The following is a 115,343-nucleotide window of genomic DNA, read 5'->3' as shown; positions in this document are numbered from 1 at the left end:
TTACCTAAAACAGCTGCAAAACCCGTTAAAAAGCCAAAAAGTTACACTTAATTATTCCTTATAATAACATGAACATACATATTAATTGCCAACTAAAAAGTGATTTATATTGACCATTGTTTAACTTTCTAATAACTTATTGTAAGCGGTTACATTTATAAAAATCGGGTTCGGCGATTTTTTTTGCAATAGAATGTAAGCGCTTACATTTAGACAACAAACACGAAAAATAAAACCAAATCTGGAGATTTGCATGAACCACACACTATTCAAGAAAAAGCAGCTTGCCATTAGCCTTTCCATGGCAATGGGATTAAGCGCGCTAGTTCCTCACTCAGCTGCTGCCGAAGAACAATCCGAGAAAGCGAGTGATATTGAAGTAATACAAGTATCGGGGATCCGCGGTAGCCTTGTAAAATCAATGGATATCAAACGTCAATCTGCAGGTGTTGTTGATGCAATCACGTCAGAAGATATCGGTAAGTTTCCAGACACAAACTTAGCAGAATCTCTGCAACGTATTACAGGTGTGTCTATAGACCGCAGTAACGGTGAAGGCAGTAAAATCACTGTACGTGGCTTTGGCCCTGAGTTTAACTTAGTTACGTTAAACAACCGCCAAATGCCAACAACGGGCGGCCGCTCATTTGATTTTGGTGATATCGCGACTGAAAGCGTCAGCGGTGTTGAAGTCTACAAAACAGCTCGTTCAGACATACCTAGTGGTGGTATCGGTGCAACCGTTAATATCACTACAGCAAAACCATTATCGAACCCTGGCCTTAAGGCATCAATTGGTGCAAAAGCGGTTCATGATACATCAAACGAAACTGGCGATAATATTACACCTGAAGTTTCTGGCATTTACAGCAACACTTTCAATGATGACCGTTTTGGTGTTTTAATTTCAGGTTCAGTGCAAGAGCGTAACAACCGCGAGCAAGCAATGGCGGTTGATAACTGGATCCCGAATGTTGATATTTCGTCATCTCCAGATTTAGCATTAACAGACAACAATCAACGTGCCGATGGGGCAACATGGTATCCACAAAATGCCGGTTATGCCTTCTCGGACAACACACGTAAACGTACTAACGGTCAACTTGTATTGCAATACGCGCCAACAGACCGTATTACAGCAACTCTCGATTACACCTACTCAAAACTTGAATTTGAAAAAGACGGTCGTAGTTTCGGTGTGTGGTTCAATAATGGTGGTAACGTAAGTTCAGCGAACATCAACGAAAATGGCACTTACACAAAAGTTACTGAAATTGGTGGTGATTATTCGACAAACCTTAACCGTGGTGCCACAGAAAACGAAAACAAATCACTGGGTTTAAACATTGATTGGCAAGTAACTGATAACTTAAACATCGAGTTTGATGCTCACAACTCATCAGCAGAAAGTGCTGGGGTTGGTCTTGGCCATGATGCATTTATGATCATTGGTAATACATCGTGTTCATGGTGTGAAAACCCAACAGTGAATATTGATGAGAAAATGGCTGACTTCAGCCAAGGCGAAATCCCACTGATCGATATGACATTGACCAACGGTCAAGCAGAGCTATTACCAAGCGATATGGGAACCCTATTCGCTGGTGTTAATAAAGACACGAACACTAACGATCTAGACCAGTACCAGTTAAAAGGTACTTGGTACAATGAAAACACAGGCGCGCTTTCAAGCATTAACTTTGGTGTATCACATACAAAAGTTGATTTCCGTACTACCACGGCTTATTCAGGTCAGTTAGCGGCTGGTTGGTGGCTAAATTCTGCTGATTGGTATGATGACAGCATGTTTACGCGCGTTGACAGCTCTGGTTTACTTGATGGCTTCTCTGGTGGCGGTAGCGACAAGCTATTAAACTACTACTACGATGCTGACTTTGATGAAATCGTTGCAATCGCCGAAAGCATTGACTGTGACCACCCAGATGGCGGCATTGGTGCATGTAGTTGGCCAGCGGATGTAAATGGCAAGGTGCAAGCGGGTCCAATTGATGATGACCACCGTGTTAGCGAAGAAACGACGGCATTTTATGCACAAGCTAACTTCGAAACAGAATTCAACGGCATGCCAATTAACATTACCGCAGGCTTACGCTACGAATCGACAGATGTTACAGCAAACAGCCTAGAGCGCCCTGCTGTTGCAATGGAATGGGTAAACGGCAACGAATGGTCATACATTTATGCTGATGAGCGTACCTTCTCAAACGGTGAAGGCAGCACGAAAGAATTTTTACCAAATATCGATATGAACATCGAAGTGGTTGAAGATGTGATTGCTCGTTTCTCATATAGTCGTACCCTAGCTCGCCCACCTGTTGGCGCACTGCGTTCAACAACGTCTTTCTTGGGTAACCCCAAAGTGGGTCAACGTAAAGTTGCGGTAGGTAACCCGAACTTAAAACCTTATACAGCCGATAACATCGACTTATCACTTGAATACTACTACGGTGAAGGCAGCTATGTTTCTGCTGGTTACTACCGTAAGCAAGTTGATAACTTCTTGGTGAACATCACCACAGAAGAAACAATTGACGGCATCACAGACCCATTCATTGGTGACCGTGCTGAGCAAGCGCGTGAAGACCTAGCTGCGGCAGGTGAGCAACCGTCTGACCAAGCAATTCACGATAAAATCAACGAAAACCAAGGCACTGAAGAAGGCACACCGATTGTGGGCAATAGCACTGACCCACTGGCAAACTTCTTTGTATCTCGCGATAACAACGTTGAGACCGCTAACCTTTGGGGTTGGGAGCTTGCTGCACAGCACATGTTTGGTGAAACTGGATTTGGTATCGCAGCCAACGCAACGTTTGTATTTGGTGATGTTGAAGCAGACAGAGATGCTATCGGTTATCAATTTGCCTTACCAGGCTTAAGTGATTCAGCAAACTTCTCTGCTATTTATGATTTAAACGGCTTATCGGCGCGTATTTCATATAACTGGCGCGATGAATTCTTAACAGGCTTTGATCAACACTCATCACCTGTTTTTACTGAGTCTTATGGCCAGTGGGATATCAACGTGAACTACGCCGTGAACGAAAAGCTAACGGTGTTTGTTGAAGGTCTAAACCTGACAGATGAAACGCAACGTACCTACGTTCGTTACTCTGAGCAGCTGTTACGTGCAAACCAGTACGGTGCGCGCTACAACATCGGCTTCCGCTACTCGTTCTAGCATTTTGTTGTCAAAAAAGCCGCTCAACAGCGGCTTTTTTTTTCACAAATATGCTAGTTTGTCTTTATAGCGTTTAAGGTAGCTTTGAACATGCAACAGAATAATGTAAAAAAAGTGGTCATTTTAGGAGGGGGGAACTGCCGGTTGGTTAACCGCGGGTTTAATTGCCGCACAGCCACATTTAACCCATAACGCACAGATCACCCTCATTGAATCCCCTGATATTGCCACCATTGGTGTTGGTGAAGGTACCTGGCCGACAATGCGCCAAACACTGAAAACCATCGGCATTAGTGAAAGTGACTTTATTCAAACCTGCGATGCTTCATTTAAACAAGGTTCACGCTTTGATGGCTGGTGCGAAGATGATGGCAGCACCCATTATTACCACCCGTTTAGTTTGCCTGTTGCCTATCAGCAGCTAAACATTGCTCCCTATTGGTTCGCCAATAAAGAGGCCGTAAGTTTTAGCCATGCCGTCGCAAGTCAAACCTACTTATGCGATCACCACAAAGCCCCAAAAAACCACCTACACAGCGCCTACCAAGGCGAAGCAAACTATGGTTATCATTTAGATGCTGGAAAGTTTGCGATGTTATTGCAAACTCACTGCACCACTCAACTTAATGTCGAGCATATTGTAAGCCATGTTGAAAGCATTAATAACGATGATGAAGGCTACATCAGCTCATTAGAAACACGCGATCATGGAATAATTACCGGCGACTTGTTTATTGACTGCTCGGGGACACACGCAAAGCTCTTACATCAACATTACGGCGTTGAATTAATCGAGCAACAAGATGTGCTATTTAACGACCGCGCAGTGGCAGTGCAAGTACCTTATGCAAGCCCACAACAAGACATTTTGTCTTATACCAAGGCCACCGCTCAAGATGCGGGCTGGATTTGGGATATTGGCCTACAAAGTCGTCGTGGGCTTGGTATGGTTTACTCAAGTCGTTTTGCCAACAGTGATGATGCCAAACAAGCGCTTGGCCGCTACATTGAAAGCACCCAGCCAGGCACAGACCAAAGCCAATTAACATTTCGCGAGATTCGTTTTACACCCGGCTACAGGCGCACTTTTTGGCATAAAAACTGTTTAGCAATCGGAATGTCAGCAGGCTTTATTGAACCGCTAGAAGCCTCTGCACTCGTGATGGTGGAGCTTGGTCTTAATAATTTACTGGCTAATTTCCCCACACACCGTGCAGCGATGCCTACGCTTGCCAAACGCTTTGATGACCAATGCCATTATCGCTGGCAGCGCATAATCGAATTTTTAAAACTGCATTACGTGTTATCAAAACGGACCAGTCCATACTGGCAAGCACATAAAGAAGCCGCAAGTGTACCGGCGCAACTGCAAGAGAATTTAGCGCTGTGGCAGTATCAAAGTCCATGGCTCAACGATTTTGATCGTGCCCAAGAGGTATTCTCTGCGGCCAGTTATCAGTATGTGCTCTATGGCATGAAACAGCTGCCTAAATTTCCAAGCATGGCAATGCCTGCTGCAATTGTTGAGCACTTTACTGCTAATCAACAACATGCCAAACATGCTTTACAGCAGCTACCAACAAATCGTGAGCTGCTAAACCATATTCAGCAATTTGGTATTCAACCTATTTAATATCAGCATTAGGAGGCCCAATGGCCAATCACGTTTTACTTGATAATATTAGCCATAAAGACCTGAAAGTGATCACCGCACGCGGTGCCGACTGGGGCGATAAAATTAGCTGCGCCACTATTTTCCCAAGCGAGTTTGCAAAAGTACAAGCAAACCAACCTATCGTATTTCGTAAGCAACCACAAACAGGCCAGTTTGAAGCATTGGCATTATTTGGTTTTGAAAATGGTGAAAACCTACTGCTTGATGAAAAAGGCGAATTAAAACTAACTTACTTACCGCTTAGCATGCAGCGCCAACCGTTTTTAATAGGCCAACAGACGCAATATAACAATGGAATTCCTGAGCAATCATTAGTGGTGCATATTGATTTAGACAGCCCCCGTGTTAGTACAAGTCAGGGGGAAGCCATTTTCCTTGAGCATGGCGGTAACAGTGATTACTTAAATCACATTGCTCAAGTACTGAATACCCTGCATCAAGAGCATCAAACAATTAATGGTTTTTTTGAGCGCCTACTTGCCGCCAACCTGCTGGAAGCATTCAGTATCGAATATGCCCAAAAGAATGGCGAAAAAGTCACAGTGACAGGTTTTTATACCATTAATCAACACGCACTAAATGATTTAACACCGCAACAGTTAAAACAGTTGCAACAGCAAGGCGACTTAGAAGCCATTTATATGGTACTTGCATCAATGGAACAGATCCCACACTTACTGAATAAGAAGTGGGCGCAGCAGTAATGTTTAGCGCAGCGCCAATTAATGAGTGCAATGCCTCAGAGATTACCAACCTCAAAGCGTTTTTAGCCGACTTAACTGAGCCTTTGGTGATAAGAGAGCTGTGTGCTCACTGGCCTCAGGTTGCAGCAGCCAAAAAAGGCGAAAAACAGGCATTAAGCTACCTTTTAGAGCTGGCCAATAATGCGCCTGTTCGCAGTTTTAGTGCCGATGCTATGCATCAAGGCCGCTATTTTTATAATGCTGATTTATCGGGACTTAATTTTTCACAACACGCCGACTCACTTAAAAGCGTGCTAGACAAGTTAGTCGATAAATTAGCGCACACACAGGCTGACTCGTTGTATATGGGGTCAACCGCTGTGGAATACTGCGCGCCGGGCTTTAGCCTCGACAACCCATTAGAGGTGACCGATTATAACTGCCTAACAAGTCTCTGGGTGGGAAATCACAGTCATATTGCGGCTCATTACGACAATGCCGATAACTTGGCGTGTGTTGCTGCGGGTAAGCGCACCTTTACCCTACTGCCCACTGAGCAGGTAAATAATTTATATGTTGGGCCTCTTGAGTTTACACCCGCGGGTCAGGCTATTAGCTTAGTCGATTTTAATAACCCTGATTTCACGCGTTTTCCACGTTTCAAAGAGGCAGCAAAAAAGGCGCAAACAGCGACATTAACACCTGGGGATGCTATTTATATTCCTGCACTTTGGTGGCACCAAGTCAGTGCAACACAGCCATTTAATGTGTTAGTTAATTATTGGTGGCGACAAGCTCCGGAGTATTTGGCCAACCCCTTTGATGCTATGTTGCATAGCATGTTGGCGATAAAGGACTTACCAAAAGAGCATAAACAAAAATGGCAGCAATTGTTTAATCACTATGTATTTGCTGATGAGCTCGATTTAACCAGCCATATTGCACAGCCTGCACACGGTATTTTGGCTGATATTGATGAATTAACCGCAAGAAAAATAAGACAATTATTACTGCAAAAACTCAACCGATAGAATGAGCCAAAAGCCAGCAGATGCAACGAGTTCGGCGAAACACCTGCAGGCTCTTGGCTCATAATTCACTGACGTTTGCCTTTTATGTGCACTGCTGATGGCTGCACAGAAGCGCACCCCTTGCCCGTTTCACTGTTTTGACTACACTGAAAAACACGCACATAATCCACTAGCATTTGCTTTGGATAACCACTCATATCAACCCCTTTATCATTCACATTGGCGGGCCAATTACCCCCAACTGCAAAGTTGAGTAATAAATGAAAACGCTGATCAAAAGGGGCAAAACCGCTATTTTCTACAAATGAGCCATCGGCTTGCTGTGATGTTGAATACCACTGGTCGTGGCGAAACGTTGCATAGTGCACATTATCAACATACCAACGAATTTCATCTTGCTGCCATTCAAGCGCATAAACATGAAAATTATCAGCGGGGTTATCTGCATCACTAAAACGATAAGGCGTGCCACTGTAAACATTTTCAGGAGCAGGTCCACCGTAATGCAAGGTGCCATGCACGCGTGTTTCTAAGCTACCAGCTGGGGCTGTTTTATCATCAGTTTGAGTGTTTAAATTAACCGCTTCCATAATGTCAATTTCGCCTGATGACGCCCAGCGACCATAGTGCCAATCCGTAGGCAGCATCCAAATAGCAGGCCACGCCCCTTGTCCTGCTGGCAATTTAGCGCGAACTTCAAAGCGTCCATAACGCCAATCACCTAAGTGCTTAGTACGAAGCCGTGCCGATGTAAATGGCTGAGTAGCCACCAACGCTCTTTCAGCATCGCGAGTAACTTCATCTGCGTTATGTAAAGGCCCAGTGTATTGCTCTTTACGCGCAACAATATGCAACAAGCCAGATTCAACAAAGCTGTTTTCGCTTCGGGCGGTATAGCATTGCTGCTCATCATTACCACCACCACGGCAATTAACTTCGTGCTGCCACTTAGTTGGGTCAATGGTGTTTTGTTCAAACTCATCGTGCCAAACAAGCTGCCAGCCTTCACCTAGGCTGGCTTTAATGGGTTCTGCTGTTTGCTGACAGGCACTCAATGCGCCTGTTAGCAAAATAACAGCATAGGTTTTTACTGACATGAAATTGTTGAGTCCTGTGCGTGTGAACTGCTCACACTAAGTTTAGCAACAGATACATGCCACGCACCGTCAGTTGCAAGCTGCCATGGTGAGAATATTTGTCCAAGGTTAACGCCTTGCTCAACAAAACAGTTCAAATCAACCGTGAGTGTTTGCCACTCAGTCGTGCGTGTTAGCTGTTTGCTAATATCAAATTGACCGTCACAATTTTCACCACACTGCATCCCTAACATCAATGGTGCATCTGCTGCTTGGTCTATCTTAATTTGCATTTCAAGCTGACCCGCTTTTTCAACATATGAACGCAAATCTGACGGGAACGCAGCCATTAAACGTACCGCAGCAGGCTCTTTACCATTAAAGGTAATCGCACGCGCGTCTTCTTGTACGTCTTTATCAAAGGTTTTTACGCTTACCGCATTGAGTGATGCACGGCTACTTGTCATTGTTTGTTGCTCATTACCACTTTGCAGTTGCAATGACCAAGGGGCTTTTACTGCGCGTTCAAATAACACTAAATCTTCTAATTTAGTGGCCACGTCAGATACCTCGTTTAGTTCATCAGTTAAGGTATTGGCATCTTGGTAGGTTAAGCCAAAGCCATACGGCAGCAGAGGTGCGTAGTTTTTATCGCCACGATTATAATTTTCTACCGGATTATTTGGCCAAGAGAACGATAATTTCCCTTTAAAATCATGATTAATTGAACCGTCAGCCTGTTTAAAGATGACATCGCTAATGGCATCACCTTCACTGCCTACAAGCCAAGTTGCTACAAACGCATCACTGGCATTAAGCTCAGCATTCACCCACATTGGGCGACCACTAATAAACAGAGATACCACTGGAATTCCGGCTTGTTTCAGCTTTTTAAGTAAGGCTAAATCTGATTTATTACCACGCTGATATTCAAGGTTATCTAGGTCACCATTGCCTTCTGCATATGGTTGTTCACCAAACACTACAATGGCCACATCAGGTTTTGTTGTATATTCACCGTTTAAATCGTATTGAACCTGTCCACCGGCTTGCTCAACCGTGTGTTTAATACCATCGTAAATTGATGATCCACCCGGAAAATCACTGTTTTCATTACCAGTGCCTTGCCACGTAATTGTCCAGCCACCCGACTGCATACCAATGTTGTCAGCACCCAGACCCGCGACAAGTACATTTGCTTTAGGCGATAATGGCAACAGCTGTTGCTTATTCTTTAATAACACTAACGATTCACGCACCGCTTGCTTGGCAATTGCACGATGCTCTGCACTGCCAATGATGTCTGTTTTGCCTGAAAGCGGACGGTTTGCCGGGCTTGGTTTATCGAATAAACCGGCACGCATTTTAACGCGCAGAATACGCGTTACTGCATCATCAATTCGGCTTTGGGCAATGTCGCCACTGTTAACTTGTTTGATTAAATTTTCATACAATGGCTTCCACGCATCTGTTGGTACCATGTAAACATCAAGACCCGCATTCGCAGCTTGCGCACAATTACCATTTGTACAACCCGGGATTTGACCGTGACCATTCCAGTCTCCAACAACAAAGCCATCAAAGCCCATTTTACCTTTTAACACATCGGTAAGTAGGTACTTACTGCCGTGAATTTTCTCTCCATGCCAGCTATTAAACGACGCCATCACCGTTTGTGCGCCGGCACCTAGCCCACCAACGTAGCCTTGGGCATGAATATCAAATAACTCTTGCTCAGATGCCGTGTTATTACCTTGATCGTCACCCCCTTCAGTCCCTCCATCACCTAAAAAGTGCTTAACGGTACTGATCACGCGCTTATCCGATAAAAAGTCTTCATCAACTGCGCCTTGTAACCCTTTTACAATTGCTGCTGAGTAAGCTTTAACGATTTCAGGGTCTTCAGAATAGCCTTCATATGTACGTCCCCAGCGATCATCACGAACCACGGCAACGGTCGGTGCAAACACCCAGTCGATACCCGTTACCATCACTTCTTGTGCGGTTGCCGCTGCAATTTTCTCAATTAAGGCGGGGTTGTTTGTCGCCCCTAAGCCAATGTTGTGTGGGAATAAGGTCGCCCCAATTACGTTATTGTGACCATGCACAGCATCGGTGCCCCACATAGTAGGGATTTTGCTGCCATCAAGTGAATCGTCAATTGATGCTTGATACATTTTTTCAGCCAAGTCTATCCAATCAGCGGCGCTGGCATGTTTATCATTATTAGGGAATGCGCCTCCACCATTTAGGTAAGAACCAAACCCGTATTTACGCATATCTTCAACCGTGATATCTCGAATTTCAGGTTGAATCATCTGCGCCACTTTTTGCTCAAGCGTCATGTCTGCCAAAAGAGCTGCTATTTGCGCTTCCATTTCTGGGTCTGCGTTAATGCCCGTTTCGATACGAGGCCAGATTTCATTCTCAGCGTTCATTTTTGCCACCTTATCTTGCCCTGTACAGCCAAGAATGCTGATGCTGGCAATCATTATCGAACACAGCGTTAATGGTTTTTTTATTGTCATAGTCTGCACCTTTAAGAATGACGGTTCTGAGACACTACTTTTGAGCCAGAAAGCGCAAAGTAAGTAATATATAAATAACAAGCGATTGGCAGTAGTAACGCGAGCTGTACACCGATTGAATCAGCCAGCATACCTTGCATAAGCGGTATAATGGCGCCGCCAACAATCGCTAAACATAAAATACCTGACCCCTTTGAGGTGTATTTACCCAGACCATGCAGTGCCAAGCTAAAAATGGTTGGGAACATAATTGAATTACATAACCCAACCAGTAAAATCGCCCACATTGCAAGGCTGCCCTCGCCGGTCATTGCAACAATAATCAATACAACAGCCAGTAATCCATGACACGCAAGCACTTTACCTGCATTGAACTTTTGCATTACCAGCGCGCCGATAAAGCGGCCGATCATGGCGCCAGCAAAATAGTAGCTAATGTAATGAGCGGCTTCTTTATCAGTTAAGCCTGCAATGTTATCAAGGGTTAAAAAGCCGACTAAAAAGCTGCCAATGGCGACTTCAGCACCGACATAAACAAAAATACCCACAGCACCAAGAATCAAATGGCGATACTGCCAAACGCTGCCTAAATCAACAAAGTCTTCAAGGTCTTGATGCTCCGCTTCGTTATCAGCTTCTCTGCCTAACTTAGGTAATTTTAAGAATGCAAAAATGAGGGCAAGAACCAGCAAACTGGCAGACAACATTAAATAAGGAAACTTCACTTGTTCCGCAGTCGCATGACTCACTTCCGTTAAAATTAACCACCCACCGAAAATAGGTGCAACCGTGGTGCCTAGCGAGTTGAATGCCTGGGTCATTGTTAAACGTGAAGACGCGGTTTTTTGTGGTCCAAGTACACTGACATACGGATTAGCAGAGACTTGTAAAATAGTGATGCCTGATGCAAGCACAAACAAGGCAAGTAAAAACAACTCATACACATGTGCGACAGCCGCAGGGTAAAACAGTGCGCATCCAATTGCTGCTACAACCAGCCCTACAACAATACCAAACTGATAACCAATACGACTTACAAGCTTACCGGCGGGAATAGACATCACAAAGTACGCGCCAAAAAAGCAAAACTGAATCAGCATCGCTTGCGTGTAGTTAAGTGAAAACATGCCTTTTAGATACGGGATCAGAATGTCGTTTAAACACGTGATGAATCCCCACATAAAAAACAAAGTGGTTAATGATGCCAGTGCAAAAGTTTGCTTGGGCATCGCCACTTGACTTGATGTTGCCGCAACAGGCGTTGAAACATGAGCCATAATTTTATTCTCTAGTTATTTATATTTATCAGTTTGTTACAGCAAATATAGTGCTTTTTCATGGTTAAAGAAAAAACAAAAAAGTGTTGCAACATAAAATGTAAGCGCTTACATTTATAACATATAAATCATATTAAGCAATTTATTTGCAGAAAAACTGTAAGCGCTTACAACTGACTACTATGCTGTATGCCAGCCGCCTTACACAATCAATGCGAAGGAAGACTATCCACTGTGTTTAAAACTATTTCTCTTTTGCCCGACTCGTATTTACTCAAGCCCGAGTTTACCTTTGGTGTTGCTACTGCCTCATTTCAAATTGAAGGCGCACGGGATACACGCTTAGCCTGTATTTGGGACACTTTTTGCGAAAAACCTTCCGCCATTGCCGATAACAGTAACGGTGATATAGCGTGCGATCATGTTACACATTGGCGACACGATATTGAGATGATTGCTGATTTAGCCGTTGATGCCTATCGTTTATCTATTTCATGGCCTCGGGTAATCAACGAGGATGGCTCTGTAAACTCACAAGGCATGGCATTTTATACTGAGTTACTCAGCGCACTTAAAGCACGCAATATCAAAACATATGTCACCTTATACCACTGGGATTTACCCCAGCACCTTGAAGACAAAGGGGGCTGGCTGAATCGCGAAACAGCCTACAAGTTCCAAGACTATGCCGACAAAGTCAGTCGTCACTTAGGTGACTTGGTTGACTCTTTTGCCACGTTGAACGAACCGTTTTGTAGTGCGTATTTAGGCTACGAAATTGGTGTTCATGCTCCGGGCATAAAAAGCCAGCAAGCAGGTCGTCAAGCGGCTCATCATCTATTACTGGCTCATGGTTTGGCTATGCAAGTATTACGCAAAAACTGCCCTAATACCGAGGCAGGTATCGTATTAAACTTCAGTCCAACCTACCCACTGACAAAGAATGATTGCAACGCAGCAAAGCTTGCTGACCAATACCATAATCAGTGGTACATTAAAGCGGTTTTAGAGGGATGCTATCCCCCGCTTTTTGATGACTTAGCGGCGGATGTGAAACCCATTATCGAAGCCGATGATATGGCAATTATTAGTCAATCTGTCGACTTTATTGGCGTTAATTACTATACCCGCATACACTACAAAAACACGCCTGATGGCTGGTTTGAAGAAGCCCCGCTGACCGATGTGCGTGTCACCGATATGGGCTGGGAAGTTTACCCAGAAGGCCTGACTGAGCTGCTTGTTTCATTACATCAGCACTATAATTTACCCAAAATGTATATCACCGAAAATGGTGCAGCTATGGCTGATAGTTTAGTAGATGGTGAAGTATACGATATTGAACGCGTTGATTATTATCACACTCATTTAAATGCTGTGTGTAATGCAATTCGCCAAGGCGTTAATATTCAAGGCTATTTTGCATGGAGCTTAATGGATAACTTTGAATGGGCGTATGGTTATGAAAAACGTTTTGGGTTAGTTTATATCGACTATCAAAGCCAACAACGCATTTTAAAAGAAAGTGCAAAGCAGTATCGCGCACTGTTAAAGCAGCGAAAAAAATAATAACAAACGAGAACACACATGCTGACAACAAAAGAAAAGATAGCTTATGGCTTAGGAGATACAGCGAGTAACATTATCTTTCAAACGGTAATGTTATTTTTAACTTTTTTCTATACCGATATTTTTGGTATCTCGCCAGCAGTTGTCGGCACCCTGTTCTTAGTGGTAAGAGTCGTTGATGCGATTACCGATCCACTTATGGGCGCATTAACCGACTCGACACGCACTAAATATGGCAGTTACCGGCCTTATTTGCTGTGGCTGGCTGTGCCATTTGGGGTGATTAGTATGATCACCTTCACAACCCCCGATTTACCCGAGTCGGGCAAGGTCATTTATGCCTTTATCACCTACACACTCCTTATGCTTGTGTATACCGCTATCAATATCCCTTACTCTGCTTTAGGGGGCGTATTAAGCCCAGACCCTAAGCAACGCGTATCTATACAGTCTTATCGCTTTGTATTCGGTATGTTAGGAGGATTGATTGTCAGTGCCTGTACTTTACCGCTGGTAAATTGGTTAGGTAAAGGTGATAACGCCCTAGGTTATCAGCTTACTATGGCACTGATGAGTGGCTTGGGTGTGGTGTTATTTTTAATCTGTTTTCGCTTTACCAAAGAGCGTGTTATAGCCGAGCATAACAGCTCTCTGAGCTGGAAAAGCCGCATGAGCACCTTATTGCAAAACGGCCCGTTTAAGGTACTTTGTTTTGCCGCCGTTATGCTTTTAACCAGTATGGTACTTCGTACCACCTTGGCAATTTATTACGTCAAGTATGTTCTTGGCGAAGCTGAACTGGTCACTTACTTTATTACAATAGGCATGATAGGTAATATTTTAGGCTGTGCTTGTGCGCAACCACTCAGTAAACGTGTCGATAAAAAAACGGCCTATATTCGCTTACAATACATCTCGGCCATCATTAGTTGCGTGGCATTTTGGTTACCGAGCGAACAGTTAGCACTTGCCTTTATTATTTACTTTTTATGGTGCTTTTTCACCCAAATGGCCACCCCGTTACTGTGGGCCAAAATGGCCGACACGATTGACTATGGGCAATGGAAAACCGGTGAGCGATTAACCGGCCTAGTGTATGCCAGTGTGGTGTTTTTCATTAAGCTTGGCCTTGCTTTGGGTGGGGCTATTGCTGGCTGGTTACTCGCATTTTACGGTTACGAAGCAAACACAACGCTGAGTAATCAAACACTGTCGGGAATTTTGATTTCATTTACGCTATACCCTGCAATAGGCAGCGTGCTTGTCGCCTTAATCATGAAAAGGTATATTCTCGATAATAAAACAGTTGAGCAGATCAGTGCTGACTTGTCACTGAAAAATCATCCATAATTTGGGTTTTAAAAAGGAATAACATGGCCACCATTTACGAGGTGTCGAAACTAGCGGGTGTATCACTTGCGACTGTTTCAAGAGTAATGAATAACAACGCTAATGTTAGTGATGCCACTCGCAAAAAAGTCACCGCAGCGATGGATGAACTTGGTTATAGACCTAACTCAATCGCTCAATCATTAGCGTCGAATTGCTCAAACAGTGTTGGCCTTTTGGTATCTGAATTACATGGTCCCTTTTATGGACCGATGATGAGCGGTATAGAAAATACATTTCGCAATCAAAAAAAGCACTTAATTATCGCCGCAGGCCACAGTAATGAAGAGCGTGAAAAACAAGGCATTGAATTCCTTATTAGCCGTAATTGTGACGGGCTTATTTTACATGTTGAAGCCGTAAGTGATGACTACCTTATAAAACTCAGTAAAAGCCAAGTACCCTTTGTGCTAATCAATCGCTTTATTAGTGAATTAAGCGATCGGTGCATTATTTTAAACAACATTAAAGGTGGCTACCTTGCAACGAAACATGTGCTTGAACAAGGCCATAAACAGATTGCATATATTAGTGGTCCACTTTGGAAAAAAGACGCGCAAGACCGTCTTGAAGGCCATAAAAAAGCACTCGCAGAGTATGGGTTACCCTTTGATGAACAATTACTTTATCAAGGTGACTTTATGGAAGCCAGCGGGTTTACAGGCCTAAAAACGCTTTATCAACACGCTAAGCCGTTTAGTGCGGTTATTTGTGCCAACGACGAGATGGCAACCGGTGCTATGGCGAGCGCCAGAGAGCTCGGTCTCACACTCCCTGATCAACTTTCTATAATGGGTTACGATAATGTGTTTTTTACACGCCATGTTTACCCCCCTCTCAGTACCATAAACTACCCTATTAACGAAATGGGCAAAATGGCGGCAGATTGGGTGTTGAGCCACGTTTATCAAAAGCAAACGGCTCCTTTGCAAACTGTATTTGAACCTGAGCTGGTTGTAAGGCAGTCGATAACCACTAACCCTCAATAAGCTGGGTTAACAAGCCTAAGTTAATCGGCTTTAACAGCACTTGATCAATATCTAACTGTTCAATTTTTTCTGGTTCTGGCTCAGCCCCACTGACAATAACTAACGTTAAGCTGGGGTAAAGCTGTTTAACTTCGCGTGCTAAATCAAGTCCTTCACCATCAGGTAGGTGCATATCAAGTAACACTTTATCGAAGTGTTGGTCCGTGTGTAAGGTTTGTAGGCACGCCTTATAACTGGCTGCAATCACCGTTTCGACACCCAAGCTTTCTAACAATAGCTGCGTAATTTGCGCGGCATCACTATCATCTTCCACCAGCAAGTAGCGTGTACTTTGTTGTGTTATGGCGGGGCAATCATCACGTGCCACGACGGGGTCGGTTTTTCCTTGGCAAATATAATGGTTAAGCACATGGTAAAGTAGACCTGAATCAAGGGGTTTCGCTATCATGTCATTAAAGCCAAGCGCGGTAAGTTCGCTTTTAACGCCTTTCATTGTGGCGGCCGTTAACGCAATAATAGGACCTTGGTAACCCATTTTTCTGAGCTCTATGGTTGCTTCTTTGCCGCCCATAACAGGCATGTGCAAATCGATAAAAACAATATCAAACGTCTTACCATTTTTTTCAGCAGCGGCCACTTTTTCAATCGCTTGTTTGCCGTTTTCAGCGTATTCAACATCAGCCCCGGTGCTGGCGATCATATGGCCCACTAAAATACGCAAATCTTTTAAATCATCTACAACTAACACACGGCCATGGGTGGTCAAGGTCGTTAACTTTTGTTGGTAATCTGGATTCGAATCAAAGCGAAGTCGTTGGCGTTCAACATCGCGAATATTGCCAGGGTAAATCGACAAGGTGAATTCAGACCCGACTCCCTGAGTTGACTCCAAACTGATTGACCCCTGCATACGCGTTAACAGCTCAGAACAAATAGCAAGGCCAAGGCCTGCTCCGCCCACATCGCGTGATTCAACATCGGCAATTTGTTCAAACGGTTTAAAGATAATAGCTTGCTTTTCTGGTGCAATACCCAGCCCTGTATCTTTAATACTAAAAAACAGCATTTCGCGCTCATTAACCCACGCAGTCCATGCGCGCACGACAATTTCACCGTGGTTCGTAAACTTAATCGCGTTATTAATAATATTAATTAAAATCTGTCGTAAGCGCGTGGCGTCTGAATTAATGATTAAAGGCAGGGCTTGCTGCGACTCAAATCGCAATGATAACCCCTTATCAATCGCAGATACCCGCATCAGCGTGTACACATCAGCCATCAAGCTATCTAGGTTTACATCACTGCAGTTCAACTCAAGTTTATCTGCAGCAATTTTAGACAAATCAAGTACATCGTTTAACAAACTCAAAAGGTGTTTACCGTTTCTGTAAATTACCCCGAGCTCATTCTGCGCATGCTGGTTTTTTTCACTTTGCATTAATAGCTCAGTGTAGCCAAGAATTGACGACAAAGGGGTGCGTAACTCATGACTTAAGTGCGCTAAAAAACGGTCTTTCGAGCGGTTTTCAGCTTCGGCTTTTAAACGCTCAACACGTTCATCTTCGACTTCTCGTCGCGCTAGTGCGTAACGTATCGCGCGCGCAAAACGCCCTGAGCTCATTTCGCTTTTAACTAAGTAGTCAACAGCTCCCGCATCGAGCGCTGCGGAATCAAGCATTTCGTCAGACTGCCCCGTAAGCATGATTATCGGGCCGCGAAAACCATTCGCAACAGCCCGTTTTAGCACTTCTAATCCGTCCGATGCCCCTAAGCGATAATCTAACAAACAAATATCATGTTTGTTCTCACTCAGTACACCAATCGCCTGCTCAGGGCAGCTTAACCATTCAACATCAAATGTATGGGAACCCAGTTGCTCTAAGTAATCACAGGTCAGAATATAATCATCTTCATCGTCTTCTACTAACAGTAATCGGGTTACCTTATCTAACATTGCTTATCCTTTAATCATTATTTGATGGCGGTAGTTCAACAAACTCGACCCAGTATTTTCCTAAGGTTTTCATGAGCTCGACTAATCCATCAAAAGTAACCGGTTTGGTGATATAAGAGGCTGCACCTAAGTCGTAGCCTTTGATCATATCTTCCTCTTGCTTTGATGTAGTAAGAATAACAACCGGAATCCCTTTTAAATTAGGGTTAGACTTAATCGCTTGTAACGCTTCACGTCCATCCATGCGAGGCATATTTAAATCAAGCAATATGAGCCCTGGACGCGGCGAGTTTTCTTTCTCACTGAACTTGCCTTTTCGTTCAAGGTATTCAAGTAGCTCAACACCATCTTCAACAAAAAACAGCTCATTAAGTACGCGACTTTCAGCTAAAGCGTCTTGGGTTAATAAACGATCGTCTTCATCGTCATCTGCCATTAAAATGGTTATGGGTTTTACTTTATTAAGTGGCATCTAAGCCTCTCCTTGCAATGTGAAAAGTGATGTTTCCACAGGTAGTTTAATAGTGAAGCTTGCACCCTCACCCACTTGACTGGTTGCTGTAATTTCACCACCGTGGCGTTCTACGATTCGTCGGCATACAGACAAGCCAATTCCAGTGCCTTTGTATTGCGAACGACCATGAAGGCGCTGAAATGGAACAAATATTTTTTCTAGGTACTCTTCAGAGAAGCCAATACCGTTATCTGAAATAGTAATAATTTCCCACGCAACATCGCTGTTGTGTGCAGGGCTAAACTCTTCAGTCCGTTGATAGGAAATGGTAATGATAGGTGGCACATTTTCACGTCTAAATTTAACGGCATTAGAAAGAATATTTAAAAACAGTTGCAGCATCTGACTCGGATCAGCTTGAATATGCGGTAACGTATCTAAGTTTACCGTTGCCTCTGATTCTTTAATGGCAATCTCAAGGTCATCTAACACTTCATGAACGACCTCGTTAAGGTCTGTATCAATAAAGTCTTTGCCACGAGTTGTAACTCGCGAAAACTCTAATAAGTCATTAATCAAATTAGACATGCGCTGCGCCGCATTTTTCATACGATTAATATAATCGAGGCCTTTTTCACCCAAATCGTCTTTGAACATACTTTCGAGCCGATCACTAAACGCCTGAATTTTCCTCAGAGGCTCTTGTAAATCATGGCTGGCGACAAACGCAAACTCTTCTAGCTCTCGGTTAGAGCGACTTAATTCGTCTGAATAAATGGTTAACTCTTGGGTACGCTCTGATACTTTAGCAGCCAATGTTTCATTTTGCATTTCTAAATCTGCACGGTATTTTGCTGCATTAAGTGAGTTGATCCGCGTCAAAATAAACATGCCAATGATCAATAGCGTACTGGTCACCGCTGTGATCGCAAAAGTCAGTTTCGCGTCGTTTTTGATTTGCGATAATTTAGCAAACTGTTCGACTTTAAAATTAAGTTCGCGCATATGAATTTCATCAACAGCAGCGCGAATGTCTTTGTAAAGTTCGCGCCCTTTATCTGTTAAAAGCAAACGCCGAGCTTTCACATTTTTATCGGCCAAAGCAAGATCCGTAATTTGGCTCATTATTGCGATTTTGTCATTCACTAAAAAAATAAACCGCGCAATACGCTCAGCCTGACCGGGTATCTCAGAATGTAAACTTTTAACCAGCATAATTTGCGCTTGCATAGACGCAATCGCATCATTGTATGGCAGCAAATAATCTTCACGGTCTGTCAGTAAGTAACCTCGTTGACCCGACTCAGCTTGCACCACCGATAAATGTAATCGTTCAATGGCAGTATTTAGCGAATTGGTGTTATCAAGACTATTTTGTGTCTCTGTCAGTGAGCGAATCGTGTTTACTGCCAAAATGGCATTGGCTATCACAATACACAGAACAATCGCTATAAAGCCTGCCCAATTTAATGTGATTTTTCCCTTTTGTTTATGCATTTTCTTCCCAATGGCTTATTCGTTAATCGCTGGTATGCGTATCACTAATTTGCTGAAGTTGCTCACTACATTGCTGGCAATTGGCGATAATCTTATCAAGCGCGGCCAATGCTTTTTCTTTAGGCATATCGTTTTCTAATACGAGCTTAACTAACTCTGCATTCATTGAAATACGGTTAAGTGGTGCGCGAGCATCGTGTACCAACTGACGTAAAGACTCGTGATTATTCATTTTTTATCCTTTTTTTATTTGTATTCTCCGATGCCGCCATAAGCATTTAAACGGTTATAGAGTGTTTTAGTACTGATCCCCAGCATTTGTGCTGCGATGGTTTTATTACCTTGTACTTTATCCAAGGTTGCGTGGATCAGCTCTTTTTCGACTTCTTCTATGGTTTGTCCAGCCATAACCTGGCTGGTCTGTGTTTCTTTATTGACGCGAGAAAATGGTGATTCGAGCGATTCAGGTAAAGTAATAGCACTGCCTTTAGGGTCGCTCATTATAAAAGCACGGTGAATAGCATGGCGAAGCTCTCGCACATTACCGGGCCAATCATGACTTTCAAGTTCTTTTAGCTGACTTGCTTGCCATTTAAAGTCTGTGCCATTTTCTTCGTTTAGTTGCTCTAAAAATGCGTTCGCAAGTAGCGGGATATCTTCTTTACGCTCACGTAGCGCAGGAATATCAATCGGAAAAACAGCTAAGCGAAAATAGATATCTTCACGGATCACGTTGTTCTGCGCAAGGTCATCCAAGGTCCTGTTGGTTGCTGAAATAACACGGCAGTTCACCGCTTGCTCTTTTGTCCCCCCGACACGGGTCACTCGTTTATTTTCGAGGACACGCAATAAATTTGGTTGCATATCAATGGGCATTTCGGTGACTTCGTCTAAAAATAACGTACCACCAGCAGCTTGCTCAAACACCCCTTCTTTGCGCGCAACAGCCCCTGTGAAAGCGCCTTTTTCGTGGCCAAATAATTCGCTGCCAATCAACTCTTTAGAAAATGCACCGCAGTTTGTGGCAACAAGTGGGCCATCGCAGGCTGTCGCATTGTGAATCGCTTGTGCGACGACTTCTTTACCGGCACCACTTTCCCCCATGAGCATGACATTGGCAGAGGTTGCTGCGACACGTTCAATCATGGTGTAAAGCTTATGCATAACATCAGATTCACCAATGAGCGTGCCAAAATGACGTTTAATACTCGGTGCTGACTTTTTCTTTGTATTTGCTTTTTTAGGGTTGAGAACCCTTTCGATGTCTTCGCGCTGAAGGGGTTTAACTAAGTGCCCTACATTCGCCTCACACATTTCTGCTAATTTCCCCTTCACCGAAGGGTGGCCAGAAATGAGAGTCACTCGCGGGGATTGACCAATTTTTTTAAGGTGTTCAAGTAGGTGCAGACCACTGCCATCTGGTAACATAAAATCTAAAAAGACGTGGTCGAATGTATTGTTTTCGAACCATTGCTCTGCTTCTGCAAGGTTTGCAGCTGTATTTATATTATGCCCGAGGAATTCTACAATGTGACACACGACATCACTAAACTCACTGTCATCATCAACTAAAAGCACATTTAACATATTCTTTCCCTAAGCCTTTTTTTACCATTCTACGCACAGTTTTTCCGAAAATAAAACAACGAGCGTTAGGTAGCTAAGTTGTTATTAATTACAACTATATTATCGCATTAAGTTTCAATTTGGGGTAATTATAATGAATTAAATATTCATAACACGTTATCATAACTCACCAAATATTAAGCTAAGCTGTACTTTAGCGAAGTTGCTACGTTGTAATTACATGAAATTATTAAGAAAAGTTATTCATCCAAGCCTCAGTAATGATTATGGTTCGGTATTTATTCGCAACACCGCGCGTGCAATCGTGCTAAAAGGTGAACACATACTGCTTTTATACACCGCACGCTATGATGACTATAGTCTACCGGGTGGTGGAGTCGATAACGGTGAAAGTATTGAACAAGGCCTGTACAGAGAGCTTTCAGAAGAAACCGGTGCACAACAGGTAAACATAACGCACCCACTAGGCTTATACGAAGAAATTAGGCCGTGGTATAAAGATGATTTTGATTGTGTGCATATTAAATCTTACTGCTACTTTTGCGAAATCAACGGTGAGCTAGCCGCGCCCAAAATGGAGCACTACGAAGTACAAAATGGCATGCAACCAAAGTGGATTAATATTTATGACGCCATCGCTCATAACGAGACCACCTTGGCTATGAGCGAAAAACAAGGTTTATCTATTCAACGGGAAACCTACTTACTCAAGCTGATTGCTAACACGCTTTGAGGGTTTTTCGATGGAAAGCACGGTATGCTTATAATGCCGTGCTAATACCTTACTGAAACTCATACAGCTTTAGGCGGCGCATAATAGCGCCATATTCCGACTAAATTACTCAATAAAAATACCGTTTCCATCACCACTGCGACTGGCGAAAACAAGAGCGCGTTATGTGTTATCCAACATAGCGTACCTACCACCATCATCAGCCGTAATGATAAGTCTTTACTTTGGAACGAAGCATAAGTCTGAATTAAGGTTGCGGCGAGGGCTATAACACTCACCCAGTTATACCAAGTCAGGCTTACAGCAGCCATACTCAGCAACATGAAAATAACCATCATCCTGGTTTTACGGGCAAAAATACAATATACGTAGCGCACTGCGGCTATGAGCATTAAGCTTGCGGCACTTAAGTTATCAAGTAGCAAAAAGTGCACAGAAGTGAGCAACACAGAACTAAACAAACAGGCTAAAATAAACTGCCTTTGCTTAAATTGAAATGACGCTAAATCGAGTAATGTGGCAATAGCGACCAAGCATTGCGATAAAATAAACATACCAACTCCTGAAAAATCAGCAGTGTAATGTTCCTTAAAATCGCGCACATTAACTTAAGTTAAGACGCCCTCTAATTCGCGATAATGAAATAGCTGAAATACCTAAATACATTGCGACCTCATTTAAACTCAATTGTGCGAGCCAATGCGGTTTGTTATCCAGCAAATATTTATACCTTTGCTCTGGCGTATTCAGTAATAAAAAGGCTTCTTTTGCCTCTTTAAATAATAGCTGTTGAGTGATTAATTTATGCTTCATTGCTTGCCAATCTGGGTTATCAAATAAAGTAAGTGGCACTTTGATAAGCTCAGCGTCCCGCATTACTTTAAGTTGGTAAAACGCATTAGTTTCGGTTAGCCAGTTGCCATAAAGCAGTGCAAACTCATCCTGAAAGTAAAACTCTTTGCACTTTTGAGCGCCCTGCTCTGATACATGTAATGCACCAAGTACTCCAGATACAATTAAATACCCCGCTTGTTGTTGCTCACCTTGCTGTAGCAGCACATGCTCTTTAGCGTACCGCTTGAGTGCAATCATGCCCGCAAGCTTATTACGAAACTCATTAGCAAGGTAATGGTAACTATCACCCAAGGGCAGTAACTGAGTATCCGTCAAGATTGCCACCCTTGCATTAATAGCGCGGTTATTTGTTTGGCGTTAATGCCTTCTCTGGCTTTGAAATGCTCACCACACCACAGCGGTGAAAAACCACTGCTTCCTTGTGCTTCTGCTTTTAAGCGCAAGGCTGTTAAGGCTATCGAGGCATAAGGAAAAGCAGGCGCTTGCGTTGGCATTGCGCCAAGCTCTTGCATAATTCTGTTTCGTATCCCGCGCGCAGGACGACCCGAGAAAAGAGTGGTGAGCTCAGTATTATTTGGCGCTGTCGTTTTTAATGCTTCACGGTGTAATGCGCTTGTCGTTGCTTCTTCACATAACAAGTAGGCACTGCCAACTTGTACTGCCGCCACGTTGAGCTCTTTAAACATTTTTACCTGTTCTGGCGTACTAATGCCCCCAGCCGCAATTATCGGTATATCCAAACATAAACAATCATGAACGAGCTGTTCTGTGCTGGGTTGTGACGATAAATCCATCGATAGAAAGCATCCTCGGTGTCCACCCGCTTCTTTGCCCTGTGCAATGATTGCATCAACACCACGCTCTTTTAACCAACGAGCTTCGTCTAAAGTCGTTGCTGATGACAAAACCTTGCCACCCCATGCTTTGATTTGCGCGATAATTTCTTGATTAGGTAAGCCAAAATGAAAACTAACCACGGGAGGTTTATAAGTCGCAATTGTATCAATTACCTGTTGATCAACGGGCTGTCGTGAGGCTTTGCGACTGAATTGCGATGCATCTATTTCAAACTCAGCAAAATATGGGCTTAATAGTTCATGCCACTGCTGTTGTTCAGCTTCGCTGTACGGGCTGACTTGATGACAAAAGAAGTTTAAATTATATGGCTTATTAGTATGGTGCGTTAAATAGTCTAACTCGTTAATCAGTTGCTCTTTCGAGAGCATGGCACAAGGTAACGACCCCAAACCTCCCGCTTCACACACCGCAACCGCCAGTTGTGCATTTTGCACCCCTGCCATGGGCGCTTGGATAATCGCAAGCTCTGTATTAAACAATGTATTACTCATAGCCTATCCTTGTAAGTTTTGCAGCCTCTTGCAGTTTTTACATATTTCCACACACACAGAAACCAGATAAAAACAAATAAAATCTAATAAAAACAAAAACCTAAAAACATTTAAAAAGCTGGTGTTAGCTTTGCACAAGGTCATGTACATTTTGTAAGGAGATAATGATGACTGATACAGTAACTACAATCAATCCAACAAACGAGCAAACTTTAAATACCTACACTCTCTTGTCTTTACAAGAAGCTAAGGCTGAAATAGATAAATGCCATAAAACCTTTTTATCATGGCGCGAGACATCTTTATTAGAGCGAGCTAAATACCTTAATCAACTTGCAAAATTGATTGACGATAATAAGCATGAATTAGCACAGTTAATGACTGACGAAATGGGCAAGCTTTATCAACAAGGCCTACAAGAAACGGAACTTTGTGCTGCTATATGTCGCTACACAGCCGACCAAGGCCCTGAGGTCCTCGCCGAAGAAAAACGCGATATGCAAGGTGGCCGCGCCATCATTAGCTACCAACCTATCGGTGTTATCTTAGGTATTCAACCTTGGAACTTCCCTCTTTATCAGGTTATTCGTTATGCCTGTGCTAATGTTATGGCTGGTAACACGACCGTGCTAAAACACGCCGGTAACGTATTTGGAATGGCTGAAAAAATTGAGCAGTTATTTAACGAAGCTGGTTTTCCAACCCATTGCTTTAAAAACTTATTAATCGACGGTAAAACAGCCAGCGAATTAATTGAGCATACCGCTATTCGCGGGGTCACATTTACTGGCAGTGACAGCACGGGTAAAAAAGTGGCAGAGCGTGCCGGTAAGCATGTCAAGAAAACCGTGCTTGAGCTTGGCAGTAATGATGCTTACGTTGTCCTTGATGATGCCGACCTTAATACCGCCATTGAAGCATGTACCCAAGGTCGTCTTATCAATAATGGCCAAACATGTGTCGCGGCGAAACGCTTTGTGGTGGTTGACGCAGTATATAATGACTTTAAAGCACGTATTAAAGAACAGTTTGAGCAAGTAAAACTGGGTGACCCTAATGATAAAAACACAGGGCTTGGGCCAATGGCACGTGAAGATTTACGCGCACAGCTTCACCAACAAGTACGTGACTCTATTGATGCTGGAGCGAAGGCGATTGTCGGTGGCAGCATGCCAACAGGCACTGGTTTTTACTACCCAGCGACCTTACTTGAAAATGTAAAACCAGGAATGCCAGCCTACGATGATGAGCTATTTGGCCCCGTGGCCTCTCTGATCCGCGCCAAAGATAATGACGACGCGATGCGTATAGCCAACGACTCGCGTTATGGATTAGGAGGAGGTATTTTTTCTAGCAACGAGAAACAGGCTGTTGAACTGGCTAGGCTGCATTTTGATACAGGAATGGTAAATATAAATGGCTATGGACTCGCTCAGCCAAACTTGCCGTTTGGTGGAGTGAAAGACAGTGGCTATGGCCGAGAGCATGGTGGTTTTGGCTTACGCGAATTTGTAAATATTAAAACCATTATGATCAACCAATAATACACACTGAAAGGGCTCATTGAGCCCTTTCTCATTCATCAAAGGTCGGAACTTGCTGCTTAGATGCCATAGGCATTTTTAACTCTTTAATCGCCTTATCTTTATCAATATCTTCATGTTGTTTTTGATTTGAAGCAGCGGGGTCATAAGTCAATTCGGTTAATAGTGCAAAATGATCAGAGCCATACTTAGCAAGGCGTTCAATTCGTTTTACACTGAACTCATCACTGTGGAATAAATGATCAAGCGGCCAACGCATAAAAAAGTAACCCGCATGAAATGTATTAAAAAAGCCGCGTCCTTTACGCGGGTCTAACAACTTAGAAACTCGCATAAACAAACGCGTGCTCCGTGACCAAGCAACATCATTCAGATCGCCTGCAACGATGCAAGGGCGCGTTCTATTTTTAAGGGCTTTGGCCAGAATAATAAGCTCGGTATCACGAGGACGCGAGGTGTCTTTTTCGGTGGGACTTGGAGGAGCTGGGTGAATAAAGTGCGCCTCGACTTCTGTGTTATTGGCATCTTCAAATACGATATGAATCGAAGGAATATCCGCTTCGATTAATTCACATACCTGTTGGTGTTTAATTTCAAACTTACTGTATAAATGCATACCGTAACGATTATCTTTAGGGCAATAGATACGATATGGGTAATCTGCTTCTAGACAACTGAGCTGCTGTTGCCACGTTTCATTAGATTCAAGCGTGATGAGTAAATCTGGTTGGTGGTTTTTTACCAATTTAATAAGTTTGCCGTAGTGCGTATTCGACATCAGTACATTCGCAGACATTATGCGAATACTGTGAGCATCATCTTTACTACTTGAGACAACTTCTTTCTTAGCGAACCATGTGTAGGGGTAAATCCAGTTCGCTTGCAGTAGCAAAACCACAAAGCTTATAACAATACAACCGAGTAAATAATGGCTGTTGGAGAGGTAAAATAACACGCTTGCTCCCAGCAAACATGCAACTGCAAGATACGCTACTTGCAGCCGCACAAAATCACAACTTCGAATTAAATAATGCTGGGAGTACGAAAATGGCAATAGTGAGACAATAAGCAAAAGTACAGACAGTACACTCAATGCATGGCTCATATAACTCATTGGCACAATTTATCGGCTCAGAATCGAGACTATTTCGCGGGTATCCTCTACCAAACGAACAATGGTGCCATCAACCTGAATTGAAATTAACCCGTCGTTATTACGCGATTTAATCACCTTACCTCGACGATAAATATCGCGGTCAAGTATGTCACCTTTTCGGTATTTCTTTTGCCAACCAGGCGGAAGATCTCCACCATTTTCAAGTTTTTTCTCTAGACCAGGCGGTAAGCTTTTTCCTTTGTCTTTGTCCTTATCTTTGTCCTTTGCTAAAGCGCCTGTCGCAACAATACTAAGCCCTAAAACAGCCACTGTTAAAAATGTTTTCATACGAACTCTCCTTTTTATGTATTCTACTAAGCGTAGCAACTATTTCTGAACTGGGAATGAAAGAGTATAAAAAAGCCGCAAAGCGGCTTTAAACAGGATTAACGATGACGCGACACGATGGATAAAATTTCTCGTGTGTCATGTACTAAGTGTATTAAGCGGTCATCAATTTCAATGGCAATAATGCCATTTCTATCGCGACGCTTTATTACTCGGCCGTGGCGATAAATATCTCTGTCGAGAATATCACCATGATGATAGCGTTTGTACCAACCTGGCGGTAATCCACCGCCATAACCTACTTTTTTGTATAAACCGGGTGGTAAATCACGGTAGCTATAGCGGTCATACCTATCGTGATGACAATCACGGTCATGGCGATGATGCTTATGATGCTTTTTATGTTTATGGTGCTTTTTACGTTCGTGTTTGTACTCGTATCTGTCATGGTCACGATCATGTTTAGCACTCGCTTCTATAGGCACCAAACTCAAACCTAGCACGGCTAACGAGATAGTAATTATTTTATTCATAATAGAGACCCTCTGCATTTGCTCTTGTTGAAAAGCCTATCAAGCAAGCCTGAATCATAGATGAAGGGTTACAATTAAAAATAACAAGCTCATAAATAACAATACGTTATAAAAACAATCTTTACATTTCTTTAAACTTCTTTGGCACTTTTCATGACTTTCTCTGTCTGAATGAAAGCTTCAATTAGGAACAATGACTGTGATTAAAAAACCAAAATTACACCCATTGTTTTCGAACACGTTATAAAAAAGGATCGTTTATGAATTCATTAAAGTGGTGTTTGATCATTGTGATATTTACGCTAACTGGCTGCAGTACCATGTTGAGTCAACACGGTAATCAGCAAACTCAATCTAGCTCATTGGTTGACTACTTATACCCAGATCAACAACGAGCAGCCGAACAAATCAGTGTACCCACTCTAAACTTACCCGCCACAGTGGGTATTGCCTTTATTCCTAACAAATACAACAACGGCCTCCATCATAGTGACGAAATAGCACTACTCAACAAAGTAAAAAAACAATTTATGCAGTATGACTATATTGACCGTATCGAAGTCATCCCAAGTACCTATTTAAAGGGAGGCGAGGGGTTTACTACTTTAGAGCAGGTATCACGCTTATACGATGTGGACATTATGGCGCTGGTGTCTTATGACCAAGTGTCACAAAGTTTAGAAAATAATGCAGCCTTCTTATACCTCACCATTGTTGGCCTCTATGTCATTCCGGGTAATGAAAACACGGTGCAAACATTCGTCGATACCGCGGTATTTGATATTAAAAGCCGAAAAATGTTGTTCCGTGCGCCAGGTATCCATAAAGCAGAGAAACGAAGTACAGCAATTGGTATCGATGAAGTCGCGAAACAGCAATCGCTAGCAAGTTTTAATGCTGCTGTTGACGACATGATAGGAAATCTAGATACCGAATTAGGTCAATTTAAAATTCGCGTTAAAGACGAGAAAATTGCCAATGTCAGCCATAAAAAGGGGCACAGTGGCAGTAGCCTATTTGGGCTTATCGCTTTACTTTTGGGGACTGTGTGTCTGCGACGAAAAGCAATTCATTAATCGCGAAAGCTTTTACACACCGTTAAAAGCAGTTACCCTTTGATTCTCGTTGTCGTTGTTTAATCAAAGGGTTTTCATGAAGTTGTCATTAATCTCAGCGCTTATTGGCTCTCTTTCAATTAGCTGCCATACATTTGCCGCAACAAATGAACTTGAGCATATCACTACCACCGCCTCTCGTACTGAAGTGCTTGCTGATCCACTTCCTGTGGTTGTAAGCAGTATTTCTAAACAACAGTTATCACTCATTGCACCCACGCATATTCAACAAGCCCTTAAACAGGTTGCAGGTGCAAACTTACAACATGGTAATGGACAAGAGTACTTACCCGCTCTTCGCTCGCCAGTGCTATCGGGCGCTGGGGCCTGCGGTGGGATACTCACAGCAGAAGATGGTATTCCCCTACGTGCCGCTGGTTTTTGTAATATCAACGAATTATTTGAAGCGCACACAGAAATGGCTGAGCGCATTGAGGTATTAAAAGGCCCAGGCTCAGCTCTTTATGGTTCCAATGCAGTCCATGGGGTTATTAACGTTATTACGCCCGATACAACCTATGATCACACCACACTTGGTTTAGACTACGGTTCTTTTGGCTATAGCCGCTATAAATTGGGGCAAGGTCACGACTTTGGCAAACAAGGCCTTGGTATTAATGTGAGTATCACTCGCGACACAGGCTACCGTGATGATGAAGGGGTTGACCAAGAAAAAGTGACCATGCGTCATCGTTATGATGCTGACAATTTCACGCTCAATAGCGGCCTTACTTATACGCATTTAGATCAACAAACCGCAGGCTATATTGAAGGCTTTGAAAGCTACAAAGATGAAGACATTGCACAGTCAAATCCAAACCCCGATGCCTTTAGAAAAGCACAATCGATGCGTGTGTGGTCCAAGTTAAATTGGACAAAAGACGACAACAATAGTTTCACGCTAACCCCTTACCTGCGCGACCAAAGCATGACCTTTTTTAAACACTTTTTACCCGGCACACCTTTGGAAGAAAACGCGCAACAAGGCGTAGGTATACAATCAATGTGGCAGCACCAATTTGCAAACGCAAGTACGCTTACAGTGGGCTTTGATGGTGAGCTTACCGATGCCAATTTTTTACAATACCAAGATAAGCCAACAGAGGGTTCTGCTTTTTTGGTCGCAACAGTCCCTCAGGGTAAACATTATGACTATCAGGTTACGAGTCGCTTACTGGCACCATTTATAAACCTAGACTGGCAATATGATGAACTATTAGTCACTGTAGGGGGCCGATACGAACACATGCGTTATGATTACACGAACCATATGCTCGCAGGGCGCACGAAAGAAGATGGCACCCCGTGCGGAATGGGTGGCTGTCGCTATTCTCGCCCAGAAAGCGGTATTAATAGCTTTGCTAATTTCTCACCTAAACTTGGCATAAGCTACCAATTTACCAATAATCACTTTATTTATGCCAATGCGTCTGAAGGCTTTCGAGCGCCGCAAGCGGCTGAGCTTTATCAGCTTCAGCGTGAACAAAGCGTTGCTGAGTTAAAATCAGAAATTGCAAAAAATCTAGAATTTGGCTTCAAAGGTCAGCAAGCACAACTTCATTACGTGATAAGTGCTTATGCTATGAATAAAGAAAATACGATTTTCCGCGACAGTGACTTTTTCTATGTCAATGACGGGCAAACCCAGCATCGCGGCATTGAGCTTGAACTCGCCTACGCCATCACGCCCACTATCTCAATGCAATTAGCTGCAACGCACGCTAAACATACCTACAGCTATGACCAACTATTGGGTGAGGTTAATATCAATGGCAATGAGGTTGATACCGCCCCGCGTAATATCGCTAACTTACAGTTACTTTGGCAGGCTAATGATATGACTCGGGTAGCGCTTGAGCTCTACAGCACCAGCGGCTATTTTACCGACCCTGAAAATCTTCATCGTTACGAAGGTCACTCGCTGGTTAATTTAACAGCTGCTTGGCAGCTTACCCCTACGTTTGCTGTCACTCTGCGCGTGAACAACTTAACCGATGAGCACTATGCTGAACGAGCAGACTACACGAGCTTTAACGGCGATCGCTATTTTCCAGGAAGACCCCGTAACGCAATGTTATCAGCACGTTATCAGTTTTAAGTGACCGCATTATTTGGTGAGCTATCTCATAGTTCACCCACGCTGTTTAGTATTTAGGTATGATAGTTTTATCTCTTACTTAAGTGTCTAAACAGCGTGCCATCTTCTCAAAACGCAATTCGCACCCTTTTATTAGTGCTTGGCATTTTTCTTATTGCAGCCAGCTTACGCGCGCCCATCACAGGCATTGCGCCAGTACTAGAACAGATTATTGAGCAATTTAAGCTCACAGCATCGCAAGCTGGTATGTTGACCACTTTACCCCTGATAGCCTTTGCCATTGCCTCCCCCATGGCAGCAAGCTTGGCTAAAAAATATGGTCTGGAACTGTCGTTGTTTATCGCTCTGCTCCTGATTGGCGTGGGTGTTTTGTCTCGCCTGATTGATTCTGCAAGTGTTTTATTTATTGGCACCGCCGTGATTGGCGTTGGTATTGCGATTGGTAATGTATTATTGCCAAGTCTTATTAAGCGTGATTTTTCGCATAAAGTGGCGGTAATGACGTCAAGCTACGTACTTGCAATGGGCATATTTGGCGGGAGTTATTCAGCACTGATCACTCCCCTTGCAGAATACAAAGAAATAGGCTGGCAAGTGGCTTTAGCCAGTTACTCATTACTGGTGTTACTGGCCATTGTTGTTTGGCTTCCTCAGTTAAAACAGCATACGATGCCTGGCAAAGCACAGGTATCGCACACCACTCAGGCGAAAGTTTGGCATTCACCATTAGCATGGCAAATAACACTATTACTCGGTTTTAACTCATTTTTTACTTACATTATGCTTGGTTGGCTGCCGAGTATTTTGATTGAGTTTGGTCATACAGCTGAACACGCTGGAGCCTTGCAAGGTGCGTTTCAAGTTGCCTCAGCATTACCCGGTATCGTGCTTATTCCCTTATTAGCAAAACTAAATGATCAGCGAATACTCACTTTTAGCTTGGCCTTATTAGGTGCGCTATGTTCATTTGGATTATTGTACGCCCCAAGCTTCGCTATGCTTTGGTCTGTCACCTTAGGATTTTGCTCAGGTGCTTGTTTTATTTTAGGTTTATCGTTTGTGAGTTTACGTACTCATAATGCGCAGCAAGCTGCTGCTTTATCAGGTATGGCGCAATGTATCGGCTATTTACTGGCCGCAACAGGGCCAATCTTGGCCGGTACATTACATAGCTTTTTTAATAATTGGGCTGGCGCGCTATGGCTATGTATTGTATCAAGCCTGTTATGCGCGCTATTTGGTTACTTGAGTGGCCGAAACGTGACTATCAACAATGACGTAACTATCAACAATGACGTAACTATCAACAATAAATAGTACAGCCCCTTATTGACTGGCTGCCGTGATTTCAAATGTGCTCATATCCGCTAAGTTATCAAGCCATGGTTTATGAGAACGATACCAAATATGTGTGTTTGGAATAAGCTCAGCGGCTTGCTCAACAGCCCCTAAACGTAAGCCATAAATGCGCTCGCCTTCGCCGACTGAGGTCGCGTACAAAGCAGTACCACAATTAGCACAAAACCCCTGCGCTCTTTGATTACCGCTTTCAGCGATTTTTATATATTCTTTTGGTGTAGCACCCGTGAATGTAACAGCATCGGGCATTGACATAACAACGGTACGAAATGGTGCCCCTGAAATTATTTGACAGTCGGTACAATGACAGTTAAATACTTTATTTTCATCAACTTGTGCTTGGTAAGTTACCTCACCACAGTGACAACGACCCGTGATTTGCATATTAAACTCCTTCTTGTTTAGTTTCGTATAGATTCGCACGCTTGATGCTGCGTAAGTCATTAAATCTTACCCCGTGCTGCGCCATAATAGGCAGTATTTTTTGACTAATAAGTTGGCGAATATAAAACGGCTGATTTGGCACAAAATGATGAATAGTATGGGTACGACCAAAGTCAAAACAAAATAATTGAAAAGGTATAAACCAGCGACTATTAATCACGTGAGTTTGCTCAATCACATTGTTTACACCACCGTAGTAATGCATCGATGAAGTAATAAAATTGAGCGATGATGAACGAATAATATTTGGTATTATTAACACCACCATCAAAAACTCAGCAACCGCCAGCACATCTAACCCCCAACTAGGTAACATAGATTCTAACGGCATAAATAACTGCAGTAAGTAGTACGCGATTACCCCATATAAAATAACGAAATAGGCGGTCGCAATTGGAAACCCCGCGTTAAATACGGTCAAAAACTTAAAGCCTTTAATTTCTTTATTAAAGCGCTTACTGTTGATTACTAATCCCAACAAACCATCAACAATCACCACAGCCCTAACAAACGGGTTTTTTATGCCATTACCGACCAAACGTTCTTCTAAGTCTTGATTGGTTCCTGAGACCTTATGATGGTGCAAATGAATTTTACGTCGATACCACGGGTTCACCGTATTTGGTCGCATTAACCACACAACCAGCATCATAAAATTATGAAGCCAAGGACGCTTACTAAAATATTGCTTATGAATAAGGTCATGTTCAAGTTCGTGAGAAATAGACGTAATCACAGCCGCTAAAATAATACATAACCACGCGGGAATGAGGCTCATATAATAGAGTGACGCGACACCAATTAATGACAATAGTGACAACAACAAAATAACCAAAGCAATACTATTTTGTTGATTAAGAACAGGGTATTTCGCTCTCAGTGCTTGTTCTTCTGTTTTAATAGCACTGACAATCGCCTGAATATTTTGCTTAGCGGTTAATTTTGGCATAGTTACGTTTGCTCGTTTGTGTATACCAAAATCATACCGCGAATACTCAGCGGTCTCTAGCAAATTGCTCTAAAAAAGGAAGTATCTCACTGGGTGGCAAAGGTTTTGAAAAGTAATAACCTTGAATATAGTCACAACCAGCATCCGTTAACACTTCAAGTTGAGCGTATTCTTCAACCCCTTCAGCAACCACTTTAATACCCAGTACACGACTCATTTGAATGATTGACCTAACTAAGGCTTCGTCAGCTAAATCAACGTGTATTTCATCAATAAACGACTTGTCGAGCTTGAGCACATCAACCGGAAAACGACGCAGGTAACTTAACGATGAGTAACCAGTACCAAAGTCGTCTAACGAAATTAAACACCCTGCTGCTTTAAGTTGAGTAAGCACGTCGAGGTGATTGGTATTTTCGGGGGCAAGTACACTTTCAGTTAATTCAAACGATATTTGCGAAGGCTTAACACCTTGACTCTTTATGATGTCAATCCACACATTGCGCTCAGGGTTGTACTCTGCAAACTCAAATAATGAACGGTTAACATTAAATACCAGTTGATCATACCCTTGTGCTTCAAGTGCCTTAATTTGCTGACACGTTTTTATTAACACCAATTCACCGAGTGGAATTATGACACGCGACTCTTCAGCTAATGGTATAAACTCTACAGGCGACACCCACTGCCCTTGGTTTTGCCACCTGACTAAGCTCTCGAATTTAGCAACTGTGTTATTTTCAATATCAATAATTGGTTGAAAATAAACCTCTATCTCGTTGTTCTTAACAGCCTGTGTCAGTTGCTCTACCAGTAAATTGTGTTTTTTAACTTTGTCGTCCATTTCAGTACAAAAGTGTAAAAATGGATCCGCTGTTTGTTTTGCGTTTAAGCTAGCCAGCTCAGCTTGCCTAATAAGACGACGGGCTATTTTTTCAATTTTAACCTGCGATGTCAGTACATTATTATATTCATAATGACTGATACCCAGTGTCACTGTTACATTTTGACGAATACCGCCAATAGAAAAAGGCTCAATCAATAAGGCATTAATTTGTTTACAGACAAGTTCAAGCTCATGGCTATCCTGATAGGTCTGTAATATTGCAAAGCTGTCTCCATCGATGCGTGAAAATGCACACTCTTTAAAGGTATATGCCAGCCGATTTGCTATTTCACATAGCAGTTTATCCCCGAAGGTTAAGCCATATACGGTGTTAATGTCTTGAAATCGATCAACATCAAAATAAATCACTGCCAAGTGCGTATTAACATCATTTTGATACGACGGTGCCGAAATTAAATCACAAATACGTTCTTTAAAATAAAAGCGATTTGTGAGGCCCGTCAGTTGGTCATGATTTGCATGAAAATAAATTTTCCGCTCAGCTTCTTTTTCTCTGTGATATCGAGAATGAAGGCGACGTAACACACCTCACCATTGTTAACCATTTTAGTAATTGATAAAAACTGGGTGTATAAGTCCCCTTGCTTGTTCTTATTCATGATCTCACCAGACCATTTACCTTCGGTATCAATGTGATGCCACATGGCACGATAAAAATGCGATGCATGCTTATTCGAACTCAATATTTTAGGATTTTTTCCTATAATCTCGTCGAACGAATAGCCAGTCATATTCGTAAATGCAGTATTTGCGTATATGATCTCGACATTTTCATTGCAGATAAAAATAGCTTCGTGACTTTGTTCTATCAATTGATTGGCAAAATCTAACTTGGCAATAAAGCGATCTTTTTCAATCTCTCGTTGAATAAGGCCTGTAAATAAGGAAAAGAAAGACTCAATTTGCATGGCATCACTGATCGCATGCTGAAAAAGTGCAACGAGAATGGTATCTGTTTTGCCAGACATACTCTGCAAGGGCACCCCGACATACGCTTCAATACCCATATCAACGAGTAATTTGTCGTCTGGAAATAATTGCTGTACGTCTGAGCTATAGCTCGAGATACCGCCGCAACTTACATCGTTGCAAGGCGTGCAGCGAATATCATAACTAATGTTTTCGACGATTTCGTCATTGGCCACCAACGTTAGCGTTGTTGCCTGCATGGTGTCTTCATCAACATGAGCTAAAAAAACGTGTGACGCCCCTACCACTTCTGACAAAGAGAGGCATATAGCATTATAAAAGTTTTCACTTTTAAGATTAGATATACTTTCAACAATACGTTTTAGGTCGAATGTACCCACGCTTCCCGCCTTATCTTATATGCACTAAGTGTTTGACTTAACTTAAAGTTAAGGTTTCAAATTGTATTACATGAAGCCTATAAATACCATGCTACTCTAGTCCATTATGATTAATTTTCAATCAAGTAGACACACAAAATCAGGGGTTATTTAATTACTCAACATTGTTTGAACACCTGTGATTAATAATAGAACAAAAAGGATTTTATAGGGGCAATCAGAGCATGCCAGAAGAAAATGAATGAAAGGTTAGCCATGGAATTATACTGAAAGCTGTCTTTATCCCTTCTCTTGCAAAAGGCACGAATGTTTAAAGTTGCGGTGGTTAAAAGATACGATGGCTAAAAGATACAGTGGTTAAAAGGTACGGTGGTTAAAAGATACAGTGGTTAAAAGGTACGCAGGCAAAAAGACACGGTGCGCAGACTTTACTTGCCTAATTGCCACGCCCCGTGTGTTACTCAAAAACGCGAACACACAACATAAGACACATAACTGATTTATTTCAGGCATAAAAAAACCCCAGCAAAAGGTGCTGAGGTTAAAAAGTGGTACCAGTGGGCGGACTTGAACCGCCACGCCCGAAGGCAACGGATTTTGAATCCGTCATGTCTACCAATTCCATCACACTGGCTTCATTTTTCTTTAACCTTCTAAACACGAGAAGATAAAGAAAAACCACTTTAGAGCAATAAGCTTTTTAACTGCTTTTGTCTCTATGCCAAGCATTATACAAAGAATGGGTGAGGCAGCAAGCGTTTTATGCGGCCTGATGAATCAACCGCACAATTATTAAACAAGTTGTTAACCAACGTGCTTTGGCATCATTCGAGAAACAATGGCCTGACAGTCTATTTCATGGCTTAAACAACCATACTGCGAAAAGTGAGGACCTTTCAAACGGCTTGTTACAAATGCGTGTGCGATAATGGGTTCACCAAACTGCAAGAGCGTTGCGGCTTGCCAAAGCTGTGCTAAGCGCTCAATGATCCGCCGAGCCTGTATTTCTAAATGTGACGTATCGGTTAGTAATGCCTGCAATTCATTAAGCTTATCGGCGTAATCACTGTTTAGTGCACGTGCTTTTTCAAGCTCCTTCATAAGCGCCGTTAACGAGTCTGGCTCGCGGTTAAACACGCGCATTAAATCTAAGCATTGCACGTTACCTGACCCTTCCCAAATTGAATTAACAGGGGCTTCCTTATAAAGGCGACTGGCAATATTGTCTTGCACATAACCTACTCCACCAATGCATTCCATCGCCTCGAAGGTGTGCAGAACTGCACGCTTGCAAATCCAGTACTTTCCAATCGCAGTCGCACTGCGAACGAGTGCAGCTTCGCTATCATCGTCTTGTTTATCAAGTGCGTGGGCAATCCGCATCGAGATTGCCAACGCTGCCTCTGCTTCCAAGGCTAAATCAGCTAAGACATTCAGCATTAATGGCTGTTGATGCAGTTTTTTTCCAAAAACAGCGCGCTCTGATGTGTGCCATACCGCTTCTTTTACTGCTTGCATCATCAATGAACTTGAGCCGAGCATACAGTCATACCGTGTGAGTGCGACCATTTGAATAATCGTCTTAATACCACTGCCTGGTTCGCCCAACATCCAGCCATGCGCTGATCTAAACTCGATTTCAGAGCTGGCATTTGACTGATTTCCTAATTTATTTTTTAAACGCTGAATATAGACGGCATTTTTTTCACCACTTTCAAGCCAACGCGGCACTAAAAAGCACGACAATTGCGAATTAGGGGCATAGGCGAGCACTAAAAAAGCATCGCTCATGGGGGCTGAACAAAACCATTTGTGTCCTTCAAGCACGTAAAGCTGCCCTGCACCGCCTTCATTTAGTGGTGTTGCTTTGGTGGTATTTGCTCGTACATCGGTGCCTCCTTGCTTTTCGGTCATGGCCATACCAATCGTAACACCTTGTTTTTCAAACCACGGCTTGTTGTCGCCATCATAATGATTGGCCAGTATTTTTGGCAGCCAAACTTCAGCGATATTGGCTTGACTGGCAATAGCGGGCACACTCGCAAAGGTCATCGTTAGCGGGCAACCTGACCCTGGGTCAGCATGATTATGTAGTACAGCCATCACCGCGCGTACAACATGACTGCCTTGCTTTTTTTGCTGCCAAGGTAAGGCACAGTGTCCTTGCGCTATGGCATGCTGCATAAGCTGATGATAACTTGGATGGTAATCAACATGGTCAATACGCTCACCAAAGCGGTTATGTGTATTAAGTTCAGGCAAATGCTTATTTGCCAAGAACCCAGCTTGTAACAGTTCCCCTCCCACCTGTTGCCCAAAAGCAGAAAGATGCGCTGTTCCCCATTGTCCCGCAAAACAATTTTGCCAATACTGCAACACGTCGTCAGCCTCGTACGCGTTATAGTTTTCAAGCGGTTTGGGTTGATTAAATACCACGTGGGTTTCACTCGAAGAAACAGACATAGAAGGGCTCTCTTTTTTATTATTTTTTCAACTATAGCAGGTCAGACCTGCTTGTCGACAAGCGAAACCCTCGCTAAGTATTTCTTGTTTGCTAAGGACTTTGCTAAACTACAGCGCAATTTAATAGGATGAGAGTGTTTATGTCAGCTGAGTTTCCTCGTGCCGGTTTTTGGCGCCGTTTTGCCTCGTTAATTTACGACACCTTGGTTGTGATTGCCTTTGCAATGCTCACAACTGTGCTATACCTACTGGCTGTTCAGGGACTTATTTCACTTGATGTGCTGAGTATTGGCAATGCTGAGGATGTCTCAGCGTATATTCAAAACTCCCCTTTGCTTTATGGCATCCGTAGTGGATTACTGGTGTTAGTGAGCGTGGCATTTTTTAGTTACTTTTGGGCTAAAAGCGGGCAAACCATAGGCATGCGCGCATGGCGCTTAAAAGTACAAACCCTCGATGGTAAGCTGATTAGCTGGCAACAAGGTGCGCTAAGAGCAATCTGTGCTTTATTAGGTTTGGGTAATTTAGTGGTGCTGATTGATTTTAAAAACAAACGTGCACTGCAAGATTACATAGCTAAAACAGAAGTAATTACGCTCACAAAAGAAGAAAATAAACGCATTTATCGCTCATTGGATTAGGCGCAGTTCGCTTAATTAAGCTTATTGGTGTAATCACTGATTGGTAAAGCGATACAGTAGATACAAAAAAGCGTGACTAGATAGTCACGCTTTTTTTGTAATTTAAGTACGTTTACTACACACGCTTATTTAGCAAGTAGGTCGCAAAACCAATAAATAGAATGCTTGGCAACACCGCACCGACAACCGCTGGAATTTGATATACCATCACCACAGGGCCAAATATTTCATTGGTTAAGTGGAAGGTAATGCCGGTTATAACCCCCATAATGATTCGAGCGCCCATTGTAACGGTTCGCAGTGGGCCAAATATAAACGACAACGCCACTAATAACATCACCGCGATAGACACAGGCTGCATTACTTTGCGCCACAATGCTAACTCATAGGTGCTAGTATCTTGTTCATTTTGTTTTAGGTAACTCAAATATGACCAGAGTCCAGTAAACGATAACGCTTCTGGTTTTACCGATACAACCCCTAACTTTTCTGCTGTTAACTGTGAATCGTAAAACTCTTCAGTTTGCTGTTCAGTGCTAATCTGTTCTGGCGTGATTTTAACTTTATTAACGCCACGCAACAGCCAACCATCTTTTCGGTTTACGGCTTCTTTTGCTTTCGTTATTTGAGTTAATTGCAATGACTTATCAAAATGATACATATGTACACCACGCAATACGCCTTGCTGATCAACATCTTCTATATTTATAAAGTTGCTGCCATCTTTTGCCCATACACCTTGTTTGGCATTAAAGACATCGCCCCCGTTAATAGCGTGGTTGCGTATTTCTTTCGCTTTAAGCTGTGCTTCGGGCGCTCCCCACTCACCAAGCGCCATCATACAGATAGCCATAAACATGGCAGTTTTCATTACCGAGGCAATAATCTGTAAACGCGACATGCCCGCGGCCTGCATCACCACCAACTCACTGTTTGATGCTAAAGCACCGAGTCCCGTTAAGCCACCAATGAGCGCTGCCATCGGAAAGAAAATAACCAAGTCTCCCGGCATGCTGTACACAGTGTAAATAAGTGCTGTCGCAATATCATAACTGCCACGCCCTACCGATTTTAACTGTTCAATAAATTTAATAAGGGTACTGATACCAACCAGCACCATTAATGCAAATCCTGTAGTTTGAATAATGCTACGGCCTAAATACCAGTCGAGTGTTTTCATCATGCGCTTAACTCCCGCTTAGTCACCACTGCTTTTAACCATGCGCCGAGCGGGCGGCCTTTAATAATCAATAAACCACCAATAAACAAGGCAGATAAATGAATCCACCACAGCCCAATTGAAGGTGGTATTTTACCATCTTCAACAGCAAATTTAGCGGCATTAAGAAGGATGAAATACCCTAAATACAAGCTGATTGCAGGCACTAATTTAGCAAATTTACCTTGTCGTGGGTTAACCACACTAAGCGGAACGGCCAGTAAAGTAAGCAGTGGAATCGAAAGCGGTATTGCAATACGCCACTGCCACTGAGCAACCGCTTCTACACTTTTCATTTTAAATAAATCAAACGTTGGTACGGCTTCTAATTTACGGCGTTGATGTTCAATTTCTTGGTCTTGGATTTGTACGCTATAACCATCAAACTCTGTCAGGTTAAGCGCCGCAGATTCACCGTCTGTTTCATAACGCTTACCATCATTCAAAATAAGTTGTTGCTCACCGTTATCTTGTTCAATCACGACACCACGCTCTGCGTAGACTAACCGTGCCAAATCACCTTTCTCACGGTCAGGTAACTGGGCAACAAAAACTTTGTGAAGTTCTTTACCACCGTTTTCAATATTATGAATAAAGACAACGGCTTTTTCGTTGCCTGTTTGCTGAAAACGACCCGCTCGAAGTGCAGACAAACCAGCATCGGCTTTTGCTTGTTCTTTTAATTGATACTCTTGCTCACTCGCCCAAGGTGCAATGTACAGTGTTAAGGCACCCGCAAGAATGGCCATCGCTGTACTTGAAATAAGCGTGACGCGCACAACATACCATTCACTGACGCCACAAGCTCTAAACACCGTCATTTCGCTATCGGCATAAATACGACTATAGGCCAAAATAATGCCTAAAAAGATACTCAAAGGGAGAATAAGCGACGCAAGCTGCGGTAGTTTCAACGCGATCATCGAAAGCACAAGCTTTGCAGGAAGTCCTCCATCTGAGGCATCACCTAAAATCACCACAAACTTTTGCGACACAAAAATGGTCATTAAAGTTAAAAATACGGCGACCTGCGACTTTAAGACTTCAGTGGTCAAATAACGGAAAATTAGCAATGCTCGCCCCTGTTAAACATCGTGTTTCACTGGAATAGTAAGAAATTTTGAGTAAACTAGTTATTTTACTCACTTTATTATATGCCATCACAATTAAATATCATACCTAGCAAGAACATATAATCTTGCATTTATAGTACAGATGGCATCTATTATGTGATATTGATATTCACAATAAGATAAAGTTCAAAAACACGTAAATAGAGTCATAGTTTATGAGCTAATATTAGTGTTAATAAACTAAAAAATGTAAGAAAGGACTCGAAAATGAATTTCTTACCCTTATTTACTAAGGTTATACGACTCAAAATCAGGAGTGACAATGGAATTTAGCGTAAAAAGTGGTAGTCCAGAAAAACAACGTAGCGCATGTATTGTAGTTGGCGTTTATGAGCCACGTCGTTTATCGCCCATTGGTGAACAGCTAGATAAAATCAGCGATGGTTATATTTCAAATTTACTGCGCCGTGGCGACCTTGAAGGTAAGCCTGGTCAAGTGTTGTTGTTGCATCATGTACCCAATGTACTGAGCGAACGCGTTTTACTTGTAGGCTGTGGTAAAGAGCGAGAGTTGGACGACAAACAATATAAACAAATCATCTCTAAAACCATTAACACGCTGAACGAGACAGGCTCTATGGAAGCGGTATGCTTTTTAACAGAGCAGCACGTTAAAAGCCGTGATACTTATTGGAAAGTACGTCAAGCCGTTGAAACGACACAAGATTGTTTATACACATTTAATCAGCTTAAAAGTAAAAAAAGCGACCCTCGTCGACCATTACGCAAAATTGTCTTCAATGTACCGACACGCCGTGAACTCACGATTGGCGAAAGTGCAATTGAGCATGGTTTAGCTATCGCAGCCGGTAGTAAATTATGTAAAGACGTTGCCAATATGCCACCTAATATCTGTAACCCAGCGTATTTAGGTGAGCAAGCACAAGAGCTTGCCGACAACTTTGACAATGTCACGGTTGAAATTATTGGTGAAGAAAAAATGGCTGAGCTTGGCATGAATTCATACCTTGCTGTCGGCCGTGGTAGTGCGAACGAGTCTGTGATGTCGGTAATTAAATACCAAGGTGCCGACAAAGACCAAGCCCCTATCGTACTCGTTGGTAAAGGTTTAACCTTTGACTCTGGCGGTATTTCAATCAAACCAGGCGAAGCCATGGATGAAATGAAATACGACATGGGCGGTGCCGCTGGGGTTATTGGCACAATGCGCGCATTGGCTCAAATGCAGTTACCTATTAATGTGGTTGGTGTGCTTGCTGGTTGTGAAAACATGCCTGGTTCAAATGCTTATCGTCCGGGTGATATTTTAACGACAATGTCAGGTCAAACTGTTGAAGTATTAAATACTGATGCAGAAGGCCGTTTAGTGCTGTGTGATGCACTCACCTATGTTGAGCGCTTTGAACCCGATACCGTGGTCGATGTAGCCACCTTAACGGGTGCCTGTATTATTGCGCTTGGTTCGCATGCAACGGGGTTACTTTCAAATCATAACCCGCTTGCCCATGACTTACTTAAAGCATCTGAGCAAAGTGGCGACCGCGCATGGCAGTTGCCACTGTGGGATGATTATCAAGAACAACTTGAAAGCCCATTTGCTGATTTCACCAACTTAGGTGGCCGTGCAGCTGGGACAATTACTGCTGCGTGTTTCTTGTCTAAATTCACCAAAAAATACAATTGGGCGCATTTAGATATCGCTGGTACAGCATGGCGCAGTGGTGGTAAAAACAAAGGTGCAACGGGTCGTCCGGTGCCAATGTTGACACAGTATTTACTAAACCGTGCTGGCATTAGCGAAGCAAGCCACGACTAAGCACGTTATTTACAGAGTAAGTAACGCTAAATAAGGCGCCAAATGGCGCCTTATTAATTGAAGCAATACGCGTTCTATGTCAAAATCTCTGCTTTGATCTGTGTATCTGTGGGGACGCCCGTCACAATGAGCATGAACGCACAATTTTACGTTCTAAAACAAGATGATAATAGCCAGCAAGCTGATAAAGCGTGTTTTGATCTTGCCGCTAAAATCGCTGCGGATCAGTATCGTCTTGGTCATCGCGTATTTATTTACGCCGATAACATCGACACGGCCCACACAATCGACGACATCATTTGGTCATTTGAACCAGATAGTTTCATACCACACAACCTACAAGGTGAAGGCCCTAAAGGCGGCGCTCCAGTAGAAATTGGTATGACGCCACCTGTCGGCAACAGAAAGATATTAATTAACTTAGCTGAACACCTGCCGGATTTTATTCGCCGTTTTCAGCAAGTTTTTGACTTTGTTCCCGTTGAGCCAACCGCTAAACAAGCTGCCCGTGAGCGGTTTAAAAAGCTTCGCCAACTGGGCGCCCATATTGCAACGCAAGAAATTGACATTTAAGCATTTATTTAAGGTTCTGTGTAATGGATAAAACCTACAATCCGCAAGATATTGAACAGTCTTTATATCAAGACTGGGAAGAAAAAGGCTACTTTAAACCATCTGGCCAAGGTGACGCATACTCAATCATGATCCCGCCACCAAACGTCACGGGTAGCTTACACATGGGCCACGCATTCCAAGACACTATCATGGATACGCTAACACGTTTAAAGCGTATGCAAGGCAACAACACATTATGGCAAGTAGGTACCGACCACGCAGGTATCGCAACACAAATGCTGGTTGAGCGTAAGCTTGCTGCCGAAGAAGGTAAAACACGCCATGACTTAGGTCGTGATGCATTTATCGACAAAATTTGGGAGTGGAAAAATCACTCTGGCGGCACAATTACCAAACAATTACGTCGCTTAGGTGCGTCAGTCGATTGGGACCGTGAACGTTTCACTATGGACGAAGGTCTATCTGAAGCCGTAAAAGAAGTGTTCGTACGTCTTCATAAAGACGATTTAATCTACCGTGGTAAGCGTCTAGTAAACTGGGATCCTAAGTTACACACAGCCATCTCTGATCTTGAAGTTGAAAATAAAGACAAGCAAGGCCATATGTGGAACCTTCGCTATCCACTCGCTGATGGCGTAAAAACACAAGACGGTAAAGACTACATCATCGTAGCAACAACGCGTCCAGAAACCATGTTAGGTGATACTGGCGTGGCTGTTAACCCTGATGATGAGCGTTACCAAGACCTGATCGGCAAAGAAATTTTACTGCCTATCGTCAATCGTCGTATTCCTATTGTTGCCGATGAACATGCCGACATGGAAAAAGGCACGGGGTGTGTGAAAATCACGCCAGCGCACGACTTTAACGATAACGAAGTAGGCAAACGTCATCAACTGCCTATGATCAACATCTTCAACAAAGATGCGGCAGTATTAAGCCAAGGCGAAAGCTATACTTTCGACGGTAAAGAGCTGGCGCTTGATGCACCTATTCCTGAACGCTTGCACGGTCTTGACCGTTTTGATGCGCGCAAGGCAATTGTGAGCGAATTTGAAGAACTGGGTTTATTAGAAAAAATTGAAGACCACAGCCTAACGGTTCCTTACGGTGACCGCTCTGGTGTGGTAATTGAGCCTCTACTAACAGACCAATGGTACGTGCGTGTAGCACCGCTTGCAGAACCAGCCAAAGAAGCCGTTAAAAACGGCGACATTAAATTTGTACCACAACAATATGAGAACATGTACTTCTCGTGGATGAACGACGTACAAGATTGGTGTATTTCACGTCAACTTTGGTGGGGTCATCGTATTCCAGCTTGGTACGACAACGAAGGTAACGTGTATGTTGGCCGTGACGAAGCAGAAGTTCGCCGCGACAATAACATTGCTGATAACGTGGCGCTTAAACAAGACGAAGACGTACTTGATACATGGTTTTCATCAGCACTGTGGACCTTCTCAACACAGGGTTGGCCTGCAAACACAGATGATTTAAAAACCTTCCACCCTTCAGATGTATTGGTAACCGGTTTCGACATTATCTTCTTCTGGGTTGCGCGTATGATCATGATGACCATGCACTTCATCAAAGATGAAGACGGCAAGCCACAAGTTCCATTTAAAACCGTTTATGTCACCGGTCTTATCCGTGATGAAAACGGCGACAAAATGTCTAAATCAAAAGGTAACGTACTTGACCCAATCGATATGATTGACGGTATCGACCTTGAAAGTCTCGTTGAAAAGCGCACTGGCAACATGATGCAGCCACAGCTTGCGAAGAAGATTGAAAAGAATACCCGTAAAACATTCGAAAATGGTATTGAAGCACACGGTACAGATGCTCTACGTTTCACATTAGCGGCAATGGCTTCAACAGGCCGTGACATAAACTGGGATATGAACCGCCTTGAAGGTTATCGTAATTTCTGTAATAAACTATGGAATGCGAGCCGTTACGTATTAATGAATACGGAAGAGCAAGATTGTGGTTTTAATACTGAGGCTGAAAAGCAGTATTCACTGGCTGACCGCTGGATTTTAGGTCAATTTGAAGCCACGGTTAAAACCTACACAGAGCACCTAGAAAACTACCGATTTGACCTTGCTGCAAACACTATCTACGAGTTCACATGGAACCAGTTCTGTGATTGGTATTTAGAGCTTACTAAGCCGGTATTATTCAAAGGCAACGAAGCACAACAACGTGGTACGCGTCATACTCTTATCACGGTATTAGAAAGCTTACTGCGCTTAATGCACCCAATGATGCCTTATATCACAGAAACAATCTGGCAACGTGTTGCACCGCTGGCGGGTATTGAAACTGCAAACACCAGTATTATGGTGCAAGCTTTCCCTGTATACACAGCTGCAAACGTCGACAGCCAAGCAATGGACGACCTAGAGTGGGTTAAACAGTTCATTCTAGCTATCCGTAATATCCGTGGTGAAATGGATATTAGCCCAAGTAAACCATTGTCGGTTTTACTGGCTAATGCATCAGATGAAGACACGCGCCGTTTAGCTGATAACGAAGCATTCTTAGCATCACTTGCTAAGCTTGAAGCGTTCACGCTGCTTGAAAATAAAGACGATGCGCCAGCGTGTGCAACATCGTATGTTGGCAACTTGGAAATCATGATCCCAATGGCTGGCTTAATTGATGTTGAAGCTGAGCTTGGTCGTATTGCTAAGCAGCTAGAAAAAGCTGAAAAAGGCTTAGCACAAGTACAAAATAAACTTGCCAACGAAAAGTTTGTGAACAACGCACCTGAAGCAGTTCTTGCTAAAGAGCACGCTAAGCTTGCTGAGTTTACAGATGCAAAAGACAAACTATTAGCGCAAAAGGCAAAAATAGAAAGCCTATAACGCCATACACTAAGCGCGATTAATTCGCGCTTACAAAAAAGCCGCATCATGGTATTTCATGATGCGGCTTTTTTAATTTCTAATAAGTATCAGCGATTTTTACACAGTATAAAAATCGCCTTAAATATTAAAATGTGTAGTTGTACTGAGCACCTAATAGTACAGCATGACCTTTTGATTCATATTCCCATGAAACATTTTGGCCAAGTGACGCTGCTAAACTATCTTTTTCAGTGAAGTTTTGTGTTTTACCACGAAGAATACTCACACCTAAGTCGATATTTGAGTTTTCGCTGAATGCGTAATTACCACCGAACGAGAACCAGAAACGGTCTGTATCAGGAATAGAGATTGAAAGGTGTGATTGATCAGCTGGCGATTCATCGTAAGCAATACCTGCACGAAGTAATAACGCATCGCTGTACTGATAGTCAGTACCAATTGAGTAACGCATTGAATCAGAGAAATTCTCTTCTTTAGAGAAAACAGGCGTTTCACGGCTTGGTGTATACGCTTCTAATTTCTGGAAGCTATCCCAACCAGTCCATAAAATGCTGTAGTGTACGCCTAGCTTTTTGTCTAATTGGTGTGAACCAGAGAACTCAGCAATCGCTGGTAATGTTAATTTTAGCTCGCCAGGTACAGTCATGCCCGCTAAACCACCCACAGCTGCAGGTAATTGGTTTGAGTACTCACCTTCAAAATCGATATCTGTTTCGCTGCGGTAGCTAAAGCCAAAGCGGTTATTTTCATCAAGTTGGTACATTGCACCCACGTTCCAACCAAAACCGTAATCGTCACCTTCAAGGTGAGCAATTTGCGTATTCGCAGGGATACCAAATGGGTTAGCACCGGCATTACGAACTACTTTTGCATCAGCGTAAACATAGTTTAAGCCAAGACCTACGCTGAACTGCTCGTTGATTTTGTACGATGCACTGGCATTCATGTTAACAGTTACGATTTCAGTTTCACCCGCAATCGAGCCTGCCGCATAGTCGTCATTAAACTCAGTTGAAAGACCAAAGTTAGAAAAAGCACCAAAACCTAACGACACTTTGTCATTTAATGGCATGGTGAAGTAACCCGCAGGAATAAATGCAGATGGAGCGATGCTATCATCATCAATTGAGTTTGCATCTAAACCATATGCAGCGCTCTGGCCTTTTAAGCTTACGTCTGGAATAACAGCAATGCCTGCCACTGAAATTTGCTTGTCTTTGAATAAAGACATAAGTGCAGGGTTACGAGCTACAACTGAAGCATCATCAGCAACGGCTGCTTCACCAGCGTATGCACGGCCTAAACCCGATACATTTTGCTCTGCTAATTGGAAAGCTGCAGCAAAGCTGTCAGCAGAAACAACAGCAAGTGATGCTGCAATTAATGTTTTAGTGAACTTCATAAATCTGTGTCCTCTTGCAATCTAATGCGTTAGCGATACCAATTTATAGTGCAACCAGCTAGTTAGCTTTTAAAGTTAGCGCTACATGTTGGTATTAGATGTTTTATTCTAATAATTACAAACTTTCAAACATTACCTTAATTAAGATCAAAAAACTGTAATTTTTCGTTAGAAATAGGTAAAAAACCCACATTTTAACAACAAGATAACAACTTATTAAAACTCATCAGATCTCTAGTAACAAACGGTAGTTGATATCAATTATCATTTGCATTGACATCTTTTTAGCATCGTTTTAGACTAAAAACAGTGTGTTAATGGATCAGGCATGGTTATGGAAATCGCTTTTATTTTTACTGCATTGCTCTTATGTGGAGTCAGTGTTTACTACTTCTGTAAAGCAAACTACTGTGCTTGCACCAAAGCCGGTGAGTGCGATAACCCCGTTAATCAGTATTGGTTAGGTGCGATGTGCAGCGCGGTTATGTCGTTATTGTTGTGTTGTGTTGCTTTGCATGTCGAAAAAGGCACATTATTGTGGCTGGTATTAATGGTAAGTTGTTTTAGTGGTGCATTTATTTCAGCTAAACGTAATGCCAAAAAGCGCTGCACTAAAGCTAAACAAGCAAATGCTCTTTTAACAAACGAGCCAAATTAAGCTGATAATCAAGCGGTTTGATACTAGCAACAATCTTTAATTCATGGTTTTCGCTTAAATTAACATCTTTAGCGGTAATATGGTGCTTGTGTTTAGCATTATAGAATATTTTTACTTTAGGCTTTATAGGGTTCTCGTGATTCCCTTCCATCACTAACGCAAGGCGTTCATTGTTAAGCTTAACAATTGTGCCAACTGGATGTACTCCCAAGCACTTAATAAACCGCTGTACAAGCTCTGAGTCAAACAGGTGCTTATTAGCCAACAAGTAACGTAATGCCGAGATAGGCTCTTCGCCTAATTGATGAGGGCGGTCTGCTGTCATTGCATCATACACATCGACTATGGCCATCATTCGCGCTGGCCGACTCAGCTTTTCAGCGCCAATGCCACGCGGGTAGCCACTGCCATCTAAGCGTTCATGATGATTAACGACCATATCAAGCATTAAAGGGCTAATTCCCTTTTCACCTTTAATCACACCTAAGCTTTGTGCGACATGTTTTCTAACAACCTGCATTTCTGTGTCATTCAATGCACTGGGCTTTGATAGCACTCCTTGCGGCATTTTTGCTTGCCCTATATCATGCAAAAGCGCTCCCATAGCAAGCTCTTTTATCGTTTTTTCTTTGTAGCCTAGATACTTAGCAAACACACTAACTAAAATTGCGGTATTAATCATATGACGCCAATTATAGATATGCTTGTCTTTAAGACGCGTTAATATCGTCAGCGCATTGTGATTCCGAAACACAGAGCCGACAATATCAACCGCAATATCATCTAATAAACTCATATTCATTTTCAGACCCGCGGTGATGTCTGAGTAAAGTGCTTGTAATTTACGGCTGTACTGTTCGTAGTGAACACTCGCCTTAAGAAACTCCTGCTCAACCGTTACAGCGTGCGACTTAGTATTAAGAGCGTCAGTTTGCTCTACAATGGGTTTGCTTGGTTCTGCAACTGGTTGGTATTTTTTAGGAAGCGCAACATCACTCTGAGCAAAATCGATAAGGAGTTCTTCAACGCCCTCAGAAATTAAACGCTTAATAATGGTTTTATCACGCACTAAACCACGCGTTTTTATTTTAATACTGTTTATGTGTTCTTGTTGCTTACTGACACTGTCAACAAACATCCCTGGTACAAGTTCGGCAATCGGTAAGGTGATTAACATAAGAAGGTTAGTGCATAAAAAATCGAGTTTTCATTATCGCCCAACCGAAAAAAATGTCTATAGATCAAGTCTCGAATACGAAATAGGTATGAGTTAATTTTAGAGATTGAGATTAGAGGTTAGGGGTTAGAGGTTAGGGGTTAGGGGTTAGAGATTAGAGGTTAGAGATTAGAGGTTAGAGATTAGAGGTTAGAGGTTAGGGAATTATAAGCGCGATTGTATATCGCGCCATAATTCAGACAGTAACGCGGGGTAAACCCGCTGCTACATTTTATTCCTGAAAGTATGTGCCCCAACCGTCATACTCAACGTCACATTGCTGTGCAAGGGCTTCTAATTTATCAACATCTTCCATTATGACTTCAACGTCAAGCTCAGCTTCAACAACGACGTCAAAGCTCCATACTTTTTGGCCATCTTCTAGCTCAAGTTCTGCAGGTTCTTCAACATCGTAGCCAAGTTTAAATGCGGCTAGCGCAGCTTGCTCTAATTTTTCGAAGTTTTCACTTACGAAGTGATGTTCAACTTCATACAGTACTTCAGGATCTGAGCCATCTTCAAGGAGTGAAGTAACAATGTCTTCACTAATTTCGCGCCAATTTTCCATTATTTATTTCTCACTTGAGCATCTAATTCAGTTATTTTAGCAGCCATAATATTATGAACATGCGACGCATGCTCACGTGCAGTTACGTCTTTATCAAGATAAATCGGCGCTAACATTTCAAGGTAAATTGTACCATTGTCTAAGCGGTTTAGCTTAATAGTTTTATGCGTGGTACTCATACAAACAGGCACAATGGGGACATCTGCACTCATTGCGGTATGAAATGCCCCCGTTTTAAAAGGCAGTAAACCGCGACCATAACTCCGAGTTCCCTCTGGGAACATCCACACAGACAGACCTTTTTGCTTTATTTTTTCGGCTGATTTAGAAATGGTACCCGCTGCTTTTGAGCGGTTTGCACGGTCAATTAAAATATTACCTGAAAGCCAGTATAGCTGACCAAAAAACGGAATCCACTTTAAGCTTTTCTTACCAAGGCTGACACAATTTTCTGGCACCATCGCGGGTAAGGTGAATATGTCGTAGTTGTTTTGATGATTTGCTACATACACTGCTGGACCCACATTTTTAGCGTCAGGGTGATAAGTCAGCTCAAGCTTAACGCCTAGCAATACCGCCATTTTACTAAACCAACCTGAAACAATGTGCACATTATTATTGTGAAATGGTTTAAAAATGCATAAAAGCAAACCAAACACACAGCTTAAAACAATAAATAACGCCATGATAATAATACGAAAAACAGCTAACAAACGGATTCTCCTCGAGTAAATCAGCGCGCATTATAACGTGAAATATGTCATTACCATAGCTTTTGGCGTACATGTGTGCGCTAAGATATTAATCTCTTTTCGTTGCAATAAAAAAGGCCTGCTTAGCAGGCCTTCTTAATTTACTCACTCAAATCTGTTGAGGATTCATCTGGTTCATCGGTGTGTGTTATTTCTACCACCGCTTCATCTACACGCTGTAACCCTCGTGGTAGCTTATTACCTCGTCGACCGCGCTCACCATGATAATGCTCAAGATCACTTGGTTTTAAGGTTAATTTACGCTTGCCTGCATGAAGTGTCACACTGCTGCCCTCTGGCACCACCGCAAGTACTTTTACAAACTCTTCACGGGCTTGTACTTTTGCACTAGGAATAGAAATAATCTTGTTTCCCTTGCCTTTGCTTAGCTTAGGTAAATCACGTAATGGGAATAACAGCATACGGCCTTCATTTGAAATCGCCATACAGTAATCTGTCGCAACATCACTCACACGGATAGGAGCAAGTAGCTCTCCGCCTTTAGGCACGCTAACCAGCGCTTTACCATTCTTATTCTTACTAACAAGATCTTTAAAGTCGCTAATAAAGCCATAACCTGCATCTGAAGCCATCAATAATACTTGATTGTCTTCTGCCATCACCACATGTTCAAAGTTAGCCCCAGAGCTTAAATTAAAGCGCCCTGTCATTGGCTCACCTTGGCTTCGCGCTGACGGTAAGCTGTGCGCATCCGTGGCAAATGCTCGACCACTTGAGTCAAGGAACACCGCAGGCTGGTTGCTCTTACCTCGCGCCGATGCTTTGTAGTTATCGCCCGATTTATAGCTGAGTCCTTCCACATCTAAATCATGGCCTTTACCGACACGTGCCCAGCCTTTTTCAGACAGCACAACAGTGACTGATTCTGATGGAATAAGATCTTTCTCGCTCAATGCTTTTGCTTCAACACGCTCAACAACAGGTGAACGACGATCGTCTCCGTACATTTCAGCAGCTTCTTGAATTTCTTTCTTCATTAACGTCGACATACGACGATCTGAGCCTAGCGTTTGCTCTAATTTATCACGCTCTTTGGCAAGCTCATCCTGCTCGCCTTTAATTTTAAACTCTTCAAGTTTTGCTAAGTGACGTAGTTTTAATTCTAAAATCGCTTCGGCTTGCGTGTCTGTTATTGCGAAACGCTCCATCAGCACTGGCTTTGGCTTATCTTCAGTACGGATGATTTCAATCACTTCATCAATATTTAAGAAAGCAGTTAATAAACCTTCTAAAATATGTAAGCGCGCAAGTACTTTATCTAAACGGTACTGTAAACGACGACGTACTGTTTCACGGCGGAACGTTAACCATTCAGTTAAAATGCTGAGTAAATCTTTTACTTGTGGGCGTCCATCTAAACCCAGCATATTTAAGTTTACGCGGTAGTTCTTTTCTAAATCGGTTGTCGCAAATAAGTGGGCCATTAATGGCTCTGCTTTAATGCGATTTGAGCGCGGTACAATAACGATACGCGTTGGGTTTTCGTGATCAGATTCATCACGTAAATCTGCCACCATTGGCAGCTTTTTCGCATTCATTTGCGCCGCTATTTGTTCAAGTACCTTAGCACCTGAACATTGATGCGGTAGCGCCGTAATAACAATATCACCGTGTTCTTCGGTGTAGATTGCCCGCATTTTAATTGAACCACGACCAGTTTGATAAATTTTACGAATATCGTCTTTTGGTGTGATGATCTCAGCTTCTGTTGGGTAATCAGGCGCATGCACTAATTCCAGCAGTTCTTCGATTTCAGTTTTTGGTTTATCGAGTAATAAACAACATGCACTCGCCACTTCACGCACATTGTGTGGTGGAATATCGGTTGCCATCCCCACCGCAATACCCGTCACACCATTAAGTAAAATATGCGGTAAACGAGCAGGCAGCACCATCGGCTCATCTAATGTGCCATCAAAGTTAGCCGTCCAATCAACAGTTCCCTGCCCAAGCTCTTTAAGTAAAACTTCTGAGAACTTTGATAAACGTGCTTCGGTATAACGCATTGCAGCAAATGACTTAGGGTCATCCGCGGCCCCCCAGTTACCTTGCCCATCCACCAGCGGATAACGGTAAGAAAACGGCTGCGCCATTAAGACCATGGCTTCGTAACATGCGCTGTCACCATGTGGATGGTATTTACCTAAAACATCACCCACGGTACGCGCTGATTTTTTATATTTTGCTTGTGCCGATAAGCCCAGCTCACTCATCGCATAAATAATACGGCGCTGTACAGGTTTTAGACCATCGCCTACATGCGGTAAGGCGCGGTCCATAATGACGTACATCGAATAATTTAAATAGGCGTCTTCAGTAAAGCGCCCCATTGTTTGTTGTTCTATGCCCTGCATCAGCAAGGTATCTGTATCACTCATTAACGCTTACCTATTTTTTCTTAGCGCTAACGCGGTAAATCGCATTAGCGTAATCGTCTGAGATCAATAAGCTGCCATCTGCAAGTTCTGCAAATGCAACTGGGCGACCAAATGTTTCTTCATTTTGCATAAAGCCAGTAATGAATGGGGTGTACTTTGTAATACGGCCTTGTTCAACATTGGCTAGCATGACTCTATAACCCGACTTTTTCGAGCGATTCCACGAACCATGCTCAGCAACAAATAACTGTTCTTTGTAGTTGGCCGGAAATTGCTTACCGTTGTAGAAATGAATACCGAGTGGTGCAACATGCGCCCCCAGCGCCAGTGCAGGTGATTTGTAATCAGCAATACGCTTACTTTTGCCAAATTCAGGGTCTAAAATAGCCCCTGCATGCACATAAGGGAAACCGTAATGAGCGCCTTCTTCTCCTTCACCTACTCGGTTTATCTCGCATGGAGGCATGTCATCGCCCATCATGTCACGGCCATTGTCACTGAACCAAAAAGCATGGGTAGTTGGGTGATAGTCAAAGCCCACTGAATTACGTACACCTTTGGCAATCGTTTTAATTTCTTTGGTATCAACATCCAAAGAGAAAATACGGCCGTACTTGTCATCTTCTGCACAAATATTACACGGTACACCAACAGGCACAATTAACTCCCCCGTTGGCGCAAAGCTAATAAACTTCCAGCCATGGTGACGATCGGTTGGGAACTTATCGTAAACCACCTCAAATTTGGGTGCTTTTAAATGTTTATCAATTTCTTTAAAACGAATAATACGTGACACTTCAGCAACGTATAAATCGCCGTCTTTTATTGCTAAACCCGACGGCATTTCGAGCCCTTTGGCTATCACAATTTTCTTATCTGCTACACCATCACTGTTATGATCGATAAGCGCATAAACATTGCCCGCTTTTCGCGAGCCGACATACACAATGCCTTTTTTAGAAACGGCAATTTGACGCGCATTCTCAACATTATCTGCAAATAAACTAACGTTGAAGCCATCAGCAACCGTTAGTTTATCTAAAATATCTTTTGCCATCACTGGCGCTGACAACAAGCTCAGTGATAATAATGAAGTCAGTATTTTTTTCATTTTTCTTGCCTTTTAATTCATTTTCAGCAACTAAGTTGCAGCTCTATATTTAATGCCTATTAAACCAAAAGATGTCAAAAAGCATAAGCTGGCCCCATTGATTTTACTGATGTCTCTGATTCCAGTTCTTTAATATTCAACAAGTGCTCTGTCAAAAAAGGGCAAAAATAACGCATATGCTGTCAAAATAATTTGTATGTTATTACCATATTAGCTGACTTCTGAACAACAATCCATTTTGTAATGACGATAATACCCGTGTACAAATTGGTCCATATTACCTCCATGCTTTGGGGTATGTTTTTAATTCGATAGATCCTACTATTGATAAACCTTTATCACTAGGAAGCAATTCATGAACACAGTAGTCTCCGATTGGCAAATCGTCACCGTTATTGATGAAAAAGGTCAATCAGTCGGTGACGTTCTTTTTTGTACGTGTATTAAAGACACTCGCAATCGCTTCCAGCCGGGTGATTATATCTGTACTTCTCGTATCACCCACTTCAATACTTATACATGTTTGATCAAAACAATTTCAGGTAGCCTTTACCAAGTTTTAGAGGAAGGTAAGCGAAGTAACATAGAGCTTCGCTATTTTCCTTTACTCAGGCAAGGTTTCAGCCCTGAACAAATTAACGCGTTGCAAGGCTTACCCATGACCACAGCACACTGATCTCTCAATATCAACTGGAAAAAATCGTGCAAAAATCTAATACCGATTTACACAAAGTAGGATGTACAGCGCGTCACAATAAAAAGCCAACTAACAGATAACAAAAAATATTTAGTTTTCCCAATCATCGACGATTTCTAGTTCATAACTATCTTGTTCAATTGTTGCAATTTTGATATCGATATCTTCGGATAAGCTTCGAATTATTTTCCTTAGATACTGAGCATCATTGTTTAACATTTTATGCCCAATAATCACCTCTTTAATTGCAGAGGAATCGTAACGAACTAATCCACTTTGATTCTCTAGTAAAACCCTAACTTCGTTTTCATATTTCCAAGAACGAGCTTTCGTTCTTTTAATATCTAAACCAATACCTTTAGTTAGAGCCTCACCTCCGTGCTCTGGTGGATCACTAATATAGTCAACCACCCAGTCAATATGCCTCACTATATCTAGCTTAGGAAAATTATTGTCATAATTGACTGGACATAAAATAGGAGAGGTTTCGCTTTCTAATGAAGACAATAACTCTTTCTGATCGAATACTATACAGAAACCTCTGAGGCCATCAGCATAGTGTGACCACATTAACTGATTTTTAAGAGAGTGTTGATTAAACTCAGAAAAGCAAAGGCAACCATCGTCACGTAATGATTCATATAGCTTTTCGCTAATTATTTGATAAACCCAATCAAATTCCCTAAATTCGAAACCTTCATACTTCAATTCATCAATAAGATCGTAACAGCTAGGATCATATTTCGCTCTATCTTCCAAAGCTGAAATGTACTTTTTAAATAAGGATATGTGCGGCTTGCTCTGAGGATATGGTAAAAATTCAAACCTCCCTTCAAACGGATCATTGAAGTCATAAAAACTTGAAAACCACAATTTACCGTTTGCTAGGCTACTGAACGCGTTGTGGCTTACAGATTGAAATTTAAGTAACTTGTCCATCTTTAAATTTAACTACTTCCAAACATGATTAAACCTTTAAAAACATTACTTCTTCCCAATATCGAGGATCGCATTTAAAGGTAAAAATGTATCATTATATTGCAGTTTAAGCATTGTTTTGACTTAATTTACCTATCATTGACGGCTAACGATAAATCCTGATCTTTCATAAATATCGGAGCATCTTCATTTCTAGCAATGATAGGCATGTTTAAAGTACTTGAGGCGATAAGCAGCTCTCGACCAACTCTGGCTTTATTCATTACATAGCTTAACTCAATAACATTGATTCCAGACTTAGCATAAAGCTGATGAACTAAAGGATCGTCATCATAAGAAATTAGCCAAGGGTTTCTTTGATGTTTTACAGCATTAGCGAATGTTGTGTGTTGGTGGTTATTAAAACAGTAATTTTTATAAATATTTTTACCTTCCTTAACATAAGGAGGATCTGCATAAATAAAACAATTTCCCTGCTCTAATTTATATACTAGTGAAGAGGCATCTTCGTTCTTTACGATAATTTTTCTTTTGAATTTAGCTATATTTTCAATTCGTTGAATGAGATTAGCTTTGTTAAAGCGACAATCTATTAAATATTCGCCTATTTGAGCTTGCCCACCAATTGGGCCAGCATGAAGTATCCCCGACCTATTCGTTCTGTTTAAAAAGAAAACACTTAATGCTTTTTCTATATCTGACGAGTCTACATTCCCTTCAAAAATAGCTTTATATTTGTGCCAAGTATCTAAATCAACTTTTACCTTTCGAATTTCTTTACTAAGAGCTTTGGTATTATTTACTGCTGCATCCCAAAATTCAGCAATAAACGGATTCGCATCATTCAAAACTAATTTGCCAATAATACCAGCTTCAAGTAGAGGCAAAGAACCTCCTGCCCCACCACAAAACGGCTCTACAAATTTAGTTCCTTTAAGATCATTTGAAACCAAGAAAACAGCTAAAAATTTCGAAAGCTTCCCCTTCCCCCCCGGATACCTAAAAGGAGATAAATTTGATTTCAATTTTGGTAGCTCGAAAGATTTTATGACGCGTTTAGACTTCAAGCTATCAATAGCTTCTTTCGTATATCTTGGCTTATCCACAATATTTATTTCTTAACATTTAACCCGTTTCTAGATACCAGCTCTAAAACTTTTCCACCCGGCATCAGACTTATAGAAGCATGTCGGTGCGCTAGTGCGATTGGAACAACCGCATTTTCGTACAGCTCTAGTTCAAAAAATTTAATTATACCGAGAGTTCTTTCCAAAGTATCCTGATATTTAAACAGTTCACTTTTCGCCACTTGAAAATCCTCTCTTTTTCCTTTTCTTTCAAAGGGGTAAGGGATGCAAAAAGTAAAAATTCTTCCACTATCAGTTTTGTATAAGAAGTCTTGCCCGTAATATGTCTCATAGCCTATACAACCTTGTGGATCGTACTTCCCTTTAATCCAGCGCCCCTTGTATCTATCGGTTAACAACTTGATCGTATTTTTCTTAATATGCTTACTCAACGCACTAGCGTGTTCTGCAACCTGACCAGTTTTTATTAACCCTAAAATTAAAGGCACTTTATAACCTCTGCTTTTCATATCTTCAGAAATATCAAAGTAGAGCTTCATAAGCCTTCTATGAATATCGGCAGGCTCGCCAAAAATAGCTAAAGGTCCATCAACAAAGAAAGCCATTTCACTGAGGGTTTCTGGTTGATAGTGGTGAAGCATTCGAATTAAGTTTGCAATATTTAGGTGTTCAACAACGTTCATAAAACGTGTTATAGCAGAAGCATTGTCACCAAACTCAGTAATTGGTTCGTGCAAACGTAATGAATCAGTTAGATAAACCTCTTCACCACAACTAGCACATTTATGTATTGTATTAATGTCACTGAAAATGAAAGGAGTCTGAGGCTTTTCCTTACATGAAGGGCATTTAGCAATAAGGATCGTATTCTCGTCTTCGATAGCTAACAATGTACCAGCTACGTTAAAATCACCACTCTGTGCCATTTTGGTTCTACCGTCAGAAAGCTGTTCCCATACAGCTCTTCTAAAGCCATCAGCGACTGAAGTTGCACCTTTGTACCTAATGTTACTTCCGGGCAGTGTAAACGAAATAGCATCTGCATTCCGATGCAATTCAGCAACTTTAAAGGGATCTATATACCGACTTTCAGGTGAGGTTAACCCCTCATAATTATTAACATTGATTAGGACTATACTGTTTTTGACATAACCAATTTGTGTGCTAGGAAACATACCGTTAATAGGCTCGGAATAAGGACTGGCATCAGAAGCAAAAACCGTTGATGGCAATACACTACTAGGTTCAATATCAACGAAGTCCTTTACAATTTCCTTAGCTTCTTCTTCTGTAGGCTCTTTTATAAAGTCGCACTCATCCAAAAAGGCCGCAACGTCAGGGTTTCGGACTAAATCTGAATGCCCTCCTTTAGAGGCGCGTTCTCGGCTATATGGCATTCTGGCCTCCGCACTTATAATTAACCAACTCAATTTTAAGTTCTTCAGGCGTGAAGCGGTTTATTTGGGTTGGTATCACAAATGGAGACGATAATGTTTTTATTCGAGCAAAACCCACATCCTGAGCAGTTTTTAATGAAGCATGGAAATCTGCAAAATCATAGAACTTTCCTAGTGCTCTCAATTCATCTTCGTTATTCAAGTGAGTTACGAACCAATTTTCAGTGTTAGCAAGTATATTGGGGTGAATAGATGAAGGCTCTTGGGTAGCATATACAAATGCTATTTTCGCTTTAGCACCTTCTTTTGCAATTCTAGGCCATGTATCTGTTAGATCGTCTTTTCGACCAATTAAGTTGTGTGCTTCTTCCACATAAACCACTGTATTTTGTGGGACAACTCCTCTATTCATAGCTGCAAATGCCGAATCAAATATTCTCTGTGCAATTCTTTTAGATAAAATAGTTCTTACTTCAACAGGCCCAACAGAAAGATCCAATATAACAATTTTCCCAACGCTCAAATGGGTTAATATCTCTTCAATCACATCACTCTGTCTATGGGGAGAGTGGTATGCGGAATATGATACAATTGCTCTATAGCCGCGAATATCGTTTTTCTGAGCATTTTTTCTAGCTAATACGTTCAAATAAGATTCTAAAGTTGCATCCACCCAAGATTTTCCACCAGTTTTGGAAGTTAAGCCAACAACTCTTTGGTCATTGTCTTCTTGTTCAGATTTCAATGAGTAATTTCTTTGACGAGCACACTTGAACCACTCAATCGCATTATCCACATCAAATGTAGCGAGTGTCCCTCTTCGGCTTTTAATTGTTCTATCAGGCTTTACACCAGATGAAGTTTCGATTTCATCAAGTATTGATTGACTAACCGGGAAGCTCACCTTAAACCCAGCAGGTTGCCTATATCCAGCCTCCGACAAGATGCATTGAAACACTGCTTTTCTTACTTGCCAGCGGTTATATTCGGAAAAATCAGATTGTTCGGGTTCATCTAAACTACTCTCAAAAAATTGATTAAGATCTGTTTGTGAACGATATGGGTCATCATGCGCTAGTTTGTTAATTAAGTTTAAAGCTGGAGCACAATCTAAATAGAAGTTAGTCCTTAAATCCTCAAAACCGGGAGTATTAATGGCGCGATATCTAACACAATCATCACCAAAAACTTCTGCAATTGAACTACCATCGTCCTGATGGTTAGCGTTAGCATATTCACCATTTAGATCAAAAATAATTTGACCAACTTTAATCCCATCTCGAATAGCAGACATTGCCACAGAAGAAATTGTAGTTTTTACAGTGTTAGATTTACCCGTTCTTGTCATACCAAGAATAGCAGTTCTTCTAGCAAGAAAATCAGTTGGCTGAATAGTGACAGGTACAAGCTCTTCATTTGGTCCTCTATGCAACCTATCTGAAGATGTATATCTGACTTTTCCTATTTCTATTGGGTTAGGTACTTGAGAAAAGCCTGATTTTAAAGCTTCTTCTTCAGCTTTTTTGGCAACCTCTGGATTCATATGATTTACGATCATTTCTAAAGCATGACCACGAGGTTTAAATACTCTCAATTTGGTTGAAGACATGTAATTTTCAATATCACTCCCCAATCTCAAATCACCATCTTTAACGTAGAATGTACCCAAAATCCTACATTTTAATGCACCGTATTGAAGTTCTGATTGTGTAAGAGCATCTAAACCATCATGCACATCTTGAGTAAAGATTTCGTCTTCTGTTCTACGCTGATTATGCTCAATTCTTGTGCGTAACAAATCCACATCAGTTGGTAACCCTGACGGGCCTAGAACCCTCAATAACACAACTTCCCTATCAAGCTCGTGAGCTTCGCTTAGCCTTTCCGGATCAAAGCCTGAAGCAATAAGAAAGCTATTGTGAGGAATGCCTGCAACCCTTTCTTTCCATGCATCATTAGTCAACACTAACGCCTCACTAAAATTCATAGAGTACACATAACCAACGTGGTTTTCTTTAGCAGCCCCCACAAGTTTAGCTAATTTGTTTTCTTTGGCGATCTCATTATAAATTTTCATAAAATTTCCTATTTTACTAAGCTGATAGGCTTTAGAATCCCTTATGCTTAACTACTTCATCGTAAATTAATTTAAACTTTTCTATATAGCTTTCTTTATCTTCAGGATGCTGTTTGAAATATCTCTTATAAAGCTCAGAAGCTCCATTTCCCCATACACCTGTGCTTTTTTGATCGTTGTACCACTTTTTAGCCTTGGTTCTGTCTGAGTGAATATCTTCGAGAGAGTAATCCCTAAAGCAGATTTGTTTGTTGTAAGCAGGGTTTTTGACAGTCCAAAAAGAATCAGTATCACTTAGTTCACTTAAAAAAGTAGACAATACTTTTTCAGGTGAGTCTCCACCGGGCAGCGCAATGTAATTTTTAAGCTTCGATATTTTATTGGTGGCAACATCACCATCAACAACGACAACAGAGTTGGGGTATAGGAATGCAGGTATTTTCTGCTTCGCTAGTTGAATCAAATTTTCGCAACCCAAAGAACAGTCAACATAATTTAATCCTTTAAATTTTCTACCTAAACAAGCCCTTGAGAAATCGCGACACTCCTCATCTTCAGCAAAAACGTCTACCGAAAATTTAAGTACCTTTCCTAAAGATACATCTAAATGATTCTTTATTTTTTCTGCGTTTAAATCCTGTTCTAGAGTTACCACACCATCAGACTTTTTGAGGTAAATGACTTTGGTTGAATCTTCTCTACCTTTTGTATTGCTCGTTTCAATTGCCTTCTCAATCATCGGCATAGAATGTGTTGTAGCAATTATTTGAATATTAAGCTTTGACGAGAAGTTCATTAACGCTTCAAGCAGTTTAAGTTGTGCCCCCGAATACAATGCTGCATCTATTTCATCAATAGCTAAAATTCCGCCTTTGTAGTCCTCCGGGAAAGAGTCTTTCAATCGTTTGAATGACAAAATGGCGAGTAGAATTTTACCAACGTTATCTTGTCCCGCAGAATTAGATCTCCAGTCATAGTGGTCAGAGGTAACCCCCGCAGTTTCTTTATTTTTACTTTTTAAGTAGTCAACTTTTTCCAGCTTATCACCAGATATTAAAATTGTTCGATACCACTTTTTATAAAACTCAACTTCACTATCGCTTAGTGTTATCGAAGGGTCTTCATCAAAACCAGACTCTTCCGCGTTTGGTAGTAATCGCTTAAGACTCAGAAATATTACTGGTAGTTGAATATAGCCTGAGCCAGCACTTCTATTGCCTTTTCGCCAAAACCTTAAATGGCTTGTAGCATTTCTTCTAGCTAAGCTTTCGATAGTAAATTTTTCTTCTGAACCTGAAAGTGTTAGTGTCCACTCATGCTCTTTAGGTACATCGAACTTCGGTGATAACCTGAATTTGTCGCTAAAACTAGAGCGAAAGCTTCCTCCTGACAATGGGGACAGCCCATGCATAACATGTGTTTTACCTATCGAAAACGTTTGAGTTAACATGCCTAATAGTGTGCTCTTTTGAGTTCCATTTTGGCCTGCAATCAAAGTCACCTGCTTGCCTAAATCAAATTCTAAGTTTTGAAAACCTCGAAATTTTTCTACATGCATAGAATCAATTATCACTTTAACTCCTTTTATTTAATTCTTATATCCGGGCGCTATAGCTAAGCAATTTAGGCCACTAAGTTTATCTATATTTCTAAGCCATAAATGGTATTCACCACCACTAAGCGAGGCATTGCTACTACAATCTACATTCCACTGACGCATTAAGTAGCCTAAAAGCGCCTCTCGCACCTCTAAATACAAAACGCCATCCGACATCCCGAAATCTAATTCGATAGCTTTAGAATGCTTTACAGATGGATGTACGACTAATTCGATATTGATAATGTTGTGCCATTGTTTGTCATATTCACCAGCTTGCATAGTAGCTATTGGCTTTTGAATTTCAGTTACGTTTTGTAATCGCGTACAAACAAAGTCACGAAACTCCTGTGATTTCTTATCAAACGCACGCACATGCCAACGCTGACCGTTATTAGTTATTGCGTGAGGAATGATCTCACGAAAACTTTCACCAGAGCTTAACGAGATATAATCGCACGAGATAGCGTGGCGGTTGTTGATCGCACGCATTAGCGTAGCGATAACGTCAGAGTCAGGGTGTATTAATCTAGTGGCATCAATACATTTTTCTGATGGGTTAATGCCTTGCGATATACCGTCACCGAAACCACGACACAAACTTCCTAAAATAGCCTCTGGATTATGCTCAAAAACTGGTTGGAATTCGTTAGTGCGGTAATACTGTTTTGTCTCATGTTTTAGCGTCATATTGTTTGGCGCTAACTCTTTATACAAAGTTAGATCACGTGAACATGACGCAAGGCCAGTCTTAAAGTGATTGACAAGATCAGCCCTCGCCAATTGCCCAATAAACTGTAGGCAAAAGTCGATAAATGCTAGTCGCTCTCTCTGTGCGTAGTTAAGTTCTGCGAGTTCAGTCACTGTAACTTTTAATTATTTTTATGTTTATTAATTATCACATTAGTACCAAACCAAACAACTTGCAATCAAAATAGTAATATCATTTAGATATTATCATTTTGATTTGATCTATCATAATTTACTGCTTAACTGAAAAGTAACTTCATTAAAACAAGCTCAACACCATGTTACTTATTCGTCCATATACTAAAGCCACTGACACCTTGCCCAGTTATCTACTCCGCTTAACAGCGGCAAACTATTATCAAAACTCGATGCAACTATTGCGTGATGAGCATTACTTGTTAACCAACAACAGGCTGCCGGGTAAAAAAATTTTCTTTGGTGATTTTAATCTTGATCGAGTTGCAATGCTTGCAAATATTAATGCTGCCCAACTCAGTGAATTAAGCTTCAAGCATACTTTTAGCACTCGCTGTATGGCGTTTGGACAAGAGTTTTTGACCAAAGCAATTAACTTTTCTTATGTGCGTTTATGTCCTTTTTGCTATCAGGAACAGCAATCGATTCCGTTCGCTAACAGCTTGCTTGCTAAAACTTACTGCACAGAGCACAGTTGCTTGCTTCTATCTACTCACCCAGAGACAAAACGCAGACTCAATTGGGCCACTCACTTTCTTTGGCGTGATGCTCCTGATTGGAAACCGCAAGAATCGATGAACAGCATTTGCGAAGCTGAGCTAGCAATAAATGAACAATTAGAAATGGTAACAAGAAATAACCTAGTAATAGCGGACCAAGTTTTAAATCTTGCTGAGTACTGTGATTTGTTAGAGTTTTTTGCTAGGTTTCATCAGCTAGCTCATACTTCAAGCTGCAATTCAAAATATGATTTCAATACTTGCCGACATTATTACGCTCCTGCTCACTATTACTTAGCGGAATGGCCTGAGCGCTATTTTGAGTTACTAGAGCACTTTGAAACTCATCCAATGGCTTCTTCTCGCTTAACTGGAGTGCGTAAGTGCTTTAGAGATCTCTATGATGATCTTTACAGTCCTGAAAATCAAAACTCAGGCGCTTATAAATTGCTTAAATCAAGGTTTGAGCAGTATCTGAAAGATCATTATTCGACTGGTTTGTTGATGTCATCACTATCAATTGTTAGCGACGAAGTAAAAGCTGAGTCTAGCTACATGAGCAAAGAACAAATATCTAAGATATTAAACTGCCGCGTATCGCGAGTTAACCTGTATGTCCGTGAAGGGCTGTTATTAGTGAGTAAAACACTAGTCAATGGCACCGATTTATTTCAACGAAAGGAAGTGTTGAAGCTTAAGACACAATTAAACGAATGCTTATCTCTAGAGCAATGTGCAAGATCACTATGCATAAGCACATATCACCTGAGACAACTACTGCGCTCTGGTGTTATTAAGCCATTGCTTATACCAAGTAAAAACAACCGTGATTGGCTGGTACAGATAACGCTAATTAAAAAAGTTATTAACAAGCTTAAAAGTCGTGCTGATAACAAAAATGATAATACTAAAAATAAGTCAGCAGTTAAGCGGTTTACATTCGCTAAATTCAACTTAGCTAACTTAATCTCAGAAATGCTTAACGGTAAAATTAAGTTTAACTTTGACCTAGATAAACACAACCCTTTATCGCTTAAGCAATTTACACCACATTTTGAGATTGCGGATGACAAAATAGAAGAATACATATCTCCAGCAGAAGCAGTACAACAGCTTGGTGTTAATAAAAATGCTATCTATGACTTCATAAAATTGGGCTATTTAAATTGCGATAAAATTCAAGTTAAGCGCACACCGCGCCCGATTAAAATGATACCTAAAAAGTCGATAGATAATTTTAAATCTAAGTATCGGCTATCAAGCCAACTTAAAAAATCTAGTGGGAAGTTAACGCTTGTATCTGGTCCTAGAGTTGATGGATGTTGCGTAAACCTTTATTCAGCTTAGATTGCCCTTGAAATCAATCACTATAGTTTTTGCCATATTCAATGGAACACTCTGGTTAAATACAAGGCTCGGATATTTATCGATGATAAAATTCTTAAACATCTTTGATTCAAACCCAAATAAATTATTCAGCCATGTTACGCCTACTCTCTGATCTTCAGTAAATTCACTTGTAAAAACAAAGGTTCTGATTGCAGACGTCATCATAGGAAATTTCTCATTACCAATATAACTCTTAAATTTAACTAACACCTTTCCTAAGTCATATAGTTTTTCTTCCAGAGCTAAATTAACGTAACGCCCGATAGCTGAGACTAATTTATTCTCATTTTCTACTAGCTCGGCAACCTGTATTTGGTGATGATACTTTTCTTCTATTGAATAAGCCTGTTTTTTTTTCCATAAAGCCTGACCATCTTGATAGATAAATGAGGAACAAGCTTCAAGTTTAGTGTAAATAATCAATAGCTTATTAATTAAATCAACCGATGTATCAAATATTTGATTTTGAGCTGCTCGTGCTAACTCAAGAGAAAAGCTGTCAGGTGCTACAACTTCAGTCTCAAACGTTGTAACTTCTTTAGCACATGAACCGCATTTACCTTGAAGAATCGTATTTTCGGTTATGGCGGAATTGCATTTGGAGCATTTATCAACTAAAAGAGTGTCGTGTTTGGTGCAGACTAAATAGTATCTTAGTGCCCAAAGAGATAGGATTTTACCCTTATTTTCTGCGAAACAAAGTGGGCATATCTTTATCGACTTGTAATCAAAGTGTCGCTTGTCTTTATTATAAAATTGCCATTGGTCAAATAAATTAAAAACATTATCCATTCCAGTAACTGAATGTAAGTATGATGTCAGTAACTCTCGACTTTTAGCATCTCTTTGCCTAAGTGATATGCTTTGCTGAGAAAGGTGTTGCGACCAATGTTCAAATTGATAATGGTTGAACTTCGCGAGTCTTATGACATAACTTTGTAATGTTTCTTGTTCATCTGGATAAGGACGAATTAACATCATAGCAATCTATCCTAACGAAAAACTTTGGATAAATCGGCTTCATCTGACAGGGTGAAATAGACTCTAGTTTTTTTTCTGTCCTTAAAAAAGGTGTCCTCTTCCTCAGTTAAAAAGTGCTTCACTTGCAGAGTATCAATAGCGATATTATTTGATAAAGGGTTATACTCTTCAGGTACACCTAGGTGCTTCCTTGCTGCCGCTAATAACCTATGCACACCAAGACTATTTTCATTTGAAAAAATTGCCTTACGAGCAGCAGGCTTTATAACTTTTTTCATCAGTTTGGATAAATTCCCACCAGTTAAAGTCATTAACCGCAAAGCAAATTGAGGGTCATCTAAGTTAGCTTTATTATCAAAAGGAAGCTGTTCATCAATTTGTCGTAGTAATTCTAACCATTCGGCAAAGCTTTCTTCTTCACGGCCAAACGTATCAATATGATGTATATTATCAAAGCGATTATACAGTTCACTGCTTCTTTTAATGATATCCAGACACCAAGGCATACCAAAAAGCACCACTGGTATTTTGCTTTGGTTGATAAGATTTTTTATCCAATCTGCCGCGCCAGCTTTTTGATTATCATTGGAGACAGAGAACGCATGTTGAAATTCATCAATGAATATACACTGAGTTTTTAAGTCTTTTATAAGCCCTACATATCGATCTCCAAGTACAGAGCGAATACCTTTTTCGCCTTTTAAAGGATCTCCTATATCTCGCAACATTTTACCGGGGGCCGCTCTAGGGTTTTTGTCGTCAGTTAAAGTAGTCGATACAATTGGAATAATATCTTGTTCTTTTTCATCATCTCTATGCACAGTTTGAGGGTATTTACTTTTAAAATGCTCCATCAATGACGTTTTGCCAACACCACTTAGCCCCAGTATTAATGTGCTAATTGGTTGACTAACATAGTTAGATGCTTTTCCAACCAATATAGCTTCTTCAATATCTTCAATAATTTCATTTAATTGTTGGGTTTTGGCAAAAATTGTTTCTAATTGAGCAATTTTTTCTTCGATAATTTTATTTTCTGCCATCATTTTTATCCTTGAAGGCTGCAAGAAACTCTGAGTTTGATATTGGAGGGGTAATGTCCCCCTTAGGTGTACTTATCTTAGAAGGTCTGGATTTTTCGCTACTACCGTTAACTAGTGTATTCTCACCCACCTTATTCTGCCCCAGATCATTGAATCTAGCAGCCGCTTTGCTATGCGCTAATTTTTTCTTTCGACTAGACAAAACTGAATTATTAAAAATTTCTCTAATTTTTTGTCTAGCTAATGCTAGTGAAACTTCATCCGTTGATTCTTTTGCCATTTTATCCCTATATCTACGACAAATGTTATTTTGAAAGTAAGTTAACCCTTTGGTGTATTCTTGGTCTACCGCTTCAACTGGATAAAACTTTTCATCAGCGGGGTTCAAAACGTGAATGAAAGATAAGCCTTCTCTGTTCCTTTTACAGGTTAATGTTTGATTTCCATATTGTTTGCGAAGAGCTAATAAGAAACCGTTGTCATACTTTATGGTATCCCAGACGATTCCATCCTCCTGATTTTTTCTAGTTTTATTCTCAGATAAAGCTAAATCTAATTTTTTAGGAGAAATTGGTTCTATATCGACATATTTTTCTTCTAATTTCCACACTGCATAAGGTACAACCTTGTCTTTACCATGCGGTGAACGCATATATACATCCACTACCCAAACATAAAATGCCTCTAAAAAATCAGATAGTGAAATGACTGCATTTTTCTCAGGGTCATATTCATTTGAAACAAATAAATTTGAAAACACTTTTCCCGGTTTATTATCCAAAAACTTTTTATTTAACGTATAGAAAAAGCTTTCTACTTGACCTTTATACCAAGGCATCCCGGCTGGGTTTCCTCTACCTGTAATATTAAGATCATATAGCGCATCTTCTAATAAATCGCTGTCAAATTCTTTTCCTCTATCATATGCGATCTCAATAAATGCACCTCTACAGGGCCAATCTCCCTCTACAGATGAAAACTGTTTGAGAAAAGCTGACTTATCTGAAATAGCATGTTTCATTGCTCTAGCCACGCTCACAAAGCTTGGCGACTCAAAGCCAATATAACAGCCTAAAATACATTCAGATTTCTTGTCCAACACTGCGGAAACATATGGGCGACCTAACGGTAGAGCAGTAACGTCATCAACAACAAAGCAATCTCCTGTTGTATGATCTATTTCTGCTCGATCTAGGATATAGAGGGCTTCATCAGGTTTACGAGAAACCCTGTTCTTTTTAGATGCTTCCGACTTACCAACATATGCCTCCAATAGAGATGCAGGTGCTATCTTTTTGGCTCTTAATATAAAACTTTGATAACTAAAAGAGGGTAATCGCTCACCTTCTCTCTCTCCATCATCGATCTCTTTGTTGTGAAGGATAATTTGATCACTCAAATATTCATGTGCTGTTATGAAAGTTGGCCTTGTTTTGTTTTTATACTCTTCAAGTGCTTCAACGATTAATTCTTCAATTTTGTTGGGCTTACGAGGTTTACGATTTCCTTTCTTCTTTGTTTGGGGTATCAGACCCCTTATCCCATAAACATCATGTTGGTCTACCCACCTTTTTAATGTGCGCCAACTAATAATTTCATGACCTATTTCCATAGCTACATCAGCAATTAGATCTCTTATAGGCTTTTTATTAGAACAACCTTTAATGCCACTTTCTTGAAATGCTCTTACAAATTTAAACCTGTCACGAGCTATTTTTTTATCTTCCTCTGAATAACTGTGAAAATCTTTGGCGTTTTCAGAATGCAAGTCATTGTATCTAGGATCTGAAGAAACAACCTCCGCCCTTCCTAAAAAAAGAAGATCATTCAAATCACGTTTCGAATACTTTAGTTTGGCATTCGTGAACGTATCTTCTAGAAAAACGAAGTTTTGCTTGTTGATATTCGTAATTTGATATTGATGGTCATCCTTGATTATAAAATCACCTACGTTATAACTAGCCATTAGAGTTACTCCACAAAATCATCTCAGGCCCAAATGGTTCATCAAAGTCAGCTTCTAACACTTTGAAAAAAATTAATTGATAAATTTCTCCAATGCTGAGGTCGGCTTCATTTATTAAGTCTTGGGCTGACATGCTTTCAAAATGGTGAAAAGCTTCCTTTACCTCAATAATTAATGAAGGTTCTGGTTGCTCTCGTCTTTTTGCAGCGTAAACACGTTTCAAGTTTGATAGCCGAGGTTGTTGTCTTATAAATAAGTCATCTACAAGAATTAGCTCAATTCCAACATTTTGAGGAGGCCACTGTTTCGCTTCAAACTCTATACTGAAGTCATCAGCTAAATACTTTCTTTCCTTTATTTCGTAATAAACTATGGCTATACCACTATCTGTCTTCACCTGTACTTTGAAGTCTGGGGTGTAGCTGTGTCTACCATCTTCCATGTAATAGTAATAACCCAATGGTTGACACTGGTATTCAATAACATCGTCATCAAACTCTAAATAGTAACAAAAATCCTTTTCAAGAGTGCCCTCAGTAAGAACCACAGGTACATCACCTTTTATTGAAGGAAATTTACAAATAGTTTTCTTCTTGAGCTTATTGAGATCTCTTCTTTTTGAAATGTGTTGCATAAAGCTGATTGATGAATTGAGTTAATAGAAGATCTATAGGTGAGAAAAAAGTTGTTGTCAACATATGCTTTATTTTGACAACAACTTTTATAATTTTGACAGCTTTTGATTTAACTCATATTTAAACTTGTGCACGATTACCGTGATCTTCTAGCCACTGACGACGGTCTGAAGAACGCTTTTTAGCAAGCAACATATCCATCATTTCCATGGTTTGCTCTTCCTCATCAAGTGTTAGCTGCACTAAGCGACGTGTATTAGGATCCATGGTGGTTTCGCGTAATTGCAGCGGATTCATCTCACCAAGACCTTTGAAGCGTTGTACATTAACTTTACCGCGTTTTTTCTCTGCTTCTATACGGGCTAAAATGCCATTTTTTTCGTCTTCATCAAGGGCGTAATACACATCCTTACCAATGTCGATTCGAAATAAAGGGGGCATTGCCACGTACACATGGCCTTTTTTGATAAGCGCAGGAAAGTGACGCACAAACAATGCACACAACAAGGTGGCTATGTGTAATCCATCCGAGTCAGCATCCGCTAAGATACAGATTTTATTGTAGCGCAGACCTGATAGGTCACTTGAATCAGGGTCAATGCCGAGTGCCACCGAAATATCGTGCACTTCTTGCGATGCCAAAATTTGCCCAGACTCAACTTCCCACGTATTTAAGATTTTACCTCGCAGCGGCATAATCGCTTGGAACTCGCGATCACGTGCTTGTTTAGCCGAACCACCCGCCGAGTCACCCTCAACTAAAAACAGTTCAGTGCGGTCATTATCTTGCGCGCTGCAATCGGTTAACTTACCAGGTAATGCAGGGCCAGAGGTAATGCGTTTACGCACTACTTTTTTGGCTGCACGTAAACGACGTTGCGCATTAGAGATACATAAATCGGCAAGTAACTCGGCAGTTTCGGTATGCTCGTTTAACCATAAACTAAATGAGTCTTTCACCACACCAGACACAAATGCAGCACATGAACGCGAAGACAGCTTTTCTTTTGTTTGACCTGCAAATTGCGGGTCTTGCATTTTAACTGACAGCACATAACTACAACGCTCCCAAATATCATCTGGGGTCAGTTTTACACCACGTGGCAGTAAGTTTCTAAACTCACAAAACTCACGCATCGCCTCTAAAAGCCCTTGGCGCAAGCCGTTTACATGGGTTCCGCCCTGTGCGGTTGGAATTAAGTTTACATAGCTCTCGGCAATCGATTCACCACCATCAGGTAACCACACAACTGCCCAATCAGCGCCTTCTGTTGAGCTGGCAAACTCACCTATAAACGGCTCTTTAGGCAAGACATCAAAGCCTTTTACAGCCTCATTTAAATAGTCTTTTAGGCCTGTTTCATAGTACCACTCGAGTGTTTCTTTAGTTTGCTTATTGGTAAACTTGATGCGCAAACCTGGGCATAATACGGCTTTGGCTTTTAATAAGTGATTAAGCTTGGTGATCGAAAAGTTCGCTGAGTCAAAATAGCTGGCATCAGGCCAAAAACGAACCGTTGTACCGGTGTTACGCTTACCAACCGTGCCAATAACGTTTAAGTCTTCGACTTTATCGCCGTGTTCAAAGGCCATTCTAAATTGCTGCGCATCGCGGCGAACAGTCACTTCAACACGAGTAGATAGCGCATTCACAACCGAAATACCTACGCCGTGCAAACCACCTGAGAATTGATAGTTCTTATTTGAGAACTTACCACCTGCATGTAGCTTGGTAAAAATAAGCTCTACCCCGGGAATTCCTTCTTCAGGGTGAATATCGATTGGCATCCCTCGGCCATCATCAATGACTTCTAATGAGTTATCTTCATGAAGAATGACATCTATTTTTGTTGCATGGCCTGCCATTGCTTCATCGACACTGTTATCGATAACCTCTTGGCCTAAATGATTAGGACGCACCGTGTCGGTATACATACCAGGGCGGCGTTTAACAGGTTCTAACCCGTTTAAGACTTCAATTGCTTCGGCGTTGTAATTTTGCTGACTCATAGTTTTTATATCTTTTATGCGCTTAGCTATGTTTTACGTGATTTTAAGAAAATCTACAATACTTGCAAAGGTTTGTTCGAAGCCGATAAAACTATGATCGCCTCCAAATTCAACGCGTTGCTTACATTGAGAATAATATTTAACCGCCTCTTGATAAGGCAGTACTTCGTCGCCTGTTTGCTGTAACAAATAGAGTAATGACGGCGTTTTTATTTGCGCTAAATACAAGCTGCGCAATGCATCCATATGCCGCTTATCAAGCTCATAATGAACATTTTGATACGGGTTATAGTTTGGCCCCAAGAGATTATCAAGCAGCTCAAAAGGACGAACCGCGGGATTAATGACAACAGCAGGGAGGCCATAACGCTGCGACAAATACGTCGCATAAAACCCACCAAGCGAACTGCCTAACAACACGGTATCTGCCGTGATGAGCTGCTCTAGCTGTAGCATGGCATGCAATGGCTCATGGGTTAAACGAGGCACTTGATAGTCAACATCAAATTGCGCCATATGCTCACCAAAACGCACCGCTTTATAAGACTTTTCAGAGCTGTTAAAGCCATGAATATAAATTACCCTTTTAGCCATACTACATCCGTTGTTAACTGCACGCTATGCGTATCATCAAAGTTTAGGGTAATTAAACGAAAAGCAGGCCCTAAATCCTCTTGCTGCCACTGTGTAGTTTGCTTGGTAAACTGGATGGAGCTTGCGGGTGTTGCGTATATATTCAAGCCGCGAAATGCATACTTATAATCATGATGAACGTGACCATGAAACAACGCGATGCAGTGATGAGTGTTCACCAACGCATTTAACAATTGCGGGCCATTTTCAAGGAGGTGTTTATCGAGATAACCGTTTATAGGTAATGGGTTATGATGACAAAACACCACACTAGGTGTGTCATCCACTCCCTTACTAAGCTCCTCTAAATGCGCCTGCTTTACCCACCCCGCAGGTGTTGCACCTTTCGAGTTAGCCAACAATAATTGCCCACCCTGAAAAGTAATTCGCTTATGGCTTAAAATGTGAGAACCCGCAATCGCGTGGTATTCCTGTAACTCATCGTGATTACCCGGCAACCAAAATACGGGACACAACAACGGTGAATCCGCAATTAGTTTAGCGAATAACTGGTATGAATCGCTGCTATGATCTTGCGTTAAGTCACCACCAAATACAACGCAGTCGACTTGATGTTCTGCAATTGCGGCTAAACAACGTGCAAAATACTCTGCGGTATTAACCCCAAAGTACTCGCCACTTTGATCTTTAAATAAGTGACAATCTGTAATATGGGCAACCGTTAACTGCGATTTTTCAAAATGGTAAGCGTCGCTAAACCAAGCCATTGTTAACATCCCAATTTAATACTGCGCGACCATTTTCAACACAAGCCACTAACCAGTCATATAAAAAAGCATTCAGCTGATATTTCTCGTCTTTTTGATGCATATTTGGATTAGGATAAGCATACGAAGGTTTAATGCGCTGATGAAAATCATGATGAATTATTTCGGCGACTTTCGCATCATGGTACATACGAACGGTTAAATACAGCGGTTTAACCGAATGTACGTGTCCCGCTTCCTGACTAATCGAGATATCCATGGTGTACTTTGCTGTATTGTCAATTTTGACCACAAAGGTACTACTTCCCAACTGAACTTTGCGTTCTTGGTCAACTTGACGCTCCTGAGGAAGTAACTTTAATGCACGCACATAATTGTGCTCACACAAAGTTAAGTACTTAGGTAAGCTCTGAATGTAACGTTGTTCAGCCGTGACGTACGTCAAAATGCCCCCTACTTGTTAGTCGTTTTGCAAATCAGACATTATACGTTGCCTGTTCAGTGCTAACCATTGTAGCGAAATAACCGTTGCAGCATTGTCTATTTCACCTTGCTCCAATCGCAGCATGGCTTCATCATATGACATTATATGTGTTTTGATGTCTTCATCTTCGTTATCAAGACCAAAAATACCACCTTGGTATTGAGATAGGTCAGTATAGGCTAAATACAAGAACAAACGCTCTGTTGTTCCACCCGGACTTGAAAGATACGACATCATGAATTCAAGTTTATCAAGCTCAATCCCCGCCTCTTCAAACGCTTCGCGTTTGGCGACTTCTTCATAGTCAGTACTGCCATCAGCCATACCCGCTATGCATTCAAGTAACCAAGGAGAGTGTTTTGAGGCCAATGCCCCAATGCGTATTTGCTCAATTAACAGCACCTGATCAGTCACCGGATCATAAGGAAGTACGGCAACCGCATGGCCTCGTTCTAATATTTCACGCTTTACTTCGACAGACTGTCCACCGGCAAACAGTGCATGACGAAAGCAATATAAATTGATCTTAAAAAAACCATCATAAACACGTTCAATAGGCTTTAACTCTATGTCGTCATGGCTAAATTGTGAGATTGCGGTTATTTTCATTCTCTATTTCCTATACATTATGCGTAAAAAATACGGCCAATTATATTCTGTTACACTTGGACATGCAGATTTACGTATTTTTTTTTTGGTTATTCATTAAAAAAGAGTACCATGGTGACAGTACGAAAATTGTCTAAGGACTGAACGAACAATGAAAAAAACACTACTCGCTGCGCTTATCGGTTTTTCAAGCGCATTGACTGCAACAGCAAGTTACGCTGAAGACCTACTTCAAGTTTACGAGATTGCAACAGCAAACGATCCTACCGTACTTAAAGCAAAAGCCCAAGCAGATGCGCAAGCTTATGAGAGCGATCGCGCGTTAAGTGCACTATTACCGCAAATTGGTCTTAGCCTTGGCTATGAATCAACAGATTCAACATTATACGAAGGCACTGATGCGACAGGTTATGCTGAGTTTAGTCGCGATACAGATGTATTCAGCCGTGGCATCAGCTTAAGCCAAACATTATTTGATTTAGGTGCTTGGAATACCCTAGGTATTGCTGATAAACAGGCTTTACAAGCATCTGCACAATACGACTTTGCAAAACAAGATCTTATCGTGCGTGTGGCTGAAGGCTATTTCAATGTATTGAGCGCGATTGATAACTTAGAGTTTGTGCAAGCTGAGAAACGTGCCATTGAGCGCCAACTTCAACAAACAAAAGAGCGCTATGCAGTGGGTTTAACCGCGATAACTGACGTTCATGAAGCTCAAGCTCAGTTTGATAACTCAGTCGCAAAAGAAATTGTTGCTAAGAACAGTGTCGAAACAGCGCGTGAGCAACTTCGTGAAATTACGGGTAAATATCATGCTAAATTAGACATGTTGAACACGGACACTTTTTCAACGGTTGCACCTAGTAAACAGTCAACTGATTACATAAAAATCGCTGAAGAGAAAAACTTAAATCTGCAAGTGTCAAAAGTGACTGTCGATATTGCAAAAGATCAAATCGACTTAGCAAAAGCAGGGCACTACCCTAAACTGACACTCAACGCATCGTACAGTGACGGCCTAGAAGATTTAAATAAAAACTCACATGAGCCACGCACAGATACGGCCAGAGTGGGCGTTAATTTCAGTGTACCAATTTACTCTGGTGGAGCAACCGTAGCTGCGACAGATCAAGCGCGTGCATTCTACGTTGCAGCAAGCGAAGATTTAGAAGCAAGTTTACGTGCAGTTACACGTTCTGTTATTACGTCTTATAACCAAGTGGTTTCAGATATCGCTACATACAAAGCACTTCAACAAGCGGTTGTGTCAGCCGAAAGTGCATTAAAAGCGACTGAAGCAGGTTTTGAAGTTGGTACACGTACCATTGTTGACGTACTGATCAGCACGCAAAATCTTTATAACGCGAAAAGTAACCTTGCCAACGTACGTTACCGTTATGTTGTTTCTACATTACGCTTGAAGCAAGCTGCGGGTACATTAACAGGTGAAGACCTCGTCGCGATTAATCAAGGATTAAAAGAAATCTAAGTATTTCTTATCATTCTTGACGATTCTATAAGCCAGCTATTGCTGGCTTTTTGTATTTTTAAACACTTACAGTTAAACTAGCTTTTTTATTTTTAGAGATAATTTTTGTGGTTAGTTCATCTCCCTTTAAAGCGTCTTTTTTAGGCCCTCGTTATTGGCTTACTTGGGTTGGCGTGTTTTTTCTGTATTTAATTTCTTGGTTACCACATAAATTCCAATTATTTCTCGGCAAACTCATCGGCCGTTTAGTGCATCGCTTTATGAAGCGCCGCCGCCATATTGCAGAAGTAAATATTCGGTTATGTTTTCCTAATATGCCTGAACACGAGCAACGTGAGTTAGTACTAAAAAACATGGAAAACACCGGCATAGCCATGATGGAAACAGGCATGGCTTGGTGGTGGCCAGAGTGGCGAATTAAAAAAGTGTTTGGTTCAGTAACAGGACTTGAACACTTTGAAAAAGCGCAGCAATCGGGTAAAGGAGTTTTGTTACTGGTTCCACATTTTTTGCATTTAGAAATGGCCAGTCGAATCATGGGAATAAAGCACCAAGGCATAGGCTTTTATCGCCCACACAATAACCCATTGATGGAATACTTCACCACCAACGGGCGGTTGCGTTCTAACGAATACCTAATTGGCAAACGCGATGTAAAAGGCTTACTACAAGCGCTTAAAAACAAAAAAGTATGCTATTACTTACCTGATCAAGATTATGGCCGTAACCGTTGTGAGTTTGCGCCCTTTTATGCTGTTCAAGATGCAGCAACAACCACGGGAACATTACTTTTTTCAAGCAGTAAATACTGTGAAACGGTGAGCTTGACCAGTCGCAGAGATGAGCAAGGGCGTTATCATTTAACGGTACTGCCGGCTCTTGAAAATTTTCCATCTGGCGATAACCTGACAGATGTGACGCGTGTTAACCAACGTATGGAACAGGCAATCGACTTAGCGCCCGAACAATACATGTGGTTACACCGTCGTTTTAAAACACGCCCTGACGAGAATGCCCCTTCTTATTATAAGTAGAGTGACAATTTTTAATTTGTATGGTTTTATTAAACGAGTAAACAACAAGAGAATTAGAAATGTGGTTTTGGGTTAAGCATTTATCATTAGCTGTAATTTTAATTGCTGCTGCGATTTATTTTTTATTTGGCAGCGGGCCAGTTCTTGATATCAAGGATACTCAGAATGCTGCAGCACAGGGACTATCCCGTTTTTACGCTGCCCTTAGAAATCAAGTGAACAGTAAAGACAACGAGCGTGATAAATACGTGCTCAAGTTGCCCGCACCTGAAACAAGCCTTGATATGGCGTTGTTTGAACGAGAAAAAGTCGTTGAGCCCTCTTCACCTAACTGGACGGGTGATGTGCAACCGCGTCGCTTTGAAAACGGCACAACCCTCAAGGATGTGTTGTCCGATTACGCACGTAACGAAGACATTGTGTTGTATTGGTATTTGAGCAAAGATTACGTTGTTAAAGATCACTTTCGTGTTGATAGTAATTTTGTCTCTGCCCTGTACCAAGTAGGCAGGGCAATTAACGACGACTTTGAAAACGAGGTGTATACATTTTTCTGCTTTAAGCAAAGAGCAGCGGTGATCACTGAACTGCCCTCTGCTTATGTACGTGAAAACTGCCGTCGTTTAAAAAGCTAATACTTGCTGCCACACCTGCTTTACAAGTGCTATGTGCTGAGTTAGCTCAGCACGAGGGGCACAACGGCCTTGCTGATTTAAACTCATCATATGATAACGCGAGCGATACTCAATGTATGCAGCGACTAAATCGCGCTGCATGTGTTCTGAAATACACCCAAAACGAGCGGCATCAGCCAAAATGCGCACATTATCAGACCAACATGTCAGCGCACGGTGCTGATGCGCATTTTTGAGCACAACATATTGAGTGATAAATTCGATATCGGTTATACCGCCTTGGTCTTGCTTTAAATCAAATAACTCTTCGGTCCCCTTGGCAAGATGGGCACGCATTTTTTCGCGCATTTCAACCACGTCTTTTTGTAATTTGTCTGCTTCACGCGCTTGGCACAATACATCTTGACGAATTTCTGCAAAACGTTCACTCAACGATGCCTGACCGTAGATCATACGCGAGCGTACAAGGGCTTGATGCTCCCATGTCCAGGCCTGCGTTTGCTGGTAGTGGTAGTAGCTTTCAAGATTAATTGCGAGTAACCCCGACGCCCCTTCAGGGCGCAGACGCGTATCCAGCTCATACAAAATGCCTGATGCTGTACGAGTATTAAATAAGTGCATTAATCGCTGAGCGAGTTTTAAATAAAATTGACGCGAATCAATCGACTTGTCGCCATCGGTGTAGCTACTGCCATCGTGGTTGTGAACAAACACTAAATCGAGATCAGAGTCGTAGCCCACTTCAAATCCCCCCGTTTTTCCATAAGCAATAACTGCAAATCCTTTTTCTTGCTCCGAGGTATTTGTTGGTCGGCCAAAACGCTCAACACAAGCATGCCATGCAATATTAACCGCTTGCTCTACAATCGCTTCTGCAAGCGCAGTTAAGTGATCGCTTACTTTCATGACATCAAGAACACCTGTGGCATCGGCCGCGGCAATCCGCAATTGATGAGTTTGCTTAAACTGGCGTAAAGCTTCCATTTGTAACTCAAGATCGCCATGCTCAATGCGTAGAAAATACTGCCTAATTTCATCTTTGTAAGCAGATAACGGCGTTGGTTTGTATAGCACCTGGGGATCAATTAATTCATCAAGCAAAATTGGATAACGGGAAATATGTTCGCCAATCCATTTACTATGACAGCACAGTGCAACCAATTGATTAAGTGCACCTGGGTTTTCATATAAAAGCTCTAGGTAAGCCGTTCGCGAGATAATTTTATTCAGCACTTGGCAAATCATGGTAAAGGCATCGCTACTCGCTTTCGTTACCGTAAGTTGCTTAAGCAATAGTGGCATGAGTTTATCGAGAATATCACGACCACGGGTGCCTATTTTGGCTTTTGTTAAGCGTGCTTTAAAATCATCAAGCGCAGTCTGCCAATCTAGATTAGGCTCGCACATCAAACTGACGTCGGTCATTTCCCATGCACTGATAAATTCACTTTCACATGGGTCTGCACTGTCACTTTCAAAGCCTATCACCTGCTCAAACTCACCGTGCACGTCGGCCATTATTTTATTAATAGCCACAAGACAGCTATCAAAATCGGGCTGCTTAAGTAAGTAGCATAAACGCTGCTGATTTTGCGCGTCATCTGGCAATGTTTGTGTTTGTTTGTCTGCGAAAATTTGTAAGTACTGTTCAATACGACGAAGCGCTAAGTAATTATGCTTAAGTAAATCAGCTTCTTTTTTCTCAATCACTTGATTATTAACAAGCTCTTGCAAAGCTAATAAGAGCGACTGAGTTTGCAAGTTAGCTTCGCGCCCGCCGCGAACCATTTGCAGTGCTTGCACCACAAATTCCACCTCACGAATTCCGCCTGCGCCAAGTTTTATGTTATTAGTTAAACGTTTTCGGCGTACTTCTTGTGCGATCATTTGTTTCATTTTTCGTAAAGATTCAATCACCGAAAAATCGATATAACGTCGGTATACGAAGGGCCTTAGTAGCTCATAAAACTCTTTCCAGTAACCATTTTCAGCGCCAATTAAACGCCCTTTAAGCATGGCGTAGCGCTCCCACTCACGCCCTTGTTCTTGGTAATAATCTTCAAGTGCTTGAAAGCTCATGACCAGAGGGCCACTTTCGCCAAATGGGCGCAGACGCATATCAACACGAAAAACTTGGCCATTAACGGTGGTTTGATTTAGCGCCATAATAAGCTTTTGGGCAACCTTTGTGTAAAAGACCTGTGCTTCGACAGAGCGACGTCCACCTTGGGTTGCGACATCTCGCGGGTATGAAAAAATCAAATCAATATCAGACGAATAATTAAGCTCTTTGCCCCCTAATTTCCCCATGCCAAGTACCATCATAGGAATGGCCTCTCCAGCACTGTTCAGCGGTGTGCCACTCACGTTTGCTACTTGTGCAAATGCCCACTGATTCGCACTGTCGATAAGTTGATCTGAAAGCTCGGAGATATAAGCAATGCTGTCATCAATCGGGTTTTGGCAACATAAGTCTAAATAGGCGACTTTTAGCCAATATTTTTCTCGGTATACACGCAATTTTGCCATTGCCGCCGCATCATCAAGGGTTGAGAGTTCATTGCTATTGAGGGGCGGTTCTGTGGTGCGATTAGCAAGTTCATTGGTATCTAACAACCACGCTTTTAATGTTGGTTGCGATTGTAAGCAGCTCCAGGCAAAGTCACTTAAAGACAATAAGTTAACAATACTTGGTTCAACATCTTGGCCTGGATACAAATCAGCAAAGCGTGTCTGACCTAGCTGCTGAAGCGCTTCTGGAAGCGGGTGTAAATTACTCATTAAATACTCTCTTTTAACTTACCTGTAACCGTACTAGAATGATTATCAAAGAATCTTTTTAGCAGGGATCTGCATGCAATATTTATCACTATCTAACACTAGTTTACTTGCGATTGCCATTAGTTTCGCTGTAATTTGCGTCACCATCGTGCTCCTACGCATCCTAACGCAAATCAAAGCAAAACAAGCGCTTAAGGAAGAACTAGCCCAGCATGATAACTTTGCAATGGGGATCAGCTTTGCCAGTGAAATCTTAGTAGTGATCGCGACTATCGCGTACATTTTTGATGAAATTAGTTTAAGTGCAGCCCAGTCTAACCCACTCAAGGTGGTTATTTTAATCGCGTTATTATTTGCCTTTATTAAAGTCGGCCACTTAATTCATCGCAAATGGATTCTACATCGCTTTAACGAAGAGGCCGCCATTCTTAAGCAAAACGTGTGTGCCGCGCTTGTTGACTCCGGTATGTTAATCGCAAACTGTATTATCAGTTTAGGACTTTACAACTGGTGCCATACTCAAGGATACAGTAGTTTATTAATCGCAACGGTCAGTTTCTTTGTATTACAAGGGATGTTTGCGCTGGACAGTAAAATTCGTGAATACCGCTTTGCTAAAGCAAATCAAGGTGCCTCATTACAAAGTAACTTTAATTTAGAAAACACCTCTATTGGTATTCGCTATGCGGGTAAGTCTATTGGCCTTGCATTGGCGGGTTACGCTGGTCTTGCCAGTGCTTCATTTATTAGTGGTAAGATGGTTGAAAACTTATTTACTTTAGTGTCTCACTGTGGTGCGATGTGGGTATTGTTATATGTGCTAAGCTACATAATTAAATATATTTCACTACCCAATATAGATACATCATTAGAAGTGGATCACCAAGATAACATAGGTATTGCATGCATAGAGTTTGCCGTTTTCGGCGCGATAGGCTATTTACTAATTAGTATGTTTTCAATTTGATACGGAAGTACGTACATCGTGAGGCACCATGCCATTTAAAGTAAACAATTACTTACTTGTTGATGTAGACAGTGACTTTAGTCGCGCATTTACGCAACATTACTTTGCCAACGCACAAGGGTCTACCCTTGTGGTAGCAGGTGCGAATAGCCGTCATATGGTCAAACTGATGTTTGAACAACTCATCAAAGATTATTGCTACTGTGATTTTAGTAATGAAATAAGTGTCTCTGAGCTTGCCAGCTATTTACATGAACACCATAACATTCAAGGTGTTTTAATTAATCAAACCGATTACCAATTAGCAGACGACGCGCAAAAATTTATTTATAACTCACTGCATAAAGTACGCTTTTTAGTAAACCAAGACGAGCAAGGCTTTGATTTCATTCCCTGCCCTGATCCCGCACATATTAACCACCTATCTTGCCAAACAGATATTGCCGAAACGCGCGCTGAAATCCTCACTTTAAGCGAAGATTTAAATAAATAATTGCACCTAAGCCGCTGCTTACTTACCATATCGCTAAATTATTTTATAAGTGACAGCCCATGCGAGTTCCTCATATTTATCAACCTTCTGTTATCACATTAGATAACCCCGTCACCCTTGATGAAGATGCTGCTGGCCATATTGGTCGCGTACTTCGTATGAAAGTCGGTGAGCAGGTGTCAATATTTAATGGTGAAGGTGGCGAATACCTCAGTGAAATCATTGAAGTAAGTAAAAAGAACGTCGTTGTACAACCACTCGAGTTTATTGATCATGACGTAGAGTCTCCACTTAAAATCCACCTAGGTCAGGGGGTTTCACGAGGTGACAAAATGGACTTTACTATTCAAAAATCAGTGGAGCTGGGGATCACTGAAATCACCCCTATTTTTAGTCAACGATGTGGTGTCAAACTCAGCGGTGAACGTTTAGCTAAAAAACACCAACAATGGCAAAAAATAGCCATCGCAGCTGCTGAGCAGTCTGGACGAAATTTTGTCCCTGTGGTGCACCCTCCAATTGATATCAAAGAGTGGTTAGAACAAAGCAGCGATGCCATAAAGTTAACCTTGCACCCACGTGCAAAGCACAGCATTAAGACCATTCAAGTTCCTTCGTCAGGCGTGCGGTTCTTAGTGGGCCCTGAAGGAGGATTTACCGATGAAGAGCTTGAGATTGCGAAACAACAAGCGTTCGTTGATATTCGTTTAGGCCCACGTGTACTGCGCACCGAAACCGCGGCATTAACGGTACTGAGTGCATTGCAATTACAGTTTGGTGATTTAGCGAATTGAAAATCGTAAAAACACCCATATATCAAGATCACTAACCACAGTATGGCAATACCATTGAAAGGCAAAAACATGGCAATTAAGTTAGGCATAATCTCTGATCCTATTAGTGGCTTTAATATTAAAAAAGACACTGGCTTCGCAATGATGATGGAAGCACAAAAACGCGGTTACGAACTTTACTACATGGAAATGGACGACCTGTCACTGCGCCAAGGTCAAGGCTATGCCACAGCAGCAAAAGCCCGTGTATTTGATGATGTAAATCATTGGTATGAGCTTGAAGAAAAAGCCTCCATTGCCCTTGCTGATTTAGACGTAATTTTAATGCGTAAAGATCCTCCTTTCGATACCGAATATATTTACGCAACTTATATTTTAGAGCGTGCAGAACAAGCAGGCACTTTGGTTATCAACAAACCACAGAGTTTACGTGATGCCAATGAAAAACTGTTCACCGCTTGGTTTAGTGAGCACACTCCAGATACGCTCGTAACACGAAGCCAAGCCGATATTCGTGCATTTTTAGCTGAGCATAAAGACATTATCTTAAAGCCATTGGACGGTATGGGGGGAGCGTCAATTTTCCGCGTTAAAGAAGATGACGCGAATATTGGTGTTATTTGCGAAACGTTGACTGAACATGGTAGCCGTTTTGCCATGGCACAAAACTATATTCCAGAAATAAAACAAGGCGATAAACGCGTATTAGTCGTTGATGGTGAAGTCATGCCATACTGCCTTGCTCGCATTCCTCAAAATGGCGAAACGCGCGGCAATCTTGCGGCTGGCGGGCGTGGCGAAGCACGTCCAATTAGTGATTCAGACCGTAAAATTGCTGAAGCTGTCGCACCGACACTAAAAGCGAAAGGGCTTATTTTTGTTGGTTTAGATATTATTGGCGACCGCCTAACAGAAATCAATGTGACGGCACCAACCTGTGTCAAAGAAATTGAAGCCGCTTACAACATTTCAATTACTGGTCACTTATTTGATGCCATTGAGAGAAAACTGAGCCATACTTAATTAAACCTAACAAAAGGGGCGACCTATGCAGTCATTAGAGAACCATTTCTTAATCGCGATGCCAAGCATGCAAGACCCTTTTTTCAAGCGTGCTGTTACTTATATTTGTGAGCATAATCAAGATGGTGCGATGGGCTTGGTGATTAACCAGCCTATCAATATCACGGTGGGTGAGTTACTCGATAAAATCGAGATTGATAACGACAAGACGCAACAAGCCGCAGGCCGCGCAGTGTTCGCCGGCGGCCCCGTGAAAACGGATCGCGGCTTTGTACTGCACTCGCCTAAGCCGGGCTACACGGCGAGTCAAAAGCTCAGTAGTGATATTATGATCACCACCTCAAAAGATGTGCTCGCAACTCTCACCACAGCGCAAGCACCCGAGCAGTTTATTATCACCTTAGGTTATGCCGGGTGGGATCAAGGACAACTTGAACAAGAACTACTTGAAAATGCGTGGCTAATCATTAAAGCTGACCCTGAGATTATTTTTAATACCCCCGTAGAAAAACGCTGGGAAAAAGCGGTTTCTATGCTGGGTTTTGATGTCAGTCAACTAAGCTCTGAAGCCGGTCACGCTTAACCTAAACGCACTAATTAAACGGCAACTATGACAAAACGCACTTTTAAGCCCATCGGTGAACGCACTGTAATGGGCTTTGACTTTGGTACCAAAAGCATTGGTATCGCCATAGGTCAAGAGTTAACAGGGACAGCCTCTAGCTTACAAGCAGTGAAAGCAAAAGACGGCATCCCAGACTGGCAACTTATTAAAAAACAGGTCGATGAGTGGCAACCTGATTTGATGGTTGTTGGCTTGCCACTCAATATGGATGGCACCACGCAAGATGTCACATTCAAAGCCAAAAAGTTTGCAAACCGACTACACAATCACTTTGCGATTCCGGTTGAAACCCAGGATGAAAGACTCACCACGGCAGATGCCAAAGCGCGCTTATTTGAACAAGGCGGTTACAGAAATCTAGGTAAGGGTAACGTGGATAATATGTCTGCGGTGATTATTCTTGAAAGTTTCTTTGAACAGTTTTATGGCGACTAAGGTTGTTTATTAATAACCGTATAGTGTGTTAAATCAGGAATAAAGCCTGCCTCGCGGTAGGCTTTTTCTATTGCACCCGCCTCGCGTAATTGCTGCAAGCCTTTTTGCAAAGCCGTATACGCTGCTTTGCCATCGGGGTGTTTCTTCGAAATAATAAAATGACGACTATCATTTAGCTGCAGTAGCACATCAGGCACCGCGACAAGGTTAATATCTTCCAGAATATAGCGATTATTTAAACTTGGCATTAAGGGCATCATCACAAAATCAACCCATTGCATTGATACCATTCGGACTTGGCTCAGCCACTCATCTTCGCGCAGTAATTCTTTTAGCGGTAACGCAGACAGTGTCTGCCAATCGGTTTGCCAGCGTGGTGTAGAAACCGCCGTTAACTGAGAAAAGTCAGACAGCTGGTTTATCTTAAATACTTTTTCATTACGAGGAGAAGTATATACCCCCGCAAAATACTCCCCTTCGCGGATCACCGGGGCTGACACATACACATCCCGTGTCAACTTATTTGCATCGAGTGACCACACACTGTCAAAACTAATAAGCAACTTACCATTTTCTAACAGTTTGGTGTTTCGGTAATTGATATTGCCTTTGTGATATCGAAAAGGCTTGGTAAATCCCCCCAATATCAAAGCTTGCTGGGCAATGATCATATCAACCACATCACGACGAATATACGCGCCGCTAAAGTCTTTTACTTCAATAGGCTCTCGCCCTTTTAAAAACCGGCTGTAATCATCAAACACATCATCGCGAATAAAAATAACCACTTCATTTGCATCAATACTGTGCGCGGGCAGCGCACAACTCAACAGCAATAACACAGCGATTAAATTTATTCGCAACAACATCAGTCCTCACTCTTACCATCAAGGCCATCAATGGTGACGCCCTGTAAGAATCCCGCGCCCTTTTGTTCATTATTTTGCAGCTTAATCATCAAGCGTAAGTCGTTTGGTGAATCAGCATGATGCAAGGCATCGGCATAATTGATGCGATGTTGCTTGTAAAGTTCGAACAAAGCTTGGTCGAAGGTCTGCATTCCCATTTCTTTCGATTTTGCCATGGTCTCTTTTATTGAGCCAATATCGCCGCGCTTAATAAGCTCCGCAACCATAGGAGAATTAAGTAAAATTTCAATGGCAGCAACGCGCCCTTCCCCATCAGAGGTCGGCACTAATTGCTGCGCGACGATGGCACGTAAGTTAAGTGCTAAGTCATACTTAAGCTTATCGTGCTTTTCTTTTGGCACTAAATGCATGATACGGTCAATGGCTTGGTTAGCATTATTAGCATGCAGTGTTGCCACACATAAATGCCCTGTTTCAGCAAAGCTTAATGCGTATTCCATGGTTTCTTGCGAGCGAATCTCACCAATCAAAATGACATCAGGCGCCTGACGCAGTGAGCTTTTCAACGCCGACTCGAAACTCTCGGTATCAAGGCCCACTTCACGTTGAGTAATGATACTTTTACGATGTTCATGGACAAATTCAATCGGGTCTTCAATAGTCAAAATGTGCCCGCGCTGGTTTCGATTACGATAACCAAGCAGTGCCGCAAGCGAGGTTGATTTACCCGTTCCCGTGCCACCTACAAACAGAACTAAACCCCGTTTCGCCATGATCACATCGGTAAGAATAGAGGGTAAGCCTAAATCAGTAACATCAGGGATGGTGGTCACTATTCGACGAATAACCATGCCAGCCCGATCGCGCTGCCAAAATGCCGAAACACGGAAACGGCCTTCATCGTTAGCAATCGCAAAGTTACACTCTTTGGTGTCGTGAAACTCTTTGCGCTGCTTCTCGTTCATCGCTGACTCAACCATAGCAAGTGCGCTTTCATCAGAAAGTTTCTCGTCACTTAACGGGATGAGTTCACCATTAATTTTCGCACTTACTGGCAGCTCACTTGAAACAAATAAGTCAGAGCCGTTTTTAGTAATCATCACTTTTAAGTAATGATTTAAAGGTAAAGACATGTCAACTTTCTCCGTTAGCCACCAAATTGAGTTTTATCTTGCGCCTTCGCACGCGCATCCGCGTTTGTAATAATCCCATAGTTCACTAGATTTGCTAAACATTGATCCATGGTTTGCATGCCATGAGATGCTCCCGTTTGAATCGATGAGTACATCTGCGCAATTTTATCTTCACGGATCAGGTTTCGTATTGCAGGCACACCAATCATGATTTCATGTGCAGCCACTCGCCCGCCCCCTACTTTTTTAAGCAGTGTTTGCGAGATAACAGCCCGTAATGATTCAGACAACATTGAGCGCACCATGTCTTTTTCTTCACCTGGGAAAACGTCAATAATACGGTCGATTGTTTTTGGTGCCGAGGTCGTATGCAAAGTGCCAAAAACCAAGTGACCCGTTTCGGCCGCGGTCATAGCAAGACGGATAGTTTCTAAGTCACGTAACTCACCAACCAAGATAACATCTGGGTCTTCACGCAACGCACTGCGCAGCGCATTCGAGAAACTGTGAGTATCACGGTGCACTTCACGTTGGTTAATCAGACTCAGTTTGTTATCGTGAACAAATTCGATAGGATCTTCAATCGTGAGAATATGATGATGCTTAGTTTGATTAATGTAATCAACCATTGCCGCTAAGGTAGTTGATTTACCCGAACCCGTAGGCCCAGTAACCAACACTAAACCACGCGGGTTATCGGAAATGGTTTTAAAAATATCTGGCGCACCTAAATCATCAAGCGTTAATACTTCGCTGGGGATAGTACGGAATACCGCCGCAGGACCACGGTTTGAATTAAAAGCATTAACACGAAAACGCGCAAGATTAGGGACTTCAAATGAAAAATCCACTTCTAGGTTTTGTTCATAGTCCTTACGCTGATTATCGTTCATAATATCGTAAACCAGACTATTTACATCTTTTTGTTCTAATGCTGGAATATTAATACGACGCACATCGCCATCAACGCGTATCATAGGTGACACACCCGATGATAAGTGTAAATCCGAGGCTTTGTGTTGCACACTAAAGGCCAATAATTCGGTAATATCCATTTATGACTCCACAACCAACTGATAATTATATGGTTACAATAGCAGAACGACTCAAATCCGCCTACGCAAGAATTGCCCTAGCTGCAAAAAATAATCAACGCGATGAACACGCTATTAGCTTGTTAGCAGTTTCAAAGACTAAACCAGTCGAAGGTATTGTGGCTGCCTACCAGCACGGCCAACGCCAATTTGGTGAGTCTTACGTGCAAGAAGCCGTGACAAAAGTCACTGAACTTGCCCACTTAACAGACATAGTTTGGCACTTTATTGGTCCCATTCAGTCCAATAAAAGCGCCCAAGTGGCCACACATTTTGACTGGGTACAAAGTGTCGACCGTACAAAAATAGCCAAACGTCTTAACGAGCAAAGACCAAAAGACAAAACACCACTGAACGTATTAATCCAAGTTAATATCAGTTTAGAAGAGGCTAAGTCAGGCTGCCACCCTGATGAGCTAATGTCACTGGCAGAATTTATTAGTGGCTGCGATAATTTATGTTTGCGTGGCGTGATGGCTATCCCAGCCAAAACCGACGATGCACAGCAACAATTACAATATTTTGAGCAATTAAGCGCTTGCTTTGATAAACTAAAGGCCCAATATCCCCAAGTAGACACCTTGTCGATGGGTATGAGTAACGATGTTGAAGCAGCAATTGCAGCTGGTTCAACCATGGTACGCATTGGCACGGATATATTTGGCCAACGAAATTAAAAGGTGATAACAGACATATGTCAGATAAAAAAATCGCATTTATAGGCACGGGTAACATGAGCTACGCCATTATTGGCGGCATGGTAAAGAACGGTTTTGCAGCAAAAAACATCATTGCAACCAATCGCAACCAAGAGAAATTAGCTAAGGTTGCTGCTGATTTCGGGGTGCAAACCACCGCGGATAACAACGCGGCACTTCGTGATGCAGATGTGATTGTATTGTCTGTTAAACCACAAATGATGGGCGATTTATGCCAATCATTCCAAGATTCAGGCGTTGATTTTAGCCACAAGCTATTTATCTCTGTCGCGGCAGGTTTAACCGTAAATCGTTTACGTGAAATGCTGGGCCAAAAGGTAAAAATGGTTCGTTGTATGCCAAATACACCGTCATTACTTGGTCGTGGCGTGTCGGGTCTATTTGGCGCTGACGAAACCACAGAAGAGCATGAGTTTGTACAGCAAGTATTTGAATGTACAGGTATTGTTGTATGGGTCGAGCAAGAGTCGCAAATAAACGATATCATCGCCGTTACCGGCTCTTCGCCCGCTTACTTTTTCTTATTTATGGAAGCCATAGAAGAAAAAGCAAAAGCACTTGGCTTTAGTGATGAAGATGCACGCCGCTTAGTACAACAAACGGCGCTAGGTGCAGCTGAAATGGCCCTATCACAACCTGAAATCAGTATTTCACAGCTGCGTGCAAACGTCACATCAAAAGGCGGTACAACTCACGCAGCCGTTGAGCACCTGAAAGCACAAGGCCTTATTGGTACCGTTGCCGATGCAATGGATGCCTGTATTGCCCGCGCAGAAGAAATGGAAAAAGAACTTTAAGCTTACTTTGTTGAAGGTAAAACTATGCAAGCCATGCAATTCCTCGTTGAGATTATTTTTGATCTCTTTTTAATGGTGGTCCTTTTACGCTTTTGGTTACAAGCGGCAAAAGCTGACTTTTATAATCCGATTAGCCAGTTTGTGGTAAAAGCCACATCGTTTGCAGTAAACCCATTACGTAAAATCATTCCAGGGTTGGGTGGCTTTGACATCGCGTCGTTAGTCCTTGCGTATTTAGTCGCAGTGGCAAAGCTTAGTGCCGTCTTTTTACTGTTTTATGGTGGTTGGGCTGCCGCGCCTGTCTTTGTGACTGCGTTAATCACGGTCATAAAAGAAGGGTTAAACTTACTATTTTGGGTGTTAATTATTCGTGCTTTATTAAGCTGGGTAAGCCAAGGCTACAACCCTATTGAAGCGGTTTTCCACCAGCTAACTGAACCTATGTTACGCCCTATTCGTAAAGTTATACCACCACTGGGTGGTTTAGACTTGTCAATTTTAGTACTGATCATTGCCTTGCAGTTCTTACAATTTTTATTAATTGATTTGATTGGCTAAACATTGAGTATCTAATTTAGAGGCCGTAAGGCCTCTTTTATTAAGTGAGAAATACCATGAAACAGATTATTCTTTTTACCTTACTTGCCCTCAGTTTATTCACAACAGCAGCGAAGGCTGAACAACAAGCCGGCGCACAATATAAAATACTTGGTCCATTTGAAGTACATTACATCGCTTTTCCTTCAACCTTTATACAACCCGACATTGCCAAAAACTACGATTTAGTGCGCAGCCCAAGCAAAGGAATTATTAATATTTCGGTGCTAAAAAACAGCGATAAAACGGCGCAAACTGCCACACTAACAGGCACGGCACGTAACCTACTCGGCAATAGTAAACAACTTGAATTTAAAGAAGTTGTTGAAGGCGATGCGATTTATTACCTTGCACAAATCGACTACAGCAATGAAGAAATTTACCGTTTTAATATCGAGATTAATAAAAACGGCAAAGTACAAACTCTGACATTTCAGCAAAAATTTTACGTAGATTAATGCCCCTATGAACAACACTTTAGTTTTAGCCACGGGTAACCCTGGCAAAGTAAAAGAGCTGGCGAGCATGCTTAGCCCGCTTAACATTAATGTGGTTCCACAAAGCGATTTTCAGGTTCCTGACGTGCCAGAAACAGGCACTACATTTGTTGAAAACGCGATAATAAAAGCGCGTCATGCAGCAAAGATTACTGGGCTGCCTGCAATTGCAGATGATTCTGGCCTCGAAGTCGATGGCTTACATGGCGCACCAGGTGTTTATTCTGCACGTTTTGCTGGCGAAAATGCCAGTGACCAAGACAACATTGATAAACTTTTAAGCGAGCTGGCTGATAACCCTGTACGTAGCGCTCGTTTTTGGTGTGTTCTGGTTTTAATGCGCCATGCTGATGACCCGACACCGCTTATTTGCAGTGCGAGCTGGGAAGGTGAAATCACGCACAGCCAAGATGGCCAAGGCGGTTTTGGTTATGACCCCATCTTTTATGTGCCTTCAGAACAATGCACCAGCGCACAGCTGACAAAAGAGCAAAAAAATGCCCTGAGCCACCGCGGCCAAGCACTTAAGCAACTACTTGCGCAATTGCAGCAAAAAGGCGGCCTGTGAGTTTACCCCCGTTAAGTTTATATGTGCACGTACCGTGGTGCGTGCAAAAGTGTCCGTACTGCGACTTTAACAGCCATGGTCAAAAAGGTACGATCCCCGAAAAAGAGTATGTTCAACACCTAATTGATGACTTAAAAGCGGATTTACATTTAGTACAAGGGCGTAAAATCCACAGTATTTTTATAGGTGGCGGCACGCCAAGTTTACTCACAGGTGAGGCATACACCCGCTTACTTGGTGAGGTCGATAGATTAATTGGCCTGAGTGAAAACTGCGAAATCACTTTAGAGGCCAACCCAGGCACTGTAGAAACAGGCCGCTTTAAAGAGTATGTCGCGGCTGGCATAAACCGAATTTCGATTGGTGTGCAAAGCATGCAGAACGACAAGCTGAAAGCCCTCGGCCGTATACATGGCGCGGATGAAGCAAGCTATGCAGCAAAACAAGCACACCAAGCTGGGCTCAACAGTTTTAATTTAGATTTAATGCATGGTTTACCTGGGCAGTCTCTTGAGGATGCACTTAGTGACCTTGAAAAAATCATCGCATTAAATCCCCCGCATATTTCGTGGTATCAATTAACAATTGAACCTAATACTCAGTTTGCATCAAAACCCCCCACGTTACCGCACGACGATATATTGTGGGACATTCAAGAACAGGGACAAGCACTCCTTGCAGATGCAGGTTATCAGCAATACGAGATTTCTGGCTATGCGAAACCCGGCTACCAATGTCAACATAACTTAAATTATTGGCGATTTGGCGATTATCTCGGTATTGGCTGTGGGGCCCATGGTAAGGTGACTGACGCAAATACGAAGATCATCACGCGTACAGTAAAAGTTAAACATCCGCGTGGTTATATGGATCTCGCAAAGCCTTATTTGTACGAACAATGGCAGGTTGCTGACGATGATTTAGCGTTTGAATTTTTTATGAATCGTTTTCGTTTAGTTGAGCCTTGCCCAAAAGGTGATTTATCTTTGCTTACAAATTTGTCACTGCAAAGCCAAGAACAAGCCTTGAACGAAGCAATTAAAAAAGGCTTACTAACAGATAATAAAAACAATTGGCAAGTCAGTGCAAAAGGCCAGCGCTTTTTAAATGACCTGCTAGAATTGTTCGTTTAAGAATTCTATTAATAATTAAATTTCTAACAAGAAAGGAACGATAATGCGTAAACTGACCTTCATCGCTGCAGCGGTAAGTGTTGCATTACTTGGCGGTTGCCAACAAATGCAAGAACAACCAACCCCAGCGCCCACTGTACAAACCCAACCTGTACAAAGTGAAATCGATAAAGCGAATGCGTTTTTTGAAGACACGTTTAACCGTGATGTAATGAAAAGCCCTGTTTATCAAACATACATGGGTATCAAAAAAGATTACGATAAATGGGATGATGGTAGCGAAGAACGCGTTCTTGCAGACTTTGAGCAAACCAAAGCTGATCTTGTCGCTTTAAAAGCAATTAACCGCGAACTATTAGATGACGCGACAAAAGTAAGCTACGACCTAAAAAAACAAGCACTTGAAAATGAAATTGCAGATTTTAAATGGCGTCATTACAACTACCCTGTAAATCAAATGTTTGGTGTTCATTCGATGATCCCTGCATTTTTAATTAACCAACATCAAATTGCTGATGTCTCAGATGCGAAAGCGTATATCTCTCGCTTAAACGGCGTAACGATGGTTATTGATCAGCTAATCAAAGACCTCGACGTGCGTGCTGATAAAGGTATCATCGCACCTAAATTTGTATTCCCACATGTCATTGATTCAAGTAAGAACATTCTACATGGTGCACCATTTGATACAGGTGAAGACTCAACTCTTTTAGCTGACTTTAAACGTAAAGTTGCCGCATTAGAGATTAGTGAAAGCGAAAAATCAGCGCTTATCAACGATGCAGAAAAAGCACTAAAAGCGGCTGTTAAGCCTTCTTATACGAAGTTAATTAACTATTTAGCGCAGTTAGAAAAACGCGCTGACGAGCGTGATGGTGCGTGGAAATTCCCAGATGGTGAAACGTTCTACAACAATGCCCTTGCACGCACAACAACAACCGATTTAACAGCAAAAGAAATCCACTCAATTGGTTTAGCTGAGGTTGCACGTATTCACGACGAAATGCGCGCGATTAAAGAAAAAGTAGGCTTTGACGGTGACTTAAAAGCATTCATGCAATTCATGAAAACTGATAAGCAGTTCTACTACCCAAATACAGCGGAAGGTAAACAGCGCTACCTTGATGAAGCGACAGCCCTCATTGATAACATGAAATCTCGCTTAGATGAGCTTTTCATTGTTAAACCAAAAGCCGATTTAAAAGTAAAAGCTGTTGAAGCATTCCGCGAAAAAGCAGCAGGTAAAGCGTTCTATCAACAACCTGCGCCAGACGGCTCTCGCCCAGGTATTTACTACGCAAACCTTTACGATATGGAAGCAATGCCAACTTACCAAATGGAAGCACTTGCTTATCACGAAGGTATTCCGGGCCACCACATGCAAATCGCCATCGCACAAGAACTTGAAGGCGTGCCTAAGTTCCGTAAGTTTGGTGGTTACACTGCGTATGTTGAAGGCTGGGGCTTATACTCTGAGCTAGTACCAAAAGAAATGGGCTTATATGAAGACCCATATTCAGACTTCGGTCGCCTTGCAATGGAATTATGGCGTGCGTGTCGCTTAGTTGTTGATACCGGTATCCATGCGATGAAATGGACACGCCAACAGGGTATTGACTATTACGTTAATAACACACCAAACGCAACGTCTGATGGCGTTAAAATGGTTGAGCGTCACATTGTAATGCCGTCTCAAGCAACCGCTTACAAAGTGGGTATGTTAAAGATATTAGAGCTGCGTGAAGCTGCAAAAGAACAGCTGGGTGATAAATTCGATATTCGTGAGTTCCACGATGTTGTACTTAAAAATGGTGCAGTACCATTAAATGTACTTGAGAAATTTGTTGACCAGTGGGTTGCAAAAAAACAAGCTGCTTAAACTAAATAGACTTTAAAAAGGCCGCTCAGCGGCCTTTTTTATTTATTTAAACAAGTCGTTGAGCTATAAATGTATAAATAATAAAAAACGAGTATTTTCATGCAAAGCGCTATTGATCAATTGAACAGCCGACTTCAGCATCATCAATTAAAAGAACTGCTTAGCGATTACCAACGTTTATCGGGGGTTTTGCAGGCAGCGCAATTACAACACCTCTATCAACTAGCGTGCAGTAGTGAAGTAAAATACCTGTTTTTACAAAATGTTGCAGCGCACTTACTTGAGGCAAGCCCTTTGCCTCGCGAAGCGGTGAGCTTTATCGATGATATTGATAAGCTTAGCTTTTTCACGCCCGGTCTGAAATTTCAAAACGCGTTTAGTATCACCGATCAGCAAGGCAATACCCTGTTACATCACCTTTTTAGTCAATGTAGAGCAGACGCGCTACCATTTAACTACCTGCGCTCACTCATGCTCTTTGAAAGTAACGAAAGTTTAGCTGATGCTCTAACAACCCTAAACCATGATCAGTTAACGCCAATTGGCTGCTTTATCGCGTGTAATAAAAATACCCAGATGCTGGCAAAGCATGAGTTTTCAGCTCTGCTGGCCATGATGGAAGTTGACCAACGCCACAGTCCTTCCGCCGTAAATGCATTAATCTCTCAACTAAAAGCGTTTTACGCGCCGCATTTGCCAACAAATGCAGACTGTAAAGTTTTGCTGTGTGCAGCCTATTTACAAGTATCAACGAGTCAATTAATCACGGCACTTAAACAGTCGTAATATGAACAAAGATGTCGTCAAAGGCTTTTTGTCTTTAAGTAGTTTTACGGCCCTTAACCATGGCAGCCGTATCATTCTTACCTTGTGCTTGGCACGGTTACTTACCACTGATGAATTTGGTACTTTTGCTGCTTTATTAGCGCTGTGTGAAATTCTTCTACTGCCAGCCAGTATGGGTTTTTCCTCATCATTAATGCGCATTAGCTACCCGCTATACACACACCAACAACATGACTTATTACGTGGTTTAAGGCATGTTTATTTAGCAGCGTCGGCTATTTTTGGGGTGCTTTTTGTGGCCTCTATCGTTATTAGCTTTCAAGCAATTTCACCGCATCAAAGTGCCAAAGAACACGTTATTTATTTACTGCTACTAGTCCCGATTGGTGCCATTATGCAAAGTCAGTCTGCTTTTTTAGTGGCTTTAAATAAACCTAAAATCGGCCTTATCACCCAGCAATGCATTTTTGAACTGCTCAGCGCACTTTTATGTCTTTTGCTTTATTTTAGCTATGGCGAATTATCACTAGTCAGTATTTGTGTGTTGTTGTTTTGCAGTATGCTCTGCGTAGTGTGTTATCAATACTGGCTGATCAAAGGCATAATTGAACCACGTATCGCACGCTATCAAACGAAACAGTGGTGTAAAGATTCCTTAATCATGTTAGCAAGCGGTGCTGGTACAGTGCTGGTTGCCAAGCTCGATGTACTTCTTATTCATCATTGGTTTGGCGCGCAGGGCGTAAGTGTGTTTTTTCCTGCGGTTGTGATTGCAGGCTTGCTGACTATTTTAGGCAATGCCGCCAACCAGTATTTAAAACCGATATTAATGGCCGAAAACGATAATTCAAAAGCCGTTAGTGAATTAATGAGTGTACTGTGGCGATTTAATTTTGGCGCAATCATTATCCTAGCACTATTAGCAAAGCCACTGCTGAGCCTGTATGGCGAAACACAATTACAACAAGGTTTTTGGGTGCTTATGCTCATGTTACTCGGGCAACTTTTTCTGCCTGCACGCATACTCGCAAGCAATCTTATAAAATTAAAAGGCAATCCGCTGATTAATTTATACGTATTATTAGCGGCGACCAGCGTGACAATTTTAATGGCATTCATTTTAAAAGATCAGTGGGGTTTGCTGGGAGTTGCTATCGCATTTAGTGGCGGGTTTATATTAGGTGCTCTGAGTCGCATGGTGATAGTGTGCACTCACATGCGACTGCCTCTTGCTGTTGTATTTGGCTTAGTCAGATAAATAATATTCAACACTGGTCACCACGCGTACTTTTTTAAGTTGTGGTGTGTTTGAATCTCTATCATTAATCGAAAACTGGCCTTGATGCGCCGTTTTTATTTTGCCCAATTTAGACTGTGAGTCTTTGGCAAATTTCATGGCGACTTCACGTGCTTTCTCGGTCGCTTCTTGGACCATTTTTGGTTTAATTTCGTTTAAACCATTAAACAAATATTGAATGCGTGTTTCGTAATTATCTTGTACCACGGCAATGCCCTGCTTGGCTAATTGGCTAACTTGGCCCAAAGCATGCTGAACTTTTTCAATATCGCTAGAATATACAATCACATTTGAGCGAGCAATGTAGCGAAATTGCTGATTTTCTCCCCCATACTCTCGGGCTTGTTTATCAATAATTGATTGGCTGCCATTACTAATTTCTTCGTCATTAAAGCCGTGTAATTTTAAAAATGCCACCACCGCATCATTTTTATTCTCAATGCGTGCAACAAGCTTCTCTAGGTTATTATCGGCATCTGAAAATTGTAATGGCCAAATTACGGTGTCTGCAGCCACTTCCATTTCAGCAAGCCCTTTAACATTGACGGTGCGCTCCATTGCTTTGACATCAAGTGCCGCACTTTTCAATATAAAGCCAAGTCCCAGTAAACCTATTGCCAATGCCACAGCAGCAATAACAATATTAAATGGCTGTGCTTTACTCATGCCTTTCTCCTTGATATAGGTCACTGTTTTCGACTCGAAAAGTCACAGTAAACAGGTTATCTTATATGTATAAAAGGGTTATCTTATGTATATAAACTTAACAGACCCTGAAATGTTTACAACAATGCGCAAGCAAAGGACACAGCATGAGCGTTAAACGCATTAGCCAATTCTTTAATCCAACGTCAGTCGCTGTTATTGGCGCCTCTAATTCCCCTAACCGAGCCGGTTTTGTGGTAATGCGTAACCTTTTGCAAGGAGGCTTTAAAGGTCCAATCATGCCCGTGAGTCTAAATCACACGGCGGTGCATGGTGTACTTGCCTACCCAAGTATTGCCGAGTTACCAAAAATACCAGACCTTGCTGTTATTTGTACTAACAAAAATACCTTAATAAATATTATTAATGAGCTGGGTGAAATAGGCTGTAAACACGCGGTGGTGATTGCTGCGGGGCTTAACCCTGAGCAAAAGCTGGCTCTAAAAGAAGCCGCTTTAACGGCAAATGTATCTTTACTTGGGCCTAATTGCCTTGGCTTATTAATTCCGCATATTGGCTTAAATGCAAGCTTTTCGCACACAATTGCAAGCCCAGGTAAGCTCGCTTTTGTTTCGCAATCAGCCGCGGTGTGTTCAACCATACTTGATTGGGCTAAAAACAAAGAAATTGGCTTTTCGTATTTTGTCTCTGTTGGTGACTGTCTGGATATTGACTTTGATGAGCTCCTCGACTTCTTAGGCCGTGATGCTAAAACCAAAGCCATTCTTTTATATATTGATAACATTGAAGATATTCGCAATTTTATTTCAGCAGCCCGTGCAGCAGCATTCAGCAAACCTGTTATAGCCATAAAAACAGGTAAAACTAGCGCAGGGGCACTGGCCGCCGAAATACACACCGGTGGAACACAAAGTTCCGATGCTGTGTATGATGCACTCTTTCAACGTGCGGGGATGCTTCGCGTTAATGATTTGCGGGAGCTATTTGCAGCCACACAAACGCTGGCAATGCACCCAAAACTTCTAAAAGTTGAGCAACTCACTATTCTCACCAATGGCGGTGGGCCTGGTGTGATGGCCGTTGATACCTTATTACAAAGTTCAGGTAAGTTAGCAGAGCTTAGCGATGAAACACGCGCAGCGCTTAATAAAGTTATTCCACAATCAGAGATGACCTCAAACCCAGTGGATATTTTTGGCGATTCAGCACCAAAACGTTATCAACAAGCTCTAGAGATATTGCTGCAAGCAAAAGAAGTTAAAAATCTTTTGATTATTCATACTCCTTCGGCCCTTGCCCCTAGCGAAGATTACGCTGAAATTATTGTTGAAACACTGCAAAAAATTCCCAAAATGGCGCGCCCTTATGTGATGACCAATTTTATGGGAGAAGATGCTGCTTACGCTGCGCGTCGAGTGTGTGCCAATAATGCGATTCCCACGTACCGTACTCCTGAAGGCGCGGTGGGGGCATTTATGCACTTAGTAAGTTATCGTCGAAATCAAAAACATTTAACACAGACACCCGAATCAAATACAGATGATGCGAAAATAAATAAAGAAGCTGCCAAGGCGTTGGTCAATGAGTTTCTGCTCGATGAGCAAAGCTACTTATCAACACATCAGGCAAGCCAAATTTTAACCCACTATGGTATTGACTGTATTCAAACCGAAGTTGCTTACACGCCTACAGAGGCGAAAGAACAAGCCATTGAGCTTGGTTTTCCAGTGGCGTTAAAACTAATTAGCCCCAGTATTCCGTCTAAATCAGAAGTAGGCGGTGTGGTACTTAACTTAAACGATGCACAAGAAGTAGAGCAAACCGCCTTTGCGATGCTGCTTAGAATTAAAAACACCTATCCTGATGCGCATATAGAAGGATTTTCACTGCAAAAAATGGCCCCCCGTGCCGGCGCAAATGAACTGCGTATCGCCATTAAAACAGAGCCAAACTTTGGCCCTGTTATTTTACTTGGCGAGGCAGGCACAGGCCTTGAGTTTGGGCAAGCGGCGGTCGCGCTTCCTCCTCTTAATATGAATCTTGCGAAATATTTAATTGCAGCAGCCCACGACAAAGGCGTGTTAAAAGACCGCGTATTACCGGAAAAAGTCGATAAATACCGTTTATGTGCCCTACTTACTCGTATCTCACAATTGGTAATAGACCAGCCTGATATTACCAGCGTAGAGCTCAACCCTATCCTTGCTAGCAACGGGCAATTTTTAGTTCTTGATGCCACAATAAGCTTAAGCCGCTACAAAGCAAAAGCAAACCGCAAGCGCTTGTGTATACGCCCTTATCCCATTGAGTTGGTCAAAGAAGTAACTTTAAAAAACAATACTCAAGCTCAACTTAGACCAATAAAACCCGAAGATGAACAGGCGCACCTTGAGTTTGATCAATCGTTAACAAAAGAAGATCGCTACAAACGCTTTTTTGGCGAACTGCCACAGTTTAATCACGACCAACTGGCAAAAATGACACAAATTGATTACGACCGCGAAATGGCGTTCATTGTTAGCCAAGAGCAAAATGGCTCTGCATGCACGCTAGGCGTGTCTCGCGTATTGATGGATCCTGATAAACAAGAAGCCGAATTTGCAATTGTGGTACGCTCTGACTGTCAAGGTTTAGGGCTTGGCACTATACTCATGAATGCCGCTATTGAACATTGCAAAAGCCAAGGGGTTAATCGCATTGCCGGAATAACATTACCCGAAAACACCGGCATGATCGAACTTGCGCGTAAACTGGGCTTTAAAATTACCCGCGACTTTGAAGAAGGCAGCATCAATATGCTGTTAAATTTAACTTAAAAACGGATTAGAACGTTGCATCGCTTAAGAACTTATACCGCCCGTGTTTTTGAAGGAAACGGCAAGTATCGACGCCTAGGACGAGCACTCGATGTGTTCTTAATGTCACTTATCATGATCAATGTGGTGGCCATTGTTTTAGAATCTGTAAGTCACCTCGCTAAACAGTATAAGCATGAGTTTTTAATGCTCGAGCTTATTTCTGTCGGTATTTTTACGCTCGAATACATTTTGCGCCTTTGGTCATGTGTCGATAAAAGTGCCCACAAAGAGAGCCCGCTAACCAACTCTAAAATTCGTATTAAATACTTTTTTTCTCCCTTAGCACTCATCGACCTTATTGCCATTTTACCGACCTTGCTAATGGTTTTCGTCAGTGTTGATTTGCGCTTTTTGCGGGTACTACGTTTAATGCGTATCTTTAAACTCACCCGCTATTCTCGAGCTATGCAGCTGTTGTTACAGTCATTTCGCGATGAAAGTAGCTCTTTGCTTGCCGCTTTTTTCATTATGGCGGTTGTGCTGATCATTGCATCATGCGGAATTTATTTAATTGAGCACGATGTGCAACCCGACAAGTTTGGCTCTATTCCATCGGCTATGTGGTGGGCCATGGTCACTCTGACGACTGTAGGTTATGGGGATGTGGTGCCTGTTACTCCGCTTGGACGATTATTTGGGGGTGCCATTACCTTAGTCAGTATGGGAATGGTGGCAATTCCTACCGGTTTATTAGCATCCAGCTTTTCTGAGCAACTTCGTAAGCGCCGTTTGTTGTTTACTGATGCGGTGCATGAAGCAATGGAAGATGGTCATTTATCAGCGATTCAAGAAGAACACCTTGAGAATCTGCGTTACAAGCTCGGTTTAAGTAAGCAAGAAGCAAACAAGGCGATTCATAACGAACTTAAAAATCGTCACAGTAATCTTTATTGCCGTCACTGCGGTAAACGCCAAGATTAACAGTAAAACAGATAAAGCCCGCGGCTTTATCTGTTTTAGTCATCAAATTCTGCATGCCACTGCGCATTTAACAAGGGGCTTACTTCATCCCCAGGAACAGCTTTACTAAACAAATAACCTTGTAAGTATTCACAACCACGAGCGTGTAAGAAGCGAAGCTGGGTGGTATTTTCAACCCCTTCAGCAACACACTCCTTGCCTAGGCTTTTCGCCAATGTGAGTGTTGAATTAATAATAGCTTCGTCATCTTTATCAACCCCGATATCGTGCACAAAGCTTTTATCTATTTTTAAAACATCAACCGGGAACCGTTTTAAATACGTTAGAGAAGCGTAGCCCGTGCCAAAGTCATCCATATAAATTTTACAGCCTAATGCTTTTAATTTATTCATGCTTAATTGGGCTTTCTCTGAATCTCGCATCATCACTGATTCAGTAATTTCGAATACAACAGCACTGGCGGGTACATGGCTGAGTGCTAAAGCTTGATGAATATTTTCGACTAAATGGGTACTTTCAAAATCAAATGCCGATAAGTTAATAGAGATATATAAATCGGGGTGCGACACGCGCCATTGTCGTAACTCGATTAATGCACGCGATAAAGTTTGCAGCATAATTTTAGTAATAAGCCCTGAGCTTTCAGCAGCATTGGCAAAGTCTTCAGGCTGATAATCATCATTACTAGGCCAGCGTAATAACACCTCTAACCCTACAACTTGACGTGTTTTTGAACTAACAATGGGTTGATAGTAATTACAAAATTCATGTTCTTGATACGCTTTGCTTAATTGTGACTCTAAATGCAGAGTCCGCTGCACTTGTAAATTCATCTCTTGCTTATAGAACTGATAACGTCCTTCCACAGACCGCTTAGCATGGTAGAGGGCAACATTCGCCGCTTTTAACAACGCTTTTGTATCGAGGGCGTCGTCGGGATACACAGCAACCCCAACACTTAAGTTCACTTTTACCGCTTGTTGATTAAGCTCAATATGGCTTTCAACACAATCCATAACTTTCGCGCACAGCGATAATAGCTCATCGACCTGTTTGAGATCTTCAGCGAGGATCACAAACTCATCACCTTCAAACCTTGCCAAACTATCTTGCGGGCGCAGCACTTGTTTCAATCGCTTTGCAACTCGCTTGATAAGCTCATCAGACTCTTCGTGACCCAATGAATCATTAAAGTATTTAAATCGCTTAATATTTACATTTAACAAGGCTGCTTTCGTTTGATGGTAATCAGCTTGCTCGATAGCATGGCTTACACGGTCACTGAATAATGTTTTGTTCGGCAATCCGGTGAGCGTGTCGTAATTGGCTAATAAGTGCAGTTCATTCTCAGCCAGCTTTTGCGCGCTGATATCAGTGACAATAATCACATAACTGTCGAGTTGACGATTACTCCCCGCAACAGCACTTATTTTAATGAGCACTTGACGCTTTTCGCCGTTGGCAACTTCAACAACATCTTCTGCTGAAAAGTGTTCACCTGATTGCAGTTTTTGCATTACTCGTAAATAGTGAATACGTGCCGGAATAGACAACCCGAGAGTTAAAGAACGACTCGAACGCGGATCAGCAGGAAAGCCAAAGGCACTTTGGAACGACTGATTAGTAGCACGAATACGCAAGTTTTTATCCATAATAAACACCCAGTCTCGGGTTTGTTCAAACGCCGCACCAAATAAACGGGCGTTTTCTTCAAATACCAGTTCTCGGGTCATATTCGTGTAGGTGCCAGCCACTTTCTCAGGCGTGTTGTCTTGCCATTCAACCACCTTGCCGAAATCTTTATACCAACGCCATTGACCATCGGCGTGTCGTAAACGATACGTGCAGTTAAAATAGCCTTTTTGAGTAGATAAAAACTCCAGCCACTCTAAGCGAAAGGTTTGTTTATCATGTGGGTGAATCTTTGCCAAATAGTCATCTAGATTAACACTGTCACTGTCATAGCCCAGTTCATTTTTCAGCCTAGGCTGATAAATAATCGGGCTTTGCGACGACCAATCCCAAACACCAGAATGACTTCCCTCTAATGCAAGTTTTAGTCGCGCCTCACTTTCTTTACTTTCTTTGTGTGCGGCAAGCAAAATTTGCTGCATACGATTACGTCTAAAGAGCCAAGCAGCTACAAGTAGCGCCGCTAATATAAGGTAAAGCAAAATAAAATGTGGCGCACGCCATGGTGGGTATTTTACTTCGATGTTTAATGTTGCCGGCGGGGTTAAATCTCCCGTTAAGGGGTCTTTTGCCCACACTTTAAGGTGGTACTTGCCTGCACTTAATTTTGGAAAAAGAACACGGTTATTATTTCGCGTGTAGGTTTTTTGCCCATCGCCAAGTTGATACTCATAAATAATACGCTCTTGGTAATTGAACGCCATGGCTGAGAAAGCAACCTCGAGACCGATGTCATCATGCTCAAGTACCACACTGTCTATTGGCTGTTTAAGCTCAGCAGGTAAGTCACGAGACATTAAATCCAAGTTGGTGATATTAACGTGATCAATCAAAGCTTGCTGATAGTGGTTATCCATCGGGTAAAAATAGGTAAAGCCTTTAAGGGTGCCATAAACAATTTGCCCAGACTTTAATTTGGTAAATGCGCCACTATTAAACTCGGTAGAAAAAAGCCCCTCTGAACCAGTAAACTGTTGAAAGTGCATATTATCGGGGTTGAGTCGCCACAGCCCTTTATGACTACTCATCCAAATCATTCCGGCTTCATCAAGCACCATATCGTACAATAAAGTGCCTAGCTTATTTTTTTCAAGATCAATGGTGTAGATATGCTCGTACGTTGTGGCATCTAGACCAATCAAGCCAAAATTCGATAACGATAACCACAAGACATTATTGTTATCAATAATGTAAGACATTACATTCACAGCAACATTTTCATGCTGCTCAGGCACCGTATAAATGGTGGTCAGTTCATAGCTGTGAGGATCAACCTGATATAAGATCCCCGCATTATAAAATAACGGTGCATCGGGCTTGCTTGATAAGGCAGGCAAGAACCCATAGGCTAAGAAAGGTTCAAATTCATCAAATTTACCGCCTAAACGTGTCACCTCTTGGCTATCAATATTGTAAACAAACATACCGAAATCGGGGTGAACGTAATACAAATCGCCCGACGGCATTAATAGAACCCCATGCACCCAATCGTTAATGAGTTCTTGCTGCTTAGGGTCTGCCGTTTTAACGGGAGTCACTTCACCCGTCTTTGGATTAAAGCTAAAAATTCCCCGATTCGTGTGCAACCAAAGTTGCGCTTTATAAGGCATTATTTGGTAAACAGTGAATTCGGTCGTGATTAAATCTATTTGGTAGTCTTTTAAAAAGACTTCGCTTTCATACGTGTCTAAGTCAACAGCCGTTAGACCATTGTGGGTCGCAAGCCACAGCCTGCCCTGAAACTCTGCAATACCCCAAATTGAATGATGCGATAAGCCGTCACCTTTAATCGAATTGGCCACCACATTTACAAAGTTATAATTATCATACGAGAGATAAAAAGCGCCATCGTTCTTGGTGGCTAACCACATGCCTCCGGAGCGATCTTTTACGATATCAATGATACTTGTATCAGCAAGGGTGTAACCGTTGTCTTTTAAGCGTGTACTTTTAACCAAGTCGCCGGTTGCCCGGGTAAAGTTAAATAAGCCTTTATCGGTTCCCAAGGTAATCGTTGAATTTTGTGGAATAATTTCCCAAATATTTAAGTCGCTAATTAGGGTCTTATTTTTAAACTGAACCTCAGGCGTATTAAACATCTCTGGTAAGTTGCTAATATCGACTTCGTATAAACCCCGAACAGCCCCGACCAACAAAGTATGCTCATCTATTACAGCAAACGACTTCACATAGTTTTGATACATGTGTGTTGGCGCTTGGCTTAGATGCTCAAGCTTTCTTACGTGGCCCGATGCGATTTCATAAACAAACGCCCCATTACTCGTGCCCATAAATATGTAACCTTGATAAGGATACAACTCACGAATAACGCTGCTTTTTACACGATCGGGTATTTCAAAAATAGACGTGACTTGCTTCGTTTCTAAGTCGAGTTTTGCAAAATCCCAGCCTCGGCCTAGCCAGAGCGTTTTGTCATCAACCGCAACCATACTAAACACAGATTCTATAAAAATTTGCTCTTCGGTGGTGGGCTTTGCAATAAATTGTTGGTAGCTGTCGGTACTCGGATCATAACGGAATAGCCCTGCTTGCAAAGATGCTATCCAAATATAACCTTGGGGGTCTTGATAAATGCGGTCAATGATGGCGTCTTCAAGCTCTCCATTAGGGCCTTTGATATGCACAACCTCATAGCCATCATAACGATTTAAACCGCCCTCAGTGGATAACCATAAATAGCCACTGTTATCGATAAGCATCGTGTTGACATAACTTTGCGACAACCCTTCGCTGGTTGACAAGCGTTTCACTTGCGCAAAACTGGAATGACTAAACAAACCACAGATCACAATAATGAGCAGAGCTGATAAAGAAAAGAACTTAGTCATTGACGTTCCAAATTACTAACTTGGCGCGGTGTCACACGTAAAGTGCATCGCTACGATATTACGATGCGCATATACCTCAAACAACGATTGCAAAGAATTGGGTAATGTTAATGTATAGTTAAACCCATTTACTAGATAGAAATCAATCAGATTTTCATAGGCAAAGGTAAAAACTGTCCCTTTTTGTTCAGCAATAAGCGTGGTGAGTAACTGTGAGGCTACTTTTTTACCTCGCCATGCAGCATCAACATACAGAGTTGATAAAAATAAAAAGCCCGCTTTATTTTGAACCCGACATGCCGCAACGATATCCAAACCATGGTACGCCACCCACACTTGATCAGCTTTAGTGGCACGCCCCCGCGCATTGTGTTTATCGTAAAACTTATTTACCAACGGGGTTTTGATTGCGTCAAGCAAACAAAATTTCAGCTCCGTCATGATTAACTCATTAAGGATAAGTAATGCTCAAACTGTTGTTTTAAAAAGGCTTGCTCTGACATAGGACGATTATTAATTGCTGTATACACCCCTTCGCGGGTATTTTTTCCACGTTTAATCTGGTAGGCCCAAAAAGAGGCTTCGTAGTCTAATTGAATTTGATATTTTTGCTCTCGAGGCAATTTACATAAATTAAAGCTCATACTTTCTCAGCAACAGTGTATTGATTTATGAAGTATAACAAAGTTGCTTCAAATTAATCGCCTATTTTAAACCTTGATTTTGGAAACACATAACAGTAAATTAACGCCGAATACATGCTCGCAAGGAACGCACGTTGCCAAAATTTCTGATACCTAGTTTGACCATTATTCTGCTGTTTTTTTGCTTTCCTAGCAGCGCAAATTCTCATATTTTAATTTTTAATCGCCCAGCCGACACACCACAAGCACGTTATGTGATTGACTTATTGAGCACCGCTTATAAAGAGATAGGTTATGAGCTTCACGTTATTGATTTTAATCATCAAGGTTCGTTAGCAGCTGCAAACCAAGGTGTGCTTGATGGACAGTTAGGGCGCATTGATTTTGTTACCCGCGATTATCCAAATTTATTAAAGGTCGACTTTCCCCTGTTCGAATTTAACCTTGTGTTATTGAAAAACTGCAAGCAATGCAATTATCGTGATATTAAGTCACTCGCTATTCAGTCAAGTTATCCCGCAGCACAGAGCTACATAGAAGAAAACCCCATTAAAGGTGATGTGATAAAGGTAAGAAACGTCACGGCTCAATTGAATTTATTGACTCAAAAACGCGTTGAAGGCACCATTTTATTAGACTTTTTACTCTCTACAAAACACCCTGACTTTAACCAAGCGGCTTTTAATAAAGAGATTTTAATGTCGATGCAAAGCTTTCACTTTGTGCATAAACGCCACGCAGCACTTATTCCGCAACTGACAAATATTCTTAAAAAGCTTGAAGCCGATGGCACGGTGCGCACGCTAAAAACGAAATACAATCTCACCGAGTTTTAAAAATCAAATCCGCCTTGCTCAGGTGTCGGTTGGTTATTTTCTGCCAACTGTTTTTTCTGTAAATAACGCTTATAACGCTGCTGACATAAGCTGATTACTTTGCGTTTTTCAGCATTACTCAGCTGATTCCAGTAAAACCGTTCATCGCGACTGCGATAACAGCCTTTACAATAGCCCCGATTATTAACCTGACAAATCCCTTTGCAAGGGCTTGGGATCTCAAATATTTCAATTTGTTGCATCACAATTGCCAGTTAATTAATCATCTTAGAAGTATAGCCCGAAAATTAATCATAAAAAAAGCCACTTCAAAAAGTGGCTCATTTAACGAATCAAAACATTGCTTAAAAAAGTAATTAGCACATTGATTTAAATGCGAAGCATTCTATCAACTTTAGATTATTTAATCTGATTCGCTCGTAGAAAGTTCTGCTTTGCGATGAAAAGGTTTCGCGTACATTGCTAAAACCAGTGGCTTTAACTCTTCAGGTACTTTAGCTAAACGCGCATTAAACGCTTCAGCATCTTTTTTATCAATCACGGCCTGCTTACACCCCCCCGCAATATAGTTACCTGGGTGTAAGAAAAACGAATCAACAATTTGCTGGTCAATCGTTTTTGCAAGCTCTTCTGGTGACTCGCAGCCAGATTCAATGGGCTCACCAAACGCTAAATGTACATGCCCTTTTGCTGTGCTAAAGCCCTCAACGATGCTGGCAATGTCTTCACCTTGTTGCTTTACATATTGGCCGTGATGCTGTTTGTGATAAAGCTCTTTCGCTTTCGCAATCGCACACGGTTCATATTGATACGAGATAGAGACTGGCACTATTTTTAATTCGCGAACGTAATCAGCAAATTCTTTTTTCTGTTTACGACCTTGTAGCTGCAACATTTTAAGCAGTGCAGGATCCGTTTGATCAAAACCATCTTTTGCACGCCCTTCTTTTTGTGCAATCCAAATTGAATGACCCTCTGACAATGAATCATAAATATAGGCTGAGAGTTGTGATAACGCTTTGAGCATTTCTTTGGGTGCTTTTGCTGAACGTTTCACTATAAAGCTTTTATTTAAGCGCATTAACTCAGTGATATACGGAATTTGCAGCAAATTATCACCAATGGCGATGCGCACTGTCGGCATGTTGTGTTTAAACAAACCCCAGTTAACTAACGCAGGATCCAAGACAATATCGCGGTGATTTGAAATGAACAAATACGCTTGTTTTGGATCCAGTTTATCTAGACCCGAAAATGTCACTTCAGATGTGGTACGGGTGATCAGTTTATTTAAATAGCTGGCCACCTCTTGTTGAACTTGCTCAACTGATTGCGTATTTCCCCACTTTTTTCTTAATTGCTGGCGCACTAATGGGCGAGTTATAAATGGAAAATAAGATAAAAAGCGCGGCAGATTATACTTGGCGATAACATCCACAAAGGCATTATCAGCAATTAATCGGGCGACTGAATCAGCGACTTCGTCATCATTGTAAGGTCTAATATCGGCGTATTTATCCACACATTCACTCATAAAAACTGCTTAAGTTAAAAAACGGCACGCATGGCGTACCGTTTAAATAGTTGGCGGATTATAACTCAGGCAATTTTAAATGCGAACCGAGACGCGATAGTTAACCTAAATATTTCCCTATATTGATAAAATTTTTATTTTTACAACAATTAATTAGGCAATGCTCTTACCAGTATCAACGAACTTTTTTAATGCCATTTTGAGCACTAATCTCAGCATTAAAATAGCCAAAATGATACCCGAAGCAAGGCTTAACCAATGCGGTAGAACCTCGTGTTCAGTGCCCATCATGGGAGCCACTACAAAGCCAAATTCATCCACTAAGTAATCCGTTAAAAAGCCAAACAGTAAAGCCATTCCGATTACCCCAGTTAAATAAGCAAACACCGCGCGTTTACCTAACTCCTTACCCACCACTCCCAAGGTGGCGATATTCGTCGCAGGACCTGCAAGCATAAACACCAATACCGCACCTGGGGATACGCCACTTAACAGTAACCCTGCTGCTATCGGGGTCGAGGCAGTCGCACAAATGTACATTGGTATACTAATCAGTATCACCACCAGCATCGCAAAAATACCGCTTCCCCATTGACTTAAATAAGACTCAGGAACATACGTTTGCACTAGCGCCGCGAAAAAGAGACCAATCACCAGCCACACCATAGTGTCTTCTAACAGTTTATTGCAGCTAAAACGAATAGCGCGTTTAAATTTAGCAACACGGCTCTCTATCGAAAGACTGGGCTTTTCGCTTTTACAGCAACGGTCTGTTTTTATCGATGCAGAATCTTCAGTACTAAAGCCGCTCGACTCTTTTTTAACTTCAGCTGAGGTATTACTGCTGCAACAGCTCGGCTCTTTTTTAATTTCAGCCGAAGCATTACTGCTGCAACAGCTCGGCTCTTTTTTAACTTCAGCCGAAGTATTGCTGCTGCAACAGCTCGACTCTTTTTTAACTTCAGCTGCGGTATTACTGCTGCAACAGCTCGGCTCTTTTTTAACTTCAGCCGAAGTATTACTGCTGCAACAGCCTGCACTATTATCATCTGCAGTGGCGGCTTGATGCTTATGCTGTGAATGAATTTCATGGTCTTTCCCAACCAAGACACCCGCAGCTATCGCACTGCACACCGCTGCGATTGGGCGTATAATGGCCATAAATGGCCCCAATAAAACATACGAGACTGACACTGAATCAACGCCCGTTTCGGGTGTTGAAACTAAGAATGCCGTCGTCGCGCTTTTCGATGCTCCCGCTCTTCTAAGCCCAATTGCTGCTGGAATAACACCACACGAACACAATGGCATAGGCGCACCAATAAAAGCAGCCTTAATGGTTGTCCAAAGCCCCTCTTTTCCTAAGTGACGATTGAGAAAATTGGCCGGTAAATACACATTTAATAAACCAGCAATCAATAAACCTAACATTAGCCATGGGGCAGATAATAAGAATAACTGCCAAAAATTATTGAGTAAGTCCATCAATATCCTCCAGTGTCGTCAGTATCGAGCAGTTCTCTGCGGGCTCTTCACCACCACAACATTTATCTGCTAATAATGAAAGAGAGTCATAAAAACGCGTGAGTTCAGCAATGCGTGCGGCCACTAAATCACGTTTTTGTAATGTCATTGCTTTAACCTCATGACATGAATGCTGATTTTTATGAAACTTAATTTGCAATAACTCTTTTATTTCAGACAGACTAAAACCAACGTTTTTTGCCCGCAAAATGAACGACATTTGCTTGTAATCTGCATCAGAGTAAAACCGATATCCCACCTCAGAACGCGAACTTGGCGTTAACAAACCATGTTTTTCGTAGTACCTTAACGTATCTGTTGAGACGCCTAATTGACGGGCAAACTCACCTATTTTCATCACTGTCTCCATTGTGAAGCGTTTATTTATTATGCTCACTATAAACCTTGGAGTACACCCTAAGGTCAAGCAAAAATTAATAAGGAAAGTATATGAATATCGTCGTCCTTGATGCCGCCACATTAGCAGACACTTCGTTAGATGAGCTGGCACAATTAGGTTCACTCACTTGCTATAACCTAACTAATCAACACGAATTAATTGAACGCTGCCAAGACGCTGATGTTGTAGTAACGAATAAAGTAGTTATAAATCAACAAGCAATGGCGCAGTTACCTCATTTAAAATTAATTTGCGTTGCTGCAACTGGCACCAATAATATTGATTTACCAGCAGCAAAAGCCCATAACATTGCCGTGACCAATGTGGCCGGATATTCAACACCTTCAGTGGTTCAACACACGTTTACATTGATCACCAATCTGCTTGGTAACACACACAAGTATATTCGTGATTGCCAGCAAGGTTTATGGCAGCAGAGTCCGATGTTTTGTCGCTTAGATTACAGCTTTAATGAAATTGCGGGGAAAACCTTAGCAATTATTGGCTACGGCTCGTTGGGCAAAGCGGTTGCTGAAGTTGCAACCGCATTTGGTGCCCATGTAATTATCAGTGAACGTAAAGGACATACACCGCGTGAAGGTCGCGTTAGTTTTGAGCAAGCATTAAAAACGGCTGATATAATCAGTGTTCACTGCCCGTTAACAGAAGAAACTCGCGATCAAATTGCGGCTCATGAGCTGAACATGATGAAACCCTCTGCCATCCTTATTAATACTGCCCGTGGGGGGATTATTAATGAGGCTGATTTAGCATCTGCGCTTGCCAATAATGTGATTGCTGGCGCGGGTGTTGATGTACTCAGCAAAGAACCCGCCGAGGCAGATAACCCACTTGCCCAATACACTGGCGACAATTTATTACTTACGCCGCACATTGCCTGGGCAAGTAAAGAGTCTATTATTCGCTTAGTGAAAGAAATCGCGTTAAATATCAAAGCATTTAACCAAGGAAATGAGCGCAATAGGTTGGTCTAAATTGCAATTTTTTGGTCAATTGAGCGAACTGGTTTGCAAAAAAGCTCCTAGCCAATTGACCAATTAAAAGCTAATCACTTGATTTAATTTACTTTTTAAAATGTGGCAAGCTGATTGCTAATTAAGAGCAACATAAACATTAAATTCTAGGGATAAAAAATAATGAAAAAAGCACTTTTAATTGCAGCGCTTACTGCACCATTTTTAACTGGCTGTGTCATTGCAGTATCTGATGGTGAAGCTGAAACACATTGGGCAGGTGATTCATCGACGAGCTGGCAAAAACAGCACAAAAATAACCGCGAAATCATTTCGACTCTTGCACTTGATACTAACTACCAAGTGGTACTTAATAAACTTCACACCCCTAACTTCACTGAATTACTAAAACAAGGTGACGATGTTTACCAAGTATTGTTTTATGCAACTCATAGCATTCACTCTGATGGTAAAATGACAAAAGATGAGTGCACACCACTGGTATTTAAAAACGATAAGCTAATTGGCGTTGGTGATACCATTTATAAATCACTGAGCAATGGCTAATTAGCCAAAAATGGCAGAGTAGGCCTTGCCTACTCTTTACCCACTCACATTCACTAATCGCGACACAACTTGGTCACGTCCGCCATCTTTAGCCTGATATAACCCTAAGTCAGCTTCTTCAAGCAGCGTTTGTTCAGCGTATACTTGGCCTGTTTCTGTGGTCGCAATGCCGATACTAATTGTCACATGATCCGAATTTAACGAAGCGGTATGGGGAATACCTAAATTACTCACTGCATGTCGTAATTTATTAGCAAATGCGATTGCTTGTGTTGCCGTTGTATTAGGCAAAACGGCCGCGAACTCTTCCCCCCCATAGCGCGCCACAAAGTCACTGCCTCGCTCGCAGGCCCCAACAAGCGCATGAGCAATTCGTTTTAAGCAATCATCACCCGCTCGATGGCCATAGCAATCATTAAACCGTTTAAAATGATCCACATCCATAAGTAATACAGACAAAGGGGTTTGATCGCGACGACAGCGACGCCATTCTCGGGCAAGGTTTTCATCTAGATAACGTCTATTAGGAATTTCAGTCAGGCCATCGATTGACGCTAACATTTCGAGCAAGTCATTTTTTTGTTTGATTAATAACTGATTACGCACACGCGCACGAACAATCGCAGCACTAAAGGGTTTAGTTATATAATCCATCGCCCCCAACTCGAGGCCTTTTGCTTCGTCGTCATGGCTCGAATTAGCAGAAATAAAAATAACAGGCAGCATATTTGTGACGGTATTTTCTTTTATTTTGCTCAGTACCTCATACCCATCAATACCGGGCATAACAATATCCAGAATCAATAAATCAACGGACTGTGTTTTTAAAAACGTCAGTGCCTTTTCACCACTTTCAACACAAAAAACATCATAATCTTGCTGTAATGTTTTTTCTAATACCAAACGGTTCAACGGATCGTCATCAACAATCAGTACCTTGGCTCTTTTTAGCATCTGTAGATCCTTGTTCGATGATAAATGCAATGACTTGTTTAATCTGCCACTGCAACTCATCGTTTAATAACTCAGGGAGTTCGCCTTGTGCTTTAAGCTTAGCCTCACATTGCTGAGCGCAGGCTGACAAACGTTTAAAGCCTAGATTACCGGCCGACCCTTTCACATTATGGACAACTCTGATCAACTCATCGGTGGTCTTTAATGTTGAAATTTGTAATAGCTGTTGTGCTGCCATGGTCGCAAACTTTGACAGCATAGTTAATACTAATTCTGTATTATTTGAAAACTGAGTGAGAACAAACGTACGGTCAAAAAAAGCCTGTTTCTGTACTTCAAGCTCACTCATCGCCAAAAACAGTGTACTGGCAACAATGGGTTTAGTGAGGTGTTTATTCATGCCCGCCGCAACGGATTGCTCTATGTCAGCCGCTTCGCTGTGTGCTGTTAATGCATAAATCGGCATTTGCTCTTTCGTGAATGACTGGCGAATTATACGCGTAGCTTGGCAGCCATCCATCTGGGGCATTTGAATATCCATGAAGATCAGGTCAGGTCTGAGACAATTAGCAAGCTCAATGCCCTTTTCACCACTGTCTGCACACACAACGGTGATATCGGCTTGCTCTAAAATACTTTTAATAATGCTTAGATTAAGTGGGTTGTCATCTACGGCTAACACTAATAGACCCGATAAATCGGCACTTGAAGGGAGGGATACAACCGCCTTTTTCGCCGGTTCGCTGGTTTTATCTAGCTGTAAGCAGAAACTAAATTCACTGCCTTTGCCTCGTTGACTTGCTAGTTTTATTTCGCCACCCATTAACGCCACTTCGTACTTTACAATTGCAAGCCCAAGCCCAACGCCTTGATGTGAACGCGTTAGTGACTCATCACCTTGTGTAAAGGCATCAAATAAGCGACTTTGATCCGCATCGCTAATCCCAATACCGGTGTCTTTTACAGCAAAGCAAATTAGTTGTTGTTCAGAGGTTTGTTCGACTAAGTTTAAACTTAATTTAACGCTTCCTTGCTCTGTGAATTTAGCGGCATTAGTCAGTAAATTACCTAACACCTGTTGTAAACAGATTTGATCGCCCCTTAGGTTAGAATTGATCTTTTCATCGCACTCAACGCTGAATTCTAACCCCTTCGTTTTACACAGTGGCGCGACGATTCCTTCGCAATAATTAATTAAATCAGACAGGCTAAAGGGGGCTTTAGTTAATTTAACTTGCGAACTTTCGGCTCGGGCAAAATCGAGCATACGGTTTAATAAAGACAATAAGCTGTTGGCTGCTGACTTCGCTTGCTCAGCATGTGTGCGCTGCTCCAACGACAAGCCTTGCAACGCAATGACATCTATTAGGCCCAGTACGGCATTAAGTGGGGTGCGTATCTCATGACTTAAATTGGCAATAAAGCGGCTTTTAGCTAATGTGGCCCGCTCGGCGTCATTTTTAGCTTGTATTAAGTCAGTGATATCTTGGACATGGACAACAAAGTAATCTGGATTTTTTTCACCATTCCATACCAATGAAACACTAATTTGTAGCCAACATTTTTGTTCTTGCTGGGGCAAACTAAAGTGATACACTTTTTTCTTTTCGCTAAGCAATTCAAGTAAGGTACCTTTTAACGTGTCTAGTGATTGCTCGCCAAACAAATCATCCAACCTATATTGGCTGCTCAAGGTGTCACTGCGTTCTAGTGAAAATATTTTACGCGCCGCTTTATTCATTTGCAGTACGCGGTAATCAAGAGACAGTAATATAACCCCATTGGCAGCGTACTCCATTGCACTGCGTAATTTGGCTTCAGAGCTTTGTAATGCGTTTAATGCCGCGTGCTGCTCAGTAATATCACGGCCTATCGCCATGGTTCCCAATAATTGTTGATGCTCGTTATAAAAAGGCGCAATACTCAAATGATAGGTTTTATCATTGGTTACTAAACGTTTTTGATACACTTGGCGGTCTTGTAATACTTGTCGCTCAAGTTCACTTAATTCGCCGTTATCGTCACTGATATCACATAACTGCTGGCCAACGAGTTTCTCTTGCGGTAAACCGATATAACTCTCATACGCCTTGTTACAGCCTAAAAATGAACCATCAATATTTTTAAAATAAATAAGATCTGGCACATTATTAAGCATGGTGTTCAGTAAGGCTAAATGACGTTCTTTGGCATCAATACTGCGGCGCAATTGTTTTGATTTAACTTGCACTTGTGAATCAAGCGCTTTGTTCGCCTCTTGCAATGATTGAACAAGCTCTTCATTACGGGTAAAAACCCGCTTAACTCGGCTAAACCAAGGTTGCCAATCAGCAGGAATACGATAATTTACCAGTGTATGTTGGCCTTCATCATGTTTTTCTAGGTAATTCATCAAGTGAGTCATTGGCTTTACAAATATGCGCTGACTCAACCAAAATACCGCGCTGAACATCATGACTAAAAAAACACTTAAGAACACAAATTCTATAAACATGTCGTAGCGGACAGGCCCACTGAGTGCTTTTTGAGATTCAAAGTAACGGGTATAAATTGGTAAATCAGACGATGGTTGCACTAAGTGACTGTGACTTTTTGTGTTTTTGTTTATCTCACTTTCGGGCCAATAATCATCTGCATTAATCGCTGTTTTTAATATTTTACTTGAGCTGGCTATTACTTGGTTATCTTGATTAATGAAAATATACTCGCCGTTACTCGGGGCAATTTTCATTAACCACTTAGAGATTGCCTCTAAGTCATAAATTAAAATGATGTAGTCGTCGCTTTGTAACGCTCGTCTTTTTCCTATTGCAAAGTACGCGTGGCCATTAACAGTAATTACAGCACTTGAGGCCAGCGCTTTATCATTTAAACGCGACGGTCGAAATTTATTATCCAACACACTCGTCAGCAATTCACTTTCAGCTGTTGAACGGCGCTTTATATAAACAAAACCCTGTTCGTTAACATAGGCAACACCTTGCAACGATTGAATCAATGCCAGCGTTGTGTTGAACGAGGGCCCTAATGCAAGCACTTGACGCCACTGAGTAAGAGCAAAGGCAGTGGATGCAAATTTACCTTGCCCCACAATTTCACCCACTCCTCCCTTTATGGGTTGATAATAGTAGTGATCAAACTGATTTACATTGCGGGCCCAGTTGGGGTCGAAGTCATATGATAGTGGTTGCTCATACAACTTAAACATCGTAT

At 41.8% G+C, this 115,343-nt stretch carries 98 protein-coding genes and 1 tRNA gene (1 of these 99 cut by a window edge); 42 read left to right on the top strand and 57 right to left on the bottom strand.

Features of this window, described 5'->3' with window-relative positions; translation table 11 throughout:
- Window positions 1-253 precede the first annotated feature (253 nt).
- From ACSSVW_RS10535 to ACSSVW_RS10520, 4 genes are all read left to right on the top strand, one after another.
- The gene (locus tag ACSSVW_RS10535; RefSeq protein ID WP_454179274.1) at window positions 254-3,202 is read left to right on the top strand and encodes a TonB-dependent receptor; all 2,949 of its coding nucleotides are present in this window, start codon (window positions 254-256) and stop codon (window positions 3,200-3,202) included.
- A 163-nt stretch (window positions 3,203-3,365) separates the two neighbouring features.
- Complete coding sequence (locus ACSSVW_RS10530) at window positions 3,366-4,835, top strand: tryptophan halogenase family protein (protein ID WP_454179283.1); 1,470 nt, start codon at window positions 3,366-3,368, stop codon at window positions 4,833-4,835.
- Window positions 4,836-4,855: 20 nt separating this feature from the next.
- Window positions 4,856-5,581 carry a SapC family protein gene (locus tag ACSSVW_RS10525; protein WP_454179273.1) on the top strand — a complete coding sequence of 242 codons (726 nt, stop codon included), beginning with the start codon at window positions 4,856-4,858 and terminating at the stop codon, window positions 5,579-5,581.
- The gene (locus ACSSVW_RS10520) at window positions 5,581-6,591 is read left to right on the top strand and encodes a cupin-like domain-containing protein (protein WP_421418798.1); all 1,011 of its coding nucleotides are present in this window, start codon (window positions 5,581-5,583) and stop codon (window positions 6,589-6,591) included. Before ACSSVW_RS10525 ends, ACSSVW_RS10520 begins: the two co-directional genes overlap by 1 nt.
- A gap of 65 nt (window positions 6,592-6,656) precedes the next feature.
- On the opposite strand, the gene ACSSVW_RS10515 is transcribed toward ACSSVW_RS10520, so the two are convergent.
- The 3 genes from ACSSVW_RS10515 to ACSSVW_RS10505 are packed head-to-tail and all read right to left on the bottom strand — an operon-like array spanning window position 6,657 to window position 11,472.
- Complete coding sequence (locus ACSSVW_RS10515; protein WP_075594049.1) at window positions 6,657-7,688, bottom strand: glycoside hydrolase family 16 protein; 1,032 nt, start codon at window positions 7,686-7,688, stop codon at window positions 6,657-6,659.
- Window positions 7,679-10,195, bottom strand: a complete 2,517-nt coding sequence (locus ACSSVW_RS10510; RefSeq protein ID WP_421418800.1) for a glycoside hydrolase family 3 protein — start codon at window positions 10,193-10,195, stop codon at window positions 7,679-7,681. Before ACSSVW_RS10510 ends, ACSSVW_RS10515 begins: the two co-directional genes overlap by 10 nt.
- Before the next feature lie 11 nt (window positions 10,196-10,206).
- Window positions 10,207-11,472: a sugar MFS transporter gene (locus tag ACSSVW_RS10505; protein WP_074988914.1), complete on the bottom strand. Its 1,266-nt coding sequence runs from the start codon at window positions 11,470-11,472 to the stop codon at window positions 10,207-10,209.
- Between the two features lie 234 nt (window positions 11,473-11,706).
- Between ACSSVW_RS10505 and ACSSVW_RS10500 the strand changes: the two genes are divergently transcribed.
- Genes ACSSVW_RS10500 through ACSSVW_RS10490 form a run of 3 tightly spaced genes read left to right on the top strand, consistent with a single transcriptional unit; the run spans window position 11,707 to window position 15,419 of the window.
- Window positions 11,707-13,041 carry a GH1 family beta-glucosidase gene (locus ACSSVW_RS10500; RefSeq protein ID WP_454179272.1) on the top strand — a complete coding sequence of 445 codons (1,335 nt, stop codon included), beginning with the start codon at window positions 11,707-11,709 and terminating at the stop codon, window positions 13,039-13,041.
- Between the two features lie 18 nt (window positions 13,042-13,059).
- Window positions 13,060-14,391 (top strand): glycoside-pentoside-hexuronide (GPH):cation symporter, encoded by a 1,332-nt coding sequence (locus ACSSVW_RS10495; RefSeq protein ID WP_036966243.1) that lies wholly within the window; start codon window positions 13,060-13,062, stop codon window positions 14,389-14,391.
- A 23-nt stretch (window positions 14,392-14,414) separates the two neighbouring features.
- Window positions 14,415-15,419, top strand: coding sequence for a LacI family DNA-binding transcriptional regulator (locus ACSSVW_RS10490; protein ID WP_036966238.1), 1,005 nt, complete (start codon window positions 14,415-14,417; stop codon window positions 15,417-15,419).
- On the opposite strand, the gene ACSSVW_RS10485 is transcribed toward ACSSVW_RS10490, so the two are convergent.
- The 5 genes from ACSSVW_RS10485 to ACSSVW_RS10465 are packed head-to-tail and all read right to left on the bottom strand — an operon-like array spanning window position 15,406 to window position 20,911.
- Entirely contained in the window at window positions 15,406-17,373 is a 1,968-nt protein-coding gene (locus tag ACSSVW_RS10485) for a response regulator (RefSeq protein WP_454179271.1), read from the bottom strand. The two genes, ACSSVW_RS10490 and ACSSVW_RS10485, sit on opposite strands and share 14 nt — an antisense overlap.
- A 10-nt stretch (window positions 17,374-17,383) precedes the next feature.
- On the bottom strand, window positions 17,384-17,845 hold the full coding sequence (locus tag ACSSVW_RS10480) for a response regulator (protein WP_036966232.1): 462 nt from the start codon (window positions 17,843-17,845) through the stop codon (window positions 17,384-17,386).
- Window positions 17,846-19,324 carry a sensor histidine kinase gene (locus ACSSVW_RS10475; RefSeq protein WP_421418807.1) on the bottom strand — a complete coding sequence of 493 codons (1,479 nt, stop codon included), beginning with the start codon at window positions 19,322-19,324 and terminating at the stop codon, window positions 17,846-17,848.
- A 22-nt stretch (window positions 19,325-19,346) separates the two neighbouring features.
- Complete coding sequence (locus ACSSVW_RS10470) at window positions 19,347-19,556, bottom strand: histidine kinase (RefSeq protein ID WP_036966223.1); 210 nt, start codon at window positions 19,554-19,556, stop codon at window positions 19,347-19,349.
- 14 nt (window positions 19,557-19,570) lie between these two features.
- The gene (locus tag ACSSVW_RS10465) at window positions 19,571-20,911 is read right to left on the bottom strand and encodes a sigma-54-dependent transcriptional regulator (protein WP_036966220.1); all 1,341 of its coding nucleotides are present in this window, start codon (window positions 20,909-20,911) and stop codon (window positions 19,571-19,573) included.
- A 220-nt stretch (window positions 20,912-21,131) separates the two neighbouring features.
- Between ACSSVW_RS10465 and ACSSVW_RS10460 the strand changes: the two genes are divergently transcribed.
- Window positions 21,132-21,644 carry an NUDIX hydrolase gene (locus ACSSVW_RS10460; protein WP_454179270.1) on the top strand — a complete coding sequence of 171 codons (513 nt, stop codon included), beginning with the start codon at window positions 21,132-21,134 and terminating at the stop codon, window positions 21,642-21,644.
- 59 nt (window positions 21,645-21,703) lie between these two features.
- Here ACSSVW_RS10460 and ACSSVW_RS10455 read toward each other — a convergent pair whose 3' ends face one another.
- The 3 genes from ACSSVW_RS10455 to ACSSVW_RS10445 are packed head-to-tail and all read right to left on the bottom strand — an operon-like array spanning window position 21,704 to window position 23,848.
- Window positions 21,704-22,198, bottom strand: a complete 495-nt coding sequence (locus ACSSVW_RS10455; protein ID WP_454179269.1) for a YgjV family protein — start codon at window positions 22,196-22,198, stop codon at window positions 21,704-21,706.
- A gap of 49 nt (window positions 22,199-22,247) precedes the next feature.
- Window positions 22,248-22,823, bottom strand: coding sequence for a Crp/Fnr family transcriptional regulator (locus ACSSVW_RS10450; protein WP_259369861.1), 576 nt, complete (start codon window positions 22,821-22,823; stop codon window positions 22,248-22,250).
- Window positions 22,811-23,848, bottom strand: a complete 1,038-nt coding sequence (locus tag ACSSVW_RS10445) for an NAD(P)H-dependent flavin oxidoreductase (protein WP_454179268.1) — start codon at window positions 23,846-23,848, stop codon at window positions 22,811-22,813. Before ACSSVW_RS10445 ends, ACSSVW_RS10450 begins: the two co-directional genes overlap by 13 nt.
- Window positions 23,849-24,015: 167 nt before the next feature.
- Here ACSSVW_RS10445 and ACSSVW_RS10440 point away from each other — a divergent pair, with 167 nt between their 5' ends.
- Window positions 24,016-25,392 (top strand): NAD-dependent succinate-semialdehyde dehydrogenase, encoded by a 1,377-nt coding sequence (locus tag ACSSVW_RS10440; protein WP_454179267.1) that lies wholly within the window; start codon window positions 24,016-24,018, stop codon window positions 25,390-25,392.
- 31 nt (window positions 25,393-25,423) lie between these two features.
- Here ACSSVW_RS10440 and ACSSVW_RS10435 read toward each other — a convergent pair whose 3' ends face one another.
- The 3 genes from ACSSVW_RS10435 to ACSSVW_RS10425 all read right to left on the bottom strand — a co-directional run bounded on the left by ACSSVW_RS10435 (window position 25,424) and on the right by ACSSVW_RS10425 (window position 27,369).
- Complete coding sequence (locus ACSSVW_RS10435) at window positions 25,424-26,497, bottom strand: endonuclease/exonuclease/phosphatase family protein (protein WP_182395401.1); 1,074 nt, start codon at window positions 26,495-26,497, stop codon at window positions 25,424-25,426.
- Between the two features lie 18 nt (window positions 26,498-26,515).
- Entirely contained in the window at window positions 26,516-26,836 is a 321-nt protein-coding gene (locus tag ACSSVW_RS10430) for a hypothetical protein (protein WP_036966198.1), read from the bottom strand.
- A 98-nt stretch (window positions 26,837-26,934) separates the two neighbouring features.
- Window positions 26,935-27,369, bottom strand: coding sequence for a hypothetical protein (locus ACSSVW_RS10425; RefSeq protein WP_036966195.1), 435 nt, complete (start codon window positions 27,367-27,369; stop codon window positions 26,935-26,937).
- Between the two features lie 260 nt (window positions 27,370-27,629).
- Between ACSSVW_RS10425 and rhlP the strand changes: the two genes are divergently transcribed.
- The 3 genes from rhlP to ACSSVW_RS10410 all read left to right on the top strand — a co-directional run bounded on the left by rhlP (window position 27,630) and on the right by ACSSVW_RS10410 (window position 31,899).
- Entirely contained in the window at window positions 27,630-28,445 is an 816-nt protein-coding gene (gene rhlP / locus ACSSVW_RS10420; RefSeq protein WP_454179266.1) for a rhombotarget lipoprotein, read from the top strand.
- Window positions 28,446-28,521: 76 nt separating this feature from the next.
- Window positions 28,522-30,582, top strand: coding sequence for a TonB-dependent receptor (locus tag ACSSVW_RS10415; RefSeq protein ID WP_454179265.1), 2,061 nt, complete (start codon window positions 28,522-28,524; stop codon window positions 30,580-30,582).
- Between the two features lie 96 nt (window positions 30,583-30,678).
- Window positions 30,679-31,899 carry an MFS transporter gene (locus tag ACSSVW_RS10410; RefSeq protein WP_454179264.1) on the top strand — a complete coding sequence of 407 codons (1,221 nt, stop codon included), beginning with the start codon at window positions 30,679-30,681 and terminating at the stop codon, window positions 31,897-31,899.
- A 9-nt stretch (window positions 31,900-31,908) separates the two neighbouring features.
- On the opposite strand, the gene ACSSVW_RS10405 is transcribed toward ACSSVW_RS10410, so the two are convergent.
- The 6 genes from ACSSVW_RS10405 to ACSSVW_RS10380 form a co-directional block, all read right to left on the bottom strand.
- Window positions 31,909-32,325, bottom strand: coding sequence for a GFA family protein (locus tag ACSSVW_RS10405; protein ID WP_180311069.1), 417 nt, complete (start codon window positions 32,323-32,325; stop codon window positions 31,909-31,911).
- Between the two features lies 1 nt (window position 32,326).
- Window positions 32,327-33,334: a fatty acid desaturase gene (locus ACSSVW_RS10400; RefSeq protein ID WP_036966182.1), complete on the bottom strand. Its 1,008-nt coding sequence runs from the start codon at window positions 33,332-33,334 to the stop codon at window positions 32,327-32,329.
- A gap of 46 nt (window positions 33,335-33,380) precedes the next feature.
- A complete protein-coding gene (locus tag ACSSVW_RS10395) occupies window positions 33,381-34,766 on the bottom strand; it encodes a putative bifunctional diguanylate cyclase/phosphodiesterase (RefSeq protein WP_454179263.1) in 1,386 nt (461 codons plus the stop codon).
- On the bottom strand, window positions 34,682-35,551 hold the full coding sequence (locus ACSSVW_RS10390) for a PAS domain-containing protein (protein ID WP_454179262.1): 870 nt from the start codon (window positions 35,549-35,551) through the stop codon (window positions 34,682-34,684). The genes ACSSVW_RS10395 and ACSSVW_RS10390 overlap by 85 nt, the downstream gene beginning before the upstream one ends.
- Window positions 35,552-36,100: 549 nt before the next feature.
- Window positions 36,101-36,185: transfer RNA gene (locus ACSSVW_RS10385), tRNA-Leu, on the bottom strand.
- A gap of 170 nt (window positions 36,186-36,355) precedes the next feature.
- Entirely contained in the window at window positions 36,356-38,014 is a 1,659-nt protein-coding gene (locus tag ACSSVW_RS10380) for an acyl-CoA dehydrogenase family protein (protein WP_454179261.1), read from the bottom strand.
- 140 nt (window positions 38,015-38,154) lie between these two features.
- On the opposite strand from ACSSVW_RS10380, the gene ACSSVW_RS10375 reads away from it, so the two are divergent.
- Window positions 38,155-38,655, top strand: a complete 501-nt coding sequence (locus ACSSVW_RS10375; RefSeq protein WP_036966174.1) for an RDD family protein — start codon at window positions 38,155-38,157, stop codon at window positions 38,653-38,655.
- Between the two features lie 115 nt (window positions 38,656-38,770).
- Here ACSSVW_RS10375 and lptG read toward each other — a convergent pair whose 3' ends face one another.
- Window positions 38,771-39,838, bottom strand: coding sequence for an LPS export ABC transporter permease LptG (gene lptG, locus ACSSVW_RS10370; RefSeq protein ID WP_036966171.1), 1,068 nt, complete (start codon window positions 39,836-39,838; stop codon window positions 38,771-38,773).
- Window positions 39,835-40,947: an LPS export ABC transporter permease LptF gene (lptF, locus tag ACSSVW_RS10365; protein WP_036966168.1), complete on the bottom strand. Its 1,113-nt coding sequence runs from the start codon at window positions 40,945-40,947 to the stop codon at window positions 39,835-39,837. Before lptF ends, lptG begins: the two co-directional genes overlap by 4 nt.
- A 322-nt stretch (window positions 40,948-41,269) precedes the next feature.
- Here lptF and pepA point away from each other — a divergent pair, with 322 nt between their 5' ends.
- From pepA to ACSSVW_RS10350, 3 genes are all read left to right on the top strand, one after another.
- Entirely contained in the window at window positions 41,270-42,784 is a 1,515-nt protein-coding gene (pepA, locus tag ACSSVW_RS10360) for a leucyl aminopeptidase (protein ID WP_036966165.1), read from the top strand.
- Window positions 42,785-42,910: 126 nt separating this feature from the next.
- Entirely contained in the window at window positions 42,911-43,357 is a 447-nt protein-coding gene (locus ACSSVW_RS10355) for a DNA polymerase III subunit chi (protein ID WP_036966161.1), read from the top strand.
- Window positions 43,358-43,380: 23 nt separating this feature from the next.
- Window positions 43,381-46,236 (top strand): valine--tRNA ligase, encoded by a 2,856-nt coding sequence (locus ACSSVW_RS10350; protein WP_065979700.1) that lies wholly within the window; start codon window positions 43,381-43,383, stop codon window positions 46,234-46,236.
- A 127-nt stretch (window positions 46,237-46,363) separates the two neighbouring features.
- On the opposite strand, the gene ACSSVW_RS10345 is transcribed toward ACSSVW_RS10350, so the two are convergent.
- Window positions 46,364-47,641, bottom strand: coding sequence for an outer membrane protein transport protein (locus ACSSVW_RS10345; RefSeq protein ID WP_036966153.1), 1,278 nt, complete (start codon window positions 47,639-47,641; stop codon window positions 46,364-46,366).
- A 334-nt stretch (window positions 47,642-47,975) separates the two neighbouring features.
- Between ACSSVW_RS10345 and ACSSVW_RS10340 the strand changes: the two genes are divergently transcribed.
- A complete protein-coding gene (locus tag ACSSVW_RS10340) occupies window positions 47,976-48,299 on the top strand; it encodes a hypothetical protein (protein ID WP_182395412.1) in 324 nt (107 codons plus the stop codon).
- On the opposite strand, the gene ACSSVW_RS10335 is transcribed toward ACSSVW_RS10340, so the two are convergent.
- The 5 genes from ACSSVW_RS10335 to ACSSVW_RS10315 all read right to left on the bottom strand — a co-directional run bounded on the left by ACSSVW_RS10335 (window position 48,259) and on the right by ACSSVW_RS10315 (window position 54,345).
- The gene (locus ACSSVW_RS10335; protein ID WP_074988927.1) at window positions 48,259-49,476 is read right to left on the bottom strand and encodes an HD-GYP domain-containing protein; all 1,218 of its coding nucleotides are present in this window, start codon (window positions 49,474-49,476) and stop codon (window positions 48,259-48,261) included. The two genes, ACSSVW_RS10340 and ACSSVW_RS10335, sit on opposite strands and share 41 nt — an antisense overlap.
- A 271-nt stretch (window positions 49,477-49,747) precedes the next feature.
- Window positions 49,748-50,083, bottom strand: a complete 336-nt coding sequence (rraB, locus tag ACSSVW_RS10330; protein ID WP_036966145.1) for a ribonuclease E inhibitor RraB — start codon at window positions 50,081-50,083, stop codon at window positions 49,748-49,750.
- The gene (locus tag ACSSVW_RS10325) at window positions 50,083-50,796 is read right to left on the bottom strand and encodes a 1-acylglycerol-3-phosphate O-acyltransferase (protein ID WP_036966142.1); all 714 of its coding nucleotides are present in this window, start codon (window positions 50,794-50,796) and stop codon (window positions 50,083-50,085) included. Before ACSSVW_RS10325 ends, rraB begins: the two co-directional genes overlap by 1 nt.
- A 140-nt stretch (window positions 50,797-50,936) precedes the next feature.
- Entirely contained in the window at window positions 50,937-53,234 is a 2,298-nt protein-coding gene (gene parC / locus ACSSVW_RS10320) for a DNA topoisomerase IV subunit A (RefSeq protein ID WP_036966139.1), read from the bottom strand.
- A gap of 10 nt (window positions 53,235-53,244) precedes the next feature.
- Window positions 53,245-54,345 (bottom strand): PQQ-dependent sugar dehydrogenase, encoded by a 1,101-nt coding sequence (locus ACSSVW_RS10315; protein WP_454179260.1) that lies wholly within the window; start codon window positions 54,343-54,345, stop codon window positions 53,245-53,247.
- Between the two features lie 355 nt (window positions 54,346-54,700).
- Here ACSSVW_RS10315 and ACSSVW_RS10310 point away from each other — a divergent pair, with 355 nt between their 5' ends.
- The gene (locus tag ACSSVW_RS10310) at window positions 54,701-55,021 is read left to right on the top strand and encodes a hypothetical protein (protein ID WP_454179259.1); all 321 of its coding nucleotides are present in this window, start codon (window positions 54,701-54,703) and stop codon (window positions 55,019-55,021) included.
- Window positions 55,022-55,132: 111 nt separating this feature from the next.
- Here the strand turns inward: ACSSVW_RS10310 and ACSSVW_RS10305 are convergent, their stop codons facing one another.
- From ACSSVW_RS10305 to ACSSVW_RS10280, 6 genes are all read right to left on the bottom strand, one after another.
- On the bottom strand, window positions 55,133-55,981 hold the full coding sequence (locus ACSSVW_RS10305) for a DUF2971 domain-containing protein (RefSeq protein ID WP_454179258.1): 849 nt from the start codon (window positions 55,979-55,981) through the stop codon (window positions 55,133-55,135).
- Window positions 55,982-56,109: 128 nt separating this feature from the next.
- A complete protein-coding gene (locus ACSSVW_RS10300) occupies window positions 56,110-57,087 on the bottom strand; it encodes a DNA adenine methylase (RefSeq protein ID WP_454179257.1) in 978 nt (325 codons plus the stop codon).
- A 5-nt stretch (window positions 57,088-57,092) separates the two neighbouring features.
- Window positions 57,093-58,466: a hypothetical protein gene (locus ACSSVW_RS10295; protein WP_454179256.1), complete on the bottom strand. Its 1,374-nt coding sequence runs from the start codon at window positions 58,464-58,466 to the stop codon at window positions 57,093-57,095.
- Window positions 58,456-60,543 carry an ATP-binding protein gene (locus ACSSVW_RS10290; protein WP_454179255.1) on the bottom strand — a complete coding sequence of 696 codons (2,088 nt, stop codon included), beginning with the start codon at window positions 60,541-60,543 and terminating at the stop codon, window positions 58,456-58,458. The genes ACSSVW_RS10295 and ACSSVW_RS10290 overlap by 11 nt, the downstream gene beginning before the upstream one ends.
- Before the next feature lie 31 nt (window positions 60,544-60,574).
- Entirely contained in the window at window positions 60,575-62,116 is a 1,542-nt protein-coding gene (locus ACSSVW_RS10285) for an AAA family ATPase (protein ID WP_454179254.1), read from the bottom strand.
- Between the two features lie 15 nt (window positions 62,117-62,131).
- A complete protein-coding gene (locus ACSSVW_RS10280) occupies window positions 62,132-63,004 on the bottom strand; it encodes a WYL domain-containing protein (protein ID WP_454179253.1) in 873 nt (290 codons plus the stop codon).
- A gap of 164 nt (window positions 63,005-63,168) precedes the next feature.
- On the opposite strand from ACSSVW_RS10280, the gene ACSSVW_RS10275 reads away from it, so the two are divergent.
- Window positions 63,169-64,932, top strand: coding sequence for a TniQ family protein (locus ACSSVW_RS10275; protein WP_454179252.1), 1,764 nt, complete (start codon window positions 63,169-63,171; stop codon window positions 64,930-64,932).
- On the opposite strand, the gene ACSSVW_RS10270 is transcribed toward ACSSVW_RS10275, so the two are convergent.
- The 9 genes from ACSSVW_RS10270 to ACSSVW_RS10230 form a co-directional block, all read right to left on the bottom strand.
- A complete protein-coding gene (locus ACSSVW_RS10270; protein WP_454179251.1) occupies window positions 64,924-65,955 on the bottom strand; it encodes a TniQ family protein in 1,032 nt (343 codons plus the stop codon). The two genes, ACSSVW_RS10275 and ACSSVW_RS10270, sit on opposite strands and share 9 nt — an antisense overlap.
- Window positions 65,956-65,966: 11 nt before the next feature.
- Window positions 65,967-67,001, bottom strand: coding sequence for a TniB family NTP-binding protein (locus ACSSVW_RS10265; RefSeq protein ID WP_454179250.1), 1,035 nt, complete (start codon window positions 66,999-67,001; stop codon window positions 65,967-65,969).
- Complete coding sequence (locus ACSSVW_RS10260) at window positions 66,985-68,964, bottom strand: hypothetical protein (protein ID WP_454179249.1); 1,980 nt, start codon at window positions 68,962-68,964, stop codon at window positions 66,985-66,987. The genes ACSSVW_RS10265 and ACSSVW_RS10260 overlap by 17 nt, the downstream gene beginning before the upstream one ends.
- Window positions 68,957-69,598 (bottom strand): TnsA endonuclease N-terminal domain-containing protein, encoded by a 642-nt coding sequence (locus ACSSVW_RS10255; RefSeq protein WP_454179248.1) that lies wholly within the window; start codon window positions 69,596-69,598, stop codon window positions 68,957-68,959. The genes ACSSVW_RS10260 and ACSSVW_RS10255 overlap by 8 nt, the downstream gene beginning before the upstream one ends.
- A gap of 121 nt (window positions 69,599-69,719) precedes the next feature.
- Window positions 69,720-71,609 (bottom strand): DNA topoisomerase IV subunit B, encoded by a 1,890-nt coding sequence (gene parE, locus ACSSVW_RS10250; protein WP_036966132.1) that lies wholly within the window; start codon window positions 71,607-71,609, stop codon window positions 69,720-69,722.
- A 33-nt stretch (window positions 71,610-71,642) separates the two neighbouring features.
- Window positions 71,643-72,203 carry a YqiA/YcfP family alpha/beta fold hydrolase gene (locus tag ACSSVW_RS10245; protein ID WP_036966129.1) on the bottom strand — a complete coding sequence of 187 codons (561 nt, stop codon included), beginning with the start codon at window positions 72,201-72,203 and terminating at the stop codon, window positions 71,643-71,645.
- On the bottom strand, window positions 72,188-72,970 hold the full coding sequence (locus ACSSVW_RS10240; protein ID WP_454179247.1) for a metallophosphoesterase: 783 nt from the start codon (window positions 72,968-72,970) through the stop codon (window positions 72,188-72,190). The genes ACSSVW_RS10245 and ACSSVW_RS10240 overlap by 16 nt, the downstream gene beginning before the upstream one ends.
- Window positions 72,957-73,415 carry a DUF1249 domain-containing protein gene (locus ACSSVW_RS10235; protein WP_036966122.1) on the bottom strand — a complete coding sequence of 153 codons (459 nt, stop codon included), beginning with the start codon at window positions 73,413-73,415 and terminating at the stop codon, window positions 72,957-72,959. Before ACSSVW_RS10235 ends, ACSSVW_RS10240 begins: the two co-directional genes overlap by 14 nt.
- A 15-nt stretch (window positions 73,416-73,430) precedes the next feature.
- Window positions 73,431-74,063, bottom strand: coding sequence for an NUDIX domain-containing protein (locus ACSSVW_RS10230; protein WP_454179246.1), 633 nt, complete (start codon window positions 74,061-74,063; stop codon window positions 73,431-73,433).
- Between the two features lie 151 nt (window positions 74,064-74,214).
- Between ACSSVW_RS10230 and tolC the strand changes: the two genes are divergently transcribed.
- The 3 genes from tolC to ACSSVW_RS10215 all read left to right on the top strand — a co-directional run bounded on the left by tolC (window position 74,215) and on the right by ACSSVW_RS10215 (window position 77,224).
- Entirely contained in the window at window positions 74,215-75,555 is a 1,341-nt protein-coding gene (gene tolC / locus ACSSVW_RS10225) for an outer membrane channel protein TolC (protein ID WP_036966116.1), read from the top strand.
- Between the two features lie 107 nt (window positions 75,556-75,662).
- The gene (lpxL, locus tag ACSSVW_RS10220) at window positions 75,663-76,589 is read left to right on the top strand and encodes an LpxL/LpxP family Kdo(2)-lipid IV(A) lauroyl/palmitoleoyl acyltransferase (protein ID WP_180311072.1); all 927 of its coding nucleotides are present in this window, start codon (window positions 75,663-75,665) and stop codon (window positions 76,587-76,589) included.
- A gap of 59 nt (window positions 76,590-76,648) precedes the next feature.
- A complete protein-coding gene (locus ACSSVW_RS10215; RefSeq protein WP_180311073.1) occupies window positions 76,649-77,224 on the top strand; it encodes a TcpQ domain-containing protein in 576 nt (191 codons plus the stop codon).
- Here ACSSVW_RS10215 and glnE read toward each other — a convergent pair.
- Complete coding sequence (gene glnE, locus ACSSVW_RS10210) at window positions 77,213-80,005, bottom strand: bifunctional [glutamate--ammonia ligase]-adenylyl-L-tyrosine phosphorylase/[glutamate--ammonia-ligase] adenylyltransferase (RefSeq protein WP_454179245.1); 2,793 nt, start codon at window positions 80,003-80,005, stop codon at window positions 77,213-77,215. The two genes, ACSSVW_RS10215 and glnE, sit on opposite strands and share 12 nt — an antisense overlap.
- 73 nt (window positions 80,006-80,078) lie before the next feature.
- Between glnE and ACSSVW_RS10205 the strand changes: the two genes are divergently transcribed.
- The 6 genes from ACSSVW_RS10205 (at window position 80,079) to ruvX (ending at window position 84,342) form a co-directional block, all read left to right on the top strand.
- The gene (locus ACSSVW_RS10205; protein ID WP_199524737.1) at window positions 80,079-80,972 is read left to right on the top strand and encodes a DUF350 domain-containing protein; all 894 of its coding nucleotides are present in this window, start codon (window positions 80,079-80,081) and stop codon (window positions 80,970-80,972) included.
- Between the two features lie 28 nt (window positions 80,973-81,000).
- A complete protein-coding gene (locus ACSSVW_RS10200; RefSeq protein WP_036966101.1) occupies window positions 81,001-81,465 on the top strand; it encodes a hypothetical protein in 465 nt (154 codons plus the stop codon).
- Between the two features lie 59 nt (window positions 81,466-81,524).
- Window positions 81,525-82,259: a 16S rRNA (uracil(1498)-N(3))-methyltransferase gene (rsmE, locus tag ACSSVW_RS10195; protein ID WP_454179244.1), complete on the top strand. Its 735-nt coding sequence runs from the start codon at window positions 81,525-81,527 to the stop codon at window positions 82,257-82,259.
- Window positions 82,260-82,328: 69 nt separating this feature from the next.
- Complete coding sequence (gene gshB, locus ACSSVW_RS10190; RefSeq protein ID WP_454179243.1) at window positions 82,329-83,282, top strand: glutathione synthase; 954 nt, start codon at window positions 82,329-82,331, stop codon at window positions 83,280-83,282.
- 25 nt (window positions 83,283-83,307) lie between these two features.
- Window positions 83,308-83,865 carry a YqgE/AlgH family protein gene (locus tag ACSSVW_RS10185; RefSeq protein WP_036966093.1) on the top strand — a complete coding sequence of 186 codons (558 nt, stop codon included), beginning with the start codon at window positions 83,308-83,310 and terminating at the stop codon, window positions 83,863-83,865.
- A 27-nt stretch (window positions 83,866-83,892) separates the two neighbouring features.
- Complete coding sequence (ruvX, locus tag ACSSVW_RS10180) at window positions 83,893-84,342, top strand: Holliday junction resolvase RuvX (protein ID WP_036966089.1); 450 nt, start codon at window positions 83,893-83,895, stop codon at window positions 84,340-84,342.
- Here ruvX and ACSSVW_RS10175 read toward each other — a convergent pair.
- From ACSSVW_RS10175 to ACSSVW_RS10165, 3 genes are read right to left on the bottom strand one after another with little or no spacing between them, the layout of a single operon-like run.
- Entirely contained in the window at window positions 84,339-85,211 is an 873-nt protein-coding gene (locus ACSSVW_RS10175; protein WP_065979692.1) for a hypothetical protein, read from the bottom strand. The two genes, ruvX and ACSSVW_RS10175, sit on opposite strands and share 4 nt — an antisense overlap.
- Window positions 85,211-86,344 carry a PilT/PilU family type 4a pilus ATPase gene (locus tag ACSSVW_RS10170; protein ID WP_036966084.1) on the bottom strand — a complete coding sequence of 378 codons (1,134 nt, stop codon included), beginning with the start codon at window positions 86,342-86,344 and terminating at the stop codon, window positions 85,211-85,213. The genes ACSSVW_RS10175 and ACSSVW_RS10170 overlap by 1 nt, the downstream gene beginning before the upstream one ends.
- Window positions 86,345-86,358: 14 nt before the next feature.
- The gene (locus ACSSVW_RS10165; protein ID WP_421418843.1) at window positions 86,359-87,399 is read right to left on the bottom strand and encodes a type IV pilus twitching motility protein PilT; all 1,041 of its coding nucleotides are present in this window, start codon (window positions 87,397-87,399) and stop codon (window positions 86,359-86,361) included.
- A gap of 2 nt (window positions 87,400-87,401) precedes the next feature.
- Here ACSSVW_RS10165 and ACSSVW_RS10160 point away from each other — a divergent pair, with 2 nt between their 5' ends.
- The 9 genes from ACSSVW_RS10160 to ACSSVW_RS10120 all read left to right on the top strand — a co-directional run bounded on the left by ACSSVW_RS10160 (window position 87,402) and on the right by ACSSVW_RS10120 (window position 95,672).
- Complete coding sequence (locus ACSSVW_RS10160) at window positions 87,402-88,115, top strand: YggS family pyridoxal phosphate-dependent enzyme (protein ID WP_454179242.1); 714 nt, start codon at window positions 87,402-87,404, stop codon at window positions 88,113-88,115.
- A 17-nt stretch (window positions 88,116-88,132) separates the two neighbouring features.
- Window positions 88,133-88,954, top strand: a complete 822-nt coding sequence (proC, locus tag ACSSVW_RS10155; RefSeq protein ID WP_454179241.1) for a pyrroline-5-carboxylate reductase — start codon at window positions 88,133-88,135, stop codon at window positions 88,952-88,954.
- A 24-nt stretch (window positions 88,955-88,978) separates the two neighbouring features.
- Complete coding sequence (locus tag ACSSVW_RS10150; RefSeq protein WP_036966072.1) at window positions 88,979-89,512, top strand: YggT family protein; 534 nt, start codon at window positions 88,979-88,981, stop codon at window positions 89,510-89,512.
- A gap of 56 nt (window positions 89,513-89,568) precedes the next feature.
- On the top strand, window positions 89,569-90,009 hold the full coding sequence (locus tag ACSSVW_RS10145) for a DUF4426 domain-containing protein (RefSeq protein WP_065979690.1): 441 nt from the start codon (window positions 89,569-89,571) through the stop codon (window positions 90,007-90,009).
- Window positions 90,010-90,016: 7 nt separating this feature from the next.
- Window positions 90,017-90,616, top strand: coding sequence for an XTP/dITP diphosphatase (locus tag ACSSVW_RS10140; protein WP_065979689.1), 600 nt, complete (start codon window positions 90,017-90,019; stop codon window positions 90,614-90,616).
- The gene (gene hemW / locus ACSSVW_RS10135; RefSeq protein WP_036966064.1) at window positions 90,613-91,749 is read left to right on the top strand and encodes a radical SAM family heme chaperone HemW; all 1,137 of its coding nucleotides are present in this window, start codon (window positions 90,613-90,615) and stop codon (window positions 91,747-91,749) included. The genes ACSSVW_RS10140 and hemW overlap by 4 nt, the downstream gene beginning before the upstream one ends.
- 43 nt (window positions 91,750-91,792) lie before the next feature.
- Window positions 91,793-93,628 (top strand): DUF885 domain-containing protein, encoded by a 1,836-nt coding sequence (locus tag ACSSVW_RS10130; protein WP_036966060.1) that lies wholly within the window; start codon window positions 91,793-91,795, stop codon window positions 93,626-93,628.
- A gap of 99 nt (window positions 93,629-93,727) precedes the next feature.
- Window positions 93,728-94,414, top strand: a complete 687-nt coding sequence (locus ACSSVW_RS10125) for a hypothetical protein (protein WP_036966057.1) — start codon at window positions 93,728-93,730, stop codon at window positions 94,412-94,414.
- 1 nt (window position 94,415) lies between these two features.
- Window positions 94,416-95,672, top strand: coding sequence for a lipopolysaccharide biosynthesis protein (locus tag ACSSVW_RS10120; RefSeq protein WP_454179240.1), 1,257 nt, complete (start codon window positions 94,416-94,418; stop codon window positions 95,670-95,672).
- Here the strand turns inward: ACSSVW_RS10120 and ACSSVW_RS10115 are convergent.
- Complete coding sequence (locus tag ACSSVW_RS10115) at window positions 95,661-96,377, bottom strand: SIMPL domain-containing protein (RefSeq protein WP_065979686.1); 717 nt, start codon at window positions 96,375-96,377, stop codon at window positions 95,661-95,663. The two genes, ACSSVW_RS10120 and ACSSVW_RS10115, sit on opposite strands and share 12 nt — an antisense overlap.
- Before the next feature lie 146 nt (window positions 96,378-96,523).
- On the opposite strand from ACSSVW_RS10115, the gene ACSSVW_RS10110 reads away from it, so the two are divergent.
- Together ACSSVW_RS10110 and ACSSVW_RS10105 are read left to right on the top strand one after the other, a co-directional pair.
- Window positions 96,524-99,193: a bifunctional acetate--CoA ligase family protein/GNAT family N-acetyltransferase gene (locus ACSSVW_RS10110; RefSeq protein ID WP_454179239.1), complete on the top strand. Its 2,670-nt coding sequence runs from the start codon at window positions 96,524-96,526 to the stop codon at window positions 99,191-99,193.
- Window positions 99,194-99,208: 15 nt separating this feature from the next.
- Window positions 99,209-100,156 carry an ion transporter gene (locus ACSSVW_RS10105; RefSeq protein ID WP_036966045.1) on the top strand — a complete coding sequence of 316 codons (948 nt, stop codon included), beginning with the start codon at window positions 99,209-99,211 and terminating at the stop codon, window positions 100,154-100,156.
- Window positions 100,157-100,191: 35 nt separating this feature from the next.
- Here ACSSVW_RS10105 and ACSSVW_RS10100 read toward each other — a convergent pair whose 3' ends face one another.
- From ACSSVW_RS10100 to ACSSVW_RS10090, 3 genes are read right to left on the bottom strand one after another with little or no spacing between them, the layout of a single operon-like run.
- Window positions 100,192-104,697, bottom strand: a complete 4,506-nt coding sequence (locus tag ACSSVW_RS10100; protein WP_454179238.1) for an EAL domain-containing protein — start codon at window positions 104,695-104,697, stop codon at window positions 100,192-100,194.
- 15 nt (window positions 104,698-104,712) lie between these two features.
- Complete coding sequence (locus tag ACSSVW_RS10095; protein WP_065979683.1) at window positions 104,713-105,138, bottom strand: GNAT family N-acetyltransferase; 426 nt, start codon at window positions 105,136-105,138, stop codon at window positions 104,713-104,715.
- Window positions 105,139-105,140: 2 nt separating this feature from the next.
- Window positions 105,141-105,341 carry a DUF3283 family protein gene (locus tag ACSSVW_RS10090; protein ID WP_036966037.1) on the bottom strand — a complete coding sequence of 67 codons (201 nt, stop codon included), beginning with the start codon at window positions 105,339-105,341 and terminating at the stop codon, window positions 105,141-105,143.
- 134 nt (window positions 105,342-105,475) lie between these two features.
- On the opposite strand from ACSSVW_RS10090, the gene ACSSVW_RS10085 reads away from it, so the two are divergent.
- Window positions 105,476-106,177: a type 2 periplasmic-binding domain-containing protein gene (locus tag ACSSVW_RS10085; protein ID WP_231387282.1), complete on the top strand. Its 702-nt coding sequence runs from the start codon at window positions 105,476-105,478 to the stop codon at window positions 106,175-106,177.
- Here ACSSVW_RS10085 and ACSSVW_RS10080 read toward each other — a convergent pair.
- The 4 genes from ACSSVW_RS10080 to zntR form a co-directional block, all read right to left on the bottom strand.
- On the bottom strand, window positions 106,174-106,419 hold the full coding sequence (locus tag ACSSVW_RS10080; RefSeq protein ID WP_036966031.1) for a DUF1289 domain-containing protein: 246 nt from the start codon (window positions 106,417-106,419) through the stop codon (window positions 106,174-106,176). The genes ACSSVW_RS10085 and ACSSVW_RS10080 overlap by 4 nt on opposite strands.
- Before the next feature lie 161 nt (window positions 106,420-106,580).
- Window positions 106,581-107,711, bottom strand: coding sequence for a 1-acyl-sn-glycerol-3-phosphate acyltransferase (locus ACSSVW_RS10075; RefSeq protein ID WP_074988933.1), 1,131 nt, complete (start codon window positions 107,709-107,711; stop codon window positions 106,581-106,583).
- Window positions 107,712-107,864: 153 nt separating this feature from the next.
- Entirely contained in the window at window positions 107,865-109,196 is a 1,332-nt protein-coding gene (locus ACSSVW_RS10070) for an SO_0444 family Cu/Zn efflux transporter (protein WP_454179237.1), read from the bottom strand.
- Window positions 109,180-109,593 (bottom strand): Zn(2+)-responsive transcriptional regulator, encoded by a 414-nt coding sequence (zntR, locus tag ACSSVW_RS10065; RefSeq protein WP_083202809.1) that lies wholly within the window; start codon window positions 109,591-109,593, stop codon window positions 109,180-109,182. Before zntR ends, ACSSVW_RS10070 begins: the two co-directional genes overlap by 17 nt.
- A gap of 92 nt (window positions 109,594-109,685) precedes the next feature.
- Here zntR and ACSSVW_RS10060 point away from each other — a divergent pair, with 92 nt between their 5' ends.
- Together ACSSVW_RS10060 and ACSSVW_RS10055 are read left to right on the top strand one after the other, a co-directional pair.
- Complete coding sequence (locus ACSSVW_RS10060; RefSeq protein ID WP_454179236.1) at window positions 109,686-110,630, top strand: D-2-hydroxyacid dehydrogenase; 945 nt, start codon at window positions 109,686-109,688, stop codon at window positions 110,628-110,630.
- 162 nt (window positions 110,631-110,792) lie between these two features.
- Entirely contained in the window at window positions 110,793-111,176 is a 384-nt protein-coding gene (locus ACSSVW_RS10055) for a DUF3192 domain-containing protein (protein ID WP_036966020.1), read from the top strand.
- Window positions 111,177-111,212: 36 nt separating this feature from the next.
- On the opposite strand, the gene ACSSVW_RS10050 is transcribed toward ACSSVW_RS10055, so the two are convergent.
- Together ACSSVW_RS10050 and ACSSVW_RS10045 are read right to left on the bottom strand one after the other, a co-directional pair.
- Window positions 111,213-112,130, bottom strand: coding sequence for a GGDEF domain-containing response regulator (locus tag ACSSVW_RS10050; RefSeq protein ID WP_036966017.1), 918 nt, complete (start codon window positions 112,128-112,130; stop codon window positions 111,213-111,215).
- Window positions 112,099-115,343 carry the 3' portion of a PAS domain-containing hybrid sensor histidine kinase/response regulator gene (locus tag ACSSVW_RS10045; RefSeq protein WP_065979679.1) on the bottom strand. The gene runs 196 nt beyond the window's last position, so the window shows 3,245 of its 3,441 coding nt (coding positions 197-3,441); its start codon lies beyond the right edge, outside the window; it ends in the stop codon at window positions 112,099-112,101. The genes ACSSVW_RS10050 and ACSSVW_RS10045 overlap by 32 nt, the downstream gene beginning before the upstream one ends.

The sequence above is a fragment of the Pseudoalteromonas sp. MBR-15 genome (assembly GCF_053628915.1).
This window is presented reverse-complemented; position numbering and strand designations above follow the sequence as displayed.

Excerpts from the sequence above, each read along its gene's own strand:
- ACSSVW_RS10535 (WP_454179274.1), top strand. The coding sequence starts at position 254 with ATGAACCACACACTATTCAAGAAAAAGCAGCTTGCCATTAGCCTTTCC.
- ACSSVW_RS10525 (WP_454179273.1), top strand. The coding sequence starts at position 4,856 with ATGGCCAATCACGTTTTACTTGATAATATTAGCCATAAAGACCTGAAA.
- ACSSVW_RS10520 (WP_421418798.1), top strand. The coding sequence starts at position 5,581 with ATGTTTAGCGCAGCGCCAATTAATGAGTGCAATGCCTCAGAGATTACC.
- ACSSVW_RS10515 (WP_075594049.1), bottom strand. The coding sequence starts at position 7,688 with ATGTCAGTAAAAACCTATGCTGTTATTTTGCTAACAGGCGCATTGAGT.
- ACSSVW_RS10510 (WP_421418800.1), bottom strand. The coding sequence starts at position 10,195 with ATGACAATAAAAAAACCATTAACGCTGTGTTCGATAATGATTGCCAGC.
- ACSSVW_RS10505 (WP_074988914.1), bottom strand. The coding sequence starts at position 11,472 with ATGGCTCATGTTTCAACGCCTGTTGCGGCAACATCAAGTCAAGTGGCG.
- ACSSVW_RS10495 (WP_036966243.1), top strand. The coding sequence starts at position 13,060 with ATGCTGACAACAAAAGAAAAGATAGCTTATGGCTTAGGAGATACAGCG.
- ACSSVW_RS10490 (WP_036966238.1), top strand. The coding sequence starts at position 14,415 with ATGGCCACCATTTACGAGGTGTCGAAACTAGCGGGTGTATCACTTGCG.
- ACSSVW_RS10485 (WP_454179271.1), bottom strand. The coding sequence starts at position 17,373 with ATGTTAGATAAGGTAACCCGATTACTGTTAGTAGAAGACGATGAAGAT.
- ACSSVW_RS10480 (WP_036966232.1), bottom strand. The coding sequence starts at position 17,845 with ATGCCACTTAATAAAGTAAAACCCATAACCATTTTAATGGCAGATGAC.
- ACSSVW_RS10475 (WP_421418807.1), bottom strand. The coding sequence starts at position 19,324 with ATGCATAAACAAAAGGGAAAAATCACATTAAATTGGGCAGGCTTTATA.
- ACSSVW_RS10470 (WP_036966223.1), bottom strand. The coding sequence starts at position 19,556 with ATGAATAATCACGAGTCTTTACGTCAGTTGGTACACGATGCTCGCGCA.
- ACSSVW_RS10465 (WP_036966220.1), bottom strand. The coding sequence starts at position 20,911 with ATGTTAAATGTGCTTTTAGTTGATGATGACAGTGAGTTTAGTGATGTC.
- ACSSVW_RS10460 (WP_454179270.1), top strand. The coding sequence starts at position 21,132 with ATGAAATTATTAAGAAAAGTTATTCATCCAAGCCTCAGTAATGATTAT.
- ACSSVW_RS10455 (WP_454179269.1), bottom strand. The coding sequence starts at position 22,198 with ATGTTTATTTTATCGCAATGCTTGGTCGCTATTGCCACATTACTCGAT.
- ACSSVW_RS10445 (WP_454179268.1), bottom strand. The coding sequence starts at position 23,848 with ATGAGTAATACATTGTTTAATACAGAGCTTGCGATTATCCAAGCGCCC.
- ACSSVW_RS10440 (WP_454179267.1), top strand. The coding sequence starts at position 24,016 with ATGACTGATACAGTAACTACAATCAATCCAACAAACGAGCAAACTTTA.
- ACSSVW_RS10435 (WP_182395401.1), bottom strand. The coding sequence starts at position 26,497 with ATGAGCCATGCATTGAGTGTACTGTCTGTACTTTTGCTTATTGTCTCA.
- ACSSVW_RS10430 (WP_036966198.1), bottom strand. The coding sequence starts at position 26,836 with ATGAAAACATTTTTAACAGTGGCTGTTTTAGGGCTTAGTATTGTTGCG.
- ACSSVW_RS10425 (WP_036966195.1), bottom strand. The coding sequence starts at position 27,369 with ATGAATAAAATAATTACTATCTCGTTAGCCGTGCTAGGTTTGAGTTTG.
- rhlP (WP_454179266.1), top strand. The coding sequence starts at position 27,630 with ATGAATTCATTAAAGTGGTGTTTGATCATTGTGATATTTACGCTAACT.
- ACSSVW_RS10415 (WP_454179265.1), top strand. The coding sequence starts at position 28,522 with ATGAAGTTGTCATTAATCTCAGCGCTTATTGGCTCTCTTTCAATTAGC.
- ACSSVW_RS10405 (WP_180311069.1), bottom strand. The coding sequence starts at position 32,325 with ATGCAAATCACGGGTCGTTGTCACTGTGGTGAGGTAACTTACCAAGCA.
- ACSSVW_RS10400 (WP_036966182.1), bottom strand. The coding sequence starts at position 33,334 with ATGCCAAAATTAACCGCTAAGCAAAATATTCAGGCGATTGTCAGTGCT.
- ACSSVW_RS10380 (WP_454179261.1), bottom strand. The coding sequence starts at position 38,014 with ATGTCTGTTTCTTCGAGTGAAACCCACGTGGTATTTAATCAACCCAAA.
- ACSSVW_RS10375 (WP_036966174.1), top strand. The coding sequence starts at position 38,155 with ATGTCAGCTGAGTTTCCTCGTGCCGGTTTTTGGCGCCGTTTTGCCTCG.
- lptG (WP_036966171.1), bottom strand. The coding sequence starts at position 39,838 with ATGATGAAAACACTCGACTGGTATTTAGGCCGTAGCATTATTCAAACT.
- pepA (WP_036966165.1), top strand. The coding sequence starts at position 41,270 with ATGGAATTTAGCGTAAAAAGTGGTAGTCCAGAAAAACAACGTAGCGCA.
- ACSSVW_RS10355 (WP_036966161.1), top strand. The coding sequence starts at position 42,911 with ATGAGCATGAACGCACAATTTTACGTTCTAAAACAAGATGATAATAGC.
- ACSSVW_RS10350 (WP_065979700.1), top strand. The coding sequence starts at position 43,381 with ATGGATAAAACCTACAATCCGCAAGATATTGAACAGTCTTTATATCAA.
- ACSSVW_RS10345 (WP_036966153.1), bottom strand. The coding sequence starts at position 47,641 with ATGAAGTTCACTAAAACATTAATTGCAGCATCACTTGCTGTTGTTTCT.
- ACSSVW_RS10340 (WP_182395412.1), top strand. The coding sequence starts at position 47,976 with ATGGAAATCGCTTTTATTTTTACTGCATTGCTCTTATGTGGAGTCAGT.
- ACSSVW_RS10335 (WP_074988927.1), bottom strand. The coding sequence starts at position 49,476 with ATGTTAATCACCTTACCGATTGCCGAACTTGTACCAGGGATGTTTGTT.
- rraB (WP_036966145.1), bottom strand. The coding sequence starts at position 50,083 with ATGGAAAATTGGCGCGAAATTAGTGAAGACATTGTTACTTCACTCCTT.
- parC (WP_036966139.1), bottom strand. The coding sequence starts at position 53,234 with ATGAGTGATACAGATACCTTGCTGATGCAGGGCATAGAACAACAAACA.
- ACSSVW_RS10315 (WP_454179260.1), bottom strand. The coding sequence starts at position 54,345 with ATGAAAAAAATACTGACTTCATTATTATCACTGAGCTTGTTGTCAGCG.
- ACSSVW_RS10310 (WP_454179259.1), top strand. The coding sequence starts at position 54,701 with ATGAACACAGTAGTCTCCGATTGGCAAATCGTCACCGTTATTGATGAA.
- ACSSVW_RS10305 (WP_454179258.1), bottom strand. The coding sequence starts at position 55,981 with ATGGACAAGTTACTTAAATTTCAATCTGTAAGCCACAACGCGTTCAGT.
- ACSSVW_RS10295 (WP_454179256.1), bottom strand. The coding sequence starts at position 58,466 with ATGCCATATAGCCGAGAACGCGCCTCTAAAGGAGGGCATTCAGATTTA.
- ACSSVW_RS10290 (WP_454179255.1), bottom strand. The coding sequence starts at position 60,543 with ATGAAAATTTATAATGAGATCGCCAAAGAAAACAAATTAGCTAAACTT.
- ACSSVW_RS10275 (WP_454179252.1), top strand. The coding sequence starts at position 63,169 with ATGTTACTTATTCGTCCATATACTAAAGCCACTGACACCTTGCCCAGT.
- ACSSVW_RS10270 (WP_454179251.1), bottom strand. The coding sequence starts at position 65,955 with ATGATGTTAATTCGTCCTTATCCAGATGAACAAGAAACATTACAAAGT.
- ACSSVW_RS10265 (WP_454179250.1), bottom strand. The coding sequence starts at position 67,001 with ATGATGGCAGAAAATAAAATTATCGAAGAAAAAATTGCTCAATTAGAA.
- ACSSVW_RS10260 (WP_454179249.1), bottom strand. The coding sequence starts at position 68,964 with ATGGCTAGTTATAACGTAGGTGATTTTATAATCAAGGATGACCATCAA.
- ACSSVW_RS10255 (WP_454179248.1), bottom strand. The coding sequence starts at position 69,598 with ATGCAACACATTTCAAAAAGAAGAGATCTCAATAAGCTCAAGAAGAAA.
- parE (WP_036966132.1), bottom strand. The coding sequence starts at position 71,609 with ATGAGTCAGCAAAATTACAACGCCGAAGCAATTGAAGTCTTAAACGGG.
- ACSSVW_RS10245 (WP_036966129.1), bottom strand. The coding sequence starts at position 72,203 with ATGGCTAAAAGGGTAATTTATATTCATGGCTTTAACAGCTCTGAAAAG.
- ACSSVW_RS10240 (WP_454179247.1), bottom strand. The coding sequence starts at position 72,970 with ATGGCTTGGTTTAGCGACGCTTACCATTTTGAAAAATCGCAGTTAACG.
- ACSSVW_RS10230 (WP_454179246.1), bottom strand. The coding sequence starts at position 74,063 with ATGAAAATAACCGCAATCTCACAATTTAGCCATGACGACATAGAGTTA.
- tolC (WP_036966116.1), top strand. The coding sequence starts at position 74,215 with ATGAAAAAAACACTACTCGCTGCGCTTATCGGTTTTTCAAGCGCATTG.
- ACSSVW_RS10215 (WP_180311073.1), top strand. The coding sequence starts at position 76,649 with ATGTGGTTTTGGGTTAAGCATTTATCATTAGCTGTAATTTTAATTGCT.
- glnE (WP_454179245.1), bottom strand. The coding sequence starts at position 80,005 with ATGAGTAATTTACACCCGCTTCCAGAAGCGCTTCAGCAGCTAGGTCAG.
- ACSSVW_RS10205 (WP_199524737.1), top strand. The coding sequence starts at position 80,079 with ATGCAATATTTATCACTATCTAACACTAGTTTACTTGCGATTGCCATT.
- ACSSVW_RS10200 (WP_036966101.1), top strand. The coding sequence starts at position 81,001 with ATGCCATTTAAAGTAAACAATTACTTACTTGTTGATGTAGACAGTGAC.
- rsmE (WP_454179244.1), top strand. The coding sequence starts at position 81,525 with ATGCGAGTTCCTCATATTTATCAACCTTCTGTTATCACATTAGATAAC.
- gshB (WP_454179243.1), top strand. The coding sequence starts at position 82,329 with ATGGCAATTAAGTTAGGCATAATCTCTGATCCTATTAGTGGCTTTAAT.
- ACSSVW_RS10185 (WP_036966093.1), top strand. The coding sequence starts at position 83,308 with ATGCAGTCATTAGAGAACCATTTCTTAATCGCGATGCCAAGCATGCAA.
- ruvX (WP_036966089.1), top strand. The coding sequence starts at position 83,893 with ATGACAAAACGCACTTTTAAGCCCATCGGTGAACGCACTGTAATGGGC.
- ACSSVW_RS10175 (WP_065979692.1), bottom strand. The coding sequence starts at position 85,211 with ATGTTGTTGCGAATAAATTTAATCGCTGTGTTATTGCTGTTGAGTTGT.
- ACSSVW_RS10170 (WP_036966084.1), bottom strand. The coding sequence starts at position 86,344 with ATGTCTTTACCTTTAAATCATTACTTAAAAGTGATGATTACTAAAAAC.
- ACSSVW_RS10165 (WP_421418843.1), bottom strand. The coding sequence starts at position 87,399 with ATGGATATTACCGAATTATTGGCCTTTAGTGTGCAACACAAAGCCTCG.
- ACSSVW_RS10160 (WP_454179242.1), top strand. The coding sequence starts at position 87,402 with ATGACTCCACAACCAACTGATAATTATATGGTTACAATAGCAGAACGA.
- proC (WP_454179241.1), top strand. The coding sequence starts at position 88,133 with ATGTCAGATAAAAAAATCGCATTTATAGGCACGGGTAACATGAGCTAC.
- ACSSVW_RS10150 (WP_036966072.1), top strand. The coding sequence starts at position 88,979 with ATGCAAGCCATGCAATTCCTCGTTGAGATTATTTTTGATCTCTTTTTA.
- ACSSVW_RS10145 (WP_065979690.1), top strand. The coding sequence starts at position 89,569 with ATGAAACAGATTATTCTTTTTACCTTACTTGCCCTCAGTTTATTCACA.
- ACSSVW_RS10140 (WP_065979689.1), top strand. The coding sequence starts at position 90,017 with ATGAACAACACTTTAGTTTTAGCCACGGGTAACCCTGGCAAAGTAAAA.
- ACSSVW_RS10130 (WP_036966060.1), top strand. The coding sequence starts at position 91,793 with ATGCGTAAACTGACCTTCATCGCTGCAGCGGTAAGTGTTGCATTACTT.
- ACSSVW_RS10125 (WP_036966057.1), top strand. The coding sequence starts at position 93,728 with ATGCAAAGCGCTATTGATCAATTGAACAGCCGACTTCAGCATCATCAA.
- ACSSVW_RS10120 (WP_454179240.1), top strand. The coding sequence starts at position 94,416 with ATGAACAAAGATGTCGTCAAAGGCTTTTTGTCTTTAAGTAGTTTTACG.
- ACSSVW_RS10115 (WP_065979686.1), bottom strand. The coding sequence starts at position 96,377 with ATGAGTAAAGCACAGCCATTTAATATTGTTATTGCTGCTGTGGCATTG.
- ACSSVW_RS10110 (WP_454179239.1), top strand. The coding sequence starts at position 96,524 with ATGAGCGTTAAACGCATTAGCCAATTCTTTAATCCAACGTCAGTCGCT.
- ACSSVW_RS10100 (WP_454179238.1), bottom strand. The coding sequence starts at position 104,697 with ATGACTAAGTTCTTTTCTTTATCAGCTCTGCTCATTATTGTGATCTGT.
- ACSSVW_RS10095 (WP_065979683.1), bottom strand. The coding sequence starts at position 105,138 with ATGACGGAGCTGAAATTTTGTTTGCTTGACGCAATCAAAACCCCGTTG.
- ACSSVW_RS10090 (WP_036966037.1), bottom strand. The coding sequence starts at position 105,341 with ATGAGCTTTAATTTATGTAAATTGCCTCGAGAGCAAAAATATCAAATT.
- ACSSVW_RS10080 (WP_036966031.1), bottom strand. The coding sequence starts at position 106,419 with ATGCAACAAATTGAAATATTTGAGATCCCAAGCCCTTGCAAAGGGATT.
- ACSSVW_RS10075 (WP_074988933.1), bottom strand. The coding sequence starts at position 107,711 with ATGAGTGAATGTGTGGATAAATACGCCGATATTAGACCTTACAATGAT.
- ACSSVW_RS10070 (WP_454179237.1), bottom strand. The coding sequence starts at position 109,196 with ATGGACTTACTCAATAATTTTTGGCAGTTATTCTTATTATCTGCCCCA.
- zntR (WP_083202809.1), bottom strand. The coding sequence starts at position 109,593 with ATGAAAATAGGTGAGTTTGCCCGTCAATTAGGCGTCTCAACAGATACG.
- ACSSVW_RS10060 (WP_454179236.1), top strand. The coding sequence starts at position 109,686 with ATGAATATCGTCGTCCTTGATGCCGCCACATTAGCAGACACTTCGTTA.
- ACSSVW_RS10055 (WP_036966020.1), top strand. The coding sequence starts at position 110,793 with ATGAAAAAAGCACTTTTAATTGCAGCGCTTACTGCACCATTTTTAACT.
- ACSSVW_RS10050 (WP_036966017.1), bottom strand. The coding sequence starts at position 112,130 with ATGCTAAAAAGAGCCAAGGTACTGATTGTTGATGACGATCCGTTGAAC.